Below are 115343 nucleotides of genomic sequence, written 5' to 3' on the forward strand. Positions count from 1 at the left end.
TCTTCACCGCGTTCCAGATGTCCTTCCCCTGCGATGAGGGCTGCGTCGATGTTTATTTCAGAGAAATCGTTAACGATCACCGCGATTTTGCGACCTTCGCGATTTCCCAGTAGGTCGTTGAGAAGGGTGGTTTTCCCCGAGCCGAGAAATCCGGATAACACTGTGACTGGAGTAGATGAGAAAGACATTCACTAATGAATACCTTTTTCACCTAGGTTCCGCAAACTACTACTGTGCCGGATCCTCGTTCGAGACGATGCGGGACTCTCGTTTCAAGAGACTCTCTTTTATCGTGATGCCATAGCGGAAACCGCCGAGGGTTCCGTCACTGCGCACAATACGATGACAAGGCACAAACAACGCGGCAGCATTCATAGCACACGCACTAGCGGCAGCTCGCGCCGCTTTTTCATTGCCACACCGAATCGCATACTCGGTATACGTAAGAGTCTCCCCAGGCTGGACCTCCCGCAAAACATCCCACGCTCGCATACGGAAAGGCCCCGAACGTTGCTTGACGGGAATCTGCTTTATCGCATCTAGGTCCCCTGCGTAATAAGCAGAGACTGCCACGCTCGCATCACGCAACACGGGATGCGCATCATCAAGCCCTACATGATCAATTCCCTGCCCTCCGGCCCCCAGCGCAAACTCCTTGTGCACTAGAGAGGCCAGCGCTGCACTATCTGCAGTCCAGCCACTAGCCAACACAAAACCATCGTGTCCTATGATGCTCAAGGGTCCGTCAGGTGTTGCGAGGGTCAATGACTGTGGCTTTTCACTGGCATGCATCGACAAACCTTCTTACTGCCCGAGGAACGGACGCTGGATGAACGTGGAGATAACTGGCATGAACATTACCGCGGACAAATCCTTCACGCGCCGCCACGCCATCCCAGGTGCGCCACCCCCATGCTGACGCCCAGCCTGAAGCGTCAGCTTTGACCAGCGCCGTATGGTGGAACTCATGTCCAGTGACGCGCTCTCCAGCCCGGTACATCACAGAGTCGCTCAGCGCCACGGCATCTCGATACCCCAGCGTGAGGCGGCGCCCCATCGCTGCTTGAGCAGAAATAACTCCGAGCATCCGGTGCCCGTCCAGAGTATCTAGAAGCCACAAAAGCCCCGCACACTCCGCATGAACTGGCATGCCTTGTTCAATGCGGCTTACGATACTGCGCTGTAGATCTTTCCTCTTTGCTAGTACTTCACAATATTCCTCCGGAAAACCTCCCGGAATGATGAGCCCATCGCAATCCGGCAGATCATCAATCAGCGGATCAAAAGCAAGAACATCCGCCCCTGCGGCCTCCAAAAGCTCTACATGCTCCGCATAGGTAAAGGAAAAAGCAGGCCCACCAGCCAACGCAATTCGCGGACTGCGTGAAGCACCAACACGATCCCCCACTGCAGCCACGGGATCCCAGGCAGCTCCCGTAAATGTGCAGCGCGCAAGAGAAATCACAGCATCAAGATCAACATGTTGTTCCACCATTGCGGCCATCTCTGCAACAACAGAACGGGCTTGAAGAAGCTCCGTAGATGTGACCAGACCCAGATGTCGCGAGGGAACCTCAGCATCATCGACCCGAGGGATCGCTCCCAAAACTGGGATTCCCACAGCTTCTACCGATTCCCGGCACACCGCAGCGTGCCGGTCAGTACCAACTTTATTCAAAATCACGCCAGCCACCCGGACGGCATCATCGGCAGTGGCAAATCCGTGAACCACAGCCCCCACAGACTGGCTCATTCCACGAACATCAACGACCAAGATGACGGGAAGTCCCAGTTCCGCAGCGATTTCTGCGGTAGATCCTTGTGCGCGAGCATCCGCGGTATTTGAGCCTTCGGTTATGCGGCCGTCGAAAAGCCCCATAACCCCTTCCACCACCGCAATGTCTGCTCCTTGCGCACCATGTGCGTAGAGAGGGCCCAAAGCAGATCGGCCGCACATGACAGAATCTAGGTTTCTGCCCACCCGACCTGCGGCCATCCCGTGGTAACCCGTGTCAATATAATCGGGTCCGACTTTAAACGGCGCGACTACCATGCGCTGAGCCAACGCAGCCATCAGTCCCGTAGCAATGGTTGTTTTACCCGATCCGGACGAGGTTGCAGCAATCACAACCCCGGGTACTGCAGTTACCATTCGATGCCTTTTTGACCTTTACGTCCTACATCCATCGGATGCTTTATTTTTGTCATCTCAGTAACAAGATCGGCCACCTCGACGAGCTTCGGATCCGCATCACGCCCAGTTATCACAATATGCTGCGTGCCAGGACGGTTCTTCAGAGTCTCTACAACGTCATCTGCATCAATCCATCCCCATTTAATGGGATATGTGAACTCATCAAGAACATAAAAATCATGCTCTTGTGCGGCTATCCGACGTTTAATCTCCTCCCAACCATCGCGAGCATCACGGGCATGGTCGTCATCAGACCCCTGCTTCTTTGTCCACGACCAGCCCTCCCCCATTTTGTGCCATTCGACGACTCCACCTACGCCAGAATCTTCATGCAGCTTCCCCAGTTGCCTAAAGACGGCTTCTTCGCCGACTTTCCACTTAGCGGACTTAACAAACTGGAAAACTCCTATATTCATCCCCTGGTTCCAAGCGCGCATAGCCATCCCGAAGGCAGCCGTCGATTTTCCTTTACCCTGCCCGGTATGAACGGCGGTAACAGGAAGCATGCGGCGCTGGCGTGTGGTTAAACCATCATCGGGTATGGACGCAGGATCTACTTTCCCTTGAGGCATAAGAAGATCTCCTTCGTTGCTTGAATCGATATCGGAAGACACATCGATTCTACTTGTCCAGACTGTCATCTCACGCGCTTTTCCCAAGTAACTCGCTCACACCGCGTCGATCACTCCAGCTACGGAATCTGCATTCACTTCCTTGAGCTGAATACATATGCCTTCAAGGTGGGCTGCCAGCTCCTGTGCCAGACCAAGGCGCACACGCCCAGGTTTCTCACAATCGATCACCACCGAACCAGCTAAACCATTGCGGGCGATAAGACGAGCTGCTGATCTCGATCCAGCCAAACCAGAAGCTCCAGTGGCACGGCCATCTGACAACACGACGAGAAGAGCGCGGCGACCAGGTTCTTTCACATGCTCACGACGAATCACATCATGGGCAAGCAAAAGCCCCTCACCCAACGGAGTCCGGCCCCCCGTCACTACGTTGTGCAAACGACGTACTGCAACATCAATTGAGCCAGTAGGAGGCAGCACCAGCTCGGGGGCTGTGCCGCGCACGGAAACCACGGCCACTTTGTCCCGGCGCTGATACGCATCCCGAAGCATCGATAGAACCGCACCGGTGACTGAAGCCAAGCGATCCCGAGCAGACATAGAGCCAGAAGCATCAACGACAAAAATAATGAGGTTTGATTCCGTCCCCCGCCTTAAGGACCCTCTCAAGTCCTCTGGACGGAAGTCGATCAGCTTTCCTTCTACTCGAGCTCCCCGATCAGCCGCTGCAAAAATGGTCCCCACAAGATTTAAGCCATGACCAGTACTCAATGGGCGAACGTCTGCCCCATGCGAGGAATACGCCTTCGAGCGCCGCCCCGGTACTCCCTGTTCACCTATGCCCTTGCGTTTAAACACCCGCGGAGCGAAAGGGAGCGCCAGTAGTAGCGCGTTCCTCCTGACCATCACTGGTGGGCTGTTCCGCCTGTTCTTCCGAGGGTTTTTCTTCTACTTCATTCTGATTTGCCTCGTCCTGAGGTCCTTCCGAGTCGCTTTCCGCGTTCCCTTCCTCATTTGGGTGCTGTTTCTGAGCATTATCCATTTCTTGATCTAGCTGATCCTGATCTAAGCCGGGTTCATCGAATGGGTCTCTGCGGCGACGATGCGGCAAAGCCAACTCTGCAGCTATGCGAATATCCTCATCTTCCACCGTCGAGGCCCCGCGCCAGGCAGCGTGGGCTAGCGCAGTCCGAGCAATAACCAAATCAGCCCTCATACCATCAACATCAAATGCCGCACAAAGGTGTGCAATCCGGCTGAGGTTAACGTCGGAAAGCTGTAGCTGCTGCACTCGTTGTTTCGCCTCATGGATCAGCTGCGCTGTTGACGCGTCCTCATGGGCCCATGATTGAACAAAAGATTGTGGAGTCGATTCAAATGCGAGCCGACGCCGCATGATCTCTGCACGAATCTCAACATCTTTGGAGGCCACGACATCGACGGCCAAGCCAAAACGATCAAGAAGCTGCGGACGCAGCTCCCCTTCTTCTGGATTCATGGTTCCCACAAGCACAAAATTGGCAGGCGAAGAATGCGAAATACCGTCCCGTTCGACTGTAACCTGCCCTGTCGCTGCGGCGTCTAAGAGCGAATCAACCAGGTGATCCGCAAGCAGATTTACCTCATCGACGTACAGCACTCCACCGTCTGCCTGGCTCAGCAAACCGGGATTATAGTGAGCCTTGCCCGTGGTCAAGATCGTTTCCATGTCAAGGGAGCCCACAACTCGATCTTCCGTGGCTCCGATGGGAAGATCAACTAATGGAGCATCCCCCAGCAAACTGGCAAAAGCTCGCACCGTGGTTGTCTTCGCTGTTCCCTTTTCCCCGCGGATGACCACGCCACCAATGCGCGGAGAAATCGCACACAGAATGAGTGCAAGCCTTAGTCGATCCTGCCCCACAACTGCCGAAAACGGATACAACGTACGTCCACCAGTGCTCATAGTGCTTCAATATCTCCTAGAAAATAACAAAACCTAGCAGTGCCTTTTCATTAAAGCACCACTAGGAATCGTTTCAAGATCAGGGTCTCTTCAACGCTGAAAAACTGACTACTTAGTCTTGATCAAGCTGCAGAGTTGTCTGGGTATAATCCCAAATCTCTTCAAATAGTCGCTTATCCGTAGCAAGCTTAATTCCATAGGAAGGAATCATTTCCTTAATCTTGTCGCCCCATTCGACCATGCGCTGACCGAAGCAACGCTCAAGCAGTTCCAACATCGCGGCTGGTGCAATAGAGGCTCCTGGCGATGCGCCAAGAATGCCAGCGATAGACCCATCAGCGGAGTTAATAAGGGAAGTACCAAAAGCCAAAGAGGAGAATCGCGGCCCCACAACGGGCTCGATAGCCTGTACACGCTGACCGGCTGTAATCAGTTCCCAGTCTTCATCGCGCGCATTAGGCATGTACTCGCGCAGAGACTCCATCCGAGCCGACTGGTCCTTAAGTACCTCAGTGATGAGGTACTTAGTCAGGCCAAATTCCTGCGCCCCAACGCCTAGATAAGACATCAGGTTTGTGGGACGGATCGACTTAACAAGATCGAAGTACGAGCCCTTCTTTAAGAATTTTGGCGTCCATCCTGCATAAGGCCCAAACAGCAGGCCTTTTTCTCCATCAATGACGCGGGTATCCAAATGCGGCACCGACATCGGAGGCGCACCGATAGATGCTTTGCCATAAACCTTCGCCGAATGCTGCTCTATGACTTCTTGGTTAGTACAGCGCAGCCACTGACCGGACACGGGGAAACCGCCCCACCCACGTATTTCCGGAATACCAGACTTTTGGAGCAGCGGGAGTGCCATTCCACCAGCGCCTACAAAGACAAAGTTCGCACGGATAACCTGAATATCACCGGTGTGAACGTTTTTGACTTTAATCTTCCACTTACCGCCATCACGAGTAATGTCTTTAACCTCGTGACCATAACGGATATTGGTGCCATTAGCCTCGGCTGCTTTGAGGAACTGACGAGTTTGCGATCCATAGTTAATGTCCGTGCCAGCGTCAGTCCAGGAAATCGCGACCTTCTCAAATTCGCTGCGTCCATCAGCCATCAGCGGCAGCATGTCATTGAACACACTACGGTCGTCCGTGTATTGCATGTTGGGGAACAGCGGATGGTTAGCTAGGGCGTCGTAACGCTTTTTCAAATAGTTAACCTGCGCTTCACCACGAGCAAAGGAAACGTGAGGTACAGGGTTAATCCACTCGCGAGGATTCGGCAGGACCCCTTGGTTAATTTGATAAGACCAGAACTGGCGAGAAACTTGGAACTTTTCATTTACGCCCAGAGCTTTATTGATTTCAATACGCCCATTAACTTCCGGCGTGTAATTCAGCTCGCACAGAGCCGAATGCCCTGTCCCTGCGTTGTTCCACGGCGAGGATGACTCTTGAGCAGGTGCATCGAGACGCTCAAAGAGGACCTGAGACCAGCTAGGTTCAAGTGTGCGGAGCATAGCGCCAAGGGTGGCACTCATGATGCCGCCGCCGATCAGGGCAACGTCTACTTCGTCCGTGACCCGTTGCGCGTTGATGGAATCTGCCATATTCAATCTTCCTTGAGTTTTACGTTTCCGTATTTCCCGGATTGTTCATGAACTAGAAAAACAGCATGACTCATAATCACGGCGCCTTGTAACACCATGAGAAACTGAGCTTTCGATGCGACACAGAATATCAGCATCCGCATCGCGCAACCATCAAAGTGTTATCCCTCATGGTTAGCCAAAGTCGAAGACAGTAACGATAAAAATCCACCGCCCAACGGCTTACGTAGCCAGCTCGAATCAGCCCGACCGAATTTCTTCAGTTCACTAGAAAACAGCTTACGCCTGATCTACTGGGGGGTAAGAAAAAGAGAGCATCCATCAATGAAATACACCTGCAAAACAGTATTTACCCACCCCCGAATACCCCTATCTTGCACACCCGTCCACGATACACAGGTTTGCTGCCATATCCACAAAATACAAATGGGCAGGTTTGCCCCCAAACAGCTTTCCTTTAGCAAAATTACAAATACCCCTCATGCAAATCTCCTACGAGCCTGTTCTTAATAACAAAACGCACCAGAGTTTCAACAAAGTGTGTCTATCCCAAGGCCTAAAGTGCAGCAAACGCAAGGAATAAAGCACTTAAGCTATATGTAAGCCCCCACATACGACCCTCCGCTTTGTAATGTTGCACTCTTTATTCCCCCACCCGAAGCAGTGTCCGATCTAGAGTCATAGACATGAAGCTTCACTGGAAGACAGACATACTCGGACGCGATTATCAATGCGCCACTTTTAGCCTCGGCAACGATCCCAGATCAGAAGGCAGTGAAGGCGAGATTTTTGGCAGCCTTGTACGCCATCTTCCCAATGAAGAAGCCATAGACCAATACAACCAACGCCCCGCTCTGCTCTTTGTACACGGCATGACAGACTATTTTTTTCATCGCCATGTCGCAGAGCATTTTTATAACCAGGGCTTTGCGGTATACGCATTAGACCTACGAAAATGCGGAAGGTCACATCGCGAAGGCCAGACATGGCATTACGCATCCCGCCTCAGTATCTACTTTCAGGAACTTGATATTGCCGCACAGACCCTACTACAAACACATCCCACAATCGTCCCCATCGCACACTCAACAGGTGGACTTATCGCATGTCACTGGCTTAATTATCTACGCATATCCGATCCCCTCACTCATGCTAAGTTCCCCGGCGCCATTTTAAATAGCCCTTGGCTAAGCATGATGGCCCCTGCGCCTGTAGTTCGCATTACCCGCCCACTTATCACCGTGGCCGCTAAAATCCGACCGCGCGCCGCACTGAAAACAAAATCATCTTCTGTCTACGGAAAAAGTTTGCATGTTCATGGCGAAGGTGAATGGGATTACAACCTTCAATGGAAACCTTTTGGAGGTCATAAAAAATTTGTCGGCTGGGTCTCGGCCATCGACAAAGCACAACGTCTTATCCACCGGGGCCGTATAGATTGTGGTGTCCCGCTGCTGTGCTTAAGCTCGGATTCCTCAGCATCAACACTGCCGCTGGCCGCCCATGCCGATGCAGTCATCAACGTAGATCACGTTAACCAGTGGGGACCACACCTTTCTGAGCAAGTCATAGTTCAGGCTATTCCAGGAGCAAAACATGATGTCTTCTTGTCAAATCCTGCCGCGCTTGCCCACGTATTCCAAACATGCGACCGATGGTTAGATCCCAAGAACGCCTAAACTGCTCACGGCAATAAGTGTGAACGCATCACCCTCAACTTGATTCATACGAGTCCGGGCAGGTCCAGGCATAATTTTCCCTTCCCTACAGCGGCACCCCGGACGCAATATATGGAATATTAAAGGTTTTTCATTACTATTTCTCATGTCTGATGGAATGTGCTGACGTTATGTTCCGTTGAACTTTAAGACTCACGCACATGACAAAGGTAAAAGAATAACCTCTTTTACCTTTTGCGTTTGCCAATTACGCTACTTCTAGTAGAGACAGCCAGTCCTTAGCGCATCACTCCATGCGCCATTTTTAAAGAAAGCGAGTACTCCTTGAGCGAGCAGGACCACAAACACTATGACTTGATCATTATCGGAACAGGATCCGGAAATTCCATTCCTGGCCCTGAGTTTCACGATAAGTCCATTGCGATAGTAGAAAAAGGCGCTTTTGGCGGAACGTGCCTCAATGTTGGCTGCATACCAACCAAAATGTTTGTGTACGCTTCTGAGATCGCTTTAGCGGTACGCGAGTCTGAACGCTACGGTATTTCGGCTGAGGTGTCCGCTGTGGATTGGCCATCTATTGTGAACCGGGTTTTCCGTGACCGCATCGATCCTATATCCGCCTCCGGCGAAGAATATCGACGCGGTCCTAAGACCCCCAACATCGACGTCTACGATCAGCATGCATCTTTCATAGCGCCCAAAACCATACGCACTGGTCAGGGCTCTGAGGAAGCCATCATCTCCGGTGATCGTATTGTCATCGCTACCGGTTCTCGCCCGTTTATCGATCAAAAAGTCATCGATTCAGGTGTGCGCTACTACACCAACGAGAACATCATGCGCTTGGAGTCTCTGCCTACATCCATGGTGGTTATGGGTGGCGGCTACATTGCTATGGAGTTTGCCCATGTCTTTGACGCTCTCGGGGTAAAAGTTACCGTGGTAAACCGGTCCGAGAAGCTCCTACGCCAGCTCGATTCCGATATTTCTGATCGCTTTACTGAGATCACCAAGGAAAAACTAGATTGCAGGCTAGGACGCACCATCGACTCCATCACGGAAACCGATGGCGTGGTTACCCTCACTCTGGATGATGGATCCACCGCACACGGTGAGGTCTTCCTGGTAGCCACTGGCCGAATCCCCAATGGCGACCTCATGGATCTGGACAAAGCTGGCGTAGAAATGGATGGTCGCCGCATCAAGGTTGATCAGTACGGACGTACAACAGCTCCCGATGTCTGGGCTTTGGGCGATGTGTCTTCCCCATACCTACTTAAGCACGTGGCCAATGCTGAAATGCGGGCAGTAAAACACAATCTCCTTCATCCAGAAGATCTCCAGCCTATGCCTCATGAGAATGTTCCTGCCGCGGTCTTTACTCATCCGCAGATCGGCACAGTTGGTTTAACAGAAGATGAAGCTCACGCTGCCGGATACAACATCACAGTCAAGGTCCAGAACTATGGCGATGTTGCCTATGGTTGGGCGATGGAAGATACCGAGCACTTTGTAAAACTCATCGCAGACAAAGACACCGGGCTACTACTAGGGGCGCACTTTATCGGACCCCAGGCTTCTACACTGGTACAACAGCTCATTACTGTTATGGCTTTTAAGCTCGACGCCCGTGACGTTGCTACCAAGCAGTACTGGATCCACCCAGCGCTTCCGGAATTAACGGAAAATGCTCTTCTAGGTCTTGATTTCTCTTAGAATTTCCGCAGAGGATTAATCTAAAAGTCGCAGGTGCTACCGCTTTGGTCACGTGCGACTTTTATTGTTTTCTCCCATATTTTGCATTCGCCCTCGGCGTGCGCTCGCCCACATTTCAGCTCAAAAGCGTAATCTATGAGACACACTCCACAGAAAGCTTGTCGACGTTTTCATCTTCCGATGCAGTCTTTCATCTTTCTGCGGCCCAATGGAAGCATGGTCTTAGTGCCATTTTCATTAAGGAATGTCATACCGAAATACCAATGGATCACGAGGGTATATGAGCTTATACGACCGAAAGGCCGCTATTCTGCACAATCAGACTCCGTCGCGCTGGTCTACTGTTCAAGTTCGTAGGCTTCGGTGTGCCGTCGTCAGCATGTCCACTGCCATTTGTATTGCTCTAGCTACGCTCGCTTCTGCAACCATGCGTGATAGCCGTATCACAGCAATCGTATTGGCCATGAGCATGGCAACGGGGGCTGCTGCTGCGCTTGTTGCCCTCGTCAATGCCCCAGGTGTTCCACGCACAATAAGGCACTCGTTTTCCAGAAAAACACAGCGCTTCCTGTCTTCTTTTCTTATCGCTGTCCCCAGCTTTGTCATTTTGACAACAGGCATGTTGATCGCTTTTTCCCGCGTTTTTCCTAGTGCCTTGTATGCGCACCTCAACATCATCTTGGTCACCATCGCAATGCCTTCCGCTGGGTTAGCAATCTTTATCGGCAGCCTATTTTTCTTCCCGCCCCGATTACGCTGGGTCTCAGCAGTCGTAGTGCTCTTGCCGCTGATCAACGCATGGCTTTCTATTTCTGGAAAATTTTCTACGTCCTCCGAACACCCAGCGTTCTTATCCTTGACGTTGGTGTTGTTTACCATGACGGCTCTTATTGCGTCGATAGTGTGGCTCTTACGCACGTCTTTACGTAATGTTTCCGTTCTCTTGTTGGTTACCGCAGCAGCCGTTTTAGGTGTAATACAGCTTCTTTTCTGCATACACATCGTCACCGGGATAGCACTCAACGCGAATATCCTCACGCTAAGTTATGCTGGTTGCTGCCTTCTTAGCATCATGTCGGCCATGCTGTTGCCTAGTCATTCTGTTCGAGTAGAAAACAAAACTGCCGCATACCTTCCCACTGTGAATGTTTCAGCATCTCGCGGAGTAGCTACGGACGAAATCGCAGACTCCCACCAAGAAATCCGAGCTGCATAACAATGTCACAATCGCTTTAACCGCATGACTAGTCCCTTATTAGACGGTGTCACAAGAAAGATCGCGGATTAAAGCATCAATGTCCCAATGCGCCTCGATGCTGTCTGCTAGCAGATCAAGTTGTCGGTTACGCTCGCCTTGAAAAGACGTTCGAGGGTCGAGGATAAAGCCCGTTCGCCCGGTCATCTCAATGACTCTTTGCAGGAATTCTCTACGCGCCGTATCCGATTCGAGATATCCGTGCCTATGCGTGCCAAAGCTTGCGCCCCTAACCGCGCCTTCCTCCCCTATCCACGGATCCTCGGTAGAGCGTACGACTCGGCCATGATGAACTTCATAGCCCCCATGATCGTGCCGTATCAAGGTCTTCTCTGGATGGAAAGCTATATCAATATCAAAGATCCCCAAGCCTGCTACTGGCTGTTGCGTTCCCGACTCCACTGGGTCATCAATGCTTGCGCACATCATTTGAAAGCCACCACAGATTCCCACAATTGGAGCCCCTCGATTGGCGCGTTCTTTCATAGCTTCTGCGATACCGGTGCTCTTTAACCACTCCAGATCGCTCACCGTTGCCTTGGAACCAGGAAGCACTACCAGGTCTGCCTCATGTACTTGGTCAGGATCTACAGTCCATGTAACAGTCACCCCAGGTTCGCATGCCAAAGCTTCTACGTCGGTGGCGTTGGATACACGGGGAAGCCGCACCGCCGCTACCCGTAAACGCTGTGTGCCAAGAGCTGGAGCAGCGGGCCCAACTGTAGCTCCTATGTGGGATTGGAGCGAATCTTCCGCGTCTATCCACAGTCCCTCGATAAAGGGTAAAACAGCAACGGTAGGAACCCCGAGTCGTTTCTCTAGATCAGCCAGCCCTGGTTCGAGGATCGTTTGATCTCCTCGGAATTTATTAACAACAAACCCTGCGATCCTCGCACGATCCTGCTCGGACACGATCTGATGAGTGCCAAAAAAATGAGCTAGGACGCCTCCACGATCTATATCTCCCACCAGATACACCGGAAGATCGCAGGCCTCGGCCAACCCAAAATTTGCGACGTCCGTATCCCTGAGGTTTGTCTCCGCAGGTGATCCTGCTCCCTCACAAATCACTACCTCATACTCGGAACGCAAAGCATGAAGGGCTTCTGCTGCTACGGTCTTGAGATGAGTGCGATGCTCAATATAACTGCGAGCACTCACGTTGCCGGTGGCTTTGCCATTCACCACAAGCTGTGAGGTCCGATCTGAGCCTGGTTTTAATAAAATAGGATTAAAAGCCGTGCTGGGGACAAGCCCACACGCAAACGCTTGCAGTGCCTGAGCCCGACCTATCTCGCCACCATCGGGTGTCACCGCCGAGTTATTAGACATGTTCTGGGCTTTAAATGGAGCAACTTTAATACCACGTCGTGCAAAAGCGCGACACAGGCCAGCCACCACTACAGATTTTCCGGCATCCGATGTGCAACCAGCGATGAGAAACGACTTCATATAAACCCCAAAAGGTAACAACCGATAAGCAAGACAGCACTCAGAATAACTGTTATGGGAAACTAGTGAACTTCCAGATCAGCATCCGGAATAGTAAGAATCTCATTACCATCTTCAGTAATAACTAAAGTGTGTTCGAACTGCGCGCTGAACTTGTAATCGGTGTTTTGCACAGTCCAATCGTCCTCCCAAATACGATAATCGAGACCTCCCAGATTAAGCATGGGTTCCACCGTTAGCGTCATGCCTGGTTCTAATACGTCCTGATAAACATCAGAATCATAGTGCAAAACTACAAGCCCATTATGGAAAGTGGTTCCGATCCCGTGTCCTGTGAAATCAGTAACCACGTTATAACCAAACCGCTTAGCATAAGACTCGATGACCCTGCCGATCACGTTGATCTCACGGCCGGGTTTTGCAGCACGAATCCCGCGAAGCGTTGCTTCTTTGGTGCGTTCGACAAGCAGTCGATGCTCTTCTGACACGTTGCCGGCAAGGAACGTTGCGTTGGTGTCTCCATGCACCCCATTTTTGTATGCGGTGACGTCAATGTTAACGATGTCGCCATCTTGAATGACTGTGGAATCCGGGATTCCATGGCAGACGATCTCATTAAGGCTCACACACACCGACTTAGGAAAATGGCGATACCCCAAGCAGGACGGGTAGGCGCCATGATCGCACATATACTCATGTGCAATGCGATCGAGTTCATCGGTAGTCACCCCTGGTGCTACAGCAGCCCCCGCCACATGCAAAGCATTAGCCGCAATCTTGGAGGCCTCACGCATGGCTTCAATTGTTTCAGGAGTCTGAACAAAAGGCTCTCCAATAGCCTCTTGAACAGTATTTTTCCACACATATTCTGGGCGATCGATGTGCGCCGGAACCTCACGCGTAGGACTCTGTTTTCCGGGAACAAGGGGTTTACGATTATAAGACATGTTTCCCATGCTATCCCTTTGAGCGCTTAAGCTTGCCGACGCCTCCCATTACCCCACAATCTTGACGCTTCCGGCTTGATCAATGAGCGTTAAGCTCATCGAGATTCCTCAGAAAATTATCGGTTATTGCGACGGAGGCTTCAGAGCCGCCACCCAAGACAACGAGGGTGGCAAAGGCTAGGTCTCCTCGATATCCCGTAAACCAGGCATGAGAGCCTCCATTGATTTCGGCCTCTCCCGTCTTTCCAAAGATCTCCCCGCCAGCGCTCATACCGGCAGCGGTTCCGCCGGGTTTGGTCACTGCCCCCATTAAAGAACGAAGTTGATCGATAGTTTCCGGCCGCAGTGCTTCAGGATGTTTATCCATTTTTGTTTCTCGCCCGGAGATCAACGTTGGAGTCGGTGTTTTTCCGGCCGCAGCAGTAGCAGACATCAATGCCATGCCAAACGGGGAGACCAAAACCTTCCCCTGCCCATACCCAGCTTCGGTGCGATCAAGCGGGGTTTCCCCTTCTGGGATCGAACCAGTAAGAGTGTTCAATCCAGGGATGTCATAATCCACGCCAATTCCAAATTGGCTTCCGATGTGTTTCAGATGCCCCTGCGCTAATTTTTCAGAGATATTAGCAAAAGTAGTGTTGCACGATCGTGCGAAGGCTTTTTGTAAGGGAACATTTCCCAACGAAAAAGCATTATAGTTAGTCACCGTTCGCCCGTAGATATTCATCGTTCCTGGGCACGGAACGATGCTTCCAGAATTTAGCCCTTGGTCTTGTATACCGGCAGAAGCCGTGACCACCTTAAACGTCGATCCCGGAGGGAATTGACCGTTGAGAGCAAGATCGCCCTCCTCATCTGCTTTGGGGGTCTGTGCAACGGCTAGAATCTCCCCGCTAGAAGGACGAATCGCAACGATCATCGTCTTCATGTCTTTTCGCAAATTCACGGCAGATTCTGCGGCCTGCTGCACTTTTTGGTCAATGCTGATTTTGACTGCGGGAGCTACCTTTGGGGCGTGATATTCAATATTTTCCAAGGCCGCACCGTCAGCCGTCACCGAGGACACAGTCCAGCCATTATCACCTTCCAGCTGGCTATCAACGATATTTGAAACTCGCTTGATGATGTCTGGGGCAAAACGCGGGTCTTTATTAACCAACGCCGCTTCTTTATTCAGCGTCACCCCATTAATACCAATAAGCTGCCCTTGCAAGGCCTCTCCCGTTTGCTGGCTCAGCAACGCAACCGAGTAGCGCCCTTTTGCTGCCTTGAGATTGTCTGCAAGCTCATTGGCTTTGATCTCAGGGATTGTTTCGTCATGACTTCGCGCTGACTGCAAGTGAGCCGCAACTGTGCGTGCAACCGTATCTTTATCTGTCACGCTGGTGGCGTCGATAAGCAGACGGTATTTAATCCCCGGTACCAAAATTTCCGCACCGTCGGAAGAAACCACGCTCGCGCGTTCCGCATTAATCGCCCGCAATTCCAGGTGCTGATTCGCACCTAGACGAGGGTGCAAAGCAGAAGGCTGCCAACGGATTTTCCATTCTCCGTTTATTCGATTAAGCGTCATGGATGTTTCATAGCTAAAAGTCCTATCGCGCGGTAAATCCCATGTCATGGTGTATTTAGCCGTCGCAATTGTGTCTTTTGTATCCACCGACGTGATCTCTGTACGTAATCTTTCCGCTTGAAGACCTTTCCACGAGGACTCCAGGACCGAACTTACTTTTTCAGCGTTATCGGTATGAGCGCCTGCAGCGCTGAAGTTGGAGTCTGTAAGATCCGCCAGAAACGCTTTGGCAGTAGGATCTGCTAATGCAGGCTTGGGCGTGCATGCCACCAATGTTCCAGAAAACAAACACACTGAGATCCCCAGCGAGACCATAGTTTTCAGAGTTGAATTAGTGGGCATGCTCATGGGCGTAAGGCTAACATTTAGTGAGCGAACTTTATCTGCGACACCACTATGTTTGTGGTGGAAAACTACGATGTCCTCTAAAACCACATGAGAAAACTCCCCACAATCTTATACCTCACTTGCCAGGCATAGGACTACGGGGAGTCTTGTCATTTTTAACGGGTTACTTTCACCTGTGGGCCAGCGCCTTCCTTAATTTCTAGCCCTTCAGCTTCTGCCAAACGCATCGCTTCTTCAATCAAAGTCTCCACGATCTGTGATTCGGGGACAGTCTTGATGACCTCGCCACGAACAAAGATCTGGCCTTTGCCATTGCCGGAGGCAACACCCAAGTCTGCATCGCGGGCCTCTCCTGGACCGTTAACCACGCATCCCATGACGGCAACACGTAGCGGAATGTCCATTCCGTCCAAAGCCGCTGTGACTTCTTCTGCCAAGGTGTACACATCAACTTGCGCGCGCCCACAGGAAGGACATGAAACGATTTCCAAGCCACGTTCGCGCAGGTTGAGCGACTGCAAAATCTGATCGCCCACCTTAATTTCTTCCACCGGATCTGCAGACAAAGAGACCCGGATAGTGTCACCAATACCTTCCGATAGAAGCGCGCCGAAAGCTACAGAAGACTTAATTGTGCCTTGGAAAGCAGGACCGGCCTCTGTCACACCAAGATGCAACGGATAGTCACTCTGAGCAGCCAACTGACGATAAGCCTCAACCATCACCACGGGATCATTGTGCTTTACGGAAATGGCAATGTCGCCGAATCCGCAGTCCTCAAACAGTCCGGCTTCCCATAGCGCGGATTCTACGAGGGCTTCCGGGGTAGCTTTGCCATATTTTTCCAAGAGGCGCTTATCCAAGGAACCCGCGTTGACACCAATGCGGATGGGAATTCCCGCGTCACCGGCAGCCTTGGCTACTTCTTTTACCCGTCCATCAAATTCTTTGATATTTCCTGGATTCACACGCACTGCGGCGCATCCAGCATCGATAGCGGCAAAGATGTATTTCGGTTGGAAATGGATATCCGCAATCACAGGAATGGGAGACTTTTTAGCGATAATCGGCAGCGCCTCAGCATCGACAGTCTTAGGACACGCCACACGGATGATGTCGCAACCACTGGCTGTCAGCTGCGCGATTTGTTGAAGCGTCGCATTGACATCATGCGTTTTAGTCGTTGTCATCGATTGGACAGATACAGGGTAGTCAGAACCGACCCCTACGTTTCCAACCATGATCTGGCGTGTCTTACGCCGCGGAGCCAATACTGGTGGCGGCGCATCCGGAAGGCCAAGACCAATCGGTTGTCCTGTGATGGTTGACACTAAGCATGCTCCTTGTACAGAAATGGGGCTACACCCCATCGCAATGGGATAAATCAGATGAATCCAAATTCTAGCACCGTGCTCATCCAGCACGGTGCATAAGCGCTATCAGATGGCTTCTCGCAGTTCTCATAAATCTCATCCAGTCGAAGCCAGCGTGGTTGGTATCACCCGAATAGTTTGATTGGGTTAACCACATCAGCGATGATGACCAGAGCTCCTACGCCCATGAGGAGTGCGGCGACGCCCACAGTTAGTGGAATGAGCTTAGCGTAATCTGCTGGACCTGCGGGTTCTAGGCCGCGAGCCTTGCGGAAGGCGTCGCGAAGCTTCTCATAGATCACGACCGCAATGTGCCCGCCATCAAGCGGTGGAAGCGGGATCAGGTTAAACAGCGCGAGGAAAAGGTTCAAGCTAGCCAGCATCAAGAAGAACATGCTCCACAGGGACTTCTGTGCCAACTCGCCGCCAATGCGCGAGGCACCAACAACGCTGACCGGGCTCTCTTGGTCGCGCTGTCCTCCAAGGATCGAGGCCGCAACACCTGGTATTTTCGCGGGGAAGGAGACAAGCCCCTTAACCGTGGCCCCAAGAAGATCACCGGCATAGCTCAGCGTTCCTCCCACCGCCGAAATTGCGTTGTAGTGGAGAACTACATCTTTCAAAGGTGCACTTGATACACCGATCGCGCCGACGGAGACTTCTTCACCCTTGGCGTTTAACCGCAAAGCATTTGCCACCGGAACATTGAGAGTGAGCTGCGATCCATCTCGATCCACGGTAACGGCTATGGTCTTTCCCGCTTTATCCTGGACATATTCTCTGACCGTGACAAATGAGCGCATGGCTTGTCCATCAATAGCAACAATCCTGTCGCCTTGTTTCAAACCAGCCTCGGCCGCCGGACCCGCACCACTGCAGGGAGCTAATGTTGCAGCATCAATCTGCTTAGGGGCTACGCATGAGGTCTCTCCCACCGTAGCGGTGGTGTCCACATGATTATTGGGCAACCCCGCAGTAATCGCGACCCCGTACAGAACAATCAAAGCCACCAAGATATTCATCAAAATGCCGCCGAGCAACACTATTATGCGTTGCCACCAAGGCTTATGCATCATTGAGTGCGGAGCTTCTTCTGGTGTTACCGGATCTTGGTTGGTCATCCCCGCGATATCACAGAATCCGCCCAAGGGCACAGCTTTAAAGCCGTACTCCGTGTGACCTCGCTTAAAGGAAAAAATCCTAGGACCAAAGCCAATAAAGTAACGGCGAACCCGCATCCCGCATGCCCGTGCCGCAGTATAGTGTCCCCACTCATGCAATGCGATGGTGACAGCAATACCGACTGCAAACGCGGCAACACCAATAAAATAAGACAGCACTAACTAAAACTCCTTATTTGAAGAAAAGCTGAGTATAGCAACGAATACTCTCAACTATTTCTGAGCTAGTTTATCTACAAATAGATTTGCACGGCGTCGGGCTTCCTTCTCATGTGCCAAAATCTCATCGACAGAATGTGGTTCTCCTGCAAAATCAGATGCATGCTGAACAATTTCTTCAACAGTATCCACGATATGCGGGAAGCGAATCCTTCCACCGAGAAAAGCTGCAGCGGCTTCTTCATTAGCAGCGTTATAGACAGCCGGATAGGTTCCCCCAGCGAGTGCGACTTCACGCGCGAGGCGAATAGCAGGAAAAGCTTGATCGTCCACCGGCATAAAATCCCAAGAACTTGCAGAAGAAAAATCAAGACTCGGCTGCGCGCCCGGAACACGTGCAGGCCAATCCAGAGCATGAGAAATTGGCAGCTTCATAGAAGGCGGAGACGCTTGGGCGATAGTCGCGCCATCCGAAAAAGTAATCATGGAGTGCACGATTGACTGTGGATGTACCGTGACGTCAATGCGGTCCGCGGGAACGTCGAAAAGCAATGTTGCCTCTATTAATTCCAACCCCTTATTTACCAAGGTCGCCGAATTCAATGTATTCATTTGCCCCATCGACCATGTGGGATGGGCTGCTGCTTGTTGCGGAGTCACATCCCACATCTGCTGCCTAGTCCATCCCCGAAACGGCCCGCCTGAAGCCGTCAGGACAAACCGCGCAACCTCGGAGCGCGTACCAGAACGTAAGCACTGCGCCATCGCTGAGTGTTCGGAATCCACAGGGACAATCTGTCCGGGACGCGCCTTATTAGTAACGAATCTCCCGCCAGCCACCAACGATTCTTTATTAGCCAATGCAAGAGTTTCCCCGCTCTCAATGGTGGCTAGTGTTGCCGAGAGCCCCAGCGATCCCACCAAGCCATTCAAAACAGTGTCAGCTTCAATGCTTTGAACAAGTCGGGTGGCTGCATCGTCCCCGCTCAGCACCTGACTGCCAAGTGCAACGGAGACAGCGTGCGCCGCCTGCGGATCAGCAACCGCAACAGCATGAGTCGGAAGGTGCAACATCCGTGCCTGCTCTATCACTGCATGCGGATCACGCCCCCCTGCCGCAATTCCAACGACTTGAAACCTCTCCGGATTCGCCTGAATAACTTCGAGGGCTTGAGTGCCGATAGAACCAGTGCTGCCTAGGATTAAAATTCGCTTGCTCACTCCGCTATTATCGCAGCATTTTGCGATCCACGTTTATTCCCTGTTCATTTACAGTCTTTTCTGCATCATCGCTCCTACACAGCCAGTCCTCCTACGCGCGGGACTTATTGGGAGCTTGTCTCTAAGTCTGTCGCCGACCCCCAGGGAGATTAAAGTTCCGATCTGTAATCCGTTTCATCTTCGCCGCGAGCTGTAGACGACACAAAACCATCGCCTCTTTCCTGCCTTTGCTACCAAAAACAGTGGTACAGGCACCAAAAAGGTGGGGTTGCAAACATCGATATTTTTCATCACATCACCCCCTAATGGGCACCAACTTTTGGACGAAGAAATATCTAAAATAATCATGGCTCGATGCCTAGTGCCCCGGTCATGTCTTACTACAGGCTTTGTACGCCGTTTCTCTGCTGCTTCTCCTTCTTCACGCCCCTCCGACAAAATCGCTTTAGCCAGTGGAATGTGCAAAAATAAGCGGTAAATCTTTACGTGTACCCACTCTGCAACACCCACTTAAGCTCAACAGAGCTTGTCGAGATGACGCAGTGCTTTGAGACAAGGAGAACAACGTGGCTGGTTCCCACGAAATCGCCCCTGAGATTCATCATGGCGTGTCCACTTTGGACGAGCCTTCTGCTGCTTGGGGTTGGCACAGCATTGGAATGCGAGCAATCCAGATTTCGGGTTGGATTTCAGTAATCTTCCTCCTCGGCTACAACTTTGGTAATCACCAGGGACACGTAGAAACCATCTTCTTGTTTACATTCGCAATTGTGATTGCGGCCGGCCTGATCTACTTACTGGTTAAGCCTCAAGGCACGCAGATGCGCACCCTTACCGCGCACAACCAGCCACTCGGCTACAAGGAGAAGGACTGGACCTACGAGCAGGCAACCTGCACCGGCGAGTACGCAAAACTCAGCGACTCCCAGCTACGCGCTCTCAACATCGAGCCTGAGCGTGTTCGTCACCTGCGCTCCCTCCCAGAAGCTTAAACCTCACTAACAAAGCGATCCTGCCTTAGATATAGCAAGGTAGGATCGCTTTGTTTTATGCCAGGGGAAGAAAGCTTATCGACGCTCCCCTCCCCCGGTTTTTAGCGCAAGATCAACGTTCTTCTGCTGCTAATTGGCCACATGCCGCAGCGATCTCTTGCCCGCGGGTGTCTCGAACAGTGCACGGTACTCCCTGAGCAATGACGCGTCGAACAAACTCATCTTGCCGATCCTTCGGCGACGCATCCCACTCAGAACCAGGCGTGGGGTTCAACGGGATGAGATTCACGTGAACAAGCGAGCCCAAAGCTTTGTGCAGCTTCTTTCCGAGCATGTCTGCGCGCCATGGTTGGTCATTAACATCACGAATAAGAGCGTATTCAATAGATACGCGCCGGCCCGAGCGATCGGCATAATACCGTGCGGCATCCAGTACCTCTGCAACTTCCCAGCGGTTGTTGGTAGGAACCAACGTATCCCGCAGTTCGTCGTCTGGGGTGTGCAGGGAAACAGCGAGAGTAACTGATAGGTCTTCCTCGGCAAGTTTCCTTATCGCTGGCGCCAACCCGACTGTAGAAACAGTCACATTACGCTGCGAGATCCCAAAGCCCTCAGGAACAGGAGAAGTAATCTGACGGACCGCAGATACTACGCGCTTATAGTTAGCCAATGGCTCGCCCATACCCATAAAAACGATATTGGATAACCGGCCACCTTCAGCAGTCATCGTCGCCGATGCCGCACGTACTTGGTCCACGATCTCTGCAGTAGACAGGTTACGATCCAATCCGCCTTGTCCGGTAGCACAGAACGGGCATGCCATGCCGCAACCCGCTTGAGAAGAAATACACAGCGTCGCACGGTTGGGGTACCGCATTAAAACTGATTCAAGCAAAGTCCCATCGTGGAGTTTCCACAGCGTCTTTTGGGTTTCCCCTGCATCCGTTTCAATAGCACGAACCGGCGTCATCAAGGTTGGAAATAGCTTCTCTTGCACTTTCGAGCGTACAGCCGCAGGCAAATCTGTCATTGTGCGAGGATCTGCTTCAAGGCGACCATAATAATGCCGAGCAATCTGATTTGCCCGAAACTTAGGTAGCCCCAATTCGTTCAACGCACTAATGCGTTCTTCCACCGAATAATCCGCGAAATGCTTCGGTGGCATACTCCTGCGCGGCTGGGAAAAATTCAGTTTCACCGGCGTCGAAGCACGTCGGGTCCCCGGAGCGCTTGGTGCGGCTGCTTCTACAGGGCTTTCAACAGGCTGAGTGGGGTCATTGGGCGTAGTCATCAGTACCATCATGTCACGTCACGCCTTAAAATATGGAACGGCATCGTAACAACCCCCTCTCTGACGCGCTGCAGTCCGTTATCAAGAAAATTGTATCCGCATTGTTATCGCCTCTTATTGGATATCAGGACCCTCATCACGTTGAATAGGAAGCATGCGTAACAAAGATGCCTTCCATGATTCTTCTTCACCTGAGCCTGGCTCTGATATGCCATTCCCCTCTGTCGCCTCAGGTTCGAGCAATGAATCCGATGAAGCACTCCGTACTTCTACAGAACTAAGCGTTCCAACGCAAGACACCATTGGGAACTCTTCTGCCCCAGCTAACAAACAAACAGTGAAAAAGACATTTGCTGGAGGCACCTGGGTCGCCCTCATCATCGGTGCCCTATTGCTGATCCTTCTGCTTATCTTTATTTTGCAGAATCAAGAAAAAGTAGCTCTCCACATGTTTGTATGGGAATTTTCCGTTCCGGTAGGCGTTGGTTTCCTCCTCGCATCCATTACCGGGGCATTGATTATGGCCCTAGTCGGTGGAGTACGAATGTTCCAACTGCGACGTCAGATTACCAAGCATCAGTAGTCCTAAAAAGACGGGGCGCTGCTCATAACGAGCAGCGCCCCGTCTTTCCTTTTGAAGCAGATCAATTTAAACAGAAGAAATAAAACTCAAAACCAACCATGTGACCATCGCAGAAGGCAGCATTCCATCGAGTCTATCCATAAGGCCTCCGTGCCCCGGCAGCATAGAGGACATATCTTTGATGCCTAATTCTCGTTTGAATTGTGATTCCACGAGATCGCCCAAGGTTGCACAGATAACCAAACCAAACCCCAGAATCAAGCCCCACCACCACGTGTAATCCAGGAGGAAATACACGCTCAGCACGCCAACAGTCATTCCGAAAATAACTGAGCCCGCGAAACCTTCCCATGATTTCTTTGGACTCACTGCGGGAGCCATCGGATGGGATCCAAACATCACACCAGCCACATAGCCACCAACATCGGAAGCGACCACACACAGCATAAAGGTTACGATGAAATACGCTCCAGGAGCCACATCGTTTTGGAACTGCGAAAGCATAGCCGCAAAGCTGCCAAAGAGCGGTACCCAGGTCAATACGAAGATCGCCATCGCGGTATCTCGTAAATAATTTTTAGGCGGCATATGCGGACCATGATGAAAAAGCCTGCTGAACATGGTCACCAATACAGCAGCCACAAAACCAGCTACAAGACCCCGCGTGCCAAAGGGCCAACTAAGCCACAACATGACCTGTCCACCGATGATAAGAACCCACCGTTGTACTAAATAACCTGCTTCGCTCAACCTTGCATGTACCTCAGCAGTAGCAAGAGCTATCGCAAGCGCGACTAATGGGTACCAAGCATGCGGAATTACAAAAATGGCTAATAAAACCACCCCTCCTAGACCCGCACCAATGCTAATGGCAGCTTTGAGATCTCGCCCAGCAGAATTTTTAGGCTTTGGAAGATGCTCAAATCCTTTAACGGCATCATTCATTGTGGCAGGTCCTCCGAGGGAGTGGATCGGTGAAGCATAAGCGTCATACTTATCGCTCAATGTAAGGTTTTAACCCTTAAAGTCAACAAGACACGGAGGGCACACGCGTATAGCGAATGCCCTCTACATAAGGATTTTCCTCGGCGCAACGCTACTATCCGTATTACGCCGTGGGCTGAGGAGTCCTAGACCTCCATTAACTCTGCTTCTTTTTTAGAAACAACCTCATCAACCTGAGCCACGTACTTGGCGGTGATCTTATCTAGTTCTTTTTCGGCTGCTTGAACTTCGTCTTCACCAGCATCGCCATCTTTCTGGATCTTTTTCAGCTGATCCATGCCCTTGCGGCGGACGTTACGGATCGCGATCTTTCCGTCTTCGCCCTTAGATTTGGCAACTTTCACCATCTCTTTACGACGTTCCTCAGTCAGCTGAGGAACTGTGACGCGCAGGACCTGTCCATCGTTTGTGGGATTTACGCCGAGGTCTGAATTCCGAATAGCGTTTTCGATTTCACCCATCATCGACATCTCATAAGGCTTGATCAAAAGCATACGAGCTTCAGGCACAGAAATTGTTGCCATCTGCGTGATCGGGGTCGGAACGCCGTAATAATCGGCGATGACTCCGTTGAACATTGCTGGGTTTGCGCGACCAGTACGAATATTAACGAGGTCGTCCCTCGTCCTTTCGACTGTCGTGCCCATGTGCTCTTCAGATTCGAGCAAAATATCGTCGATCATAAAAATCCCTCTTTGTAAAAGACCACGTGTGATGAAGCGTCGCATGGGTTATGAGAACCAACGCAGATGCCCATTTCCACAAGTATTTCTATTTCGGAAAAACTCGGTAGTTCAATAGGTACTTAATCTATCAGGACTTGACCAAGGTTCCGATTTGGTCCCCCGCCACCGCACGCGCGATATTGCCTTCTGTAAGAAGATTGAATACCAAAATCGGCATATCATTGTCCATGCACAGACTAAAGGCCGTCGCATCTGCGACTTTCAAACCTTTTTCAATTACTTCACGAGGAGTGATGTCGTTGAATAGCTCTGCTTCAGGATTGGTGCGGGGATCATCGCTGTATACGCCATCCACGGCCTTTGCCATGAGAAGTACTTCACAATCGATCTCCAGAGCGCGTTGCGCTGCCGTCGTATCTGTAGAGAAATACGGCATACCCATCCCTGCTCCGAAGATAACCACACGCCCTTTTTCTAGATGACGCTTGGCACGAAGAGGCAGGTATGGCTCCGCTACCTGTGCCATGTTGATGGCAGTCTGTACACGGCAGTCGATCCCCTCTTGTTCAAGGAAATCTTGCAACGCCAGGCAGTTCATGACAGTTCCGAGCATTCCCATGTAGTCGGAACGGTTACGATCTAGACCACGCTGCTGAAGCTGTGCACCACGGAAGAAGTTTCCGCCACCAATAACAACGGCTATTTCTGCACCATTCCGAGCAACACTAGCGATTTGACGAGCAACATTTTGTACAACATCGGGGTCGATACCAACGGAACCACCGCCAAACATTTCACCGCCAAGCTTCAGCATCACTCGTTTGTATCCGGTCCGCGAGTTGGTGGCACCTTCAGCCATTGCAGTAAACCTCTCCGACTCTCAGGCACTTGACGTAGCCCGAGCCATATTTTGCTCTCTTTTTGGCACGATAGTCCGCATTTCAAGACATTTACACAGGTTATTAGGGCATAATAAACCGCCCATCCCCGCGTAAAGCCTGCGCTGCTTCAGTCCCTTAGTCAAAGGCACGACGCAACGGAATACGAATCGAAAAGGATTCTACCCGCATATACCTTCCAACAGAGCATCCCACTCCGAATAGGCCTTGTATCTACAGCAGGCATACGCCAGGCCTCGTTAAAAGCAAAAAGGCTCCCCCTTGCGAGCTATTCCTAAGTCCAGACCTGATCGTTCAGTCTGACTCCAAAATAGTTCGCCTAGGGGGAACCTTCTTACAAACTAGGCAAAGCCTAGTGGCCGATTAGTGCTGGCCAACCTCGTAACGAACGAAACCGGTCAGGGTAACGCCAGCCTCATCCATGACCTGCTTAACAGTCTTCTTGCTATCTGCAACAGAAGCCTGCTCTACGAGGCAGACATCCTTGTAGAAACCATTAAGACGGCCCTCAACGATCTTCGGGATAGCCTGCTCAGGCTTTCCTTCTTCACGAGTGATCTGCTCAGCAATGGAGCGTTCCTTCTCCACAACCTCAGCAGGCACGTCCTCACGGGTCAGGTATGCAGCCTTGAGTGCAGCAACCTGCATAGCAGCAGCATGTGCAGCCTGCTTAGCGGCATCGCCTTCACCGGTGTATGCAACCATAACGCCCACAGCTGGGGGAAGGTCAGCAGAACGCTGGTGCAAGTAAACAGAGAGGTTCTCAGCTTCCAAGGTCGCTGCGCGACGAAGTTCCAGCTTCTCACCGATCTTTGCGGAGAGCTCCTGAATAGCGTCAGCAGCAGACTTTCCATCAAGGTCAGCAGCAGCAAGTTCTTCAGCAGAGTTAGCCTTCACAGCAGCAGCAGCGTCTGCGACCTTCTGAGCGAACTCCTTGAACTCAGCGTTCTTAGCAACAAAGTCGGTCTCAGAGTTGATCTCGACCATGGTGTTGCCGGAAACAGCAATCAGGCCCTCGGTAGCGTTGCGCTCAGCACGCTTTCCGACGTCCTTAGCACCCTTAATACGAAGAACCTCAACAGCTTTGTCAAAATCGCCGTTGGTCTCTTCCAAAGCCTTCTTGCAGTCAAGCATGCCGGAACCGGTGATCTCGCGGAGCTTCTTTACGTCTGCAGCAGTGTAGTTCGCCATTATCGGGGCGATCCTCCTCGTGTAGGAAAAATTCTGAAGATTTTCGATGTTTAGCGTATCTGACTCTCGCACTTTATGCAGAAAGACGTCACACTTTTCATCACAATGACCCTAAGGCCTCAAGTCTCAGTGGCTCTTTCCCAAATGCTTCGCAAATAAGGAAAGATAAAACCACAAGGAGCCCCCACCCCGAGCATCAAAAGCCAACTTCAATTATTTTGGCTTCCTTGCTCTGGAGCTGGGGGCTCACAGCTATGCCGCCCACCGCCAAAACGGCGGGCGCAAAAGAAGTTTTACTTAGCCTCAGCCTCAGCTGCGACCTCTGCAGGTGCCTCAACCTTTGCTGCAACTTCTTCAGTTGCTTCTACTTTGGCGGCAACCTCAGTCTTGTTTGCGTCACCGGCAGCTTCCTTTGCTGCAGCAAGAGCGCGCTCTTCGCGAGCCTTCTTACCTTCGATAACAGCGCTGGAGATAACACGGGTAAGGACATCGATGGAGCGGATAGCGTCATCGTTGCCTGGGACCGGGAAGTTAACAACATCCGGATCACAGTTGGTGTCAAGGATTGCAACAACAGGGATGTTCAGCTTGTGAGCCTCAGAAACAGCGATGTGCTCCTTGTTGGTGTCAATGACCCACATTGCAGAAGGAATCTTGTTCATGTCTGCAATACCGCCAAGAACGCGCTCAAGCTTGGTGCGCTCACGGGTAAGCATGAGAACTTCCTTCTTGGTACGGCCATCGTAGCCGTTCTCTGCAGCATCCATAGCCTGCAGTTCTTTCATGCGGTGCAGACGCTTGGAGACAGTCTGGAAGTTGGTCAGCATACCGCCGAGCCAGCGGTGGTTCACGTAAGGCATACCAACGCGCTCAGCTTCGTTCTTCACAGACTCCTGAGCCTGCTTCTTGGTGCCAACATAAAGGATGGTGCCACCGTGAGCAACGGTCTCTTTAACAAACTCGTAAGCCTCGTTGATGAAGGTCAGGGTCTGCTGCAAGTCAATGATGTAGATGCCGTTACGGTCGGTGAAGATGAAACGACGCATCTTCGGGTTCCAACGGCGGGTCTGGTGACCGAAGTGGACACCAGCGTCGAGAAGCTCTCGCATGGTTACAACTGCCATGAGTGCTTCCTTTCTCTAAAAATCGTGGTTGTCATATTTTCACGGGCTTTCCCCGTGTCCTAGCAGAACTGAAACGAAAAGCAACACCCAGAGCTTCTTTAAAGCAAGAAGCATGGGACCACGTTGTTTCGCTGTCACTACAAAGTGACGTCAGAACTGCGCGTAGTCAGCACGCCAAACTCAGGACACACTGCTAGCGAGCTAGTCTAGACCGACTCTTTCCCGGAAACAAAATGGACATTCCACCTATCCACACATATAACAACCCGCTCAACCCCATAAGCAACAAAAAGCTTCTTTCATCCCAGATTCCACAGTTCACGTTTTCCCTATTCCTCTTCAAAGCAACATCGGAAAACATCAGATCCGTGATGCTTTTTCAATTGACCGTCCACACTGCAGCAAAAAATAAAACCTTTTTCACCAAACTGACTGTTCTTCTCGTCATCTTTACTGCAACCTTCTCGGCTTCTCCCGTCGCACACAGCTATAGAGACCCGACGTCCGGAAACCGGTCTGCGAGAAAAGTCCTCAAAGGCTTTAAAAAACCCGAACACAACTGGCTTCCCGGTCATCGTGGCGTAGACCTCGCGTTAGACGTAGGAGCAAACATACTTGCTGCCGAAAGTGGAATAGTCGCGTTTTCCGGGACCGTAGCCGGAACCCCCACGCTATCTATCGATCATCCCGATGGAATAAGAACCACCTATCAGCCGGTGTTCACCTCCTTAAGAAAAGGCGACCCGGTCCACCTAGGGGACGTTATCGGACAATTAGCCCCCAGCTCCGATGGTGATCCCGGGCTCCACTGGGGCGCTTTTACGGGCAACTATGACTATCTAAATCCCTTATCGCTTCTCGACGCCCCAACTATCCGACTCAAGCCACTGTCTGGCTAGCCAATCTCATGCCCGCGGATGCGATTGTCTAAACGCTTCTTTGAGGCGCTGGGAACTCACATGCGTATAAATTTGTGTAGTGTTCAACGACGAATGACCAAGCAATTCTTGAACAATTCGCAGATCAGCGCCACCATCAAGCATGTGCGTGGCAGCGGTGTGGCGCACCGAGTGCGGACCCAGCCCTGCGATTCCAGCTTCCTTACCTGCTGCGTCGACAAGCCTCCGAACTTGGCGTGGATCCAGCCGCCCCCCTCGAACCCCCAAGAACAGCGCCACTTCAGCTTTATCCTTATGCATGGCCGGCCATCCAAGTTCTATCCAATGAGCCAGTGCGTCGTGCGCAGCCCGACCAAAGGGAACGACTCGCTGCTTGTCTCCTTTACCCAGTACTTTTATCGTTTTTCGCTGCCAGTCAATATCTTCAAGGTCGATACCGCATAACTCCGATACCCGAATCCCCGTTGCATACAACAGCTCAAGAACCGCTCGATCTCGCACAAATTCCGCTTCGCTTTTCGACGCCGGATGTTCAACCACGGACTCTGCTTGCCCCGCAGCCAGCACTTTAGGCAAATGCCGCCCTACCTTTGGAGCAATCAGTCGAGCAGCCACATCAGTCTCAATATATCCTTGCTTGAGCAACCACGAACTCATCGACCTAGCAGCCGCCACCCGGCGCGCAAGGGTGGCACGCGATTTCCCTTCCGCCACTGCCTCCCCCAACCAGTCCCGTAAGTTGTCCAGGGTAAAATCCTTCAGCTCAGGTTTCCGGCCAGCGAAAGTATGAAGGTCGCTGCGATAGCCCTTGAGTGTGGCGGGTGATCTACCCGATACGAGTTCCAAGTGCTCAATAAAATCGTCTATCAGAGCCACCATCTGGACCATTGCGTTCTAGCCTCTCCCCACATAGACAAGAGCGGAGACCACCGTTTCCGGCAGCTCCGCTCTTGAATCTGACTCACCCATAGTGCATAACCATAGCGCGAAGACGTCTGGCGTTAAAAGACCGCATCACGATCACTAAAAAGCCTTCAGCCTCGGCATCTCCGATCAAGAACCAGCCCGAACCCGATCAGAGATTAAATTAGGCTTGCCTGACTAACTTTAAGTTGTGGGTACAAAATATGCAACCCCTCCACAATAAAAAGATTGATAATTATTCACGGTGGTGGCCCACTTCCATCAGGTTTTCGCCTGTTTACCATTAAAAATTACACATTGCGCCGCCAACCGGCGCCTTCTCTTTGCACCATCCCTTTGCTTGATAGCTCAAGTAATAAGTGAACGGCTAAGCCGATAGAAACACCGGCCCGTCTAGCGATACTTTCTGTTATCTCAGCTTCTGGACCTAGGGAGTCATAAATTCGAAGTTCGTTTCGAGTTAACTTCTGCACGGCATTAGGAGCGAACGATATCTCATATTGCTCATTAACATCGACCTCACCAATTGCAGAGATCAAGGAACGGATCTCATCTGCACTGCAGACTAGTTCCGCCTCATGGTTCCGTATCCGTTCATGGCATCCGAGAGAGCCAACTGTAGTAATCGGGCCCGGCACAGCCATGGCCACGCGCCCTAAAGCGCTTGCCCAGCTCAGCGTATTTAGTGCACCTGATCGCCACGCAGCTTCTACTGCAACTGTCCCCAGAGATAAAGCAGCTACCAATCTATTACGCGTAAGAAAGCGATGGCGGTGCGGAGACAGACCTGGCGCGTATTCGCTCACCATGCATCCTTTTTGCATAACGGCACGAAACAACCCGGCGTTGCTCGATGGGTATGCTTTGTCCAATCCCCTAGCCGCTACCACGACTGTAGTTCCGGATCTATTAAGCGCTTCTGTATGCGCTTGCGTATCTATGCCCAAGGCGCCACCGGAGACAATCGAGTACTGATGGTCCACCAAGCCAGCCACCAGAAGCTTCGTTGCTTCCCTTCCGTATGTACTCACTGCACGCGTTCCCACAACCGAAACTGACTGCTGCGTGCATTCCGACAGGTTTTTTCCCACAACCCACAACGCATGCGGCATCACCGCATCCTCTTGATATGAACGGTTGTGGTCACTCTTTCCAGATTCGGCAAAGTTAAAGGCACTCTCAAAAAGATGCCGGGGCCATTCATCATCATCTGCGGTGATAAGCCGACCACCAAGATCTGAAATCCGATTCAGATCCTCTTGCGCGTTATCGCACTGGCAACGAGCCTGTGTTGACCTCAAAAGTGCCGCTCCAAGCCAAGGTTCACGATTTTTCAACGCGTAGACTATTCGCTCTGGGTCAATCCCTTTCCGTAGCAACCGCTGAAGTTCTCGGTTCGGCCCTTCAAATACTCGCGATAAATACGCCCATGCTTTCAAACGGTCGTTCATACCAATGCTCCCAGTGATCGATCATCGCGTAGCTCCAGTGCTTGTGCTACGTGCCCCAGATCAGGAATAGCTGCACCATCTAAATCACTGAGCGTCCACGCCATTTTTAAAGCTCTATCCGCACCTCGATGGCTTATGCTTCCGTCGCCAAGGTAAGCCGTAAGGAGCGCCATTCCCGCAGAATCTGCCGGAAATTCTCGACGCAACACATGCGGATTCATCGCCGCATTTGTTTGAACACCGTATCCTGCTTTTTGCCAACGAAACCTCGCGCGTTCTCTAGCCTCCGACACCCGCTGTGCAATCGTGGAACTTGATTCCTCATATCCATCAGACAACAGCGGTCCCTTTGAGTGAGTTCGGACAATGATATCGATCCGGTCGCGCAACGGACCTGATACGTTGCTCAGGTAGTTCCTCCGTACTGTAGAGGTGCACCTGCATTGAACAGGATCTTCAACTGCACAGCGGCACGGATTCGCCGCCACAACAAGCTGAAATCTCGCTGGAAAGCGTATTTCTTGTTGCGCTCGCACAAGTCGCACACATCCTTCCTCCATAGGGGTACGGAGACAATCCAATATGCGGGCGGGAATTTCGCTTACCTCATCAAGAAAAAGAACGCCTGTGTGAGCAAGACTCACAGCCCCAGGTCGCGCGTTCCCTGCACCACCGCCTAGAAGAGCAGCCCGGCTCACAGAGTGGTGCGGAGCGACAAAAGGAGCATGCGTGGCAAGACTCCGAAATGTTTTTCCAACGACTGAATGCACAGCCATCGCTTCTAACAATTCTTCAGAATTGAGTGGAGGGAGAATCGTGGGAATTCGCTCCGCTATCATCGATTTTCCACTCCCAGGTGGGCCGATCATAAACAAATTATGTCCACCCGCTGCAGCTATCTCCGCAGCACGCTTAGCCTCAGGTTGCCCAACCACATCTGCTAAATCTTTTCCGTTTGCAATCGAGTACCCGTTCCTTTCCCCATGAGCGCTATTCTCCCCTACTGACTGCAGATTATCCGCGCCTCTTAGCCATTCAAGAACTGCGGAAATAGTAGGCGTGATCAAGACTTTGATATCCGAGATGCTCGTTATCACTTTCGCTTCTTCAGCGTTCCCAACTGGTATAACAGCTGTTTTAATCCCCTGGTCACGCGCAGCGATCAGCGCTGGAACTACACCGGGGACAGCCCTGATACCGCCATCTAATGCTACTTCTCCAAGGAGCATCGTGGACTCAAGTCGTCGCAACGCTGGCAACCGTGTATCTGCAGCACACAAGATCTCCATGCACATAGCTAAATCGACCTGTGAACCAGATTTTCTCAACGAAGCTGGGGACAAACTAACGATCACTTTTGTTTTAGGCCACGCGAGCCCTGAATTTTGCACGGCTGTTTTCATGCGGTCTCGTGCTTCAGCAATCGCAGCATCCGCAAGCCCTACTACATACGTTCCGGGAAGCCCTGGTCCTATGTTTACTTCTACGGTAACAACATAACCTGTTACTCCCGTGATCGCTGCGGAAAGGGTTCTAGCAAGCGCCACGATCGATCCCTTCATAACAGGTGATCTGCACAGAAGAGTCCCTGGCGATACAGATAACAATCGCATCGAATCGAATGTTCAACCATCTTTTATCCTGTAACCATAAATATGCTGCTTTGCGCATTTTTCTGAGTTTCTTAGCTGTAATAGCCTCCTCTATCCCATAAAGCGGTGTGGTACGAGTTTTTACTTCAACAAAAACAAAGCTCCCGTCCGGAGCTTCAAGCACCAAATCAAGTTCTCCTGTTGGAAATTGTGCGTTGCGCTCTACTACCACGTAGCCCTTGGCTTGGTACCACTGTGCAGCAATCTTTTCACCTTCCTCCCCTGTTACAAGATGCTGTGGACGCTGTATATGAGTAGGCGCATGACTAAAAATGGCTTCCATCTTTATTTCCTATTTTCTTAGGTTGCACTATCGATCAAGGCTTTATGCTGCCTCAGTTGTGCAGTTGATCATGCGATAAAATCCGTATTTTTTCAGTAACTACCTGGTAAAAGCTCTTGGCTTGTGGATAAGGTCTAGTTAGATACACGCGTTATCCACAGACTCATCACAACAGTCACATGCTCTTGCGTTCTTTCCGCTTTTGTGTTCCCCCCCCCAGCGGCTTCACTGCATAACCTCACAATCTAAGTCATAGCAACTACTGCTTAACCTGATGGTCACTATTACGCACCCCCTGAATAGTGAAATTTTTCCATATTTGTTCCGTGCATAAGCCGAACATAGTTATGCTGGCTCATACATCTATCCCCACGGGTGCCCGATGGAATCGGGCTGAGAAGAACACTGTCACCGTGTTCGCACCGTTCGAACCTGTCTGGTTAGCACCAGCGTAGGAAGCGAGATATAGCCAATGTCGGTTACCCCTGAAGAAAACCATTTCAAGCACTCTTACTCCCCTATTCTCCGCAATGGCCTGGCTGTTCCTGAAACTGAAGTCGCATTAGACGATTCCCCCACCGGCCCCAATGAGCCTTTCCGCATTTACCGCACGCGCGGTCCAGAATGTGACCCAGTAAAAGGGCTACCGGCTCTGCGTGAAGAGTGGATTGAACAGCGAGAAGACACACAAAAGTATCAAGGACGCACTCCGTGTTTGGCCGACGACGGACAAGCGGCACAAAAGCGAGGTTCAGCACTCTATGAGTGGCAGGGAGAAAAGCGTGCTCCTCGCCAAGGTCTTCCCGGAAAGCGAATTACGCAAATGGCCTACGCACGGGCGGGAATCATTACTAAAGAAATGGAGTTTGTTGCGCTACGCGAGCACTGTGACCCAGAACTTGTGCGTAGCGAGGTTGCCCGAGGACGTGCCATTATCCCCAATAACGTCAACCATCCTGAGTCAGAACCCATGATTATTGGCCGGAAGTTTTTAACCAAAATCAACGCTAATATTGGTAATTCTGCTGTCACGTCTTCAGTTCAAGAAGAAGTTTCTAAACTGCGGTGGGCAACCCGATGGGGTGCAGACACAGTGATGGACTTATCCACCGGAAATGATATACACACCACCCGTGAATGGATCATCCGTAACTCCCCTGTTCCCATTGGCACGGTTCCTATTTACCAAGCATTGGAAAAAGTCAATGGTGTAGCTGAAAACCTCACCTGGGAGATTTTTAGAGATACGGTCATCGAACAATGCGAGCAAGGCGTGGATTACATGACCATCCATGCTGGGGTTTTGTACAAACATATTCCGTTAACCAGCCAACGGGTCACCGGCATTGTCAGTCGTGGCGGGTCTATCATGGCGGGCTGGTGTCTCGCACATGGCAAAGAGTCTTTCCTCTACGAAAATTTTGACAATCTATGTGAGATTTTCGCGCGTTATGACGTCGCTTTTTCCTTAGGCGATGGCCTCAGGCCAGGTAGTTTGGCCGATGCTAACGATGCAGCACAATTCGCAGAGCTTAAAACTATCGGTGAGCTCACTAAACGCGCCTGGGAATATGATGTGCAGGTCATGGTGGAAGGACCTGGCCATGTGCCTTTGAATATGATTCAGGTTAATAATGAGCATGAGCGAGAATGGTGCCACGATGCACCGTTTTATACGCTTGGACCGCTCGTTACGGACATTGCTCCTGGTTACGACCATATTACTTCCGCAATTGGCGCAGCTACCATAGCAATGGGCGGCACAGCCATGCTGTGTTATGTCACGCCTAAAGAACACCTGGGACTGCCTAACCGCGACGACGTAAAAACTGGTGTTATTACATATAAACTCGCGGCTCACGCAGCTGACGTGGCTAAAGGACATCCTGGCGCCAGAGCCTGGGATGATGCCATGAGCAAGGCCCGTTTTGAGTTTCGTTGGCATGATCAATTCGCATTGTCTTTGGACCCGGTCACAGCAATGGATTACCACGATGAGACCCTCCCAGCAGAGCCTGCTAAAACCGCCCATTTTTGTTCAATGTGCGGCCCCAAATTTTGTTCCATGCGCATATCACAAGACATACGCTCGGCGTTCCCCACGGATCTAGGAATCCCCTCGACAGATATACCTCAAGGCTGCTCGCAAAACTTTCCAGACGCGGGAAGGGCTCTAGACTAGTGCGTAAAACCACGTCTCCAGTGGATCTACGGTGCTACTTTGTCACAGGACATCTGCCCGACCCACGTCATATTGTCCACATCGCAGTGGCGGCCGCGGCTGGCGGCGCTGGCATTATTCAGATACGTTCTAAGCCAATTAGCGCTCGTGACCTGTATAAGCTTTCCAGCGAAGTTGCATGTGCAGTAGCCACAATCAATCCACTTACGCGGGTGCTTATCGACGACCGTCTAGACGTAGCTATTGCTTTGCGTTCTCAGAACATTCCGATCGCAGGTGTTCATGTGGGGCAAGACGATCTCAGCCCGCGCATCTGCCGAAAACTCCTTGGAGCAGAAGCCACCATCGGTCTGACTACGGGAACCTTAGAGCTCGTCGAAAAAGCAAACACACAGGCCGAGTACATTGACTATATCGGGTGCGGTCCTTTCCGTGAGACCCCGACGAAAGACTCTGGGCGAACTCCTCTAGGGTTAGATTCCTACGCAGAGCTTGTCACCCGTTCCGCGGTACCACTGGTAGCCATCGGTGGCATTACCCTTAATGATGCAGCGCCTCTTGCTGCCCAAGGGGTGTCCGGACTAGCTGTAGTACGCGGATTTATGGAAGCAACAGATCCTACGGACTTTGCCTCTAAGATTCTCAGAGAATTTGATCGCGGAGCTCGCCAATGGGCAAAGGACAGCTCATGCGCATAGTGATTCTTGGCGCAGGCATCCTAGGATTGGCTACCGCAGTAGAATTGGCGTCGCACCGATCAGAGCAGCACCTCGATATTAATGTTGTAGATCCTGCCCCAATGAGTGGCGCCACCTACCATGCGGGTGGAATGCTCGCGCCCACTGCAGAAATGATTTATCAGCAGGATTCGCTGTTCCCGCTGATGCAGACTTCGGCTCTATGGTATCCAGAATTGATAAAGACCGTTACCGAGCACACGTCGCTTCCCATAGGATATCGCGATGATGGCACGCTCGTTGTTGCGGCAGACCGCGCCGACGCTCAACATCTACGCGATGTGATGCACTACCAACATGCCTATGGCATGAATGTAGAGCGCCTACCACTAAGCAAAGCCCGCCAGATTGAACCCGCGCTGCACCCGCATTTGGCAGGAGTCGCTTCTATCCCCGGCGATCACCAGATTGCTCCTCGAATTTTTGCTGCCGCACTCTATGACGCCGCGATCAACCTTGGTGTGGCGTTCCATTCTTTAACCGCAACGCACCTACGCATAAGTGAGTCTGACAAAGGCGGCACTCCCGTACAGGTTCATACAACGGGCTCTACTTTTCCTGCCGACCAGGTAGTTGTAGCTAATGGCCTCGGAGCAAGCACGCTTTCAGGTTGGCATCCTTGTGCAACCCAGGAATCGTCACCGCTTAAGTTGCGGCCTGTGTATGGGGATATAGTGAGGCTGCGTGTCCCCTCTTACCTCCAGCCTTTCACATGTAAGGTGATCCGAGGTTTTGTAGAGGGCCGCCCGATTTATATCATCCCGCGCGATGACGGAACGATCGCACTAGGAGCCACGACGAGAGAAGACTCTCGACCAGCTCCTCATCTTGGCGGTGTTCACGATCTTTTGAGAGACGCAGTCCGCATAGCACCAGGCTTGGAAGACTGCGATTTTATTGAGGCAACAGCGGGCGCACGCCCAGGTACACCTGATGATCTTCCTTATTTAGGACGTGTCAACGACCATGTAGTTATGTCCACTGGGTATTTCCGACATGGAATCTTATTGGCGGCTTTGGGTGCTCGAGTGAGTCGAGAACTTGTTTTAGGACAACCATTGAGCGCAGATATCCGCGCGTGTTGTCCATTACGACACCTAGTTAATGGCTAAAGGACACATGCTTATGCGTATAGAACTAAACGGAAGAGTGCAGGAAATCACCGCACGCACTGTATCTGAATTAGTGGCAGAAATTGTTACCCCCGGACACCAAGGAGCAGGTATTGCCGTTGCTGTTGAGGGCACAGTGATCCCACGCTCACAGTGGCTGCGTCGTCTGCACCCAAACGATCGCGTAGACATACTCACTGCGATTCAAGGAGGTTAAGTGCTTACTATCGCTGACAAAGAATATTCTTCTCATCTCATTATGGGTACGGGAGGAGCGAGCTCCCAAGAAATCTTGGAGCAAGCATTAGTCACATCCGGAACTGAATTAACAACAGTGGCTATGCGGCGATATAGCGCATCGACCAGCGAGCATAATGGAGAAACTATCTTTCAACTGCTCACTCGGCTCAACATTGATCCGCTTCCCAACACTGCAGGATGTCGCACTGCGCGGGATGCGGTGATCACGGCACGTCTGGCCCGGGAAGCGCTAGGAACATCATGGGTCAAGCTCGAAATCATTGCAGACGAGCATACTTTGCTTCCCGACGTGATGGAGACCCTAAGCGCCTGCGAGAAACTCGTATCTGAGGATTTTACCGTGCTGGTTTATACCAGCGATGATCCGGTCGCAGCTCAGCGTTTAGAAGATTCTGGTGCAGCAGCAATCATGCCTTTGGGATCACCGATAGGGACAGGTCTGGGTATTCTCAATCCGCATAATATCGAGTTGATTTGTTCTCGAGCGCGCGTGCCAGTGCTTATCGACGCTGGCGTGGGCACCGCATCCGATGCTACTTTCGCCCGCGAACTTGGGTGCGACGGGGTTCTCCTGGCTAGCGCGGTCAATCGTTGCCAAGATCCAGTCATGATGGCGCATGCAATGCGGCTGGCCGTTGAGGCTGGTGGATATGCGCGTAAAGCTGGTCGGATACCACGACGCGAGCATGCTCAGGCTTCCTCCACATCAACAGGTTTTGTGTCCTGGCCTGAGCAGGTGCTCTAAATGGAAACGTCACTTCCGCTATCAGAGCTACACCGAGTCTCTCGCCAAATGTTGCTTCCCGGATTCGGGTTGCCGCAGCAAGAGGCACTCCATAATGCGCATGTTCTAGTAGTGGGAATCGGTGGACTTGGGTGCCCTATTGTGCAGCAATTAGCCGCAGCTGGAATCGGAAAAATGACCTTGATCGACCATGACACGGTCGATATAACCAACATTCATCGACAAATACTCTTCTCAGCAGATGATTGCGGCCAGCCTAAGGTTGAGGTAGCTGCACGACGAGCGCAGGCATTGCAGCCCGGCATTGTCATAGAAGCCCGGAACGAAGCTCTCACAGCACGCAACGCCTGCGAATTAGTAGCAGGAGCAGATATAGTACTCGATGGTTCAGACACCTTTGCTAGCAAATATCTCGTCGCAGATGCTGCAGAAATAGTAGGAACGCCATTGGTATGGGGCACGGTACTGGGGTTCCATGGTGATGTCGCATTGTGGTATTCCGGGCCGCGCGAACGCGGAGTGGGTCTACGCGATGTGTTCCCCTATCAACTACCTGCCGATGCCGTTCCCACGTGTGCAACAGCCGGCGTTTTGGGAGTGACTACATCCGTAGTCGGCGGGCTCATGTCCACTACGGCCCTTGCATGGCTGTCTGGTTTGGATCGAGCGGTCGGCAAGGTTCTTAGCTACGATGCTATCCCGGCCACCATACGCCAAATACAAGCCGTAGCAGATCCTCAAAGGAGTCTCACAACTAGCCTCAGTGACTATGCGGCGGCTGCATCATGCGAGTTTTCAAAGGAATCTACGGCTAAGGAAAATTCCTTGCTCCTCCAACGTGTCCTAGCTGGCGAGGCAGCGCTCTTAGATATTCGCGAGCCGCACGAAGTCCTCCTGGATCCATTTCCCCCACGCTATTCTCCCCATGTGGTCCCACTAAGCAGCATCGTCTCGCAAGACGCCGCATTAGCAGCACTCGTAGATGTGGCTCAGGCCCAATCCAAACGCACAATTGTTGTTGCATGTGCTTCCGGGCAGCGTTCCCAACAATTCATCGCGCAATACAGCGACCTTGCCGTACAAGCGTCTATTACGCTGCTCGATCTGCCAGGCGGAAACAATAAAAGAAAAGAAAGTGCATAATATGGATATTTCTATTCCCAGAGTTCTTTCTATCGCTGGAACAGATCCCACCGGCGGAGCAGGCATTCAAGCAGATCTAAAAACGGTGGCTGCTGCTGGTGGTTACGGAATGTGCGTGGTTACAGCACTAGTGGCACAAAATACTCAAGGTGTGCGGAATGTACATACCCCGCCAACCGATTTTCTCCGCTCACAACTCCACTCGGTCAGTGATGATGTTGCCATCGACGCTATCAAGATCGGGATGCTAGGTGATTCTGGTGTTATCGCTACGGTTAGTCAATGGCTAGCTTCACTACCCCAAAACCGCAATATGCCTGTAGTTTTGGATCCTGTAATGATTAGTACCAGTGGGCATCGTCTACTTGATCCTCAAGCTGAAAAAGCACTCCAAGAGCTTGCACTGCATGCCACAGTAGTAACCCCGAATCTGCCGGAACTAGCGGTACTCTGTGGCACTCCACTTCGCACTAATCTGGAAAAAGCAATCACCGACGCGCAGAATTGGTCCTGCAAACATGGAGTTGCCGTCATTGTCAAAGGAGGTCATCTTCACCAGGATCACGCTGATAACGCAGTAGTCTTCCCCTCTGGGTCTTTTCACCGAGTACCCAATACCCGAATAAAGACCACAAATACGCATGGTACTGGTTGTTCTTTATCATCCGCATTGGCTACCCGACTCGGCCTAGGTGAGGATCTGGTCACCGCATTGGAGTGGTCAACCGCGTGGCTTCATGAGGCCATCGCCCACGGCAGTGCCCTGCAGGTAGGACATGGCCATGGCCCCATTGATCATGGTTATCGCGCACGCAAGCATGGTGCATGCGCATAGGATAAGACACGGAATTAATCGGGCATGACAAAATCGGGTTTGTCTAGCTCCTCGATGTTTACGTCTTTATACGTAATGACCCTGACATAACGCACAAACCTCGCGGAACGGTACATATCCCATACCCAGGCATCAGACATTCTGACCTCATAATAAACATCAGACCCCTGCGTATGAGGGATTAACTCCACCGCATTGGCAAGGTAGAATCGCCGCTCTGTCTCTACAACATAAGAGAACTGGCTAACCACGTCCCGGTACTCGCGATACAGTGACAGCTCTACCTCAGCCTCATAGTTGTCGAGTTCTTCTGCACCCATCGCTTTACCTCCCGATTACTGCTTTATTCTCGGCAGCCCATTCCTCATGTGCAGCCTTCACATTGGCATAACTATAACGATGCTCCGGTGTTCCCCCGTGGCGGCGCACCGCATCTATGTGAGACTTGGTCCCATATCCTTTGTGATCCCCCAATCCATATCCCGGATACTCCTTATCCAAATCAATCATCAGCTCATCACGAGACTGCTTAGCCAAAACGCTAGCAGCCGCAATACAGCGCGCAGCCGCATCCCCACCGATAACGGGCAGAGATGGACAGGTAAGGCCGGGTACCCGCATGGCGTCGATAAGCGCATAGCCCGGCTTCTCTAAGAGCAAAGCGACAGCCCTTCGCATGCCAGAAATATTGGCGTGCTGAATACCGTATGCATCAATTTCCGATGCCGGAATATGCAGGATCGACCAGGATACAGCGTGTTTTTTGATAAGAGGATAAAGTTCTTCCCTCATTCGAGGAGAAAGCTTCTTAGAGTCAGTCAGCGTAGCTAGCGCTGCGATCGGCCGAGGGGGCAAAATGCACGCGGCAATAGTAATTGGGCCGCAACAAGAACCACGGCCTGCTTCATCTATCCCGACAACCGGACCCAAACCCCATTTTTCTAGCGTTCCCTCAAATGTCCGAAGATGTTTGAGCTTACGAATTTTAATCCCCTGGGGTGCGGGCAAGGGAAGGCTTGGGCAAGCCTCTTGTCCCTTAGGAATCAACCTAGTTCCCTACCCTTGGATGTCGTAATCTTCTACGCTGCCGATCCTATTAAACGGGAAGATCTTAAACTGAACTTTGCCCTTAATATGATCGCGCGGGATGGTGCCCTGGTACTGGTCGCCGATGTGATAGCGAGAATCCATCGAGTTTGTCCGGTTATCTCCCATCATGAAATAACTGTCTGCGGGAACAGTAACAGGACCAAAGTAGAAGCCGCCGCATGCATCAGATCCAGTCGCAGGATCTACCGGATAAGCAGGGGGATTCTGAATATATGAAGAATCAATCACTTTTCCGTTTACTTTAACGCCCTCATCGCCTTCCAAACATTGCACGGTCTGTCCCCCGGTTGCAATGATTCGCTTCACTAGGTCATTCTCGTCTGGAGCGACGAGACCAACAAAGGCGCCGACGTTCTGCAATCCACGCACCAGTGAGTTCTGGGATCTTTGCGAAACAAAAGAAGAATTCCAGGAATCCGTTCCTTCAAAGACGATAACGTCACCAGGTTTTGGATCGCTAAAATGATAGCTCACTTTGTCTACAAAAATACGATCGCCTGTACAGCCAGCACATCCGTGCAGCGTTGGCTCCATCGATTGGCTGGGAATCATATAGACGCGCCCCACGAAGGTTTGCAGCATCGTAATAACTAGCAGAGTCACCACGACAACAAGTGGTATCTCTATAAACCAGGGCAACGGTTTCTTGCCTTCAGCAGAATTAGCTTTTGCGTCTCTATCCGTCGCATCAGTGCGAGCCTGTGGTTTAAAATCACGGTCCGCCGCGTTGAATCCATTACTCTGATCAGTCACAACGAATGATGTTAGCAGCGTTAAGGTAAACCTCGCGTAGGCAAATGTTTTATTACCTCATATTTAAGTCACATATCTAGGATGAAGATTTACTTTCGCATATTGCCGTGAGCCACATCTCGGCATAAAAAAACCTATTCTTCTTCGCGTCTAGAAAAAAGAAAAGCCCCCAACCGCATGAAATTCATGCAGGTCAGAGGCCCAAGGCGCCGAATACTAGCGCTTTTCCTTGATCTTAGCTGCTTTACCGCGCAGGTCACGCAGGTAGTAAAGCTTCGCACGACGAACAGCACCGCGAGTAACAACCTCAATCTTCTCGATGTTTGGAGTGTGTACCGGGAAGGTACGCTCAACACCGATACCGAAGGAAACCTTGCGGACAGTGAAGGTCTCACGAACGCCAGAGCCCTGACGACGAATAACAACACCCTTGAACAGCTGGGTACGGGTCTTGTTGCCCTCGATAACCTTTACGTGAACGTCAAGGGTATCGCCGGGGCGGAAAGCTGGAATGTCGTTGCGCAATGATGCTGCATCGACTTTGTCAAGAAGGTTCATAAAACCAATCCTTACTTTTAAAAGACAGAGGAACCTAGCGGCTTCTCCCCTACAATCAGGGCGCTCGACTGGTTCATGCCCAAGACATGAAAAGCAGCTGCTCCACGAAAGAGACAGACAACGGTGGAAATTATGCCATGCTTGTGCGCTGGGAACAACTTCTCCCCACCTCTGTCTATATACGTCTGTTATTTGAGCCCGGCGCGTCGCAAAGCTTCTGCCATTGCCCCGCCTGCTGCAGGTTGTGATGAGCTGCGCTTTTGCGACGCTTTACGTGTGCTGTTTCCGCGCGAAGAACGCCCAGCTTTCGCAGTGTTGGTGTTGCGCGAGGTCGGTTTAGCCGTGCTAGCGCCGGGCTCGTCGGAAAGCTTCATGGAGAGGCTAATGCGTTTACGCTCTGGATCAACCTCCATCACCTTCACTTTGACCACCTGCCCAGAACGCACAACGTCATGGGGGTTAGAGACAAAGGTATCCGCCAAGGCAGAAACGTGTACCAGGCCGTCTTGGTGCACTCCCACATCCACGAATGCACCAAAGGCTGCCACGTTTGTCACGGTTCCTTCTAGGATCATCCCCGGGATCAAATCGGAGATTTTCTCTACGCCTTCTTTGAACGTAGCCGTAGCAAATTCCGGTCGGGGGTCGCGCCCCGGTTTGTCCAACTCCGCGAGGATGTCGGTCACGGTGGGGACACCAAAATGTTCGTCTGCAAAGTCCTGGGGTCGCAACGTCTTAAGCACCGACGTGTTTCCGATAAGTCCGTCAACACTGAGCCCGGTTTTTTCCGCGATTCGCCGTACCACTGGGTAAGCCTCAGGGTGCACAGCAGAGGAGTCCAAGGGGTCAGGTGCACCGTTAATCCTTAAGAAACCGGCGCACTGCTCAAAAGCTTTTGGCCCTAAACGTGGAACTTTCTTCAGCGATGCCCGGGAGGCAAAACTACCGTGTTCATCCCGGTAGTGCACGATGTTTTCTGCAATGGTCGGGCTGATTCCAGCTACCCTGGAAAGCAACGGAACTGAGGCCGTGTTGAGGTCTACGCCCACAGCATTGACCGCGTCTTCCACTACGGCATCAAGGGTTTTAGCCAAGGAGGTCTGGTTTACGTCGTGTTGATACTGGCCGACCCCGATCGCTTTCGGATCAATCTTGACCAGCTCTGCGAGTGGGTCCTGTAATCGGCGCGCAATAGAGACTGCACCACGCAGAGAAACATCCATGGTGGGAAATTCTTTCGCCGCCAGCTCTGATGCCGAATATACTGATGCTCCGGATTCCGATACCACGACTGGGGTGGGGCGTTTGCCGCCAGCCTTTTTGATCAAATCTGCAACTTCTCCTGCGAGCTTCTCTGTCTCACGGGAGGCTGTGCCATTACCCACGGCCATGAGGTCTACGCCATGCGTTGCGCATGCAGACGCTAATTCTTGTACAGCTTCCGACCACTTATTTTGTGGTTGGTGCGGATAGACGATAAGCGTGTCTAATACTTTGCCAGTGCTGTCTACAACGGCGCACTTCACTCCATTACGGTATCCAGGATCAAGACCGAGAGTCGCACGTTGACCTGCTGGGGCAGCAAGAAGAACATCCTTGAGGTTCCGAGCAAAGACCTCAAGAGCACCTTCTTCCGCCCGCTCTTTCAAACGCATACGAACATCGAGACCTGAGGAGATAACCAACTTGGTCTTCCAGCCCCAACGCACAGCAGACGTAAGCCATTGAGAAGAAGTATCAAGGTTGAAGCGTTCTGCAATCATGCCTTCATAAATCGACTCGTCACCGGCATCAAGGTCTAGATGCAGCACCCCTTCTTTTTCCCCACGAAAGAGCGCCAGGATTCGGTGGCTAGGCAGCGATGTAAAAGGTTCTGAAAACTCAAAATAATCTTTGTACTTTGCCCCCTCTTGCTCTTTGCCTTCCACGGAACTGGCCAGCATGGAACCCGTGGTAAACATCCGCTCGCGGACTTCTCCGACCAGGTCCGCGTCCAGGGCAAAACGATCAATAAGGATTGCGCGTGCACCTTCAAGGGCTTTCTTGGCGTCTTCAAATCCCTCTGTGACAAAGCTCTGGGCAAGCTGCTCTGGGCTCGCGTGGGGCGCGTCGATAAGCTTATCCAGCAGTTGCTCCAGTCCGGCTTCACGCGCGATATCCGCTTTAGTCTTGCGCCGTTTTTTGTAGGGAAGATATAAATCTTCCAAGCGGGCTTTTGTATCGCATTCCAGGATCAACGTTTTCAGCGTTTGATCGAGCTTTCCTTGCTCTTCAATCGCGGCGAGAATCGTCTGCTTCCGGTCCTCCAGCTCCTTAAGATAGGTCGCGCGTTCTTCAATGGCACGCAGCTGCGAGTCGTCGAGCCCGCCTGTGGCTTCCTTACGGTACCGAGCGATAAAGGGAACTGTATTGCCTTCTGCGAGGAGTGCGAGAGCGGAAGCGACATTGCTTTCCTTAACTCCTAGCTCCTGAGCGATCTTCGCGGAAATCATTCACACGATTGTAGCGAGTTTCCTTTGTGGCACCCAGAAACGGGTAGGCGGGGTTTCTGCTTTAAGAGGCATCTGCCGTGGTCGATTCTGCAGGTTCTGCGACTTTCCGCACTAAATCTGCGAGTTCAGACTGAGGTGCCTGCCGCAGCTGAGTTCTAAAATCCTCTTTCATGATCGCACGCGCAAGACGGGAAAGAATCTTCAAGTGTTGTTTGCCGGCATCAGAGGGAACGCAGATGAGGAATACGAGATCGGTTTCCTCCCCGTCGGTCCACTCGATTGGAGTATCTAATCGGGCAAGCCCTACCATCGCGGCATGAGTTCCGGTGCTGCGTGAATGCGGTATAGCGACACCGTAGCCTACGCTTGTCGACGCCAACCGCTCTCTCTTAAGCGATGCGTCTACTACAGCGCGCACATCCGAAATCCGCCCGGCAACAACACCTTTATCTACAAGACACCGAATAGCTTCCTCACGGTCCTTCATCGAACCCGAGTACACCAATTCATCCATAATGATTGGTTCATTCGGTTTAACAGACGCTGCCGCTTCCTCTGTGTTTTCTTGAAGAGGCGCCTCGGGGGTCAAGGCCGCCATGGATGTTCTTTTTGCGCTGAATCCGACAAGGATCAAAGCCAACGCACACGTGACAGCCACACCAACTGCCAAGGCTAAGAAGTAGCCGCCCACATTGTCTACTGCCCCCAGCACCGCGACGATAGGACCGCCGTGCATAACGTGGTCCTTAACTCCTAACGCCCCTGCTAATGCAGCAGCTACTGCTCCTCCGATCACATTCGCGGGGATAATCTGCAATGGCCGGGCTGCAGCCAGCGGGATAGCTCCCTCTGTAATACCGAAAAAGCCCATGAACACAGACGCAATACCGGCATCGCGTTCAGGTTTAGTAAAGAGACTGCGACGCATAAGCGTGGCCGCGCCAACGCCCAACGGTGGAACTGCAATTGCTGCAGCGATCATGCCCATGGGCAGAGCGTTACCTGCCGCAATGAGCCCTCCTGAGAAAAGGAAAGCAGTCTTATTAAAAGGTCCTCCCATGTCAAAGGCTATCATCGCCCCAAGGATTGCTCCGAGGACCAAGACAGATTCCCCTTGCATCGAGGCAAGGTATCCCGTGAGTGCTTCAAAGAGTGCCGCGATCGGGTGTCCCAAAACGTAAATAAACAAAAGGCCAACAATCACCGTGGTAAGAATCGGAATCACAATAATCGGCCAAATGGGCGCCACGTATTTGTGCACAGGTATCTTACGAATTCCCAGCGCCACATAACCGGAAAGAAATCCGGTAACAATACCGCCTATGAACCCAGCACCTGCTTCTGAGTTGTATAAAGACCCGGTAGTAGCCACCAGCCCTGTGATAAATCCTGGTGCGAGACCTGGACGATCAGCGATTGCCTGAGCTATATACGCAGACAGAACAGGGACCATCAGACTAAAAGCCAATACACCAAGCTGTTGCACGGTATCCCAGAAGGACCCCTCGGGAATCTTGAGTCCTTCCGCAGTCGGTTGCCCTCCTATGGATAAGGCAATAGCGAGCAGGAGACCGCCGGTCACCACAAAAGGAATCATGTGAGACACGCCGTTCATCAACGCCGCATACATGATTCTTCCCGATGCTCCCCTAGTCTCTGGTCTCGACTGTTGGGAGGATTCTAGAGACTGCACATCCTCTGATGCAGCCGGCTCCGTGGCATCGCGGGTTTTAGCTGCATTCACCACCCGTTGTAATAGCGCATTCGGCTCACGAATGGCGTGCGCAACCGATACGTTTACCAAGGGTTTATTCACAAAACGCGCTGTGTCGATTGTTGTGTCGGCTGCGATGAGGACGGCGTCGGCACGCTCAATATCTTGATCGCTGAAGGTGCCTTCAACACCAATAGAACCGTGCGTCTCTATCTTGAGTTCTATGCCCTCGGCATGTGCTGCCTCAGTGAGACGCTCCGCCGCCATGTACGTGTGAGCGATTCCAGTCGGACATGCGGTAATCGCAAGCACAAAAGGAACCTGATGTACTGTTTCACTCATATGTCCGATCATAAGAGCGAAAGTGACTCAGCGGTAGGATATCCCTATTATGTGATTTGCGAGATACTCCTCGGCTTCTCACTCAATGGGATCAGTTAATCCGCGTCTGGCTGCCAGGCACACGCCGCAGTCGTTGCGGTATCAATGTGCCCTTCCACCGAGGTTCCATACCAATAGATATCATGCGGCAGCAGCCCCACCACGACTTTTGTGGCGGATCGCAGGTCAAGTGTCGAATATCCAGTGAGCACAATACGATAAAGCTGCTCAACACTGGGCGGGTGACCTTCAACCTGTGCATACTGAGTCACCAACATATTATCCGGCTCGCAGGTGAGGTCGATCGGATCAATCACAATGCTCGTAACCTCATAGCCGTGGCTGCTCAGGCCATCACGCAGCGCCGCATGTATGTTGTCTCGCTGGCCAGGAATAATCAGTGCATTAAGGTCAGTGGATATTTTTCTTTTCATATCCTTAGTAACAGCGCACAGGGGCAATCATTCCCGGCCATTCACTTTCTTCTCACTCTTGTGGCAACTGCGCTAAGAACTCACGATCTTTTTTATCCAGGTCACAAGCCTCAAGTAGTTCTGGCCGAACCCGTTGGGTGCGCTCCAGTGATTTTTCTCGACGCCAACGATCTACTTTTGCGTGATTACCAGAGAAAAGAACATCTGGAACCTCTAGGTCACGCCACACGCGAGGCTTGGTGTAACTGGGACCTTCCAACAAACCATCGGAAAAAGAATCTTCCTCGTGGCTTCGTTTATTTCCTAAGACTCCCGGAATCAGCCGAACAATAGCTTCCGCTATAACCAAGACGGCGACTTCCCCACCGATAAGCACGTAATCTCCGATTGAGACTTCGCGCACGCGATAACGGTGAGCAGCATCGTCGATAACGCGTTGGTCGATGCCCTCATACCTTCCGCAGGCAAAAACGATGTGTTCTTCATTTGACCATTCTTGCGCGTCTTTTTGAGTGAAAGGCTTCCCCGCCGGTGTTGGCACAATAAGTAACGGCAATGAGGAGTCTTCATCCTCGCGCTGATACCCAGTCTGTTCTACACCCTCGATGTCATCATGGCGGGGTTTATCCAGATGCGGAAGTGCGGATTCCAGAGATTTTGCGGCTGAGGCGAGGCCGGTTCCCTGTGCTACGTCATCGAGCGCAGGCCCCCACACGGTTGGCTTCATGACCATGCCAGGTCCCCCGCCAAACGGAGAATCGTCGACAGACTTATGCGCGTCGGTCGCCCATTGACGTAGATCATGTATGCCGACGCTCAGAATATCTTTCTCGATCGCTTTACCCAGCAAGGCATGGCGAAGCGGGTCCAAGTATTCCGGGAAGATGGTAATGACATCAAGCCGAAGTTTTCGCGCAGTCATTACAGCTCCAAAAGTCCATCGGGAGGAGTAATCGTGCACGTTCCTTCTTCTAGGTCTACCTCGGGAACGATAGCGTGAACAAAGGGGACAAGTACTTGTTTGCCGCCAACGAGCTCAACTTCCAGGATTTCTCCGGCAGGGCCATGCATCACGCCCGTTATCTCCCCGATCTTTTTGCCCTCTTGGAGTACGTCCAACCCCTCAAGCTCGTGATCGTAGAAGCCTCCCTCGTCATCATCGTTTTCTAGCGGTGGCGCGAAGAACTGAGTCCCCCTCAAGCTATCGGCTGCTGTACGATCAGGGATTTCTTCAAATTTAATGAGCAGACGGCCTTGGTGCACCCGCCCAGTGGCTATGGTCAAGCGATGTTCTTTTTTCCCCTGCCTACCATTGAGCACTTCCCCCACCGCAAAACGAATATCTGGTTCGTCGGTGGTTACCTCAACGGCGACTTCCCCCTTGATTCCGTGAGATTTAACTACTCGCCCAATCATTAATTCCATGGACAATACTTTAACAGCTCCCCTTCCTGTTGCTTCCGCTGTCATCTGTTGCCGCTTTTCTTGCATGCTTATCGACGCCCACCTATATCCCTTCCTAGTCACATAGCGCAGATGTTCTCTGGTGCACGAGTAAAAAGCAGAGCTATCCTTGCCTTAACTATCCCCCTAGCCTGGTAGGAGCAAGATCATGAATGTCCCCACCAATACCCCTCATAGTTTCGGAGAAGCCCACCACACGTGGGATGCAGAAAGCGCAACTAGCCTCGATGTTTTACGTGAGGCTCCGGCTGCTGATCCTCAGCGTAAAGTCCCGACCGTGACCAGGCTACTCCAAGCTGAAGGCGCCAATATCATCGTTTTCACTTTTGCTCCCGGACAGGTTCTCAACGACCACAAGGCGGCGCATCCCGTTACCATCCAGTGTTTGCAAGGTTCTCTCGACGTAGAATGCCCTGATAAAACGGTACGGCTTACTCCAGGGAAGGTTCTCCATCTACCGCAACGGGTTATCCACAAAGTGAGTTCCCCTTCCGATTCTGCTTCCGAAGCAATCTTGTTGTTAACCATGTTGACGGGAAAGAGCTAAGTTTCAGCGCACAACGCAAAAACCGCCTAAGTGGACAACGTCCTTCTTAAGCGGTTTATGTGCTTGAAAACTAAACAGAATTACTCTGCAGCAGCTTCTTCGGTAGCCTCTTCAGCCTTCTCGGCTTTCTCAGCCTCAGCGGCAGCCTTAGCAGCTGCATCTTCCTTAGCCTTGCGCTTCTTCTCGGTGATAGCCTCAGCGGTAGGGCCCTCGTTAGCTTCTGCCAGTGCCTGGTTGAACAGCTCCAGCTTGGAAGGCTTAGGCTCTGCAACCTGAAGGGTGCCCTCGGCACCCTCGATGCCCTTGTACTTCTGCCAGTCGCCAGTCACCTTAAGCAGTGCAAGAACAGGCTCGGTTGGCTGTGCGCCAACGCCCAACCAGTACTGTGCACGCTCCGAATCGATCTTGATAACGGAAGGGTTCTGCTTTGGCTCGTAGGTACCGATGTTCTCGATAACCTTGCCGTCACGACGAGTGCGAGCATCTGCGATAACAACGCGGTAGTGCGGGGTACGGATCTTGCCCATACGCTGCAGCTTGATTTTAACAGCCATGAAAGGCTCCTTCTTGGGTCACTGGGAAGTACAGGCGTTCTTTGCATGTGCATTGAACCGGTTCATCCCTTGATTTACCTGCGGTGACTCAGACCGGCCGACCGTAGACGGTGACGGTATGACGCAGGAATGTCTTGTAACGTTCCCTCACAATTGAGACAACTCTAGACACAATACAGCACTCCCCTTGGCCATTCCAATTTTTCTATAGTGGACTAGCCAAGGAAAAGCATCTGCTTATTTCTTACCGCCAAAGTCAAGGTTGTTCAGATCAATGTTTTCCATGCCTTTAGGCATCTTAGGCATCCCCGGAAGATTCGGCATGCCGCCAAAGCCGCCAGCTCCACCCATTTGCTCTTGCATTTTTTGTAGTTCAGCCATGCTTGGCATACCTGGCATGCCCGGCATACCGCCGTTCATAGCGCCACTACGGTTTTTCGCCGGTTTACGCTTACCATTTTTGCCTTTACGGCCCTTGGGCTTCTTCTTGGTTGCGCTACGTCCGCCGCCGCCCATGCCCAATTGTCCGGCCATCTTGCTCATCATCTTCTTCGCTTCAAAGAAGCGCTCTACAAGTTGATTCACCTCAGAGACGGCTACACCGGAACCATTAGCGATACGTTTGCGTCGTGAAGCATTCAAGATCTTAGGATCTTCACGTTCTGCCGGCGTCATGCCACGGATAATCGCTTGGATACGGTCTAGCTGCTTCTCATCAACCATATCCGCCATCTGCGACATCTGCTTACCACCAGGCAGCATCTTCAAGATGTTCCCAAGCGGGCCCATCCGCCGCACCATCAACATCTGATTGAGGAAGTCCTCCAACGTAAGCTCGCCGGAACCCAGCTTCTGGGCGGTTTCCATGGCTTGCTCTTGATCGAGATTCTTCTCTGCTTGCTCGATGAGAGTAAGAACATCGCCCATGCCGAGGATCCTGCTGGACATACGCTCGGGATGGAAGACGTCAAAATCCTCCAGCTTTTCACCGGTAGAGGCAAACATGATGGGTTTTCCGGTGACTTCACGGATAGAAAGCGCAGCACCACCACGGGCGTCACCATCCAACTTGGTCAGCACGACACCTGTGAAATCAACGCCGTCGCGGAAGGCTTCAGCCGTATTCACGGCGTCCTGACCGATCATGGAATCGATAACAAAAAGGACTTCATCAGGGTTAATCGCATCACGAATATTCCGCGCCTGAGTCATCAGGGCCTCATCAATACCCAAACGACCCGCAGTATCGACGATAACCACGTCATGCTGACTACGCTTTGCTTCTTCGATGCCCTGGCGAGCCACGCCTACTGGATCGCCATGAGAAGTGCCCATCTCATGCTCGTTGGAGTCGATGGATGTTCCTGGGTCTGGAGCAAAGGTGGGAACGCCTGCTCGCTCACCAACAATCTGCAGCTGTTGGACAGCGCCCGGGCGCTGCAGGTCACATGCCACCAACATAGGAGTATGACCTTGGGATTGAAGGTGCTTAGCCAGCTTTCCAGCAAGAGTGGTCTTACCAGCACCCTGAAGGCCTGCCAGCATGATCACCGTAGGAGGGTTTTTGGCCAAATTCAGGCGACGAGTTTCCCCACCAAGAATCCCGGTCAATTCCTCATTGACAATCTTGATAACTTGTTCAGCCGGGTTAAGAGCCTTAGATACTTCAACCCCTAGTGCACGATCTTTAATTCGTGCTATGAATCCGCGAACCACTGGCAGGGAAACATCGGCTTCCAACAGTGCCAACCGGATTTCACGCGCGACAGCATTGATGTCAGCCTCGGTGACTTTGCCCTTTGACCGTAGGCCTGACAGGGCATTGCCTAGCCGGTCAGACAGAGATTCAAACACGAAACGCACACTCCCTTTATGGACCTTCCCTGCGCACCTTTAATTACACCGCTGGGAAAATCTCGCGTGGACTTGAAGATTAACGTTCCTATGTTAACCGTTGGTGAGTACCTTGGTCACGTCACGCTCAACTTTGGCACGGTCAAATCCCTCAGCGAGCTCACATTGCATGATCATTGTCGCGCCCGGGTTACTCATAGTCAGCCACAAAACATCAGGCAAGACACCCAGCACAGCTCCTAAGCCACCTCTACGATCAGCTGTCCTGACCTCTAGAATATTGCCCACCCAAAATGTCGCAGACATACTCTTTTTAATACTTGGCAGGGACGAGTACACCCCCGACTTATATGCCTGTACGAACTCACATGGATCAAATCCCGTCCCCACAGTGTTATGCACTTGGAGCTCCGCAATCACGTGTTTGTCCTCGTCAGCGCCGTTCATCTTGAAGCGTGCCGACTCAATATTCCACCCTTTAGCCGCAATCAGCGCCAAGACCCTGACGCTTTCCCGCATGTACCGGCCTTTCCAATACACGGTGGCATTGCCGCTTTCCCTACCAGGGCCCATAGTCGCACCGGTGTTCAGGACATTACGTTCAGAACTGTTGGAAATTTTAGGAACCAAACCAATATCCAGCGGAATATCAAATTCTGGTGGTTCGGGAGTCAACGAGGTAAGTCGAGCACGAGCACGGCTGCATAAGGCTTGGGTGCCAAGTTTCAACACCGCACTCCATACGCCTGGCGCGGTGCCTTCAGCATCCGCCTCCACCAGGGACTCTAAGAGGTTGAGGGTGAGAAGATCATAATTGACAGCGTCTAAAAGCATTGTTACGGCTTCATCGCTTGTTGGATCAAGGCGGCCGACAATCTGCGAAATCCTTGTGTGTTCTACGACGAGAGTCTCGACCACGCTCAGATCTTGCTCATTCAGCCGAAGCTTGCGCCCCATCTCCACGACAAATTCCGCACCAACAATTTCATGAGGCCTGCCGTATCCTTTACCAATGTCATGGAAGAGCGCAGAAAGAAATAGGAGATCCGGACGAGCCACGCTGACACTTCGTGCTGCACAATTGGCCGTGACTACTATGCTGTGTTGATCAATTGTGTGAATATGGACTGCTTCACGCGGCATCCGCCCCCTGATATGTCCCCATTGGGGGATCATTTTCTCCCAAAATCCATGATCGTCAAGCTGTTGGATAATCCGCGGGCTATGAACTGATGAGCTCAAAAGCTCAAAGAAGTCACCACCTGCCCCCACAGGCCATGGAATTGGTAGCTCAGGAAGATTCTCCAGCCGAGGCCATACTGAATCGCTGATGGGCATACCGGTGCGCGCGCTTGCAGCTGCGACTCGGAGAACTAAGGCAGGGTCCTTGAGATTTGGATTGCGAGACAAGGAAATTTCATCATCAACGGCAACCACGTCAACGTCGATAGGCCGACGTACAGCGCGTCTTACGTGATTACGCCGAGGAAGAGCATTTCGAGCGGTGCTCAGCGCATGATTGGTGGCATCATTGATAGTCCGAGCGGCGTGAGCTAGGGCGCGAGAAAGCTCATATCTGTCATCAAAACCCAGGTCGAGCGCAATATCTGCAGCGAATTCCGGATCCAAGACGTCTCGAGCGCGCCCTGCGTGTTGATGCAAGAGAGTGCGGACGTCGAGAAGCAATCTGCGTTGAGAGTCAAGAGGTGGCACGTCGCAGAGATGCCCTAATGCAAGCGCTCGTATCAACTCGATGTCTCTGAGACCGCCGCGCCCGTGTTTGAGATCAGGGTGCGTCATTGCAACAACCGAACCAGAGCGGCGCCAACGCGCAATAGCTGTATCGGAAACCGCATTAAAGTTTTTGTTCAGTTCCCTACGCCAGGTTTCTAGGGTCAACCGCCGAGTTTGCTCAGTAAGCTCTGGATCACCACTGACATGCCTAACATCAAGCAATGCCAACGCAGCCGTTGAATCATCTGAGACCATGCTGGCACATTCCTGCGGGGTACGAACTGCATAGTCAAGCCGCATTTTTGCGTCCCAAATGGGGTACCACAAATCTGCAAGACCATCGAGATTTAATCCTGCTGGGTGAAGAAGAATTAAATCCAGGTCCGATTTTGAGGTCATTTCTTCTCTGGCAAAGGAGCCCGTCGTGGCAAGCGCGGCACCTTCGGGGATATGAAGCTTTTTCACCAACGCCTGCGCACGTCGATACGCCTGTTCCCGAATTTCTAGCGCCCGTTGCGACCCACCATTCTCAATTGATTGAGCTACAGCTGTTACGTGCGCGGTTTTGTCGCATGGGTCGGTCGCAGAATGCGTCACAATCTATCCTTAACGGAGCTATGTCTTCGGTCTAATGGGAGAACCCATCAGCTGCAGAGTAGGCAGCTGTATTTTAGATTGCGTCAGAACCGCGCTCACCTGTACGAACGCGAATAAGATCATCGACAGGGGTGACCCAGACCTTACCGTCTCCGATCTTGCCGGTGTGCGCCGAATCAACAACGGCGCGTACGACGTCATCTAGAAGATCATCATCAATAACGATTTCAATCTTGACCTTTGGCACAAAGTCCACCGCGTACTCAGCACCACGATAAACTTCCGTATGGCCTTTTTGCTGGCCAAAGCCTTGGGTCTCTGTCACCGTCATGCCGTGCACACCCACCTGCCCCAGAGCATCTTTAATGTCTGTCAGCGTAAAAGGCTTAACAATGGCAGTAACGAGCTTCATCGAGAGATCTCCTCATTCATCAACACACCTGCAACCAAAGCATAACGACGAGTCCGCGTTGTCCTACGCCACCTCGCGCTTAGCCTCAGCGATATTAATCTTTCGAGTTTCTAGTGTAGCTAGTCTGGACCACTCAATGCTGCTTGCACTGGTTAACCTGGGTGTTTTCCCTATAGCAGCTCGATACAACAGTGAATAAGGAACAAGTAATCAGCGTGGCAGTTCCGGTTATTGTTCTCATTCTTGTATTCGTTCTTTCCGAGGAAAATCCGGTTTTATACGTCCTATAGCTAAAGCCCCTTGTGTGATGAGTCTTGGTGTACCACTCACCGCACAAGGGGCTTTAGCTTGCTGCTTTAACCAAGCAACGCGTCAACAAAGCCTTCTACTTCAAAAGGTGCCAGGTCATCGGCGCCTTCTCCTAGCCCGACCAATTTGACGGGAACCCCGAGGTCTTCCTGAACCTGGAAGACAATACCGCCCTTGGCAGTTCCGTCTAGTTTGGTCAAAACCACACCCGTAATGTTCACGACCTCGCGGAAAGTTCGCGCCTGTGTAAGCCCGTTCTGACCTGTGGTGGCATCCAGAACCAGGAGAACCTCATCAACCACAGCTTTCTTTTCCACAACACGCTTGACCTTCCCCAGCTGATCCATCAGGTTACTGGAGTTATGGAGGCGGCCTGCGGTATCTACAAGCACCACGTCGGCACCAGCTTTTACTCCCTCAGCAACCGCATCAAAGGCAACTGAGGCTGGATCGGCACCTTCAGCCCCACGTACCGTACGCGCACCGACTCGTCTACCCCACGTTTCAAGCTGATCAGCCGCCGCTGCACGGAAGGTATCTGCAGCCCCCAACACCACCGAATGGCCCATAGCTACCAGCACGCGCGCGAGCTTACCCGTTGTTGTGGTCTTACCAGTGCCGTTTACCCCTACTACCAGCACCACAGCAGGTTTTCCCTCATAAGGCATCGCTTTAATCGAGCGATCAAGCTCCGGCTTGCACGCACGGATCAGGCATTCTTTTAGCATCGCGCGTGCATCGGCCTCACTAGCCACTCCCCGCTCGGCAATCATTTCGCGTAAGTCTTCTACCACCTTCATCGTGATAGTTACACCTAGATCAGCCTGGATTAACTGCGCTTCAATATCTTCCCACGCGTCTTCATCAAGCTCGCCTGCAGAAAGCATGCCCAAGACAGATTTTCCAAAGACATTCTGGGATCGTGACAAACGACCTCGTAGCCGTCCGATACGTCCGCTTGCTGGAGCGATATCGTCTTGAGGCTCAGCCTGAACCGCTTCTGTTTCCGCAGCACTATCCGCAGGCGCATCTGCAGCCTCTTCTAAGGCCTTTTCTGCACCAGATGCTACGACGCTTGCTGCGGCTGCAGCTTCATACGCGTCTTCTTCTAGTTTCGTCTCTTCCTTTTTGTCTTCGTCATGGGTAGCAGAGTCTTGTGCTATGTCCTCGACGGGTTCTTCATGGAATTCATCAAGCTCCACAAAGTTTTCTTCGACATGCTTGGCTTGTTCTTCTGCTTCTTTCTGCTGCTCAAATCGTTCTTGGGCCTCGGCAGCAGCTTCAGCCGCAGAGGCTGCATCTGATTCAGATTCCACGTGATGAGCCACTGGCAGTTCCGAGTCCGAGACTGGATCAACTAGCTCTGACTCATTGAGGTGTACACCAGGTTTTTCTGTTTCCTGTGTTGTCAATGATTCTTCCGACAGATCTCGCGGCGCTACCGGCTCTATCGGCGCTTCCTGCGCTGGCTCAGAGGAGGCAGAAGCAACTGGCAGTTTTTCTTCGGGAGAAGCAGAGGCCTGTCCAGCAGAGAAGTTAAAACCGCCTTGAGCTTGATAGTTTCCGGAACGTTCTTGCTGTGTAAGTTGTTTTGGTTCGCTCTCATCACCACGATCAAAACTAATGGTTTTGGATCGTTTTCGGCTAAGGCCAACAGCAATAACCACGATGAGCGCAAGGACGACAATAAGGATGCCGATTAACACAGGAGTTGACATACCTCTAATAGTTGCAAATTCTTGCGGGTTTTACACCTCTGTAGCCTTTCATATCCCCTAGCAACGCCCTAAGCAGCAACGCAAAAACCCGTAAAACGTAAGTTCCAACCACGTTTTACGGGTTTTGGGCAAGCTCTGTGTTTAAGTCCGACTTTTAAGCGATACCTGGTTTCGCCAGCGCCAGGATAATGGCATCTGCAGCGATCAAGTCGCCGGTGACAAGATCCGGCACGACGTCGGCAAGCTTTGCCCAACCCGGTGTTGCCGCATCGAGCGTTTTATTGGAAGACACCAGCCCGTGAGCATGCATTCGAGCGGCCAAAGCCAGCACCAGGGAGACTACCGGTGTAAGTGCCCACAAATTTTCATGTGCATCGGTGTCTACGCCATCAAGTTTGTCAAAGCGAATCCTCGCCATTGAGTAGAGAACCTTATTCGTGCTGCGCAGGGTACGAAGTAACGTCACTGCTGCTTTAATGAGTCCTTCATTGCTCAAGAGCTCGCGCAGTTCGGTGCGTTTGTTAAAGGTTTCAAAGACCGCAAGCAAACGCGTCCCGTCGTCCATGAGAGATCCAGGAACGATTTGTGAGCGAGAGAAGAACATCTCCAACAGCGCTGCTTGCTGGGCTTTAGCCATACTTGCAATCGCCACTGTGGATTTGTCAATGCACGCTGTATCCAGCGTCGTATCACGTCCGGTCTTCAGGATGCTCACAACGTTATCGCCGGCAATGTCTTTGATGTTGGCAAGAATCTCTCGCTTTGCGGCCACACCATCACTGATTTTCTTTCGACCCGTATCAGCCTTTGCAGGAGTTTCTCCACCGAGTACGGCGGCGACCAAATCTTCATCGGCCGCAGCAGTCTCAGCAGGCTCTGCTGCAACTGGTTCCAGCGGTTTTCCGTCTGCACCTGTCATGGAATCCAGGGAGCCCAACAGCTCTAGCACGCCGATCCATGGTGCTCTGTGATGAGTACCTACTCCTGCCTCAAACCTTGCTCGCACCAAACCACTTTCTACCACGCGGCCAGGCTGCTTACCTGCGGGAACAAGTGATTCTGATAGTCCTGTCAGCGCAGCACTTGGATTGCTGCTGAACACCTTGCGCACAGACTTAGCAGATTCTCCCGAAGCAACGCCCGTGGTCACCATGTCCCAGAGCACTGGCATGATGCTTTCCGACGCCGGCACTTCCTCAGTTTCCCCAGCCAGGAAGGCCGATAGCGCCCCAAGGGCAGGATCGGTTCCCTCAAAGTGTCCAGGTTGCTCAAGGATCACTGCATTGTCTCCTGGCGACACAGGAGCGATGAGAGTCATAAAACGATCAACTGTGTGTACTTGAACAATAAGATTTCCGGCGTTCACAAGTGAGCTTGGAAGCTTCACGGATCCTTCGACAACAGGAAGTGCACGCGCTGGAGCCCACGGCGCTGTAGCAGGCCATACCCAGACTCCCAAAGGACGTTCTCCGCCACCGGAAACCACAATGGTCTCATCGACCAAAGAGAGTTCCTCTGCATCGGAAGAATGTATATCTGCTAGTGCAACAGAAACACGTCGATCGCTTACGGGATCCGTCCATTCAAAGTCCACTCGCCCGGAAGGCAACACGTTGGTGGAGCTAGCGATCGTTGCCATGGGTGTGACGTAGGTGAGACCACCGTCGTTGCTACGCAAGCGTGCGGTTTTCACTGGTGCGCCATGGTGGTTGCGCACAGTGATCTTGGGATCGCCGAGCTCTCCACGACCGCGGATGCGCAGGATGCCGCGCATATCGATATCACGCGGGCGGAGAGTCAAACGGCTTGCGCGCCACATCGGAGGTTCCGTAAGAAGCGGAAACTCAAAAGCAAGGCTTGGTGGGCTAAAACGAAGAGGAAGCTGATCGCCTTCCTCCGTGGACACGATCACATTAGCGGCTGGTTCTAGTGCTCGCACCACAACCTCAGATGGCTCAACGATAAATTCTTTATCGCTTGAACGCAGTGTGAGGACTGTTTCCGATAATCCACCACCAGAAGGAATACGGAAGGAACGGCACGCACCAATGACGTTGATATTCGCGTGTGCACCCTCGACGATCGCGTATTCGTGCCTAAAGCTTTCATTGCGAGGACCACGCAGACGCACGAGGTATTCGCCTACCCAGGGGGCGTCGTAAAGCTCAGGATCGAAAACGGCAAAAGCTCCGCCCTCAGCAGGGACTTCCAAAGGCTCCGGCGGTGCGACCTCTTCGCCTGCGGAACCGACGCCACCAAACGAGGAAATAGTCAGGTACCAGGTTTCTGTTTGCCCCGATGGAGTGGGAGGAAATTCTGCGACGAGTGACTCGGCATGAATAGGAAGCCCGCCGGAGCTGCTCAAATAATCAATCGCATGGTCAGGAGACCGGAAAATGACGCGTTGACGAGGATCAACGCTACGTACTCGATCCATGCTCGGGTTCGTGCCCGGAGCCACGGTAGCAATAGAAGCCACGGTGTTGACGTCTAAATCGTGGCACAGCCAACCCTCCCAGCCTTCTACGGTAAAGGAATCAGACTCATAGATCTCATGATCGCTAACCACATCCATCAAGGTGGCGTCAGCTGGAGCCAAGACGAGAAGATTATGGTGATGGAGGGAAACTTTATCCGTCACGTTGGTGCCACGCGATGTAAAAATCACAGTTGGGTCGTCGTTATCCACCACCGGCACGTTCCACGTAATCCCGTTGGTTACGTCTTGAACGGTAACCTCGCGAACGGGGTGAGAAATGGTGACATCCAGCTGCTGTGATAAGCCAGAGACGTCTCCCCACGCGCACCCTGTGCGATAAACCTTTGTGGTTCCATCGATGCTAACGCGCCAGTTGACCTCTCCAAAGCTTCCATCTTCCAACGTAGGTACGCGCTGCTCAGGAAGCCGCAAACATACCTTTCGACGAGAAACATCAAGCAAAATTCGCGGACGTAGCTCACGGTTTGCCACGCCCACTGCAGACTCACGATCCAAAGTCCCCACCGGGCGCTCACGAAGTTCTGCGCGTACAGCTGCAGCAATAGGCGCGGGAAGCTGTGGTTCACAGCTAGCATAGGAGCGGTCAAACCAGGAATGCGGGTGCTCGAGAGCAAAGTCCCGCAATGCGGTAATACCAGCCAACACTCTGGTGGCTTCTACCGGTGCTACCGCAAGTGCGTGGGCAAACAACCGTGGCTCTGCAGCGGCAACGATTATTTCTGCGACTTCAGCTGCAGTGGTCACCTCGTGGGCGTCGAAAAGCTCTAGAAGCGCGGGGACCTCGTTGTTCACAATGCCAGCATGAACGCACAGTAGTTGAACAAGCTCAGTGAAATCTCCGACAGGCGCCGCATACAAATCAAGGGATACAAAAGCCGCTGGCGCTACCTCGGCAAGCACCTGTGCAACGTCCACCCCACCGACTACTGCCTGCGACTCTGGAGACAATCCCAATCCGCCCAGGTACTCAGCAATAAAATTATCGGTATCTACAACGCGACGCGCCCGACCCACCAAAGTGGTGATGGTCAACGCCGGGCTCACCCCTAACAGGGCCTTCAGATCTGCTCCGGCGACAAGCTGACGGGTAAGAAAGATACCGTAAAGCCGTTCAATTCTTTCAAGTTCATCGTCACGCAAATCAACGTTGATCACAAGCGTCTCAGCTTGAAGCCGCTGAGCGAGTTCCAATTCTGTTTGCGAAGCCCAACCTAGCAGTGAATCCGTAAGGTCTGCGATCGGATGAACTGACTCGCTCATGTGTCCTCTTTCTTAAAAGTTTTAGATGCAAAGTAGATACAAAGATGTGACAAAGATTCGAGGATACCCTGCACAAAGGCTCAATGCCTAACTGCCACAGCACGCTGAATACTCATAAATTTCAGCGCTATAATCCGGTTAACGATGCCAAAGAATATGGGCAGCCCGTGCTAATTCTGTGAGCGTTTTCTCAAACCCTGTCTTGTGGTTTGTTCTATCAAGAATCGTCGTGCTCAACAGTTATTACGCCTGGGCTCATGCGCTGAGAGATCACACGCGTTACACCGTCGCCACGCATTGTCACACCATAAAGCACGTTAGCTACATCCATCGTTGGTTTCTGGTGCGTAATAACGATGAGCTGAGAGTCTTTCCGTAGCTCTTCAAACAAGGCGATCAAGCGACGAAGGTTTACGTCATCAAGTGCTGCTTCCACCTCGTCCATCACATAAAACGGGCTGGGCCGAGCACGGAAAATAGCAACCAACATTGCCAGCGCAGTCAGCGATTTCTCACCGCCAGAGAGCAAAGACAACCGCTTTACTTTCTTTCCTGGCGGACGAGCTTCCACTTCAATTCCTGTAGCCAGCATGTCTTCGGGCTCAGTCAGAATAAGACGCCCCTCCCCGCCCGGAAACAAAGTTGCAAAAACCTTCGGAAACTCCGCCTCTACGTCACGCCATGCGTCGGTAAAAAGTTGCAAGATTTTCGCGTCGACGTCCTCGATCACGCCTCCGAGGTCTTGCCGTGCCTGTTCAACATCGGCAAGCTGGGTAGACAGAAACTCATAGCGTTCTTCTAGCGCCTTGAATTCCTCCAAAGCCAAAGGATTCACCTTGCCAAGCGCGCTGAGGTCTTTTTCCGCTTGCTTCAGGCGTGCGCGTTCCGCAGCTACATCAAAGTCAGCTCCCGGCGTGTAATCACGCAACAAATCCTGTATCGGGACTCCAAGTTGCTCGACTAATTTTTCTTGGGCTTCTTCTAGCCGCACCTGGGACTGGCTTTGGGCGATTTCTGAGGCATGAGCAGTATCACTCAGTCGGTTGAGCTGATTTTGCAGCGCATTGACCGTATCTTTTGCGTTAGCAGCCTGGGCAGCCAGGCGAGTACGTTCTGCGATAGCTGAGTTCTTCTCCGTGGCTGCTTTCTCCAATGCCGTGGATACCCGTTGGGCAAGGGTGTCCGCCCCCTCGGCAACGGTAGCCGCCAGACGAGACTGTTTTATCCGGCGTTCCATCGCTTGCTCATGGCGGATTTTTGCTTGGCGTTCGTAATGAGCTTGTCGACGCAGCCCCTCGCCCTTCCCCTGAGCATTTTCCGCTCGTTCCTCGGCTGTTCTAAGGTTCAGGCGTGCTTCCATCTCCATCGCTTTAATCTGCGCCAAGGCGGAAGCAGCTTCATCCCGGGCGATGCTGGAGGGTTCTTCTGGGATGTCATTGTCTGACACCCTATCCAGACGATTTTTTATCTCCTCCCATTCTTCCTGAAGCTGATTCATTCGTGCTTCAGCTTTTGTGCATTGTTCAAGAGCTTGTTGGTGTTGCTTTTGGTGAGCATCACACTGCTGCTGCAACCTGGAACTGTCCCTTTCAGCTTCAGCAATTCGATGCTGATGGTCCCTTAGAGCCGCCGTCGCGCGGGCAGCCGCAATGCGGGCCTCTGCAGCAGTATGATGGGCGCCTTCCAAAGTTCCAGATAATTCTTCTAACTGGGCATGGGCTATATCAAGCTCAGCCTGAGCAGTTTCTATATGAGACGCAGCTTCCACTGAGCTATAGCCACCAGAGCCTAGCTCAATCCACCCTTGCCCCAGCATGGTTCCCTCAGAAGTCACAGCACGCAGCCGTGGATCTTGTTCTATGAGGATGTGCCCCGCTTCTAGGTTTGGCACCCATACTGCGTCGGCAAGCACTCGCGTGATAGCGCCACGAACATCGCTGTCTATGTCTACGTGGTCTAGTAGCCATGATGCGTCAGAGGGCAGGTCAGCATCCATACGCCAACCATCGGACCCCGCGCTAGTGACCACAATGGTTCGAGCAACCGAATCAATATCGAGATCGTTCACAGATCCTGCGTCAAAAGCCGCAGCTGCTAATGCCTCAGTAAAGCGTCCCAGAGCGGCAGAAACTGCTTTCTCTGTACCCGGTCGCGGACGGACCTTTGGCCCAAGAGGCGTGCATTCCTCCAGCCCAGAGAGAGCTTTTTCTGAGGTCACTACCTGCATGGTTGCTGTTAAAGTCTCGATGCGCGATTCCAGCCGAGACACTAATTTGTCAAGGGAACCACGCTGTACGCGGAGCTGCTCAAGCCTCTTCTCGGAGGTTTCGGCTTCCGTCGTTGCCTGCGTATGAAGCTCGTTGAGCGGAGACATCTCCGCATGTAGCTGGGCTACGGACTCATCTATTGCGTTTTTCTCATTTATCAGCTCGCGCTGGCGCTGAGAAGAGGCCTGGTATGTCTCCGTTAAGCGCGAAACTTCAGCGTGAGCTGATTCAACCTGCTTGCGTTGGGATTCTTCCGAAGCAAGCAACCTGACTACACCTTCACGTTTATCAGCAATAGCCCGGACCTGCGCTAGGTGTTCCTGTTCTGCCTCGCGAGAAGCCTCCTCACGCTGCTCTACCTCTTCTTGAATGGCTTCTAAGCGCTCCCGCGCGATTTCTGCAGCCTCCGCCAGTTCCTGGTATTCGTTATCTGCACGCGCGGCTTTGTTCTCTAAAATATCTGGATCTGGGCCAGAATATGCGACTTCTTGTATGGAAGAAGCACGGTCGGAAGCAATTCTCTGAGTCGCGGCTACCCTCTCCGCCAAAGCAGAAAGCTCAAACCATAGGTGCTGTGCACTTTCTGCGCGCGGAGTTGCCTCCGCTAGGTGATCGTCTATCTCCGTTTGCTGCGCAATCGCTTCTTCGAGTTGTTCGGTGACGAGCTCAACTTTTTCCACTAGCACCCGCGCCTGGGATTCCGCAGAATTAAGCTCTTCTTGTAATTCCACGACGCGGTGCCCTGCAAGCCGTAATCTAGAGTCTCTTACGTCTGCTTGGACGGTAGCGGCACGTTGCGCGGCTTCGGCTTGGCGCGCCAGTGGCTTAAGTTGCCGACGCAGCTCCGTTGTGAGGTCATTAAGGCGATCCAGATTTGCTTGCATGCCGACGAGCTTGCGTTGTGCTTTTTCTTTTCGCCGCCGATGTTTGAGTACCCCCGCAGCCTCTTCGATGAACGCCCGGCGGTCTTCAGGACGCGATTCAAGTATTTGTGCAAGTCTTCCCTGCCCAACAATAACGTGCATTTCCCGACCAATGCCGGAATCAGAAAGCAGCTCTTGGATGTCCATAAGGCGGGCCCGGCTGCCGTTAATTTCATATTCGCTAGCCCCATCACGGAACATACGGCGGGTAACGGAAACTTCACGATATTCAATAGGCAAAGCGCCATCGCTATTGTCGATGGTGAGCGTAACTTCCGCCCGGCCAAGTGGTTTACGCTCCCCCGCCCCTGCAAAAATGACGTCTTCCATCTTGCCGCCACGCAGGTTCTTTGCGCCTTGCTCCCCCATTACCCATGCAAGTGCATCCACCACATTGGATTTTCCAGACCCATTCGGGCCGACCACAGCGCAAATGCCTGGCTCAAATTTTAGGGTCGTCGCAGAGGCAAAGGACTTAAATCCCCTCAGCGTAAGCGACTTCAAATACACCCAAGGCAGTCTAGCAAAACATCATGCAGAGGATTCCCGACAAGCCAGCAAACACATGTGTTTTAGCGGGTGATAAAACCGCGCACGCCTTTGGGCTCGGACCAGAGTTCCACCACCGTAGATACGGTTCCAGGCCTGCCATCTACATCAGGACTTTGAAGAACATTCAACATACTTTGACAGGATTCAGCGTCGCCTTCTGCAACAACACATACCCGACCGTCCACAAGATTAGTGGCAGAACCGGCTAACCCGCGCTCCATCGCTTGGGTATATGTCCACCATCTAAACCCCACCCCTTGTACATGTCCATGAACCCAGGCGGTAAGCCGAACCTGCTCAGGTTGTTTCGTTGCTCCCTTAGGTTCACAGTTGTCCATGTATCGACCTTTCATGATGAGTTTCCACTACCCTACCCAAGTCCCTTTATAAGCGTGTCGACGCTTCCTGACACTATTTTTACTCCTAAAACGGAAGAACCCTCCGCTTTATTCGGGGCTCTCTTTGACAAGCTCCCGCATAGCAGAGGGTTTTCTGATGTTCTCCGTAATTACACTTCGCGCACGATCTGATGATCGCGTCGAGTAACCGGATCCGAGCCATCCCAGCACTCTACATTTTTCAGCTCGGGGAGCATATCGCGGTGGAAAACAGGATCAAGTCCTTTTGCTTTTTGCTGGTTGTAATTCTTCAACAGCTTCACAGCAACTCCGCCCAGCGGAACAATAGCAATCAAGTTGATCACGACCATTGTCGCAGCAAAGGTATCACCCAAAGCCCAAACCAACGGCAGCGGGCCGATGGCTCCGCCGAACACACACGCCATCACGATGATGCGGAAAGTAGTCATCACAGCTTTAGAGTTTGTGAAGTACTCAATGTTTGACTGTGCCAAGAAGGTATTACCGATCACCGAGGAAAATGCGAGGAAGAACAGGATTACGGTAACAAAGTGTGTGCCCCATGCCCCGACCTCGCCAGCGAGAGCCGACTGTGTCAAGGTAGCGCCCTGAACGTTATCGCCAAAAGTCGGGTTACTCAGCAAAATAATGAAAGCGGTAATTGAACACACCAAAATCGTGTCAAAATACACGCCCAAAGTCTGCACCAGCCCCTGCTTCACCGGGTGGGAGACGTTGGCTGTTCCTGCAGCATTCGGTGCGGAGCCTTGACCGGCCTCGTTAGAGAACAAGCCACGACGCATACCGTTCATAAACGCAGCGCCCACTGTGGCGCCTGCGATCTCTTTGAACCCCAAAGCATGTTCCAGGATGTTGGCAAACATTCCAGGGATTTTTTCCATGTTGAGCAGCAAAACAAGGATACCGATAGCCAGATAAGCCAATGCCATAACTGGAACGATTATCTGGGTAAAGTTTGCAATCCTGTGAACACCACCAAAGATAATCACGCCAGTCACAGCCGCTAGGATCAGCCCAACGATGACTTTAAAAGTCATCGTTGACGAGTCGAAAGAAGCACCAGTCGCCTCGACGATGGAGTTTGCTTGGATTGAGTTATAAACAAAACCGTAAGTAATCGTGATGGCTACACCAAAGATAACTGCCAGCCACCGCGCATTCATACCACGGGTCATGTAATACGCTGGGCCACCGCGGTACGTGCCGTCCGCAGTTTTTGTCTTCCACAGCTGTGCCAGAGTCGATTCCACAAAGGCCGTTGCGCCACCTAGAAGCGCGATCATCCACATCCAAAAAACGGCGCCGGGGCCACCCAGCGTGATTGCTACGGCAACTCCGGCGACGTTTCCGGTTCCTACACGGGAAGCGGCAGAAATGGTGAAAGCTTTGAACGCAGAAATACCTTGTTCATCTGTGCGGGACTCAGGTGTGTCTTGTTTTTCCGCAACTGCTCGGAACATATCTGGAATCATTCGAATCTGAACGACCAGTGTACGAACAGCGAAGTAGACTCCTGCGGCAATGAGAAGGAAGGGAATGATCTTCCAATAATTGTCATTGATGACGTCAGTGACAAACGTCTGCACACTTTCCATGTGGCGAATCGTACCGGCAGTGACTTAATCTCACGTAATCCTGACGTGTGAGGCACCGCATCATTAGCCCCCGATCCATATGAAGTTAATAAAGATATAAGGGACAGTCGCCGTATTTTCCTTGGGAAATACCGGTTTTCTAGCTAACCCGCTACGTATTTTCATATTCGGTAAGAATGAGCTGAGTACCCCACAATCCCCTGTTTTCGCTTCAAATAAACTCCATATTTTTGGTTGGTTAGCCGAAAATATTTCATTGTCTATAGATGTTTATGGAACAGTTACTGCAGCCGCTGACATTGTGGACAAAAGTGACTTGATCTGTTGGAGAATTTTTCCCGCATCACCGCACAACCGCAGCGCCCGCAAGGTCTTCCTTCTTGCCCATACGCATGCAAAGAAACGTCAAAATAGCCAGACTCCCCATTTACATTGACGTATAGCGAATCAAAACTCGTTCCACCCTGCAATAGGGCTTTATTCATCACTATTTGTCCCTCGCACAGAAGCGAGTGAATCGCGCTCAGGGAAAGCCGATGCGCTTTCTGCCTAGGATGTATTTGCGCAGACCACAGCATTTCATCTGCATATATATTGCCGATTCCCGCAATGATTTCTTGATTAAGAAGCAGTTTTTTAATCTCTACATGCTTGGATTTTATCAATCGCGCTGTTGTCATAAGATCTTGCACGGGTTCCAATAGATCGGCCGCTATATGGGCCATTGGTTCGGGAACTAATCGATTATAGGCATAGGTCAACTCAGCAAGTCGCCAGTAGCCAAACGTGCGCTGATCTACAAACCATAGTTCCCCGTGCTCCCCCTTAGCACTCAGGGAACAACGAATCCGAGTATGGGGATGCGAGTGCGCATCAGCGTTCTTAATAAGCATCTGCCCACTCATGCCCAGGTGCACCATAAGCGCGCAGGAGTCATCTAAAACGAACCACAAAAACTTCCCACGCCGATGCACCGAGGAAAGCGACCGCCCGTGTAGCCGCGCCTCAATCTCCTGTGCGCCACCTTCTGTATAGCGGACAGCACGCGGATGAGAGACTGTTATCGACGTCAAAGTCTTCCCAACAGCGTGGCATTCCAGGCCTCGACGAACAACCTCTACCTCTGGCAACTCAGGCACGGCACGATCCCCATTTTAAGGATTTAAGAAAACGTGGGGTTTTCTTGAAGAAAGACAACCGCTTTATGTGCTGCCGCCTGCTCCGCAAGCTTCTTGTTCGGCCCTACGCCCTCTCCCAAAGCTGTAGTGCCTACGGTCACTACAGCAGTAAAAGTCTGGCTATGCTCTGGTCCCGTAGAAGAAGCTTCATATACCGGTACCGGAAGTTTACGCTCAGCAGCGCGCTCCTGAAGGGTGGTTTTCCAGTCTTGGTGCATGCCGACTGCACTAGCAGTATCAATCTTCTTTTGGAATAGTCGTAAAACTGTGGCTCGAGCAGCTTCAAACCCGTGTGCTAAGTAGATTGCTCCCAAGAGCGCTTCAGTGGTATCTGCAAGAATCGATTCCTTGTCCCTACCATTAGTCATCAGCTCCCCTTTGCCTAGCAAAATGAAGCTACCCAGCTTAATCTCACGCGCAATATCAGCAAGACCATAACGGCTTACGATGCTCGCGCGCATCTTGGAAATATCGCTTTCCGCTCTCGATGGGTACTGTTCATACAATTTACCAGCAACGGATAATCCCAAAACGGCATCGCCAAGGAACTCTAGGCGCTCGTTATTAGGAAGGCTACCGTTTTCATTAGCAAAAGAACGGTGCGTCAGTGCCAGCATTAACAGGTTTTCAGGGATATCAATCCCTAAAGCCTCAATCAACGACGCATAATTAATACGATCGAAGGCTTCCTGCAAGGCGTCAAACCCGGTTGCACGCTGCTTTTTTCTACTCACAGGAATTTCTCCAATCCAGCCCAGCGCGGATCAGTTCGATCCTGTTCTTCCCCGGACACACCATCAGGTGCTGGAACATCGGATCCGGAATCATCGCAACCGGTTTCGCATACCGGGTTAAACGGTAAGTTCATACCGGCTTCATCGATAACAACTTGGAGGAGATCTATCGAGTCGCCAACAATCTTTGACACATCGTCCTCCCCCTCATTGTCCTCCCCTTGGATAAAGTCATCCGTTGCCGCGAAAACTTCACGCACATGAAATTCTGCGTCCGGAGTGAGCAGCTTCAAGCAGCGTGCGCATTCCCCCTTCAGCTCCGCACGAATGGTAGCTTCTGCCATAACGGCATCTCCCAGCGGAACAAGAGTTGCATCAACTTGGACCGGGCCGCCTTCTGGAATCCCAATCATTGCGGGACCAATGCGAACAGGACTAGGTCCGGTCTGTGTCAAGGTTTCAGGCATAGCGGAGCCCCGCAACAGCGAGGACACGTTAAAAATAAAAGGAGAAGAGTCGTTCATCATCGTCCCTTAAGTGTACTCGCTAGCACTGCTAGCGAGTATTTGCGTACCGTGAAAAGACCCTAGCCCTCGTATCCGCCGCGTGCTGACGGCATGGTCGTTGCACCGCCAGAGGCTCCTGCACCTCTACGCAAAGCCGCACGATCACGAGAGATAGTACGAAGTGTTGCGGAGAGCGAATCTTCAAACTCGGACAATTTGTTCTCCACAAATGCATCGCATTCTTGGCGCAGACGGTTCGAATCAGCATGAGCCGCATCAACAACTCGATGAGCCTCTTCGTTCGCACGACGCACCACTTCAGCTTCACTAACCAGCCTATGCTGTTCCGCCAGCCCCTCATCCACACTGCGTTGGTACTGCTCGTTACCACTTGCGACGATGCGTTCGGCTTCATTCTGCGCCCGGTTAACAGTGTCATCGGCTTCTCGACGCGCACTGTTAACCATGTGATCAGCGTCGTCTTGCGCTTTAGCCACTGTGGCATGGGCACGGTTTTCTGCGTCTGTAAGCATTGTGTCCGACTCTTGACGAGCACGTTCCATAATGCTTGTGGCCTCACGATCCGCTGAAGAAACCGTTTCGTGTGCTCGTTCCTCAGCACCACGAATAATTTCATCACGTTGGTCGAGAACATCTTGCGCATCATCAACTTCAACCGGCAACGCATTGCGTAGGTCGTCGAGAAGCGCCAGCATCTCATTACGAGGAACCATGCAGTTAGACGTCATTGGAACGCCATATGCCTGCTCTACAGTCTGGACAAGTTCATCAAGGCATTCGAATACGCGATACATGCCTCAAGGGTACTTCCCAGCACACAGCCTTTTCCATTCTTAGCACTAAATTATTTCCTCCAACCCATGGGAACTGGGCTTTTACTTATAAGTCTCCCCCAAAAATATCGTCACAGAGGTACTTTTACGCCACAAAAGAGGGCAATATTCACATGTGAGCATGCTTTAAAAGCACTCCAACACTAATCGACACTTTTCTTATTGTGTACAATCTTTTGTACTTAGCACGCGCTTTCAAGCCTTATCATCAGGACCCCTGCACGACTTTTTCAATACAGCTTTCTTTTCTCAACGCTGAGTGTCTCAGACAATAAATCGACCCTCACCTAGAAAACTGGAATGAAACATCTTTCACGTAACCGCGTGCAATCCCCCCTATCTCCATGAAGGACCCCCATGACTCGTAAACTTGTAACAACACTTTTCTATTCTGTCGATGGTCGCGCCACCCGCCCCGACACATTCCAATTCGATGCTTTTGGCCAGGAATTAGCACAGCTCATGACCGAAAGCATCGGACGTATCGACGACGCGATTCTTGGACGTAACAGCTACAACGAATGGTCAGCCTATTGGCCTGCTGTTACCGAAGGGCCTGACGCCGGCTTCGCTGACTTTATTAATTCCACACCAAAGCATGTGGCCAGCACATCATTGCAGACTCAAGACATTACGTGGTCCAATGCACGGCTTATCGACGATGAGCTCATCACCTACATTCGCAACCTCAAGGAACAGCCTGGACGCGATATTGCAATCCAAGGTTCGCTCTCCATAGTCCGCCAGTGTGTGGAGGCTGGCATCGTGGATGAAATCACGCTCATTATGCATCCGGTGATCGTTGGTACCGGCCCCACGCTTTTTGAAGGTCTCCCACTCACCCGGCTACAGCTCATTTCAGCGTCCACAACATCCAAAGGAAATGTTGTAGCCACATACGGACCACGCTCAGAAGCTATATAAAACCATGCTGCACATGTAAGTGGGAGAGTTTACCCCTCTCCCATACTCATGAGGACAAGAGAGAGTCTGGAGTTACAGACTCCAGCCCCAGTGCTTCTCCCACCGCCGCGTTAGTTAGTTTTCCTTCCGCAGTATTAAGCCCTGCCGCAAAGTGCGGATCATCAGCCATGGCCTTGCGCCAGCCCTTATCCGCAAGAGAAAGCAGGAAAGGAAGTGTCGCATTAGTCAGTGCAGCGGTAGAGGTCACTGGCACTGCACCAGGCATGTTTGTCACACAGTAGAAGACTTTCCCATCAACAATAAACGTTGGGTCGTCGTGTGTTGTGGGATGCGAATCAGCAAAACAGCCACCCTGGTCAATAGCTATATCCACGAGTACAGCCCCCTCGCGCATGGACAGAACGTGCTCATGAGTAACAAGTTTTGGCGCGGCAGCACCAGGAATCAAGACAGAACCGATCACCAGGTCAGCATCCGCAACTGCATGCGCAATGTTATAAGCATTGCTTGCCATAGTGATAAGACGAGGACCGTACTGCGCTGAGAGATCACGGAGCCGATCCAGGTTGACGTCGAGAAGCGTCACTTGAGCGCCCAATCCCACAGCGATTCGAGCGGCAGACTCCCCTACAACCCCGCCGCCAATGATGGTCACTTTGCCCGGCGCGGTCCCCGGCACACCAGACAACAAAACCCCTGCTCCATGTTGCGTACGCATAAGATGATACGCCCCTACCTGGGCAGCAAGACGCCCCGCAACCTCGCTCATGGGGGCTAGGAGCGGCAGTCCTTGGTCACCGGTAACTGTCTCATACGCTATAGCAGTCACCCCGGCTTCCATAAGTGCTTTGGCAGCTTCAGGGTCAGCAGCCAAATGCAGGTAAGTAAACAGAATCTGCCCTTGTTTAAAGTAACCATATTCCTCAGAAAGTGGCTCTTTTACTTTGATCACTACATCCGCCGACCATGCTTCTGCGGCATCGCTTGCAATCCGAGCGCCAGCTTTTACGTACGCAGAGTCTTCAATACCAGAAGCAATTCCTGCGCCAGTTTGAACCAGCACATCATGCCCACGTTTTACGAGTTCAACTACGCCAGCGGGAGTCAGTGCAACACGAGATTCATTGTTTTTAATCTCAGTCGGGCAGCCGATAAGCATGATCTGTTCCTTTCTCTGGGACCATTGTGCGAACCAATGTAAGGACCTGTGAGGACCATTGTGCCCCCAGTGTAGGGTTATTTGTGGCTGACGTCACTACTTTTAAAGATATTGACGTGCAACAACCTCTCATTTTTCCAACACACTCAGTACTTTAAGCAAAAGAAAAACGTGAAACCGCTGTAGAGACAGCAATTTCACGTTAAGGGACGATGATGAGTTTTAGATCACGCCTTGAGCAAGCATTGCATCGGCAACCTTCTTAAAGCCGGCAATGTTAGCGCCAATCACGTAGTCACCCTCATGCCCATATTCACGAGCAGTGCGCTCACAATTCTGGAAAATTCCACGCATGATTTCCCGTAGACGTTCATCCGCATATTCAAAGCTCCAGGAATCACGAGAAGCATTCTGCTGCATCTCCAGGGCCGATGTGGCTACGCCACCAGCGTTGGCAGCCTTGCCTGGGCCAAAGTGAATACCCTTTTCACGGTAAACCTCGATAGCCTCTGCAGTCGATGGCATGTTGGCACCTTCTGCAACATATTTACAACCATTTTCTGCAAGCTTCTTGGCATGGTCACCATCAAGTTCGTTTTGGGTTGCACAAGGCAAAGCCACATCACAAGTAAGGTCCCAGATGGATCCGTCTTCGTGATAAATTGCACCTTCTACTTCATCCACATACACAGTGGCACGCTCACGACGAACCTCCTTGATGTCCTTGAGCTTTGCGACGTCCACACCGTTGGGAGTCTCAACCCAGCCCGAGGAATCAGAGAAAGCAATAACGGTTCCGCCAAGCTCCTGGACCTTCTCGATAGCATAGATTGCTACGTTGCCAGAGCCCGAGACAATGACTTTTTTACCTTCAAAAGAGTCACCATGATGCGCCAGCATTTCACTGGTGAAATAAACAAGGCCGTAACCGGTGGCTTCCGTACGAACCAACGAGCCGCCCCAGGTAAGTCCTTTTCCGGTAAGCACACCCGATTCATGTTGGTTAGCAAGTCGACGATACTGCCCGAAGAGGAATCCGATTTCACGTCCACCAACTCCGATATCGCCGGCGGGCACATCGCGGTACTCTCCAATATGACGGTGCAGCTCAGTCATAAAGGATTGACAGAAGCGCATGATTTCAGCATCAGACTTGCCTTTAGGGTCAAAGTCCGATCCACCCTTGCCGCCACCGATAGGAAGCCCAGTGAGGGAGTTCTTGAAAATCTGTTCAAAGCCCAAGAACTTGATAATGCCCAAGTTGACCGATGGGTGAAAACGCAGACCGCCCTTATACGGACCAATTGCAGAGTTGAACTGTACGCGGAAGCCACGATTGACTTGCACCACACCCTGGTCATCTACCCACGGAACACGGAACATCAACTGACGCTCCGGTTCACAGAGTCGTTGAATAAGGCCGTAATCAGCGTAGTGAGGGTCCTTCTCCAGAACAGTTTTCAGGGAGTCAAGAACTTCTGCCACAGCCTGGTGAAACTCAGGCTCCGCAGGATTACGCTTTAGTAGTGCGTCATAGTAACCCTGCACGCGCTCGTCAATCGTTGACATATTTTCCTACCTCCTAGGAACTTACTTCCAGAACCCCACACAACGCCTGCATATACACGGACGCAACCTAGCAAAAGATTGAATGCGGGCCAGCGCTCAAGCCGGCGATTGTGACTTTACACTGAATTACCTAAATTCACCTATCGAACTATCGAAAATAGCACAGCGATACCACTTCCAGCCGGTGTAAAAAATTAAAATACAGCATCCTAGCTGCAATAACAGAACAGTATCCCCATCGGAAAAAATTTTCTACGAGCGCTAGAAATATCTATCACGCCACAGAAAACCCGCTCTTTTTCTGCCGATTATCTACTCTTTGATAGATAAGTTTCCATGCGGTGTGGCGTCGACAAGCTTCTAACAACCTAGCTCCGCACCAATCTCCTCAAAACATCCCTGTAGGCTAAGAAACCGACCGCCCGCAAACACCACGTGCGGGCCAAACCAGCGTAAACAGAGCTGTTCCTGCCATAAAAGCAGCCTGCGAACCATTGGAGAAAGGATGCGCGAAGTGACCGTGGAGAATGTGCTGCCATGTGACCTTGCAGATCTACAACAAGGGCCACGCCAACCCCTCAATATTGTGATCGCTCCCGATTCTTTTAAAGGAACCGCTACAGCCACAGAAGCGGCCCGCTACATCAGCGATGGGATTAACCAAGAACTCCGGCGCCTTAGCATTCCCCCAGAATCAGTCACTATCACGCTTGCACCCATGGCAGACGGCGGAGAAGGCACTTCCTCCGTATTTAGCGGTGAAGAGATCACGCTCCCCACTACTGATGCCATCGGACGGCTCACCGAGGCCACCTACACATTTGATTCCGCATCACACACCGCATACATCGACGTCGCCGCAGCAAGTGGACTCGCAGCAGTAGCAGACCGCCTCAACCCTACTTTTGCAGACACCTACGGAACCGGCGTACTCATAGCCGATGCACAAACACGTGGGGCAACACGCATCGTCCTAGGGCTCGGAGGGACCGCAACAACCGACGGCGGAACCGGAATCCTGGTGGCACTAGGAGCCACGCCTATGGACAAGAACGGACTAGCTCTTAAGCAAGGAGGCGCAGCGCTTATCGATTTAGATTCCCTCGACACAGCTCAGCTCAACATCCCAGCTGCAGCGATGGATTGGGTGCTATTAAGCGATGTCACGGCACCGGCTATCGGCCCTCACGGCGCAGCCGCTCAATTCGGCCCGCAGAAAGGGGCTTCTGAGAGCGATGTCGCCAAGCTTGATGCAGGTATCGCACGGCTTTGTGAAGTCTCTGGCGTCGACCCCACTACCGTGAGCATGGGAGCAGCGGGAGCACTGGCAGTAGGCATCACATGGCTATCGGGGATAGTCCACGGAAATGCTGATCATGTGTGTATCCTTCCCGGAGCTCACGTCGTTGCCCAATCGCTCGGCCTGGAAGCTTTAGCACAACACGCGGACATCCTTATCACCGGCGAAGGAGCTTTCGATTCCCAGTCAACCAAGGGAAAAGTGGTAGGAACAGTCCTTTCCTTTAAGGGAGAAAACACCCTCCCCGTTATCGTCGCTGGTAAATTCGCTGACGACGTACCACAAGGAGCACTTCCCATCCAGCTCGCTCCTCTCAACGAGGTCGCTTCCACTCAAGAGCAACTCACCCGCGCCGGCAGCGCAGTGCTGAGGTCTTACCTCAGAATTTCAAGCGACCACGGATAAGGAGTGGCCTGTTCAAAGGCCTGCTCATCGTGGAGCGCCAGCGTGTCACGTGGAAGGTCCGCAGGCGGGGTAAAAAGACGCGAATACGTCATCGCTAGCTCATTGAGCGAGCCGCCTACCCCGCTTACATCGATAGAGAACCGCTGAACGGTCACATCATCTTCTGATGCTTCCACCACGTCATCCTCGTCATATTCCGGTGCGATGTCTCTGTCTCTTTGTTCCCGCAATATTTGCCGCAGCTGGTCTTCCAATAATGGCTCAACATGAGGATGCGGATCGTGAGTGACGTCCGCCGAAACAATCTTGCCGTCGCGAATAAGAAGCTCATTGAGTTTGCGCACGCGCTTGGTCATAGACGCTGCATTTTCACTATCTATCAGGCAATCAAACTGAATCGTAGGCATAGTGCCAGAGTAGCTAATATTCTAAAGAGCTATGAACGCGCAGATGTATTCGCGACCCACCCCGATCGTGACCATGGCAGACGGAACAATCAAACAGGTAAACCCCTTCTCCGGAACGCAAGTATGGACGGTCCCGGGGCGTGGCAACCGTCCCCTGGCCCACCTACCAATAGACATCCACGATCTCACTTCTCAAGATCACGTTTCCACCTGTGCTTTTTGCTCAGACCGTCAGATAGAAACGCCTCCGGAAAAATCACGAATGGTCTTAAGCTCTGCCGAGGGAACGTCCGATTGGGAGATTCTGCGCGGTGTGAACGCTGCGGAACTCCACGCTACGACGGCAGACTTCCGCCGAGTCCCCAACCTATTTGAGATCGTCTCCTACGACTACTGGCACGATAACTACGGATATTGTTTAGACACGGAAACCCAAGCTCGCATGGAACACTACCTAGCATCAGAGTTGGGCAAGAAACACATACTAGATATTGCGAAAGCCAAGCGTAAAGCGGCTGGCAATAGCGGGGATCACTCTGAAAGCGAGCTTTTAAAAGACGCTCCCGCATTCTTCGGTGGTGGACACGACGTAATCATAGCCCGCCGCCACTACACCGATAACGCTACGAGCAGCGATCAACTGGCGTCTGCTGGGACCCTCACATATGGGGAACACGAAGCTTTTATACGCTTTACCATAGATTCACTTCGTGATCTCTACGCCCGCAATCGTTACGCACCCTACGTTGCGGTTTTTCAAAACTGGCTCAAACCCGCCGGCGCTTCTTTTGACCACTTGCACAAGCAATTAGTCGCTGTCGACGAACGCGGCGTGCACTCCGAAATAGAAGTACAAAAGTTGCGACAAAATCCCAACATGTACAACGAATGGGCCGTCGATTTCGCTGCCATGCACAACCTCGTTATTGCAGAAAACGACCATGCCATATGTTTTGCAGGTTTTGGTCACCGTTTTCCCACCCTTGAAGTGTTCTCCAAATCAGCTGTCTCTGAACCCTGGCTACAATCACCGGAAGAAATCCGAGCCATGAGCGACCTGGTTCACGCGTGCCATGCCGGGGCAGGCCCTCAAGTGCCTTGCAATGAAGAATGGCATCATAAACCCGCCGACGTGGATATCCCCATGCCATGGCGGATCATGATCAAGTGGCGTGTGTCCACACTCGCAGGCTTTGAAGGCGGAACAAAAATCTACCTTAATACGCTTTCTCCGTGGGATGTTCGAGACCGGATTGTGCATGCCCTCTATAGTCTCCGCGACCAAGGCCGCGTCTCCCCTAATATTCGGATTGCTACGGAATGCACAGTGCAGCGCAATAGTTTGAAATACAATACTGTTCTGCATTAAATAGCCTTCATCAGGCAGCCCCGCACAATGTTTTCCAGGCGATATCCAGTACCGCACCACATCGGGCTATAAGAACCGGGGGGACGTTTACTAACGCTCGGGTCGCTTTCTTTATGGTGGAGTGCATGGATATCGCTGAATTTTTGGCTTCCTCTACAACCGACCTCAGCTGGCAAAAGGATTTTTACCAGTGGATGCACTCCCACCCCGAGCTTTCTGGGTGGGAGCAAGAAACCTCCGCAAAAATCCAAGAGAAGCTTGCTGAATTCGACTGCACTATCCACCCCTCGATCGGTGGACATGGGGTTGTAGCGATCTTTAGCAACGGCGAAGGCCCGTGCGTCCTTGCCCGCGCCGATTTTGATGCGCTTCCAGTGAAAGAAACCACAGGCGTAAGCTTTGCTTCACGTCGCATAGACACATCCGGGGAGTCGCCGGTTCCTGTCATGCATGCTTGTGGACACGACATGCATACGACCGCGTTGCTAGGAGCTTGCGCGCTTCTCGACGCTCACCGTTCACAGTGGGCAGGCACATTCATCGCGCTTTTTCAGCCTTCCGAAGAAAATGGGGCTGGTGCTGAAGCCATGGTCGCAGACGGTCTAGTAGAAAAAATTCCGCGCCCTGATGTCTGTTTTGCGCAGCATATCGTGCCAGGTCCTGCTGGCGTTGTTATGTCCAAACCAGGTGCAGTTCTCGCAGCATGCGATTCCATAGAAATACGCATCGAAGGGAAAAGCGCACATGGTTCGATGCCGCACAATTCTATTGATCCCACATATATCGCGGCCATGATAGTTATTCGACTTCAAGGCATCGTGGGCCGTGAGATTGCGCCTCAAGACTTTGCGATCATCTCTGTGGGAACCTTGGAGTCTGGACATTCCAACAATACGATTCCAGGAAATGCGCGGATTGTGCTGAACTGCCGTATGTACAGCAACGAGGTCCGACGCAAACTTTATGCTGCTATTGAACGCGTAGTGCAGGCGGAATGTGCGGCATCTGGGGTAACGGTTCCTCCTACTTTCCGTTACTTCGCCCACGGCCCACTCACAGAAAACGACCCGCATGTGTTCGCACGCGTACGAGCCAATTTTGATCACGTATTTGGAGCAGATTCTCGCACAGCAAGCCAATGGACAGCGTCGGAGGATTTTTCCAACATCCCAATGGCATTCAACTCCCCGTATCTCTTCTGGACTGTGGGAGCCACGCCACGCAATCAATGGGAAGACGCGGAGCAGCGCGGGACCATCGAATCGGATATTCCGGTCAATCACATGGGTTCTTTCCTACCCGACTATGCGCCCACAGTTACGTCCGCAACTCATGCCACAGTCACAGCGGTACTTACCTATCTGGGGCATCAGTAGTTCAACCGGCAGGCCCCTGCGCCAATGAGTGGTCCAAGTCTGTGTCTATTTATTGCTATTAATCTGTAAACGATTCCAGCAAAGGGGGCGATCACGGGGTTTTTCAACGCTCTTCCTACACACCTAAGTCCAGCGTTGCTTCCCCCGCTTTCTAGAATGCTCGCTATAGCGTTTGCACCTTGAGACCAAGAATTGTTAACCCGGGCTACTGCCGAATGGCTAATGTTTTTCCCCACGTAAGAGGAATCCGGAGACGGATCTGGCACGGCTGGAATTATGCGTACGCTCGGACATAGCCGCGCCAAAACGCCTGCGCTTACCTCGCAAAAACCACAGTCACGATCAAAATAAAATTCCAGCCTCACTGCCTCACGCCCTTCATTTGTGCACGCTCTAGAGCTTTTAGTTTTATCTAGTGGTAACGCAGCACGCATCTACAAAACAAACCCATACTGAATATATCGCGCATTATGCGACTCTCGGAGTACACCAATTGCCCTAGTTGGTGGGGCTTTTGCATTGCTTTTCTAGCGTCAGCGGGGACGCCTCACTCTGTATCAGATCACGTTAAGAAGCATCCCTACTGCACGCTTTTCTCACATAAACCCATATCACCGGGCATAACGCAGAGTGACTATGGAGTTGCACAGGGGCGTCGTGTAGCTACTTCCGCTGTTGTCGGTATAGGCGTACGTCGTAGGCAACGTATCTGCCTTGGTATTGCATGTGGCAACGCCCATCCACATATAGGATATGGAGGGTGAATTGCGCAAAGAAAATGTGCAGCAATCTTTTTCAAAGGTCAGGAGTTCTTTAATGAACAAACACCGTTCACACGAGCACACTGAAGACATTGCAGCTTTTGCTGACAACATCGGTGGACACGTCCGTAGTGCTTCCGGATCCTCTCCGCAGGCAGCAACCGACAGAAAATTCTGGTTCGGCCTATCCAACTCCGTCATGGAGCAGCTTGCCGATAACTGGGCAAAAACCGTAGAAACGTATTCTGCGACCCGCCAACAGCATTACTTTTCCGCGGAGTTCCTCATGGGACGCGCCTTGCTCAACAACCTCACTAACCTGGGTCTTGAGGAAGACGCAAAGGAAGCTGTGCGCCTACAAGGGCACGAACTCTCCGATGTGTTAGAAGCTGAAAACGATGCAGCTTTGGGCAACGGCGGCCTGGGTCGCCTCGCTGCGTGCTTCCTCGATTCCTGTGCCACACAGAACTTGCCGGTTACTGGATATGGCTTGCTCTATCGCTATGGGCTTTTCCGCCAGACCTTTGACAACGGATTCCAAACTGAGCATCCTGACGCATGGCGAGAAGACGGCTATCCATTTACGATTCGTCGCGATGACCAGCAGCGCATCGTCACTTTCGACGACATGGTTGTACGTGCCACCCCTTATGACATGCCTATCACGGGTTATGGCACAGATAACGTGGGAACGCTACGCCTGTGGAAGTCCGAGCCGCTCGAAGAGTTCGACTATGACGCTTTCAATTCCCAGCGCTTTACCGACGCCATCGTCGAGCGAGAGCGCGTCATGGATATCTGCCGTGTGCTCTACCCTAACGACACAACGTATGCCGGAAAAGTCCTGCGTGTGCGTCAGCAATACTTCTTTGTGTCTGCTTCCTTGCAGCAAATGCTTGATAACTATGTCAAGCACCATGGCGATGACGTCCGCGGATTCCATAAGTACAACAGCATTCAGCTCAACGATACGCACCCTGTGCTGGCTATCCCCGAGCTGATGCGCTTGCTTCTCGACGAACACGGCCTTTCATGGGATGACGCTTGGAAGGTGGTCCAAGGCACCTTTGCATACACCAACCATACGGTTCTCGCAGAGGCTCTCGAGCAGTGGAACGTTTCCATTTTCCAGCAGCTGTTCTATCGCGTCTGGGAAATCACCGCAGAGATCGATCGTCGATTCCGCGAGGATATGGCACAACGTGGCCTTGATGAGGGCCAAATTAATTACCTTTCCCCTGTTCATGACGGCAACGTGCATATGGCATGGATCGCCTGCTACGCGGCATTCTCGATCAATGGCGTAGCTGCCCTGCACACTGAGATCATCAAGGCAGATACTCTCAAAGAATGGCATGCTCTGTGGCCGGAAAAGTTCAACAACAAAACCAATGGTGTTACCCCACGCCGCTGGCTAAAGATGTGCAACCCACGTCTTTCCGAGCTCCTGACGCGCCTGTCGGGTTCAGACGCATGGGTCACCGATCTTTCTGAGCTGAAAAAACTTCGCTCTTACGCCGATGATGAAGAGATTATGAAGGAGCTCCTGGAGATCAAGGCCGCTAACAAGCGAGATTTCGCTGCCTGGCTCAAGGACCGCCAAGGCATTGAGACTGATCCCGAGTCGATCTTTGATACCCAGATCAAGCGCCTCCACGAGTACAAGCGCCAGCTCCTCAACGCTATCTACATCATCGACCTTTACTTCCGTATCAAAGAAGACGGTGAGACCCACGTTCCTCCGCGCACCTTCATCTTCGGAGCAAAGGCAGCACCGGGCTATATCCGAGCTAAAGCCATTATCAAGCTCATCAATGCTATTGCGGACCTAGTAAACAACGACCCAGAGGTTTCCAAGCTCATCAAGGTCGTTTTTGTAGAGAATTACAATGTCTCCCCCGCCGAGCACATCATCCCGGCTTCCGATGTATCGGAGCAGATCTCTACGGCTGGTAAAGAGGCTTCGGGCACATCAAACATGAAGTTCATGATGAATGGTGCGCTCACGCTAGGGACTCTTGACGGTGCCAATGTTGAGATTCTTGATTCCGTAGGAGACGATAACGCCTACATCTTTGGCGCCAAGAACGAGGAACTCCCCGAGCTCAAAGCGCGCTACAACCCCATGGGCACCTATGAGATGGTCCCAGGACTAAAACGAGCACTCGATGCTCTTATCGACGGCACTCTCAACGACGATAATTCCGGCTGGTTCCACGATCTCAGAGGCTCGCTTCTCGACGGAAACGGCTGGGAGACTCCCGATGTTTACTACGTTCTAGGCGATTTCTCTGCGTACCGCGAGACTCGCGATGCTATGGCAGAGGACTATGTCAACGATCAATTGGCATGGGCTCGCAAATGTTGGATAAATATCTGTGAATCAGGGCGTTTCTCCTCCGACCGCACCATTTCCGATTACGCACAAGAAGTGTGGAACATCGAGCCAACCGCCATCGCGTAACCATTATTTGATTTTTTGAATAGGTCACGATACCTTTTTAGGTCTCGTGACTTATTCAGTTTCCTATCAGATAAACGCGCTATCTTTCTCAGGAACTAATACCCACGAGCGGAAACTTTGTGTTTTGTATCACGTTTCAATCCATAAAGGCTTAACGTTCCGTAATAGCAAATGTAGACCCGCTGTCAACCAAGTAAAAGTGACAGCCACGACCTCGCAGAGAAAGATTGACTCATGACCGCAAAACGATTCCAGATGAGCCGGAAAAAGATTTCTATCATCGCCGCAGTGCTCGTTGTGATCCTCGCTGTAGCACTTTTTGTCTTCAAACCGTGGTTGCTCTTCATTGACAAGAAAGTCGAAGACCAGCTTCCTGCTGCACTCTCCTCCCAGAGCTCCACGCAAACTACCCCGTCTTCCGGCGACGCAATGGAACGCACCGACAAGATGATGGCAGAAAATGCCGCTCAGCACCGCCAGGGTACTTTCATTTCCCACGAGCACCAGACAAGTGGCAAGGTTGACCTGATCGTCGATTCTGATGGCAAAAAGAAGCTCGTGCTGAGCAACCTCTCCACTTCTAACGGCCCCGATGTTCACGTGTGGCTGAGCAAGGGCCCCGTCGTTGAAGGCCAGGCCGGCTGGTTTGTAGCCAAGGATCACGAGCACTTTGACGTTGCTCCTATCAAGGGTAACCAGGGCAACCAGGTATACACCCTGCCTGACAACATCAACTTCTCCGATTGGAAGTCCGTAACCCTGTGGTGCGAAGCTTTCAATGTATCCTTCGGCGCGGCTGAGCTCTCCTAGTTAGTCCGCTATTGAAATAAGGGAAGCAGTTCGTTAACGAACTGCTTCCCTTATTGTCACTCATCAGTGCTTATACGTGTGTTTCTTCACCCAACAAATGCACATGAATCATGTTGGTATTGCCAGGGATTCCCGGAGGGGTACCAGCAACAAGCACAATCATGTCATCACGATGATAAGCGTCCATGCCTAAGAGCTGATCATCGATCTGCTTCATCATGTCGTCGGTGTCTTTAACCTCAGGAGTCAAGAATGTTTCTACGCCCCAGGTCAGAGCCAGCTGCGAACGAACTGCTTGGTTTGGAGTAAAGACCAATAGAGGAAGATGCGAGTGCAAACGAGCAACGCGCTTAGCTGTGTCGCCCGAGGAGGTAAAAGCGACCAGAGCCTTGGCATTAAGACGCTCAGCAATGTCTCGTGCCGAATAAGAAATCACGCCACGCTTAGTACGCGGAATATGTGCAAGATCCGGCACCTTTCCATCGGTCTCAGCATAAGAGACGATGCGAGACATGGTACGAACGACGTTATGAGGGTCCACGCCCACAGAGGTTTCACCGGAAAGCATCACGGCATCCGCACCATCAAGGACGGCGTTAGCCACGTCTGAAGCCTCAGCACGAGTCGGGCGCATATTTTCGATCATGGAATCAAGCATCTGTGTAGCCACGATGACTGGCTTTGCGTTTTCCCGAGCGATCTGAATTGCGCGCTTCTGGAAGAGCGGAACCTGCTCAAGCGGACACTCCACACCCAGGTCACCACGCGCAATCATAATGCCGTCGAATGCCAAGACGATCGATTCCAAGGCATCCATTGCCTCAGGCTTTTCCAACTTGGCAATAACGGGACAGCGACGTCCTTCTTCGTCCATAATTGCATGGACGAGCTCCACATCCGCTGGCGAGCGGACAAAAGACAAAGCAATAATGTCAACGCCGAGGTTTATTGCAAAACGCAGGTCCTCGATGTCTTTCTCCGATAGTGCAGGAACAGAAATATCCATTCCTGGAAGAGAAACTCCCTTGTTATTAGAAACAGGGCCGCCTTCAATAACTTCGCAGACAACATCGTTGCCTTCGACATCTACGCAGCGTAGTGCTACCTTGCCGTCGTCGACAAGCAAGCGATCACCCGGTTTAGCGTCTTTAGCTAGGTTCTTATATGTCGTAGAAACGCGATCGTGTGTTCCTTCAACATCATCAACAGTAATGCGGACAATCTCTCCGTTTGCCCAAACGGTTGCGCCCTCGACAAAGCGTCCAAGGCGAATTTTCGGTCCTTGTAGGTCTGCGAGGATACCCACTGCTTTGCCGGTTTTATCGGTTGCCTCACGCACCCACTTATAGTTTTTCTCGTGGTCCGAGTGGTCACCATGTGACATATTCATTCGGGCGACGTTCATGCCATCCTGGACTAAGCGCAGGATTCCATCTTCACTGGCCACTGCCGGGCCAAGAGTACAAACAATCTTTGTGCGACGTTCCATAACCTAAACCCTAATCCCGAATAGTGCATCCTGCTAGCAACTTCTGTCTCCGTACCCACATTTTTTCATCTCACTGGCTCCCAGCTTCCACCAAAACCATAGAAAACAGACATTATCGGGCCTATTCGGGCAAGTTGGGTCAATTTGAAAATTTTTCGCGATTTCTATCACAAAGACAAAGAACCCGCGATATGCAGAAGGGAGCAGCCGGAATATCCGACCACTCCCTAGAAAATCCGCAGATTAAGAACTGTGTCCTGTGTGAGGATCCTGCGAATCAGCCCCTACCGCCGCAGCTTCTTCCCCTGTTTTTCGAGCTTTCTGCGACAGCACATAAAAAACAACTACTGAAGCGATAAAGACCACAGCGGAAACAATAACGTTGATGCGTAATCCGAAAAGATGTGTTGCTTCATCTACTCGCATAGTTTCAATGAAGAATCGCCCTAAGGTATACCCGGCGACATACAAAGCGAACACCCGGCCATGGCTCAGCGTGAATTTCTTATCTGCCCAGAGCAAGAACAAGAAGACCGAGACATTCCAGAGCAGCTCATAAAGGAATGTCGGATGGACAGTAGCTATAATCTCGCCAGTCGAATGCCCAGTAAGCGGAGCAAATTTTCCTTCAGCGTCCACACGATAATAAATTTCTAACGCCCATGGCACAGATGTTTCTGCCCCATACAGCTCTTGGTTAAACCAGTTGCCTAGCCTGCCAATTCCTTGCGCTAAAACAATGCCGGGCGCCATCGCATCGGCAAAAGGAGCAAAAGGAACATGCTTTGCCTTGAGATAAAAATAAACGCACACTGTCCCTAGGAAGACAGCACCCCAAATACCAAGACCACCGTTAGTAATCTTGAAAACATCCACCGGATTGCAATCATCACAGAAATACTTCTGGTGATCTGTTATTACATGGTAAAGACGGCCGCCTATCACGCCGGAGATCATCGCCACAATAGCAGCATCGATCACCACGTCTGGTTTTCCCCCACGCTTAACGTATCTCTTGGAGCCTATCCATACAGCGATGATGAACCCAGTAATAATGCATAGCGCATACGCACGAATGGGAATCCCGGCTAACATCCATACGCCCTGAGGCGGGGACGGCAAATACGCCAAATTACTCACAGTCACCTTGAATAAACTCCAGTCGTCATTAGTAACGGAACTTCCTTAGTTTGCCGTATTCCGCTCTATAACCCAACTGTGTAAGGCCAATTTTTAGCTGTTTCGGCCCTTTTATCCTCGAGATGGGCACGATGGATGCTGCCCCGCCGCCACCAACGAACGCGTGGCCTCGCACGGATCGGCGGCAGTAACGATCTTTTCTCCCACCACCACGGCGTCCGCCCCAGACGCTGCATAATCCAAAAGTTCGCGAGCATTCCTCACACCGGACAAGGCAACTCTAATCACATCTGTAGGAAGGCCTGGAGCAATTTCTGCAAAAGCTAAGCGGTTGAGCGTCATCGTAGAGAAATCTCGGGCATTTACTCCTATGATCTTCGCGCCCGCTGCAACAGCACGAGATGCTTCTTCTGTGTCTCGAACTTCTACCAGAGCGGCCATTCCGAGGGATTCGATTCTATCTATAAGCGCAATCATCCTAGCCTGGTCCAAAGCCGCTACACGCAACGGCACCATATCTGCTCCATAACAGCGTGCCTCATGGATTTGGTAGGGATCCACAATGAAATCTCGGCACATCACTGGCACCGATACTGCTTGACGAATCTCGGCCATCTCAGACAATGAGCCGTGAAACCTTCGACGCTCCGTCTGGCACGCAATCAAACTAGCACCACCGGCGACAAGTTCTTTTGCCAAGGCAACAGGGGAAGTAATCTCTGCTAGAACACCCCGGTCAGGGGCTGCTCGTTTAATCTCCGCAATCACACCACAACCACTACTAAGAAGCGCTGCGATTGCATCCCGAGGCGGCTCACAAGCACGCGAACGGGCTTTGATCTCTTTAAACGACACCACTGATTCTCGCGCAGCTACATCTTCAATGACGCCCGCAATAATCTCTTCGAAGACTGATGCCATAACCCGTCCCATTATCTTTAGAATGATCGTTTTTAGGCTACTGGAACAACCTTCACTTGTGAAAATCGCCCTTTTTCTAGGGGCTATGAACTATTGCGCATATTTCTCTAGAGTATCCCCCAACCCATATAAGGCTATCCACGGCCCTTATCTGTTGTGGGATCTATATCAGCGTCAAGAGCGTCCCACAAGACTCTGCCCGAATCAGGAGCATCCTCCAGATCCTTACGTATCTTCTGCGAACGCTCTTGTTTACGCTCATACCGATTCTTCCTCGCAGAATCTTTTCCAGGGTTCATCGCAAGCACCAGTCCCCCGAATAATGCGAGTGCACACCCGATGATTGCTAAAGCCGCAGCGGGAGTATGCGTTGTAAGATTCGTAATTTCTGCCCATCCGGTAAGCGCAGCACCATCTTTTTGATGCCCTGACGCCGATTCCGAGGTCAACAGACTCAAAACGCGTTCCCGATCTGGATCTGTTGTCAAAAGATGTATAGGGGACCATGCTCCCCCAGCCGCCGCGAGTCCTGCAACTATGCCTACTAACCGACGCCCGGCGCGTCGCAAAGCAAAACTTGCTATACACGCAGCGAGAAGCACAAGGGCTACTGCAGTAGTCTCTGTGCTCCACATAGCGCCACTAACGTCGAGGGATTTGCTTCCCGATTTATCGTCGTACGCTTCCACACCCAACCATGGCATGCGTGATGCGCCCCAAACAGCTAATGCTCCAAGTCCGATAAGGGCACTCGATTGCATGGGTTTAATCGCCATGTTGGTTCAACCTCTCTTTGGTTTAGGATGCTGTCTTAGCACGTTATAGCGCGCATAAACTTATAACAGCTTGTCTGCATCAAAACAGGTTCGATCTCCGGTATGACATGCACCACCGTGTTGTTCTACCGTCATAAGGATGGTGTCTCCATCGCAGTCCAGCCTAAGCTCTTTCACTTCTTGGGTGTTACCCGAGGTAAGCCCCTTAATCCAATACTCTTGACGAGATCGAGAAAAATACGTTCCCTGACGTGTGGCAAGAGTGTATGCCAATGCGTGGGAATCCATCCACGCCATCATTAAGACTTCGCCAGTTGTCGACTGGACGACTGCGGGTATAAGCCCAGCTTCATTAAAACTCACACGTCGGAGTATGGATTCTTCAAGCTCAAAAGTACTTGGATCTGTAGCATTCATCGTTGGTTGTCCTCATTGTTAGTTTTTACTGTTGAACATGGGCAATGTTTTTCAACCGCAAAATAAGGATTCGTGTAACTACTTGGGTGAGGCGGGGCATTCGCGAACCTGAAAACCAGCCCCAGCAATCGCTTCTTTTACTTCAGGAATTGTTACTTCTCCAAAATGAAAGATGGATGCCGCCAACACTGCGTCTGCACCTACAGCGACAGCAGGTGGAAAATGTTCGGCTGCACCAGCTCCTCCCGAAGCAATCACGGGAATACTCACCGCGTCACGCACAAGAGTTAAAAGTTCAATGTCAAAGCCCTGCTTAGTTCCATCGCCGTCCATTGAGTTTAAAAGTATTTCTCCAGCGCCTAGCTCCTGCCCTTGGCGCGCCCACTGTACGGCATCAATACCAGCGGATTTACTGCCACCGTGTGTTGTTACTTCAAAACCAGAAGGTTGAGGAATCCCTCCTTCTGGGACACGGCGCGCATCGACGCTCAGCACAATGCATTGCGCACCAAATCGCTGGGAGAGCTCACGGATCAGTTCAGGGCGAGCAATAGCAGACGTGTTGATGCTTACTTTGTCCGCACCTGCGCGCAGAAGCTGGTCCACATCCTCAGCATTTCGAACTCCGCCGCCCACGGTGAGTGGAATAAAAACTTGATCCGCAGTTTTCTTGACCACGTCAAGCATCGTTCCACGACCATCCTTGGATGCAGAAACATCCAGGAAGGTTAATTCATCGGCGCCTTCTGCGTCATACCGTGCCGCAAGTTCGACAGGATCTCCTGCGTCTTTCAGCCCTGCAAAGTTCACGCCCTTGACTACGCGCCCATTGTCAACGTCTAGGCAAGGGATAACTCGTACTGCTACTGGCATTAGTGACTCCTTTGCGTCCGTAGTCCGCGTGTGTATTTTATGGAGACTATCGCACTTCTCCCGCACTTTTCCCATAGCTGGCTACGCGTATCCCCCATCTGGCGTGCGCTCTAGACCAAGCAGTTACTGCTTGCTTTAACGGAACTTATCGATTGCTCGTAGCAACAAAGCATGCGAACGTGCAGAACCTGCGACTACGCCTTGTGATTCTGGTGTCCACTCCTCGCCATGAAGATCCGTCACCTTTCCCCCAGCCGCACGAACCAGCATGACGCCAGCGGCGTTATCCCATATGTTGGGGCTAAGGGACAACGCCGCATCAAAAATACCTGCGGCGGAATACGCTAAGTCGATTCCGACGGAACCAGTGATGCGTGGACGCAGATACGTTTCTGCTAACACTCCTAGCAAGCCCTGTCGCACTTCCGTGGGAAAACTCGATTGCACAGGTGAGGAAATGGAAGAAAAGCCCAAATGCGCAGCTGCCCGAGGCTCATCCTCCAAAGGAAGCTGTGGTCGGCCATTGATATACAGTGGCGATCCATCAAACGCTCCAAACCGCTGTCTTGTTATGGGAACGCTGGTGAGACCAAGGACTGGTTGAAAATCCACCACGAGGCTAATAAGAATCGAACACATCGGGTTTCCGGCAGCGTAATTAGCGGTGCCATCGATGGGGTCCACGACCCACATGGGAGTGCCTGGGTCTCCGCCACATTCTTCTCCGTAAACCTGAATCCCAGTCATCTGGGTCAAGGTTTTCCGTAGATACTGCTCAATTCGAATGTCATATTCTGTGGCAAAGTCCCCTTTTTCTTTTAACAAAGCAGGATCTGAGCCTAGGCCATGAATAAATATTCTCTCCGCATCATCAAGGATTGCCTCGGCGATATGGTATAACTCGCGCACATCACTCATAGAGCAGCCAAAGCCTCGCGAAGAGTAAAGCGTCCCTCGTAGAGAGCTTTTCCAACAATCGCTGAATCAATGCCTTCGTCTTCGTATCGAGCGAGTTCCAAAAGATCTGCGATAGTAGAAATTCCGCCAGAAGCAACAATCTTTCCTTCTGTGGCGGCGGAAACGTCGCGCAATAGTTCAACGTTCGGTCCTGATAAGGTTCCGTCTTTTGACACATCCGTTACTACAAAGCGCGTGCAGCCTTGGGAGTCAAGGCGCTCAAGTACTTCCCACACATCCCCGCCGTCGGAAACCCAGCCGTTGCCGCGGGTCCTCCATTCTCCATCGATGTTGCGGACTGCAATATCGACTGCAATTCGATCGCCATATTCCCCGAGGACTTTTTCAATCCATTCTGGATTCTCGAGTGCAGCTGTTCCAACATTTACCCGAGCTGCGCCTGTGTTGAGTGCTCGCTTTAATGACTCATCGTCACGAATCCCACCAGTCAGTTCCACCTTGATGTCTAGTGTTCCCACTACTTCTGCCATCAACTCATGGTTTGTTCCCCGGTTAAATGCTGCGTCAAGGTCTACGAAGTGAAGCCATTGTGCGCCTTGTTCTTGCCATTTAAGGGCTGAATGAACAGGCGAACCATATGACTTCTCTGTTCCGGCTTCGCCTTGATCCAAGCGGACAGCTTGTCCGTTGACAACGTCGACTGCGGGGAGGAGTGTGAAAGTCATAAACGCCAAGTTTAGCCACGAGGCTATGATTCACACCAACGTTGATCCAAAAGCGAACCTCCCCCCGGCCGAATAGATTTGCCTGGTGCCCTACGCTTCCCAAGAACACAAAGATTCAGAGGGTGCCCAACCAATTCTCTAACAAATGAGCACCGGCATCACCAGACTTCTCCGGATGAAACTGGGTGGCCCATAGTGGGCCGTTTTCTACGGCTGCCACAAATCGATCCTCGTCGTGGCTCGTCCACGTGACCAATGGCGCCTGCGTTAAACCATCCCCTTCAAATTCCCAATTTCTCACGCCATAGGAATGCACAAAATAAAAACGAGTGGCGCTATCCAACCCAGCAAAAAGCTCGCTTTCGCTTTCCGTATCCACGGTATTCCATCCCATATGCGGTAGCACTTTCGCTTGAAGCTTTTCGACGGTCCCCGGCCACTCACCACAGCCTCGCGCTTGTATACCGTGCTCAATGCCGTGCTCAAACATGATCTGCATTCCTACGCAAATTCCCATGACCGGGCGACCACCGGCTAGGCGTTGTCCGATCATGCGGTCCCCCTGGATTTCTCGCAGCCCTTTCATACAGGCGGCAAAGGCACCCACGCCTGGCACCAAAAGGCCATCAGCGTTGAGGACTACCTCCGGATTACTGGTTACGGTAACCTCCGCCCCCACACGTTCAAGAGCCCGTTGAGCTGAGCGAAGATTCCCTGAACCATAATCAAGCAGCGCCACTTTCTTCATGGTTCACCATACTAATGTGAGCTAAGCCGCTGCTTGTGCAAGCGCCTGACGCTTACCCCTTTTTCGGAGGATACGATCCCCTAATTCAGTGACTAAACCAATGCTCACTAAGACAGCACCACCTGCAAAGGCCGCGCTATACCCATGCGAGGTAGCCACGACACCCAAGATAATGGAACCAATACCCGTACCGGTATCAAACGAGGCATTCCAGACGGTCGACGCTTGAGCTATTTTCCCGCGAGGCACGCGGAGGAACATTTCTAGAAGCGCCTCATTTTGCACTAATCCGAATCCTGCCCCAAATAACAAAGCAGTAAAGATAAGCCATAACGCAGGCCATCCTTGTGAGAGTACAGCTACGATGCCGACCAGCCCCATAGAAGACAAAAACAGGCCGGGGATCATCATGGCGCCAGGCCGCTGTAGCTTATCGGCAAGAGTCCCCGATATATAGCGGAAAATCATCTGCGCACCACCAACAACGGACAGCATGATCCCTGCAATCGTCGCACCGTAGATGGGGTCCGTTTCTCTTACTGATGCAGGCAAGAAGCTCGATACCGCACCGTATCCCATAGACACACTGGCTAGAGCAACTGCAGGTACTACGGTGACTATTAGTCCCTTAGTCCGAGGTCTACGATGAATGCGCTTACGAATCTGCCGACGGGTTCTCGCGGGTACCGTGCGTTTAGCCACTTTAACTATGTGATTGCGGGCCGTATTCGTCATTGTGCTGCGACGGTTTTTAGCCAGCTCTCGGGCATCGTCTTCTTCAGTCCATATTTCGGCCGCCGCAGGCTGCTCAGGGTCTAAGTTTGGAATCGCAAAGGCCATTGCGCCCGCGATAAGAGCGGTGAGTCCACCTGCAATGAATACGGTGTTAAAGCCGACGCCGGCGTCGATAAGCAACAACCCCAATGGAAGACACACCATTTGGGAAGCCCCCACAAACAAGCCAAGAATCCCAGAAGCTTTACCAAGTTTTCCTGCCGGTACTAGTTGTCCCACCAGCGCATATTGGGCAACGCACAAAGAACCAAATCCCACTCCACGCACACCAGCGACCACGAGTACTGAAACAGGATCCATCGCTATGACGTACCAAAGAGCCGGAACTCCAAGAAGCAACGCAGCAAGCACCATCACTTTGCGGTATCCAAAGCGCAATAATGCCGCATTTGTGCACAATTGGGTCAGCACAGTAACTGCCATAAACACAGCTGTACTGGCTCCCGCCAGCGTATCTGATCCACCGCCTGCGATAACCGCCAGTGGAATCACCGGAAGCATCAGCGAAAAAGCCGCAAAAGCTGCGGCCACAGCTACGGTCGTGGGTAAGAAACCTGTAATTTTAAGGACCGGTTGATCGATACCTTGCTCTATCACCGGTGGTTCTTCCATTGCTACTGGATTTTGCCTATTTCCCATGCTCGATTTTTTATCTCCGACTATTCTCAATCTCTCCCGTTCGACAAAAGATAAGCACCCATGTGCATCCTCCATTGTGGACCACTTCTATTGTTGCGGCGCACCGGCCGCCATGGTTTTAGCGCAAACAAATAACGGTGAGGAACTAGCACCTATTGGCTAAGCCTGTACTCACCGTTTGTCCGCGCTGTGTGTATTCACTGAATCAATACAAACTCACGGCCCATGCGATTCCGCCACCGATGGATACTAACGCACATGCGCCCAAAGCCACGGCTAACAAAATGTTTTCCGCCTTATACGCCGACCACACGCCCCCAACCAATAGTCCGCCAATCAGAAACAGTATGTAGGACACTAAATAGTCTCCCGTAGTGCCTGCGGCAAGGTACATATCTGAATGTTCCACTACTACAACGCCCCTTTAGTGGACGGGATTCCTGTCAAACGAGGATCAGGCTCCGTAGCATGCCGAATCGCCCGGGCCACGGCTTTGAACTCCGCCTCCGTTATGTGGTGGGGATCGCGACCATAACGACAATTCACATGCAAGGTAATGGCGGCATTAAGCGCTAAAGATTCAAAGAAGTGTCGGTTAATGACCGTGGGATAGTGGCCTCCGATAACGGAGTGCGTCATGTAATCAGGCTCCCCGTTCATAACAAAATAAGGGCGTCCCGAAAAATCTACTATTGCCTCACACAGAGTCTCATCCATGGGCAGTTGGAAAGATCCAAAACGACGAATCCCGCGCTTATCGCCCACAGCTGCAAGTAGGGCTTGTCCCAGGACAATCGCAGTGTCTTCAACCGTGTGGTGCGCGTCTATGTGGGTATCGCCTGTAGCGGAAACAGTTAAGTCAAAAGCGCCATGCACACCGAATGCTGTAAGCATATGGTCCAAAAAAGGCACCCCTGTGTTCACCTCGACCTGCCCGGTCCCGTCAAGGTTAATGGTGACAGTGATATGTGATTCGCTCGTGGTACGAGTCACCGTTCCAACTCTAGGGGTTGTCGCCATCTCAATATCCTTATCCGTTTTAGAAAAAGGGAACGCGTCCCTATCTGTACTAAATAGCTACGCTAAATCTTCAGTCTCATACCGATCGTACTGGGAATACAATAATTCAAGCGCTTTGTAGCTTGCTACGCCATAGGACTAATTCCATGAGTATGGGCGACCCGACGCGCAGCTTGGATGAAAGCATCGTTTTCCGAGGGAAGGCCTATAGTGACGCGTAGATAACCAGGAACTCCCACGTCCCGGATGAGAACATCGCCGTCTAAAAACTCCTGCCATGCAGTGTGCTGGTCTTGAAAAGCCCCGAAAAATAGGAAATTAGCGTGGCTCGGCACTACATCAAAACCACATGCAATCAAGGCATCCTGAACACGCTGTCGTTCTCGCACCAATATGTCCACCGTCGCAAGGGTGTCTTTGCTATGCCTCAATGCCACCAATGCCGCAGTCTGGGAAAGCGACGATAAATGGTAAGGCAAGCGAACCAGCATCACGGCTTCTATGAATGCGGGTGAAGCTACAAAATAGCCGAGTCGCCCACCCGCGAAATCAAATGCCTTGCTCATCGTTCGAGAGACCACAATGGTATCCGGATATTCCGCAATTAAAGTTGTAGCGCTAGGAGCATCCGAAAACTCTGCATATGCCTCGTCCACAATGACAATTCCTGGGGCGGCGTCTGCGATACGACGAATATCGTCAATCGACGTGACATCACCCGTGGGATTATTAGGTGTAGTCACAAAGATGATCTCGGGCGAGTGCTCAGCGATAGCCTCAAGAGCAGCATCTATATCAATACGAAAATCCGCTCCACGCGGGCACGAAACAAAAGCAGTATGAGTCCCTTCTGCCAGGATGGGGTGCATAGAATAACTCGGCTGGAATCCTAATGCTGTGCGTCCTGGACCGCCGAAGGCCTGCAGAAGTTGCTGCAATACTTCGTTGGAACCATTCGCCGCCCACACGTTTTTATAAGAAACCTCTGTACCGGTGCGCTCAGTCACGTATTGAGCCAGCGCAGTCCTGAGCTCTACGGAATCGCGTTCAGGGTATCTATTAAGAGAGCGCGCTTGTTCCGCCACCGCATGCGCCAGTTCCTCGATCAGAGCGTCAGAAGGAGAGTACGGATTCTCGTTGGTGTTAAGCCGTACATCTACTCCCAATTGCGGCGCTCCGTATGCTGATTGGCCACGTAACTCAGGACGGAGCGGAAGATCGTCCAAACTAATCTCTGACATATATTCAGGTGCTTCTCTCATATGTTAGGGCAATAAGGGCTTTGTTGGTTATCAAAGGCTTAGGCTAGAGATCAGATTCACTCTGCGGTGAGGTCTTCAAACCTGGAACGAATAGCCTCTCCGTGCGCAGGAAGCTCCTCTGCGTCGGCAAGAGCAACAATCGTATCCGAGATGTCTTTTAGCGCGGCCTCATCATATTCAATGAGGTTCACCGCGCGGAGGAAAGTATGTGTGGAAAGCCCCGAGCTATAACGCGCACTCCCAGATGTCGGAAGAACATGGTTAGAGCCTGCGGCATAATCGCCAAGCGGAACCGGTGAGAAACCCCCGACAAAGATAGCGCCTGCGTTGCGTATCTTGCGAGCATCCTCCTGGGCATTTTCCGTGTGGATCTCCAAGTGCTCCGCAGCATAAGCATCGGCGACAGTCAGCGCGGTCGCGAGATCGTCGACAAGCACGATGCCCGATTGCTTCCCTTGGAGAGCTTGGGCAACCCGATCTGAGTTGCGCGTAATCTCAAAGCGCGCCTTTATCTCAGCATTAACGCGTTCTGCGAGGTCTTCCGAGTCCGTTATCAACACTGAGGCTGCTAAAACATCATGTTCTGCCTGGCTAATAAGGTCATAGGCAATCCATACTGGGTTAGCGCTTCCATCCGCTACGATCGCGATTTCAGTTGGACCCGCTTCTGAGTCAATACCTACTACGCCATTGACCATGCGTTTTGCCGCAGTAACGAAGATATTTCCGGGCCCGGTGATCATATCCACAGGCTCCAAACCTTCAGCGTCATCGCCGTAAGCTAAAAGTCCTACCGCTTGTGCTCCCCCTACCGCCCAGACTTCCGAGACTCCTAGCAGTTTTGCAGCTGCAAGAATCGTCGGGTGTGGCCAGCCACCACAGTGAGCTTGCGGTGGCGATGCCACCACCAAAGACTTGACTCCGGCTTCCTGAGCTGGCACCACGTTCATAACAACGCTTGAGGGATACACCGCGTTTCCACCTGGAACATACAGTCCCACGCGTTCCACAGGCAGGAATACTTCAGTGACTGTGGCTCCAGCAGCAAGGTGTGTCGCGTGTTCCTGTGGCTTTTGATCAGCATGGACTTTGCGAACTCGGGCAATAGCCTCATCAAGTGCCTGCTTTACCTCGGGAGTTAAAGAATCCAATGCAGCGTCAATCACGTCCTGCGGGACGCGCACGCTCTTCGGCCTCACGTGATCAAATTTTTCGCCAAAATCAAGGGCGGCTTGAGCACCGTGCTCGTGAATCTTATGCAGAAGCGGCTCAACAATATGCGCAACGGAGTTAACATCGGTACCTCCGCGCGGGAGAGTACGACGGAGTTCACTCGTAGTAGGGGTATGTCCGCGTAGATCGATCAAGCTCAGCATTGTTGCTCACACTTCCGTGGGGAACGTCTTTTTTCCGTATGCGTTTAAAAATGCAATGTTTCCACAGTGATTCCATGCGAAAACTTCATCCAGCACACGTTTTTCACATTATATGCGAGAAACGGAATTATGTTCCGGTTATCGCCTTAGAGCCATTCAAGCATGAGTAGGTAGCTTCTCATAGACTCTTCCCCCGAAAATGGAGCTAGTGTTACCCCTCCCCACGTCAACCCTAAGCCAGCTGTTCCACAGCAAAACCCCTCCTAGCTTTTACTTATGACCGACCCGAGGACTACTCTTTTCCAAGTATCTATAAGATGCTGTGTCCTCGCCGTGAGAATGACAACAGCACACTCGCACATCATAAGCAGTAGGAAGGAGCCCTTGAGTGAACAATCACAGCACCTCAGAGGGCTCGCATTCTCCCGAGCGGCCAGATTTTAACAAGGACCGCATTAAACCGGTCACGATGCCCCGCGTATCCCATGTACTCAATAAACTTGGTTACACGCTCCATTCCATCCCTGCTATCAACGGCGACATTCTCGAAATTCCGTGGCCTGAACACAGTGATTTTGTGAGCTTACGGGGAGGTTCTGACCCCGTCATCATCGTCGATGCAAAGGCTTCTGGTGCACTCCCCTTGCACTATTTTAATGAGGTAGCTGCTGCCGTAACGTTATGGAACAACGAAAGAGTCAGTCCCATTGCACGCATTAGCTATTCCCCTGATTCGCATCTGCAGTTGGCATTTCGCTCAGCCAATTCAGCTGCTATCGGAGCCACAGATCTACAACTCGCAGAGTTTTTAGAGCTTGCCTGCGACGCGACTCTCTTGGCCGTCAATTGGTTCTTGGAAAAATTCCCGGAATTATCATCCTCAGCCGAGCCTCCTCAATCCCCATTCGAGGACATCGAGGTGAGCTCAGACACTGCCTCACTTTTTGATACTCCTTCCACGGTGACTATGGAAAGAATCACCCCGATCATGTCCGAGGTATCGAGCACATGGAATGAGCGCGCGCTTTTGCCTACAGGCGAATGGCACGCCGATATTGAGTTCGGTTGTTCTCTAGAATCCGGTCCCACAATTCTTTGCTGGGGAGTATGGGACTCAGGGCTCAGCTCCGAAAGCGAATTCAGCCGCGTATTCATGCTGTGCAACAGATGGAACGAGGAAAACACAGAGTCTAAAGCGTTTGTCTCCACCACCGCCCATGATTCATTAAGTATCCGGGTGGAAGCGACTGTTGATGTTGGCGGAGGTCTCAACGATACGCAGCTCGCAGTTCATCTTGAACAGGCTTTCTCTGCTATTTTCATGTGTGTCCGAACACTAAAAAGCCCCGGATTTGGGCTTTACGACGTCCCTCCCGGGCCAGAGCACCTTTAAGCTGCAACGTTTTACTTACGCTTTTATTTCCGCTGTGTCTTCGAGTCTCTCTTGCTCATTGTCGGTCTCATCAATGTTGATGTACAAACGACACCAATACACGGCCATTCCCACGAAAACCGGCGCTAGACGCGCCGCGATACCGGGGGATAACGGCGGAATAAAAGAGATGTTCTCTCCTATTGTGAGTTCTTTTGCTCGAGCTACATCCGAAATCGCCCCTGAGACAAAATCTCCCACAAACAAAAACACTCCCCCGCCTATAAAAATCCACACGCCGAACCATAACAACAGCGCCACACCGCGCCCCTGTGGCATGAGTTTGAGGAGAGACACCGCCAGCACTACGGCTACCACAGTGGTGATTCCCACGAACTGTGCGAAGGAAATGAACTCAACATTTTCCCCTGGCAGTAGCTGTAGCCCTCCTCCTTCTACCAAAGTGGCATCATATCGAGGACGTACCACCGGCCACAGGGCACCCAAGCCTGCATAAATGCATACGATAGCTACCACTACCGCCGAGAAATTGCCTGTTTTCTCCGAGACTTTCCATGTGAGCTTTGCCCGCTGAAGCGAAGTCCCTTGAGCCACCGTGCGCTCCTGATCAGTCTCTGACCTAGTGACAGTATCTTCTGCATCATACGAGAGCGCACCTGGTGTAGGAATAAAAGATCCAGAATCTTGCTTAGGCATAGCAAAAGGCTACCGCCCAAACGTGCAGTAGCCCAATATTTCATTCCAACAGCGCCAACTTTGTTGTTCAGAGCCAGTCAGTGACTGGCTCATCCTTGGAGCTGTTCGTTCTTAGCGGCAGAACTTCCACTCGCCATTCTCTCGCTCAAAGCGCTGGGTAGCCGTATTTGTGTCACCGTTTGCCGTAGCCGTCACGCTAGCAGAAGCAATGTTGCCATTCACCTGAACGGAATCGACATTGTCAATAGATGGCTTTGCCTTGCGGTATTCCTCAAAATCGTCAAGCGGAACATCCGGGAACTGTGAAAGATCAAAAGCAGCCGGGCCGCCTTGTTCGTTGATCACACGCTGGCATGTGTGTGCGGGCACATAGCCGATGTAATCACGGATGGTCTTCGCCCCGTTGATTCCACGCACCAAGTTCTCAATAGCCTGGCGATCCCCATCAGTTGCAGGCGCACCGCCGTCAATTGGAGGGACATCGTTGTACGTTAGCTCAGGCATTGCTTCATTGAGCGCGGCAGGAGGTGTGTTATTGCCCTGAGGAGCAGGGGTAGGAGATTCTGGCGCAGGTTCTTCCGTAGAAGGCGCTGCAGCCGCTTCAGAAGTCTCGGAAGCTGTGGTAGCACGTGAGCTAGAAGTCGTAGCCGAGGTGGTTTTATTCTCCGTAGAGTCTCCCTCGTCACCGCACGCCGTCAAAACGAGCGCGCTCGATGCCGCCACGGCGATCGCAATCTTTTTAGCGCGGTTGACGTGAATTCGGTTAAGCACAGTTGTAGATCTCCTATAAAGCGATAAACGCCACCGCTTGATTACTCAGCGGCGCTCTTTGAAAGCAATCACAGACGGGATATCTGCGACAGGTCCAGAACATAAAGAACTTAGTACGACCTTAGCAAGGTTAGCAACCAGTTTTATAGGAACATCTGTAACCCACTAGTTACACCTATCCCAGTATCAGCAGGCGCTGTGCTTGCCAGGTTCAATACCGACGACGTTACCCAAAAATTATCATTGCTTTTAAAATTCCTGGCACTGCCGGACAAGAACTTTTCTTTATTTTCTTTAAGGGTAATCGACCAAAATTATAAATGCGTTACCCATGATTGTATCGCGTCAGGTACCTATTAGCCCTCTTCGACCGCTACTGTAGTGGTGTGCAATTGAGTAAAGACCTCATCATCACCGCAAGCCTTGAGATACTTGATACCTACGGGCTTGCGGACATGACGATGCGTCGATTAGCTAAAAAGCTCGGGGTAGCCCCCGGCGCGCTCTACTGGCATTTTAAGAACAAACAAGCGCTTATCGACGCCACCGCACGGCGCCTACTCATCCCGCTCTTCCTTTCTGACAGGGAGTCAACGCCTACCGATGTTGCTCACAAGGTACGTGAAGTTATGCTTGAGCATCGCGACGGTGCGGAACTTCTCAGTGCCGCCCTTACTGACAGCGTTCTACGCAATGAGGTGGAGCAACGCATCAGGCAATCGTTTGGCGAACATAAGCACTCCGAGCTCGGCGCTACGACATTACTGCACTTTATTTTAGGCTCCACAGTTATTGAGCAATCGGCTTTACAAAGAGCAGCTCTACGCTGCGACTCCAACAATTCTCCGAACAATTCCCTACCTGAACAGGAAAAACTGCACAATTTAGATAATCACACACCTGAGGGTCGGTGCGATCTAGAACAACAACCGCAGTCCTATGCCATACAATTCACTGAAGGATTACGGCTCATTATGGCGGGTTTGGAGCAATGTACCAGCTAAAGTCAGTGGCATGACTGACTCTCTTCCTTCGACCCACCGGGAAATCTGGCCGGGCCAGAGCTATCCTCTCGGCTCGAAATACGATGGCGCAGGCACAAACTTTGCTATCTTTTCGGATGTTGCTGAAAAGATAGAGCTTTGTCTTATTGACGCAGACGGACATGAAGAACGTGTCACTCTCGATGAAGTCGATGCTCACATTTGGCACTGCTATCTCCCCGGAGTCAAACCTGGTCAGCGTTATGGATTCCGCGTTCACGGTCCCTATGATCCCCCCAATGGCAAGCGATGTGACCCCAGCAAACTGCTCGTTGATCCTTATGCTTGCGCTTTTGTTGGTGAATTTGATGGCCATCCATCGTTGTTCAGTTACGACGTAACCAACCCCGACGATCCACTCGGCCGAAACACCGAGGACAGTCTCGATCACACGATGAAGTCCGTGGTAGTCAACCCATTCTTTGACTGGGGCGCAGACCGGGCACCTCGAACGCCTTATAACGAGACCGTGATTTACGAGGCTCATGTCAAAGGCATGACAATGCAGCATCCAGACGTGCCGGAGGCGCTTCGCGGAACCTACGCAGGACTCGCGCATCCTGCGATTATTAGTTACCTCAAAGACCTGGGTATCACCGCCATCGAGCTCATGCCTGTACACCAGTTCTTGCAAGACGATCGCCTCCGCGACCTCGGCTTACGCAACTATTGGGGCTACAACACGTTCGGTTTCTTTGCTCCCCAACAGGACTATGCCGCAGCGGAGGAACCAGGCGGTGCCGTGTCCGAGTTCAAAGGTATGGTGCGCGCCTTCCATGAGGCAGGGATTGAAGTCATTTTGGATGTGGTTTATAACCACACCGCTGAAGGCAATCACATGGGACCGACCATCGCGTTCCGTGGTATCGACAATGAGGCTTACTACAGACTCGTTGACGGCGATAAAGCGCACTACATGGACTACACGGGGACCGGAAACTCTCTGAACGTACGCGACCCTCACCCACTGCAGATGATTATGGATTCGCTGCGTTATTGGGTCACGGAGATGCACGTTGATGGTTTCCGATTCGATCTTGCCTCCACTCTTGCCCGTGAGCTTCACGACGTCGACCGCCTTGCTACCTTCTTCGATCTTGTGCAGCAGGATCCTGTGGTATCTCAAGTCAAACTTATCGCTGAACCATGGGATGTCGGCGAAGGCGGCTACCAAGTGGGCAATTTCCCACCGTTGTGGACTGAATGGAACGGAAAGTATCGCGATACTGTCCGAGATTTCTGGCGAGGTGAGCCTTCCACGCTTGGCGAGTTCGCGTCACGTTTGACCGGTTCTTCCGATCTTTATGCCAACAATGGGCGCCGTCCTACTGCATCAATCAACTTTGTCACTGCTCATGATGGATTCACACTCAATGACCTCGTGAGCTACAACGAAAAGCATAATGACGCTAACGGCGAAGACGGACGAGATGGAGAGAGTCATAACCGTTCATGGAACTGTGGAGTTGAAGGAGACACAGACGATCCTGAGGTTCTCAATCTGCGAGCTCGCCAACGCCGTAATTTCCTCACCACTTTGTTGCTCAGCCAAGGCACTCCCATGATCGCGCACGGCGATGAGATGGGGCGCACGCAAAAGGGAAATAACAATGTCTACTGCCAAGACAACGAATTGGCATGGATGAACTGGGATTTGGCTACTGAACATAAAGAACTTCTAGAGTTCACGCGGCGGTTGATCCGTATTAGAAATAATCACCCGGTATTCCGCCGTCGTAGATTCCTCGCTGGTGGTCCTCTCGGTGCGGATGTCCATGATCGTGATATCGCATGGCTTGTTCCCACAGGCCAGCTCATGGGACAAGAAGACTGGGGATTCGCTTTTGGAAAATCCCTCATGGTCTATCTCAATGGCATGGCCATTAAAGAACCTGACGATCGTGGGCAAAAGATTGAAGATGACTCGTTCCTACTCATGTTTAACGCCCACCATGAGGATATAGAATTCACTATTCCTGCAGAACAGTTTGGGCACAGTTGGAAGCTCATCGTTGACACGACAGAAGACAGTGGTTATCCCTACGCAGAGAAAATTGCCTGCGTCGGAGAAACCGTCATCGTTCCGGCCCGTTCCACCATGCTGTTCCGGCAGCTCGAAGTTCTGCCCCCACATGATGGAGATAAAGCGCTCGACCCACATGTCGATGACTATTCCCGAACATAAAAATCAATCTTAAAAGCCCAATTCTTTCCATCTTTTCTAGGACTGTGTCTCTCCTACGCTCACGAAAGTAGGTGAGGCACAGTCCTTAGCGTTTATGTATCTTGCCTTTTTACAAGCATGTTGGCCCAAAGTTTCTCTTACCCGCTAAGCTTCCAGGGAAGGCCCTCACGTACTCGTAGGTGATGTTGCTGGCCATATTCGCGGAGGTTATCTTCATGCAAGAACATCGGCCAGTAGGTTTGCAAAAGCAAACGCATAACTGAGGTTTGGAAGCACTCGTATTAAAGGAGTTTTATCACTATGGCAGATGCGATTCACGCGCACGGTGCTACTGTCCTCGTCGATATCGACCAGGTCGCCATCAAACCATCGTTGTTGCAGACCGCATTAGCCGCAGAGCCTAAAGTTATCCCCTTAACCAGCATCGATTCAGTATCGTCCATAAAGCTTTCCGACGGATACGACTGCGGGATAGTGAGTATTAGTTCTGATTCTCATTCACTACGAATAGAGTTCAGCCCCAACCAAGCTGATGAGCAACAAGCCCTCATAACTGCCGTCACCGCCGCGCTCAATGGTCAAGCCCCGGCACATCGAGCAGTCCCAGGCCTAGATTTTGCTGCTGTCGATGTAGAAACAGCCAACGATGATTGGGGGTCGATCTGCCAGATTGGTGTGGTCAAGGTCAAAGATGGAGTCATTACGGATAAGCGTGAATGGCTCTGTCAACCGCCTGCCGCGATCAATCATTTTGCATCAGCGAACATCGCTATCCACGGTATCCGCCCAGATGATGTCACAACGGCCCAGCCATTTTCTGAGTGTTTCGCTGAAATGCTCAGCTTTACGGGAGATCTTCCTCTCGCAGCGCATAACGCTCAGTTTGATATGACGGCGTTTTTCCGTGCCGCTCAGGCGGACAATCTGGCTCTGCCCACTGTTTCTTTTGGGTGCTCACTTGCCCTATCGCGTGCGGCTAATTTAGGGACGCCCAACCACAAGCTTCCTACCGTCGCTAAGCATCTCAATGTGGATTTGACCAATCATCACAATGCCACTGCAGACGCAGCTGCTTGCGCAGGAATTATCATAAATCTCGTGCAAAAAGCTGATGTTCAAGGAAGCTTTGCCGACGTGTGTGCGGCCCTTGGTTTCTCTCAAGGCCAGCTCTCTGCTCAACGTGTGTATCCGGTGCTTAAGAAAAAGTCTTCTTCGCTCGTAGAGTCCGCAGCCGCAACCGCCGCAACTCCACCGCAGGAGAAAGCACAAGCTCCTGCAAAAACTGCTGCTCCTCAGCAACGAAAGGCAACTGCGCCCTGGGCAAAAGCTGCAACGCCTGAGGTGATCCCCGAAGCCAATCCAGATGCAGATCCCCACGGCAGACTTTTCCAACAAAATGTCACGCTCACTGGCGATTTTGAGCCTTTTGATAAAGGAAAACTCTGGGATGGCATCGCCGAACAAGGCGGAACAATCGGCAAAAACGTGACCAAGAAAACGACCATTCTTGTCTGTGGCCCTTGGGCTTCTAAAACATCCAAGCAAAAACGCGCGGAAGAACTGATAGCTAAAGGACAAAATATTCAAATCTGGACAGCTGAGAATCTCTTTGCTCAGCTCGGATTAGACGTCGCAGATGAACAACCCCCGTTCTAAACGTTGCCTTGTTTAGCGCTCCCGCTCCCCTTCCCATCTAGGGGTACGCCATAAGGCATAGGGAACCGTTACCCCTGCGTATTACGTCGAACCACAGAGAAGCTCTTAAAACTGTCGGGGCTTATGCCTACGGTACAAATTCTGTGTGTCAGGGGGTTTTATGACAACGAGTATGGTTTCGAAACCGCAAAAACTGCATCTTCCATCTAGCTTCTCGAATGTTCCGGTTCGCACTGTCTCGCTGCATTTAACTCGGAGTCCTAACAATTCAGAGACCTTGTCGTATGAGATGTTTAGCCCATATTTCGATCGGGCTCCTGCCGTTATCGCGTTATCCTCCGGGTTATCTGCGAGTTTAAGATGCAACGGTCAGCTGCTACGACAGGGATCATTGCACTCGTTGGGAAAAACAACCCGACAACTATGGAATGATGCTGCTACCAATCTCATGGAAACAGCACGCACACCACGCGGCATAGCGATTCACACGCGAGAGCTATCTCGACTCGTGCAGCAACCGACCGTGGGACTTCACATAGCTGCTGGTAAAGGGCCAGCTTCTAGTTGGCTGGCTCACCCTCGCACTTTTACTCTGATTCATCAATACATCAGCACGCAATTCAACGAAGAGCCCGTCTTCTTCTGCCCTACGTCCAAGATTCTGATTGCAGTACCTTTCAGCCAAAAGTGCCCAAAGCTTGCAACATGGCTCACTACTTTTGAGCACCCTCTGGAACAAGGCGGGGTCTTATATTCTTCAGGCTTTCCTGCACACATCGACCACTTTACGGCTTAGCTGCGATTTCAAAACAGAATGTGATGTTATAAAACCAAGGGATCTAGCTACCTGCTAAGGTAAATCGCCGGCCACTTCACTGCCTGCATAATCTGCCACACATTATCGCCTCACATGAGACCAGAGGAAGGAACTCGTAACGCATGCCTAACAAGTTCATCTCAAAACTCAGTGCGCGATACCGAGAGTTCACTGATCAGCACCCGCACGCGGAAGCAGACTTTCGGGAAGCTTTTGAAGAAGTGCTTGCAGACGCCGGCCTTACCTACGATCGCGTGAGTGTTCGCCTTAAAGAATGGCAGTCATTGCGAACAAAAGCACGCAAGAAAAAGCCCAACGGTCACCTTATCTATCCAGACCCTTGGGTCGATATCCACGATGTGATCGGTGTCCGGATCACCACACTTCATTCGACTGAGATCCCCCAAATTATTGAAGCCCTCGCGGACGTCTTCATCGTACTCCGATCCGTGGATAAGGCTGCACAAACAAGGGTCTCTGGCAGCTTTGGTTATGGTTCTCATCACCTGATTTTGGAAGTCGACCATAGAATCGAAGATCTTGCTAGCTACCACGGCTTTGTTTTTGAAGTCCAAATCCGGACAGTACTGCAACATGCATGGGCAGAATTCGAGCATGATGTTCGCTACAAGCGGTCTGGCGGTTTAGATCCTCAAGTGGATAGGGCCTTCACCCTTGCAGCTGGGCTCATTGAACTGGCTGACCAACAATTTGATCAAATCGCCGCTATCCAGGATCCGGGCCACCATCACAGCACTGACCTTGATGTTGAATTAAGCGCTGAGACTTTACCCGGTGTCATCGCCATGCTGGTAGGAAACCGCTTCCCGCAATCGCGCATCGAAGACTACCGATGGCTGGAAGAATTGCTTTTTGCTCACGGTATTACTACTGCGACAAAGCTACGAGATCTTCTCAATGACGCCGATATAGACGCTGTACGACGCGCATTAAACTATCAATTCCAACCTGGTCAGGTGCGAATCATCGACGACCTGCTGCTACGCAGATACCACGATGAGCATATTAATGCGACTGGAAAGAGCGGGAAATACCCGCGCCAACGCGGGCCCCGCTTACGCAAGCGACTCCACGCAATGCAGACAGCAAATATCCTGGATAAAACAGAACCTCGCAGCAAGACTGAGCTTGCACCTCATAGTTGACATGAGTGCTCAGGCACGTAGGCTGGCTTATGTACAATGCTGCTTTATAGACAGCCGCAACAATGGAACCTTAGGAGTTTTCCTCATGGGCACATCGATCATTACCCATTTTCCGCTTCTCGCAGATTTTATTTCCGTTTGGGCGTTATCGATCGCCGATTTCTTCCGCCCACTGGGGATCAATTTCCCGCTTCCTAACTGGGGATTCTAGTTAGTGAGTAGAAGGGGTGTTGGAAACATAGTTTTCCAACACCCCTTCTACGTTATTGAGCACACATTATATGCGCCCTTGCAAACGGTCGATTTCACGCCGTTCTTTCTTGGTGGGACGCCCCGCGCCCCGATCGCGCCGAGGCATCGACATAAGAATTTCTTTGGGTGGAGATGGCGGAGAATGATCCACATAGCAGTTGCGGGCAAGAGCCGCCCCCACCCGTTTACGAATCAACTCTTTGACCTCAACATCGTATTCACGATGATCTACCCACACTCGAACACGATCCCCCGGCACCACCGACTGTGATGGTTTTACTGCAGATCCGTTGAGCTTGATGTGGCCAGCTTTACAAGCCTCAGAGGCAAGAGACCGAGTTTTTATCAGCCGTACTGCCCACACCCATGCGTCGATACGCACTGGCTTGCCGTCGCTCACGCGCTTGTCCTGTTCTTAGTCTGCGGATGCCTACAGAGATTGTTTAGTAGTTGTCCTTATGATTCACGATCTTTTGTACCTTAGACCAGTTGGTCCAGCCGCCAACTACTGCGACGATGAGTCCCACGATTAAAAGAAACGTAGAGGACGTAAGGACAAAAAGCGCGAGACCACCAGCAACACCGCCGACAACGCTTACTGCAGCATTACGGGTGTACTTACGCACATCTTGTTTACGTTGTTCAATCGAGTTATAAGGACGAGGTTGCATAGTCATGTTTTAAGATTCTACAAAGGTTCAGCGAAATAGCCCACTAATTCGGGCGTTCAATCCATGCGATGCCAGCGTCGCAAAGCCGCGCTCCGCCCTGTGTCAACGAGGCCAGCAAGTTCTCAAGGAATTCCCGCTGGCCAGGCTCCACAGCTAATGTGAATGTCACGCGGTGGGAATACTGAGTGTTTACGACTGTCACGTGTCGCGCGCGTAGCTCAGCTTCAAGACGTCCGGCATCCGCGTGGTTGAAATCAACAGAATAAAGCTCTTGCTTATGGCGTTGTACAGTTGTCACCTGGGGCAAGCAGTCAGATACAGCACCAGAATAAGCATGAACCAAACCTCCGGCGCCTAGCTTTGTGCCACCGAAATACCTCACAACCACCGCAGCAATATCAAGGATTCCACTCCCCCGCAGTACATCAAGCATGGGGGTTCCCGCAGTCCCTGATGGTTCGCCGTCATCGCTTGAGCGCTCTACAGGATTAGCTCCCTCGACATGATAGATATACGCGCTGCAGTGGTGGCGTGCATCGGGAAATCGCTTTTTTACGTCAGCAATAAAATCTCGTGCTTCCTCTTCAGAAGCAACCCGTCGAATAAAAGTGATGAATCGAGACCGCTTAATGTCAATCTCAGTGGAGAATTCCTGACGATCCACCGGCCGAATGTACATCAAAGCTGCCTCTCAACTCTTATTATCGATCGCGACATACTGACCCGAAGCTAGGGTGCTTTTACAAGCTCACCAAGTACCCATATTCTGCGGTGCCAGGTTCAAGTCGACGACACTCAATCCTGGAAGAATCCATCCGTTCCAGAAGACCTTTGAGGTCGCTCGCATGTCCCAGCTGCAGACCGACCAGTGCAGTACCAGTCTCACGGTTATTCCGCTTCAAATATTCAAACAGCGTGATGTCATCATCTGGCCCCAGAATATCACTGAGGAAAGATCGCAATTGACCAGGTTCCTGAGGGAAATTCACTAGGAAATAGTGTTTCAGCCCACGGTGTACCAGAGAGCGCTCCATGATCTCGCTATAACGTAAAACATCGTTATTGCCTCCAGAAATCACGCATACTACTACCTGACCTTTAGGAAAATTCAGGTGCTTTAGAGCCGTCACCGATAAGGCCCCGGCAGGTTCTGCAATGATTCCCTCGTTTTGATAGAGGTCCAACATCTCTGTGCACACAGCCCCCTCGTTTACATGCAGGGGATGCAACCTCCCAAGATTTGCCTCGATGATCTGATAGTTAAGATCACCGATGCGTTTCACCGCGGCACCATCGACAAACGGATCCACTGTTTCCAGGGACACAGGCCCCTCATTTTCTAGCGCCGCGGCCATCGACGCGGCGTGTTCTGGTTCTACTCCGACCACAGCAGTACGAGGCGCCATATCCGCAACATAGCTCAGTATTCCAGAAAGAAGTCCGCCCCCACCGACTGGGACCACTATAGAGTCAAGCGATTTACCAAGGCTTGTCAGCTGGGCAAGGACTTCCGCTGCCACGGTTCCTTGACCTATCACGGTGTCTCGATTATCAAAGGGCTCCACCATTGTTGCCCCGGTTTCACCTGAATAAGCGCGAGCAGCGGCAGCGGCTTCATCGAAGTTAGCTCCGGTAACCACAAGCTCCACTGATTCTCCGCCATGAACCAGAATACGGTCGCGCTTTTGTTTAGGCGTTGCTGCGGGGACATAAATACGGCCCTTGATCCCCATCGTCCGGCAAGCAAATGCTACTCCCTGCGCGTGATTGCCTGCCGACGCCGCCACGATTCCTGCCGCGCGCTGGGCGTCGGAAAGCTGCGAAATTGCATTCACCGCTCCCCGAATCTTATACGACCGGACATCTTGGAGATCCTCCCGCTTAAGGTATACCTCCGCACCTGTGGCTTGGGACAGACGTGGGCAATACTGCAACGGAGTCGGAGCAATAGAAGCAGAAATTCGCGCTTGTGCCATCTGAATATCGGCTGCATGAACCTCATGGCTAGCACTGTTTGCGATCTGCTTCTTGTCCGATGTAGTCATGAGGACACAGTTTAGACGGTTATCTCAAGCGATTTTTAATTGAGATAACAATTGGGGTGCACGCAAGCCATGTTCTCCTGGCTTTCACCCCAATCGTCGTTCTTTTATCCAAGGATTCCCGGCCCCATCGTGGCCTTCAGATCGCCCATTAAGCTTGCTGTGCGATTAACTCGTAAATGCTCCCCAAGAATCATCACAGTGGCCTCATCACCATGGACGATGTTGAGGTACACATCAGAATCGCCCTTGTTATTAGCCAGTACGTCTTTTAGACGTGCAATGTTTGCCATGGTGCATTGCTCTGTACGCATGGTCAATCGGAGAGGAAGCCCCGCTCCATTGCCCGGACCGAGATCAGGCACCTTGAGATCATCGCAGAAAAGGGACATACGATCATCACGGATTGAGATGTGCGCCTTGGCCAGGATGATGTTGTCTTCTACGATCTGGGGTCCAACTATTGCATAGATCTTGTTAAACACCAGCAGGTCTACCTGGGCACCATGGTGATCCTCAATGGTTACGATCGCCCACGGAGAGCCATCTTTTTTAGAGTAACGACGATCAACGCTTGAAATAATGCCACCGATTTGCACCTCTGCACCGTTACGCAACTCCCCGGCCAGGATCGTTGTCAGCGGTGTATCTGTCTGAGCTTCTAGCGCTTCCTCGTATCCATCAAGCGGATGCCCAGAAACATACAGTCCAAGCATCTCTCGTTCTAGGGCGAGCTGGTGCTTTCTATCCCATTGTGCTTCTGGAATCTGCACGGCAAAAGCGTTGCTCATTGAGTCGTCATCGCCACCGAACCCGGCAAAAAGGTCAAATTGCCCTTTGTCCGCCGCTTTTTTAGTGCTAATGACGGAATCAACTGCATCCTCGTGGATCAGCAACAAGCCTTTCCTCGGGTGTCCCAAGGAATCAAAAGCACCAGCCTTGATCAACGATTCTGTTACGCGTTTATTGCACGCAACGGTATCGATTTTGTCCAGATAATCCGAAAAATCCGAGAAGTTGCCTTTTTCCTGACGCGCTTTAACGATCGAGTTAACTACGTCCTCTCCAACGTTACGCACAGCTCCCAAACCAAAGCGGATATCGTTTCCTACAGGAAGGAAGTTCAAACGAGACTCGTTGACGTCCGGTGAGAGTACCGATATGCCCAGGTGCCTACAGTTGGATAGGTAAATGGCAGACTTGTCTTTTTTATCCGCGACAGAGGTAAGTAGCGCCGCCATGTACTCAGCCGTGTAGTTGGCTTTCAGATACGCAGTCCAATAAGAAACTAGACCATACCCTGCGGCGTGGGATTTATTGAACGCGTAGGATGCGAAGGGTTCAATGGTGCCCCACAGTGCATCCACGGCGTCCTTGGAATACCCATTGGATAGCATTCCCTCTAAGAACTTGTCGTATTGCTTAGCCAATACTTCAGGCTGCTTCTTACCCATCGCTTTACGGAACCCATCGGCTTCACCAGCCGTGTAATTAGCTACCTTTTGGGAAATACGCATGATCTGCTCTTGATAAACGATGAGGCCATAAGTCTCATCAAGAATCTCACGCAGCGGCTCGTCAAGCTCAGGGTGAATGGGTTCAATGGGTTTACGGCCATTCTTGCGGTCAGCATAATCCCAGTGCGCATTCACACCCATAGGTCCTGGACGATACAGAGCCAAAGACGCCACGATGTCGTGGAAGCCCGTGGGCTGCATTCGTTTGAGTAGTTCTTGCATACCGCCCGAGTCGAGCTGGAAAACACCGAGCGTATCGCCACTGGACAGCAGTTCATACACCTTGGGATCATCCGTGGCTAGTTCCTCAAGATCAATCGTCTCTTTCCGGTTAATCTTGATGTTCTCGATGCAGTCACCGATAACAGTAAGGTTACGCAGCCCCAAGAAGTCCATCTTCAGCAGACCAATAGCCTCACATGCAGGATACGGCCATCCTGTAATGAGCGCCCCATCTGCAGCACGCTTCCACATCGGAATATGCTCCAACAACGGCACGCTGGCCATAATCACGGCACAAGCATGGACACCCGCTTGGCGCACTACGCCTTCTAGTCCACGGGCAGTGTCATAGATTTTTTTAACGTCGGGGTCTGTTTCAATGAGGTTTCGGACTTCCCCAGCTTCCCCGTACCGGGGATGCTCGGGATCCATAATCCCGGATAGCGGAATATCCTTAGCCATAATCGCGGGAGGAAGCTCTTTAGTAATGCGATCAGCGATCTGGTAACCAGGCTGACCGTACTGCACACGAGCCGAGTCTTTGAGCGCCTGTTTGGTTTTCACCGTTCCAAAGGTGATCACCTGAGCGATCTTGTCTTCTCCCCAGCGATCCGCAGCGTAACGGATCATTTCGCCGCGACGACGATCATCGAAGTCGATATCGATATCGGGTGCGGAAGGTCGCTCCGGGTTCAAGAACCTCTCAAAAAGGAGGTCGTGCTCCATCGGATCAATATTGGTAATGGTCAACGCATATGCCACCAAAGCGCCTGCAGCAGAACCACGACCGGGCCCCACTCGGATACCGATGGATCGAGCATGCTTGATCAGCTCGGCAACGATGAGGAAGTAGGAAGGGTAACCCTTCATATCAATCACTGAAATCTCGTATTCCGCACGATCAATATAAGATTGCGGAACCTCTCCGCCGTTAAAGCGAACGCGGAGGCCTTCCAGAACCTCATGACGCAACCAAGACGTCGGCGTATGCCCCTCTGGAACGTCTGCGATGGGCATACGGTCGTGGGTGTGCTCCTCCCAAATCTCCCCGTAATCTTGGACTCTCTCTGCAATCCACAAAGTGTTGTCACAGGCCTCAGGCACAAGAGAGTCCCACATCTCCCGCATCTGCTCTGCAGTCTTGATGTAATAGCCAGACCCGTCAAACTTGAATCGGTCGGGATCGCTCAACGTCTTTCCGGTCTGCACGCACAACATGGCCTCATGCGCCTGCGCCTGAGACTCCAAAACATAGTGGCAGTCGTTGGTCACCAACGGTGGAAGATCAAGTTTCCGTCCGATTTCTAGCAGCTCCGAACGAACCCTATTCTCAATCTCCAGACCATGGTCCATGAGCTCCAAAAAATAATTTTCTTTGCCATAAATGTCCTGCCACATGGCGGCGGCCTCAAGTGCCTGATCGAATTGCCCTAGGCGCAAACGAGTCTGCACGTCTCCGGAGGGACAGCCTGTGGTTGCGATAATGCCAGAGGCGTGCTCGGCTATCAGATCTGCATCCATGCGTGGCCACTTACCCAGCTGCCCTTCATACGATGCCATCGACGACAGATAGAAGAGATTGCGGAGGCCTTCGGCGTTTTCCGCCAGCATAGTTTGGTGCAGATACGCGCCGGAGGCTGAGACATCATCGGACTTCTGATGCGGCTCGCCCCACCGAACCCTTGTTTTATTGAATCGAGAATCCGGAGCCATATACGCCTCGATACCAATAATTGGTTTTACTCCGGCTTTCTTCATAGTTCGGTAAAAGGCATCCGATCCGAACATATTGCCGTGGTCTGTCATTCCCACAGCTGGCATACCCTGCCTCACGACTTCGTCGGCAAGCATATCCACTTTCGCCATGCCGTCAAGCATCGAATACTCAGTGTGATTGTGCAGATGTACGAAAGAGGATTTCTTGGCCATAGCCAGTCAGTGTAGCGCCTTGTTATTTAAATCGCCTCATGCCAGTTCAGGGGATATTTTAGGGGCCACACCACATTCACTATTGAACTTTAATTTCAATAGTGGTGTTCCGGTTTCGCTTCCCAACCCTCAACTGGGTCCGCTATCGGCGCTATCGAGTGCATCCAGCCAATAAGAAAGGTTAGGATTCCTCCATGCTCTATGGCTTCTTGGCGTATCTCTTGTGGGGCCTCTTCCCTGCGTACTTCCCACTGCTTCTCCCCGCGGCCCCTGTGGAAATTATCGCCCACCGCATCATCTGGACCGGAGTGGTCATGGGCATTGTCATCACAGTTACCAAAAAATGGCGCGAATTACGCAACGCACGTGTATCCACGTGGTCACGCGTTGCGCTTGCGGCAGTACTCATCGCCGCTAACTGGCTGATTTATGTCATCGCCGTCAATTCCCAGCACGTCGCCGACGCAGCCCTCGGGTATTTTATTAACCCATTAGTAAGTGTTCTCCTCGGCGTCATCTTCTTAGCGGAACGTCTAAGAAAGCTTCAAACTCTGAGCGTAATAATTGCTACCATCGCCGTTCTTTTACTCAGCATCGTGGGAGGACACGTTCCCGTTATCTCTTTGCTTTTGGCAGCATCCTTTGGGTTCTACGGGCTAGTAAAAAAGGGACTATCTTTGTCACCTTCAGCGTCACTAGCCGCGGAAACTCTCATTCTTATGCCAGTAGCACTGGCATATGTTGGCTATCTTGAATCGACAGGAACCGGCACTTTCCTTTCCCACGGGCCAGTACATTCAACTTTGCTCATCAGCGCTGGATTAGTTACCGCGGTCCCATTGTTGCTTTTTGGCATTGCAGCAAAGCTGATTCCGCTTTCCACCATTGGCATGCTGCAGTATATGACCCCTACGTTCCAAATGCTGTGGGCGGTGTTTGTGGTCAACGAACAACTAGACACCATCCAATGGGTGGGGTTTGTAATCATTTGGATTTCGGTAGCTATCTACCTCACAGATCTCGCATTATGGCGAAGGAAAGCTAAAAAGCTCTCGACGCCGACCACTACCCAGACCTAAAGGTTCACAGGGCGAATCCCGATACGCCCCCAAGCAGCATCAGGAGGCAAAGCCTCAACGGCCAAGACCTTCGATTCTTCTTGTAGTTTCTGCAACGGCTTCACGTTGTCATACACGACGACCGAACGAATATCGTCCTCGTCTGCACCCCGCATAACAATCTGCTGTGTGAGCACTGAAGCACGATTAACCCCCTGCGCCGGCTCAGGAAGCTCGATGGCTGTGGCACCACCAGTAACCACTGCATTAACGCGCTCGATACCTGCTTTTTCCAGTACAGAACCTATGTCCGCTACGCTGAAATGCCCGCGGAAAGTCACTAGAGCAAATGCTTTTCCCTCAAAATCAGACAACGATTCCCGTGACCGAGAGACATAGTGGTCAAGACTCTCAGAATTTTCCATCCCCAACTGATCGCCGTTAATGTTCATCGGTTTGCTGGTCTTATCCGACTGCCCCAGAATCGCAATAACAACCATGAGCGCAGCAATACTCACAAGCGCGATAACCATCCGGCCTTTATCCACTTGGTCCATTGCACAATTTTAACGCGCGCATGAGCACTATGACTGCTCCTCTGAGACATGCGTGATTACAGCACGTAGCCGCTAATCTTCCCGCAATACATCAAGAGCGTGCTGTAGGTCATCAGAATATGGCGAGGTTATTTCCATCCATCGACCATCAGCAGGGTGATGAAAGCCGAGCGACACTGCATGAAGCCATTGCCTCACAAGACCTAGTCTCTCCGAAAGCTTGGGGTCACTCCCGTACATGGGGTCGCCACAACATGGGTGATGCAGCGCAGACATGTGCACACGAATTTGATGCGTACGTCCGGTCTCCAAATGGATCTTGAGCAGTGAAGCTTCCGCAAAAGCCTCCAGAGTCTCATAATGCGTCACCGCATGTTTTCCGTCGCTGGTCACAGCAAAACGCCAGCCTGCCGACGGATGCCTGCCGATCGGGGCATCGATAGTGCCTGTGAAAGGATCCATGTGTCCCTGAACTAACGCGTGATAGGTCTTAGACACCGTGCGTTCTTTGAAAGCTCGCTTAAGAACTGAATAACCGCGTTCAGAGGCAGCGATCACCATAACGCCAGACGTGCCGACGTCGAGACGCTGGACTATCCCCTTGCGCTCAGGAGGGCCCGAGGTAGAAATTCTAAAGCCGGCTGCTGCCAGTCCACCAATAACAGTAGGCCCCTCCCACCCGAGTGTAGGATGCGCTGCCACTCCTACCGGTTTGTTAACTGCGATCAGATCATCATCGGAATATAGGATATCCATCCCCTCGACGAGTTCTTCACGAGGAGTGAGGTCCTTTGTCTCCGGCAGTGTCACATCCAACCACTGCCCCTCGGCAATGCGGTCCGATTTTCCCACGGGAGTGGCATCGACAAGTACGTCACCAGCTGTAGCTAGATCTGCAGCGACCGTGCGCGAGATGCCAAGAAGTTTGGACAGGGCTGCGTCGATACGCATACCTGCCAACCCTTCAGGAACGGGGAGCGAACGATGCTCACGCATTGTCAATCACCTCGTCCTCGTTGCGTTGGAGTGACTGTGCTTCTCGTTTACTCTCTAACAAGATCGCTACAAAGAAAACAGCCACGCCGCACGTTATGGCGCTATCAGCCACGTTGAAAACCGCGAAGTCTCCAACAGAGATGAAATCCACAACGTGACCGACAAAAAACGCTGGCTCACGGAATAAGCGATCAATAAGGTTGCCCAGCGCACCCCCGGCGATCATTGCCAAAGCCACAGCGGTCCAACCATCACGGATTTTTGGCGCATACCAAGCGATCCCGACAACAAAAATGAGTTGAATGCAGGTAAAAAGCCACGTCGCATTTTCACCTAAAGAAAACGCTGCGCCTGGGTTGAACAGGAGGCGGAAACGGAACCAATCACCAATGAGTTTCAATGGCTGTCCGTCGCCAAGGAAATGCAATACTGCTGCTTTAGACGCCTGATCCACCGTCGCAATACCGATGATGATGGCAGCCATCGTAACGATGAATGTACGTTGATTATCGGTACCTATCGGGCCCCGCTGTCTCCTGTCTGTTCGATTCACGCCTTCTATCTTGGCAAATCCACCGGTGAAAGTTCCAACTGAACACACACGATCTGTACAGTGGACATGTGTTTGATCACCAAAATACTCCCCCCGTTGTCAGCGTATTCTCTTCCGATCAGCCGCAAAACAGGCACACGATCAAGCGCCCATTAGCTGTTTTCTTCTCTTGCCTCTTAGCTAGCGTCACCCTTGTGGCATGCAGTAATGAGAAATCTCCTGATGTCCCCCCAGTTGAACGCGCAATTGGCCTAGAAGTAGATGCCCCGAGGATTACTATCCTTAATCCCGGTAATTCGGAGAGAAAAATTTACGAGTACCAGGACCTACAAACTTCTCACGATAATCCCCAAAAAATTGCAGTGAAAATCTCCGATGGCTTCCACCAAGAAGCCCGTAAGCACGGAACGTTTGACACCACAGCTCCTTCTGGCGGAGAAGTCCAGAGCTTAAGTTCTCCGGTTCAAGCAGCAGTAGAAAACGATAACGAAACACGTTCAGTATCAGTGACTTTTACAGACCCAAAGTATGACGATCTTGAAGCCGCAAAAGACGTAAACACTACAAAGGGCTTCCGTCTTGGATGGTTTGCTAAAAAATCTGGTCAGGTATCTTCCATCAACGTTGCAGCACCTGTCAATGCAACCGACGCTGGGCGCGCCATCGCCGAGCCTTTTCTGCTCAAGCTTGCATCCTTACCCGTTATTTTCCCCACGGAAGAAATTGGCGAAGGCGCTGTCTGGACGGTTGACTCGCGCGTCAACGGCCAGTCCGCACTGTTGCAAACGATGCGTTTTACCTTGGTACAAGCTCAGGAAGATTCCGTTGTGCTCGATGTGGATGTTCAACAACGCCCGGTGCTAGGAGCACTTGAGCACAACGGCACGTCTCTCGAGGTCCTCAGTTCTCACACAACCAGCAAAGGCCGCCTTACCGTCGATCTAAAGAATCCACTCCCCCTTGGCACGCTAGCCCTAACCACTCGGGTAGTCTACGGGCAACAGAATTCAGACCTTCGTATAGTCCAAGACTCCACGAGCGCTCTAGAGTTCTCTCCCGCTCACTGATATGTAGAAGGGGAGCAAAAAGAACAATGCCATCACTATTCCGATGAAAGGTGACGGCATTGTTCTTTATTATTCAGCGTCGCGCAGTTTTTTTATTGTGCTGGCGCAGGCGCTGGAGCTTCTGGTGCTGGTGCTTCTGGTGCGGGTGCAGGTGCCTCTGGCGCAGGCGGTTGCGCTGCAGCGTCATGGCACATAGGAGGAACTTGCTCTGGAGCCACGGTGTTGGTGATCAAAGTACAAGCCCATGACTGGGAAAGTTTCCACATACCGTTGTCGTAGATAAACTCCACGTTCTCTGCTGGTTGTGCTTCTTTACCAGGCAGTGTGAAGTTCACCGTAGCCAGCACCGAGTTAGGAGTATAGCCGGGGAGAATCGGAGGAACCACGTGGAAGTCAGCTCCGGATTCCTGTTTGGATGCTGTCATGGTTTGGAACAGCTCAGGTGCGGTCTCTCCGCCTTGAACGGTTTTAACTTTTTCTTCTACTGGCGCATTGGGATCTGTT

At 51.8% G+C, this 115343-nt stretch carries 102 protein-coding genes, 1 pseudogene and 1 riboswitch (2 of these 104 only partly in view); of the genes and pseudogenes, 29 read left to right on the forward strand and 74 right to left on the reverse strand.

Annotated features, from left to right (window positions below):
- From CULFRC11_RS06795 to mqo, 7 genes are all read right to left on the reverse strand, one after another.
- Positions 1-188, reverse strand: the start of a protein-coding gene (locus tag CULFRC11_RS06795) for a GTP-binding protein (RefSeq protein ID WP_023635894.1). The gene continues 928 nt to the left of window position 1, outside the view; 188 of the gene's 1116 nt are visible here — the first part of the coding sequence; it begins with the start codon at positions 186-188; its stop codon lies beyond the left edge, outside the window.
- A 40-nt stretch (positions 189-228) separates the two neighbouring features.
- Entirely contained in the window at positions 229-792 is a 564-nt protein-coding gene (locus tag CULFRC11_RS06800) for a methylated-DNA--[protein]-cysteine S-methyltransferase (RefSeq protein ID WP_023635895.1), read from the reverse strand.
- Positions 779-2152, reverse strand: a complete 1374-nt coding sequence (locus tag CULFRC11_RS06805) for a cobyrinic acid a,c-diamide synthase CobB (RefSeq protein WP_023635896.1) — start codon at positions 2150-2152, stop codon at positions 779-781. Before CULFRC11_RS06805 ends, CULFRC11_RS06800 begins: the two co-directional genes overlap by 14 nt.
- Positions 2146-2766 (reverse strand): cob(I)yrinic acid a,c-diamide adenosyltransferase, encoded by a 621-nt coding sequence (cobO, locus tag CULFRC11_RS06810; RefSeq protein WP_013911758.1) that lies wholly within the window; start codon positions 2764-2766, stop codon positions 2146-2148. Before cobO ends, CULFRC11_RS06805 begins: the two co-directional genes overlap by 7 nt.
- A 96-nt stretch (positions 2767-2862) precedes the next feature.
- Complete coding sequence (locus CULFRC11_RS06815; RefSeq protein ID WP_023635897.1) at positions 2863-3627, reverse strand: vWA domain-containing protein; 765 nt, start codon at positions 3625-3627, stop codon at positions 2863-2865.
- On the reverse strand, positions 3620-4714 hold the full coding sequence (locus CULFRC11_RS06820) for a magnesium chelatase ATPase subunit I (protein ID WP_023635898.1): 1095 nt from the start codon (positions 4712-4714) through the stop codon (positions 3620-3622). Before CULFRC11_RS06820 ends, CULFRC11_RS06815 begins: the two co-directional genes overlap by 8 nt.
- A gap of 112 nt (positions 4715-4826) precedes the next feature.
- Positions 4827-6326 carry a malate dehydrogenase (quinone) gene (gene mqo / locus CULFRC11_RS06825; RefSeq protein ID WP_014525938.1) on the reverse strand — a complete coding sequence of 500 codons (1500 nt, stop codon included), beginning with the start codon at positions 6324-6326 and terminating at the stop codon, positions 4827-4829.
- 686 nt (positions 6327-7012) lie between these two features.
- On the opposite strand from mqo, the gene CULFRC11_RS06830 reads away from it, so the two are divergent.
- The 3 genes from CULFRC11_RS06830 to CULFRC11_RS06840 all read left to right on the forward strand — a co-directional run bounded on the left by CULFRC11_RS06830 (position 7013) and on the right by CULFRC11_RS06840 (position 10937).
- Entirely contained in the window at positions 7013-8005 is a 993-nt protein-coding gene (locus CULFRC11_RS06830; RefSeq protein ID WP_023635900.1) for an alpha/beta hydrolase, read from the forward strand.
- A 324-nt stretch (positions 8006-8329) separates the two neighbouring features.
- Entirely contained in the window at positions 8330-9721 is a 1392-nt protein-coding gene (gene mtr / locus CULFRC11_RS06835; RefSeq protein WP_023635901.1) for a mycothione reductase, read from the forward strand.
- Between the two features lie 280 nt (positions 9722-10001).
- Positions 10002-10937, forward strand: coding sequence for a hypothetical protein (locus CULFRC11_RS06840; protein WP_023635902.1), 936 nt, complete (start codon positions 10002-10004; stop codon positions 10935-10937).
- Positions 10938-10976: 39 nt separating this feature from the next.
- On the opposite strand, the gene CULFRC11_RS06845 is transcribed toward CULFRC11_RS06840, so the two are convergent.
- The 6 genes from CULFRC11_RS06845 to dxr form a co-directional block, all read right to left on the reverse strand.
- Entirely contained in the window at positions 10977-12428 is a 1452-nt protein-coding gene (locus CULFRC11_RS06845) for a cobyric acid synthase (RefSeq protein WP_038620627.1), read from the reverse strand.
- Positions 12429-12490: 62 nt separating this feature from the next.
- The gene (map, locus tag CULFRC11_RS06850) at positions 12491-13384 is read right to left on the reverse strand and encodes a type I methionyl aminopeptidase (protein ID WP_023635904.1); all 894 of its coding nucleotides are present in this window, start codon (positions 13382-13384) and stop codon (positions 12491-12493) included.
- A 70-nt stretch (positions 13385-13454) separates the two neighbouring features.
- The gene (locus tag CULFRC11_RS06855; protein WP_031270388.1) at positions 13455-15296 is read right to left on the reverse strand and encodes a penicillin-binding transpeptidase domain-containing protein; all 1842 of its coding nucleotides are present in this window, start codon (positions 15294-15296) and stop codon (positions 13455-13457) included.
- 155 nt (positions 15297-15451) lie between these two features.
- The gene (gene ispG / locus CULFRC11_RS06860; RefSeq protein WP_023635906.1) at positions 15452-16627 is read right to left on the reverse strand and encodes a flavodoxin-dependent (E)-4-hydroxy-3-methylbut-2-enyl-diphosphate synthase; all 1176 of its coding nucleotides are present in this window, start codon (positions 16625-16627) and stop codon (positions 15452-15454) included.
- A gap of 167 nt (positions 16628-16794) precedes the next feature.
- Positions 16795-18009: a M50 family metallopeptidase gene (locus CULFRC11_RS06865; protein ID WP_023635907.1), complete on the reverse strand. Its 1215-nt coding sequence runs from the start codon at positions 18007-18009 to the stop codon at positions 16795-16797.
- Between the two features lie 54 nt (positions 18010-18063).
- Entirely contained in the window at positions 18064-19230 is a 1167-nt protein-coding gene (dxr, locus tag CULFRC11_RS06870; protein WP_023635908.1) for a 1-deoxy-D-xylulose-5-phosphate reductoisomerase, read from the reverse strand.
- A 566-nt stretch (positions 19231-19796) separates the two neighbouring features.
- Between dxr and CULFRC11_RS06875 the strand changes: the two genes are divergently transcribed.
- Positions 19797-20222 carry a DUF2631 domain-containing protein gene (locus CULFRC11_RS06875; protein ID WP_023635909.1) on the forward strand — a complete coding sequence of 142 codons (426 nt, stop codon included), beginning with the start codon at positions 19797-19799 and terminating at the stop codon, positions 20220-20222.
- 112 nt (positions 20223-20334) lie between these two features.
- On the opposite strand, the gene rlmN is transcribed toward CULFRC11_RS06875, so the two are convergent.
- Positions 20335-21387 carry a dual-specificity RNA methyltransferase RlmN gene (gene rlmN, locus CULFRC11_RS06880; protein ID WP_038621002.1) on the reverse strand — a complete coding sequence of 351 codons (1053 nt, stop codon included), beginning with the start codon at positions 21385-21387 and terminating at the stop codon, positions 20335-20337.
- A gap of 280 nt (positions 21388-21667) precedes the next feature.
- Between rlmN and CULFRC11_RS06885 the strand changes: the two genes are divergently transcribed.
- A complete protein-coding gene (locus CULFRC11_RS06885) occupies positions 21668-22096 on the forward strand; it encodes a LapA family protein (protein ID WP_013911774.1) in 429 nt (142 codons plus the stop codon).
- 66 nt (positions 22097-22162) lie between these two features.
- On the opposite strand, the gene CULFRC11_RS06890 is transcribed toward CULFRC11_RS06885, so the two are convergent.
- The 5 genes from CULFRC11_RS06890 to rpsB form a co-directional block, all read right to left on the reverse strand.
- Entirely contained in the window at positions 22163-23041 is an 879-nt protein-coding gene (locus tag CULFRC11_RS06890; protein ID WP_023635911.1) for a phosphatidate cytidylyltransferase, read from the reverse strand.
- Between the two features lie 185 nt (positions 23042-23226).
- On the reverse strand, positions 23227-23784 hold the full coding sequence (gene frr, locus CULFRC11_RS06895) for a ribosome recycling factor (RefSeq protein WP_013242166.1): 558 nt from the start codon (positions 23782-23784) through the stop codon (positions 23227-23229).
- A 130-nt stretch (positions 23785-23914) separates the two neighbouring features.
- Positions 23915-24646 carry a UMP kinase gene (pyrH, locus tag CULFRC11_RS06900; protein WP_013911776.1) on the reverse strand — a complete coding sequence of 244 codons (732 nt, stop codon included), beginning with the start codon at positions 24644-24646 and terminating at the stop codon, positions 23915-23917.
- Positions 24647-25049: 403 nt separating this feature from the next.
- Positions 25050-25877 carry a translation elongation factor Ts gene (gene tsf / locus CULFRC11_RS06905; protein ID WP_023635912.1) on the reverse strand — a complete coding sequence of 276 codons (828 nt, stop codon included), beginning with the start codon at positions 25875-25877 and terminating at the stop codon, positions 25050-25052.
- A 293-nt stretch (positions 25878-26170) separates the two neighbouring features.
- Positions 26171-27001: a 30S ribosomal protein S2 gene (rpsB, locus tag CULFRC11_RS06910; RefSeq protein ID WP_013242169.1), complete on the reverse strand. Its 831-nt coding sequence runs from the start codon at positions 26999-27001 to the stop codon at positions 26171-26173.
- A 371-nt stretch (positions 27002-27372) separates the two neighbouring features.
- Between rpsB and CULFRC11_RS06915 the strand changes: the two genes are divergently transcribed.
- Positions 27373-27900: a M23 family metallopeptidase gene (locus CULFRC11_RS06915; RefSeq protein ID WP_031270395.1), complete on the forward strand. Its 528-nt coding sequence runs from the start codon at positions 27373-27375 to the stop codon at positions 27898-27900.
- Positions 27901-27906: 6 nt separating this feature from the next.
- Here CULFRC11_RS06915 and CULFRC11_RS06920 read toward each other — a convergent pair whose 3' ends face one another.
- The 4 genes from CULFRC11_RS06920 to CULFRC11_RS06935 all read right to left on the reverse strand — a co-directional run bounded on the left by CULFRC11_RS06920 (position 27907) and on the right by CULFRC11_RS06935 (position 32210).
- Entirely contained in the window at positions 27907-28788 is an 882-nt protein-coding gene (locus CULFRC11_RS06920) for a tyrosine recombinase XerC (RefSeq protein ID WP_023635913.1), read from the reverse strand.
- A 326-nt stretch (positions 28789-29114) separates the two neighbouring features.
- Positions 29115-30275: a DNA-processing protein DprA gene (dprA, locus tag CULFRC11_RS06925; protein WP_023635914.1), complete on the reverse strand. Its 1161-nt coding sequence runs from the start codon at positions 30273-30275 to the stop codon at positions 29115-29117.
- Complete coding sequence (locus tag CULFRC11_RS06930) at positions 30272-31822, reverse strand: YifB family Mg chelatase-like AAA ATPase (protein WP_031270398.1); 1551 nt, start codon at positions 31820-31822, stop codon at positions 30272-30274. Before CULFRC11_RS06930 ends, dprA begins: the two co-directional genes overlap by 4 nt.
- Positions 31809-32210: a YraN family protein gene (locus CULFRC11_RS06935; RefSeq protein ID WP_031270400.1), complete on the reverse strand. Its 402-nt coding sequence runs from the start codon at positions 32208-32210 to the stop codon at positions 31809-31811. Before CULFRC11_RS06935 ends, CULFRC11_RS06930 begins: the two co-directional genes overlap by 14 nt.
- 361 nt (positions 32211-32571) lie before the next feature.
- Positions 32572-32686, forward strand: a riboswitch (TPP riboswitch).
- On the opposite strand from CULFRC11_RS06935, the gene thiC reads away from it, so the two are divergent.
- The 7 genes and pseudogenes from thiC to thiD all read left to right on the forward strand — a co-directional run.
- Positions 32683-34392: a phosphomethylpyrimidine synthase ThiC gene (thiC, locus tag CULFRC11_RS06940; protein ID WP_038620630.1), complete on the forward strand. Its 1710-nt coding sequence runs from the start codon at positions 32683-32685 to the stop codon at positions 34390-34392. It overlaps the preceding riboswitch by 4 nt.
- On the forward strand, positions 34392-35090 hold the full coding sequence (locus CULFRC11_RS06945) for a thiamine phosphate synthase (RefSeq protein ID WP_023635916.1): 699 nt from the start codon (positions 34392-34394) through the stop codon (positions 35088-35090). Before thiC ends, CULFRC11_RS06945 begins: the two co-directional genes overlap by 1 nt.
- On the forward strand, positions 35063-36241 hold the full coding sequence (gene thiO / locus CULFRC11_RS06950) for a glycine oxidase ThiO (protein ID WP_023635917.1): 1179 nt from the start codon (positions 35063-35065) through the stop codon (positions 36239-36241). The genes CULFRC11_RS06945 and thiO overlap by 28 nt, the downstream gene beginning before the upstream one ends.
- 13 nt (positions 36242-36254) lie before the next feature.
- Complete coding sequence (thiS, locus tag CULFRC11_RS06955; RefSeq protein ID WP_023635918.1) at positions 36255-36458, forward strand: sulfur carrier protein ThiS; 204 nt, start codon at positions 36255-36257, stop codon at positions 36456-36458.
- Positions 36459-37247: a thiazole synthase gene (locus tag CULFRC11_RS06960; RefSeq protein WP_023635919.1), complete on the forward strand. Its 789-nt coding sequence runs from the start codon at positions 36459-36461 to the stop codon at positions 37245-37247.
- A complete protein-coding gene (locus CULFRC11_RS06965) occupies positions 37248-38390 on the forward strand; it encodes a ThiF family adenylyltransferase (protein ID WP_023635920.1) in 1143 nt (380 codons plus the stop codon).
- Position 38391: 1 nt separating this feature from the next.
- A pseudogene (gene thiD, locus CULFRC11_RS06970) lies at positions 38392-39207 on the forward strand (bifunctional hydroxymethylpyrimidine kinase/phosphomethylpyrimidine kinase); the annotation flags it as partial.
- Positions 39208-39239: 32 nt separating this feature from the next.
- On the opposite strand, the gene CULFRC11_RS06975 reads toward thiD, so the two are convergent.
- The 9 genes from CULFRC11_RS06975 to rimM all read right to left on the reverse strand — a co-directional run bounded on the left by CULFRC11_RS06975 (position 39240) and on the right by rimM (position 48092).
- Positions 39240-39545, reverse strand: a complete 306-nt coding sequence (locus CULFRC11_RS06975; RefSeq protein ID WP_013242174.1) for a DUF2469 domain-containing protein — start codon at positions 39543-39545, stop codon at positions 39240-39242.
- A gap of 4 nt (positions 39546-39549) precedes the next feature.
- Complete coding sequence (locus CULFRC11_RS06980) at positions 39550-40233, reverse strand: ribonuclease HII (protein WP_230478279.1); 684 nt, start codon at positions 40231-40233, stop codon at positions 39550-39552.
- A 48-nt stretch (positions 40234-40281) separates the two neighbouring features.
- The gene (gene lepB / locus CULFRC11_RS06985; RefSeq protein WP_023635923.1) at positions 40282-41088 is read right to left on the reverse strand and encodes a signal peptidase I; all 807 of its coding nucleotides are present in this window, start codon (positions 41086-41088) and stop codon (positions 40282-40284) included.
- Positions 41089-41304: 216 nt separating this feature from the next.
- Positions 41305-41646 (reverse strand): 50S ribosomal protein L19, encoded by a 342-nt coding sequence (rplS, locus tag CULFRC11_RS06990; protein ID WP_013242177.1) that lies wholly within the window; start codon positions 41644-41646, stop codon positions 41305-41307.
- Between the two features lie 188 nt (positions 41647-41834).
- Entirely contained in the window at positions 41835-44138 is a 2304-nt protein-coding gene (locus tag CULFRC11_RS06995) for a Tex family protein (RefSeq protein ID WP_023635924.1), read from the reverse strand.
- Between the two features lie 61 nt (positions 44139-44199).
- Positions 44200-46206, reverse strand: coding sequence for a fructose-specific PTS transporter subunit EIIC (locus CULFRC11_RS07000; RefSeq protein WP_023635925.1), 2007 nt, complete (start codon positions 46204-46206; stop codon positions 44200-44202).
- An 83-nt stretch (positions 46207-46289) separates the two neighbouring features.
- A complete protein-coding gene (locus CULFRC11_RS07005; protein ID WP_023635926.1) occupies positions 46290-46667 on the reverse strand; it encodes a hypothetical protein in 378 nt (125 codons plus the stop codon).
- A gap of 52 nt (positions 46668-46719) precedes the next feature.
- Positions 46720-47589, reverse strand: coding sequence for a tRNA (guanosine(37)-N1)-methyltransferase TrmD (trmD, locus tag CULFRC11_RS07010; RefSeq protein WP_023635927.1), 870 nt, complete (start codon positions 47587-47589; stop codon positions 46720-46722).
- Positions 47589-48092, reverse strand: a complete 504-nt coding sequence (gene rimM / locus CULFRC11_RS07015; RefSeq protein WP_038621006.1) for a ribosome maturation factor RimM — start codon at positions 48090-48092, stop codon at positions 47589-47591. Before rimM ends, trmD begins: the two co-directional genes overlap by 1 nt.
- Positions 48093-48279: 187 nt before the next feature.
- On the opposite strand from rimM, the gene CULFRC11_RS07020 reads away from it, so the two are divergent.
- Positions 48280-48678 carry a cupin domain-containing protein gene (locus CULFRC11_RS07020; protein ID WP_023635929.1) on the forward strand — a complete coding sequence of 133 codons (399 nt, stop codon included), beginning with the start codon at positions 48280-48282 and terminating at the stop codon, positions 48676-48678.
- An 80-nt stretch (positions 48679-48758) separates the two neighbouring features.
- On the opposite strand, the gene rpsP is transcribed toward CULFRC11_RS07020, so the two are convergent.
- The 13 genes from rpsP to CULFRC11_RS07085 all read right to left on the reverse strand — a co-directional run bounded on the left by rpsP (position 48759) and on the right by CULFRC11_RS07085 (position 68566).
- On the reverse strand, positions 48759-49232 hold the full coding sequence (rpsP, locus tag CULFRC11_RS07025; RefSeq protein ID WP_023635930.1) for a 30S ribosomal protein S16: 474 nt from the start codon (positions 49230-49232) through the stop codon (positions 48759-48761).
- A gap of 237 nt (positions 49233-49469) precedes the next feature.
- Positions 49470-51086, reverse strand: a complete 1617-nt coding sequence (gene ffh / locus CULFRC11_RS07030; RefSeq protein WP_013911799.1) for a signal recognition particle protein — start codon at positions 51084-51086, stop codon at positions 49470-49472.
- A gap of 93 nt (positions 51087-51179) precedes the next feature.
- Positions 51180-53417, reverse strand: coding sequence for a [protein-PII] uridylyltransferase (locus tag CULFRC11_RS07035; protein ID WP_023635931.1), 2238 nt, complete (start codon positions 53415-53417; stop codon positions 51180-51182).
- A 73-nt stretch (positions 53418-53490) separates the two neighbouring features.
- Entirely contained in the window at positions 53491-53829 is a 339-nt protein-coding gene (locus CULFRC11_RS07040) for a P-II family nitrogen regulator (RefSeq protein WP_023635932.1), read from the reverse strand.
- 356 nt (positions 53830-54185) lie between these two features.
- Positions 54186-55844, reverse strand: coding sequence for a signal recognition particle-docking protein FtsY (gene ftsY / locus CULFRC11_RS07045; protein ID WP_023635933.1), 1659 nt, complete (start codon positions 55842-55844; stop codon positions 54186-54188).
- A gap of 166 nt (positions 55845-56010) precedes the next feature.
- On the reverse strand, positions 56011-59616 hold the full coding sequence (locus CULFRC11_RS07050) for a hypothetical protein (protein ID WP_023635934.1): 3606 nt from the start codon (positions 59614-59616) through the stop codon (positions 56011-56013).
- Between the two features lie 217 nt (positions 59617-59833).
- Positions 59834-63316 (reverse strand): chromosome segregation protein SMC, encoded by a 3483-nt coding sequence (smc, locus tag CULFRC11_RS07055; protein WP_023635935.1) that lies wholly within the window; start codon positions 63314-63316, stop codon positions 59834-59836.
- A 62-nt stretch (positions 63317-63378) separates the two neighbouring features.
- The gene (locus CULFRC11_RS07060; RefSeq protein ID WP_031270407.1) at positions 63379-63696 is read right to left on the reverse strand and encodes an acylphosphatase; all 318 of its coding nucleotides are present in this window, start codon (positions 63694-63696) and stop codon (positions 63379-63381) included.
- A 170-nt stretch (positions 63697-63866) separates the two neighbouring features.
- Complete coding sequence (locus CULFRC11_RS07065; protein ID WP_023635937.1) at positions 63867-65333, reverse strand: alanine/glycine:cation symporter family protein; 1467 nt, start codon at positions 65331-65333, stop codon at positions 63867-63869.
- Between the two features lie 281 nt (positions 65334-65614).
- On the reverse strand, positions 65615-66472 hold the full coding sequence (gene mutM, locus CULFRC11_RS07070) for a bifunctional DNA-formamidopyrimidine glycosylase/DNA-(apurinic or apyrimidinic site) lyase (RefSeq protein ID WP_038620635.1): 858 nt from the start codon (positions 66470-66472) through the stop codon (positions 65615-65617).
- A gap of 23 nt (positions 66473-66495) precedes the next feature.
- Positions 66496-67245, reverse strand: a complete 750-nt coding sequence (rnc, locus tag CULFRC11_RS07075) for a ribonuclease III (protein ID WP_014525972.1) — start codon at positions 67243-67245, stop codon at positions 66496-66498.
- Positions 67242-67772 (reverse strand): YceD family protein, encoded by a 531-nt coding sequence (locus CULFRC11_RS07080; RefSeq protein WP_038620639.1) that lies wholly within the window; start codon positions 67770-67772, stop codon positions 67242-67244. The genes rnc and CULFRC11_RS07080 overlap by 4 nt, the downstream gene beginning before the upstream one ends.
- A gap of 59 nt (positions 67773-67831) precedes the next feature.
- Positions 67832-68566 (reverse strand): DivIVA domain-containing protein, encoded by a 735-nt coding sequence (locus CULFRC11_RS07085; protein WP_013911810.1) that lies wholly within the window; start codon positions 68564-68566, stop codon positions 67832-67834.
- Positions 68567-68962: 396 nt separating this feature from the next.
- On the opposite strand from CULFRC11_RS07085, the gene CULFRC11_RS07090 reads away from it, so the two are divergent.
- On the forward strand, positions 68963-69529 hold the full coding sequence (locus tag CULFRC11_RS07090) for a dihydrofolate reductase family protein (RefSeq protein ID WP_038620642.1): 567 nt from the start codon (positions 68963-68965) through the stop codon (positions 69527-69529).
- A gap of 46 nt (positions 69530-69575) precedes the next feature.
- Here the strand turns inward: CULFRC11_RS07090 and ald are convergent, their stop codons facing one another.
- Both ald and gdhA read right to left on the reverse strand, forming a co-directional pair.
- Positions 69576-70688, reverse strand: a complete 1113-nt coding sequence (gene ald, locus CULFRC11_RS07095) for an alanine dehydrogenase (RefSeq protein WP_014525975.1) — start codon at positions 70686-70688, stop codon at positions 69576-69578.
- A 222-nt stretch (positions 70689-70910) separates the two neighbouring features.
- Positions 70911-72257 carry an NADP-specific glutamate dehydrogenase gene (gdhA, locus tag CULFRC11_RS07100; protein ID WP_013911813.1) on the reverse strand — a complete coding sequence of 449 codons (1347 nt, stop codon included), beginning with the start codon at positions 72255-72257 and terminating at the stop codon, positions 70911-70913.
- Between the two features lie 514 nt (positions 72258-72771).
- Between gdhA and CULFRC11_RS07105 the strand changes: the two genes are divergently transcribed.
- On the forward strand, positions 72772-73962 hold the full coding sequence (locus CULFRC11_RS07105) for a glycerate kinase (RefSeq protein ID WP_031270410.1): 1191 nt from the start codon (positions 72772-72774) through the stop codon (positions 73960-73962).
- Here CULFRC11_RS07105 and CULFRC11_RS07110 read toward each other — a convergent pair.
- Entirely contained in the window at positions 73932-74369 is a 438-nt protein-coding gene (locus CULFRC11_RS07110; protein WP_023635942.1) for a hypothetical protein, read from the reverse strand. The genes CULFRC11_RS07105 and CULFRC11_RS07110 overlap by 31 nt on opposite strands.
- 31 nt (positions 74370-74400) lie before the next feature.
- On the opposite strand from CULFRC11_RS07110, the gene CULFRC11_RS07115 reads away from it, so the two are divergent.
- Both CULFRC11_RS07115 and CULFRC11_RS07120 read left to right on the forward strand, forming a co-directional pair.
- The gene (locus CULFRC11_RS07115; RefSeq protein WP_023635943.1) at positions 74401-75738 is read left to right on the forward strand and encodes a DUF4921 family protein; all 1338 of its coding nucleotides are present in this window, start codon (positions 74401-74403) and stop codon (positions 75736-75738) included.
- 113 nt (positions 75739-75851) lie between these two features.
- Positions 75852-77114 carry an amidohydrolase gene (locus tag CULFRC11_RS07120; RefSeq protein WP_031270413.1) on the forward strand — a complete coding sequence of 421 codons (1263 nt, stop codon included), beginning with the start codon at positions 75852-75854 and terminating at the stop codon, positions 77112-77114.
- On the opposite strand, the gene CULFRC11_RS11480 is transcribed toward CULFRC11_RS07120, so the two are convergent.
- Positions 77108-77548 (reverse strand): DCC1-like thiol-disulfide oxidoreductase family protein, encoded by a 441-nt coding sequence (locus CULFRC11_RS11480; RefSeq protein ID WP_080669069.1) that lies wholly within the window; start codon positions 77546-77548, stop codon positions 77108-77110. The two genes, CULFRC11_RS07120 and CULFRC11_RS11480, sit on opposite strands and share 7 nt — an antisense overlap.
- A gap of 382 nt (positions 77549-77930) precedes the next feature.
- Here CULFRC11_RS11480 and CULFRC11_RS07125 point away from each other — a divergent pair, with 382 nt between their 5' ends.
- Both CULFRC11_RS07125 and CULFRC11_RS07130 read left to right on the forward strand, forming a co-directional pair.
- The gene (locus CULFRC11_RS07125) at positions 77931-80339 is read left to right on the forward strand and encodes a glycogen/starch/alpha-glucan phosphorylase (protein ID WP_023635945.1); all 2409 of its coding nucleotides are present in this window, start codon (positions 77931-77933) and stop codon (positions 80337-80339) included.
- Positions 80340-80573: 234 nt separating this feature from the next.
- Complete coding sequence (locus CULFRC11_RS07130; RefSeq protein WP_013911820.1) at positions 80574-81149, forward strand: DM13 domain-containing protein; 576 nt, start codon at positions 80574-80576, stop codon at positions 81147-81149.
- 70 nt (positions 81150-81219) lie between these two features.
- Here the strand turns inward: CULFRC11_RS07130 and pyk are convergent, their stop codons facing one another.
- The 14 genes from pyk to hisD all read right to left on the reverse strand — a co-directional run bounded on the left by pyk (position 81220) and on the right by hisD (position 94248).
- Positions 81220-82638: a pyruvate kinase gene (gene pyk, locus CULFRC11_RS07135; RefSeq protein ID WP_023635946.1), complete on the reverse strand. Its 1419-nt coding sequence runs from the start codon at positions 82636-82638 to the stop codon at positions 81220-81222.
- A gap of 243 nt (positions 82639-82881) precedes the next feature.
- A complete protein-coding gene (gene lgt, locus CULFRC11_RS07140) occupies positions 82882-83733 on the reverse strand; it encodes a prolipoprotein diacylglyceryl transferase (RefSeq protein WP_046096626.1) in 852 nt (283 codons plus the stop codon).
- 156 nt (positions 83734-83889) lie between these two features.
- Entirely contained in the window at positions 83890-84699 is an 810-nt protein-coding gene (gene trpC, locus CULFRC11_RS07145; protein ID WP_038620646.1) for an indole-3-glycerol phosphate synthase TrpC, read from the reverse strand.
- A 134-nt stretch (positions 84700-84833) separates the two neighbouring features.
- On the reverse strand, positions 84834-85475 hold the full coding sequence (locus CULFRC11_RS07150; protein WP_023635948.1) for a TIGR02234 family membrane protein: 642 nt from the start codon (positions 85473-85475) through the stop codon (positions 84834-84836).
- A gap of 60 nt (positions 85476-85535) precedes the next feature.
- Complete coding sequence (hisI, locus tag CULFRC11_RS07155; RefSeq protein WP_023635949.1) at positions 85536-85892, reverse strand: phosphoribosyl-AMP cyclohydrolase; 357 nt, start codon at positions 85890-85892, stop codon at positions 85536-85538.
- 78 nt (positions 85893-85970) lie between these two features.
- Positions 85971-86765 carry an imidazole glycerol phosphate synthase subunit HisF gene (hisF, locus tag CULFRC11_RS07160; RefSeq protein WP_023635950.1) on the reverse strand — a complete coding sequence of 265 codons (795 nt, stop codon included), beginning with the start codon at positions 86763-86765 and terminating at the stop codon, positions 85971-85973.
- Between the two features lie 135 nt (positions 86766-86900).
- A complete protein-coding gene (locus tag CULFRC11_RS07165) occupies positions 86901-87683 on the reverse strand; it encodes an inositol monophosphatase family protein (protein WP_023635951.1) in 783 nt (260 codons plus the stop codon).
- Positions 87680-88408 carry a bifunctional 1-(5-phosphoribosyl)-5-((5-phosphoribosylamino)methylideneamino)imidazole-4-carboxamide isomerase/phosphoribosylanthranilate isomerase PriA gene (gene priA / locus CULFRC11_RS07170; protein WP_023635952.1) on the reverse strand — a complete coding sequence of 243 codons (729 nt, stop codon included), beginning with the start codon at positions 88406-88408 and terminating at the stop codon, positions 87680-87682. Before priA ends, CULFRC11_RS07165 begins: the two co-directional genes overlap by 4 nt.
- Before the next feature lie 115 nt (positions 88409-88523).
- Positions 88524-89156, reverse strand: a complete 633-nt coding sequence (hisH, locus tag CULFRC11_RS07175; protein ID WP_023635953.1) for an imidazole glycerol phosphate synthase subunit HisH — start codon at positions 89154-89156, stop codon at positions 88524-88526.
- Positions 89157-89177: 21 nt separating this feature from the next.
- On the reverse strand, positions 89178-90482 hold the full coding sequence (locus tag CULFRC11_RS07180) for an MFS transporter (protein WP_031270416.1): 1305 nt from the start codon (positions 90480-90482) through the stop codon (positions 89178-89180).
- Between the two features lie 313 nt (positions 90483-90795).
- The gene (locus CULFRC11_RS07185; RefSeq protein WP_048517520.1) at positions 90796-90984 is read right to left on the reverse strand and encodes a CG2302 family histidine operon protein; all 189 of its coding nucleotides are present in this window, start codon (positions 90982-90984) and stop codon (positions 90796-90798) included.
- A gap of 17 nt (positions 90985-91001) precedes the next feature.
- Entirely contained in the window at positions 91002-91610 is a 609-nt protein-coding gene (gene hisB, locus CULFRC11_RS07190) for an imidazoleglycerol-phosphate dehydratase HisB (protein ID WP_023635955.1), read from the reverse strand.
- A gap of 125 nt (positions 91611-91735) precedes the next feature.
- Complete coding sequence (locus tag CULFRC11_RS07195) at positions 91736-92851, reverse strand: histidinol-phosphate transaminase (protein ID WP_031270418.1); 1116 nt, start codon at positions 92849-92851, stop codon at positions 91736-91738.
- 77 nt (positions 92852-92928) lie between these two features.
- Positions 92929-94248 (reverse strand): histidinol dehydrogenase, encoded by a 1320-nt coding sequence (hisD, locus tag CULFRC11_RS07200; RefSeq protein WP_023635957.1) that lies wholly within the window; start codon positions 94246-94248, stop codon positions 92929-92931.
- Positions 94249-94636: 388 nt separating this feature from the next.
- Here hisD and CULFRC11_RS07205 point away from each other — a divergent pair, with 388 nt between their 5' ends.
- Positions 94637-95641, forward strand: a complete 1005-nt coding sequence (locus CULFRC11_RS07205; RefSeq protein WP_023635958.1) for a YbjN domain-containing protein — start codon at positions 94637-94639, stop codon at positions 95639-95641.
- Between the two features lie 15 nt (positions 95642-95656).
- Here the strand turns inward: CULFRC11_RS07205 and CULFRC11_RS07210 are convergent, their stop codons facing one another.
- Entirely contained in the window at positions 95657-96337 is a 681-nt protein-coding gene (locus CULFRC11_RS07210; protein WP_023635959.1) for a hypothetical protein, read from the reverse strand.
- Positions 96338-96448: 111 nt separating this feature from the next.
- The gene (locus CULFRC11_RS07215; protein ID WP_023635960.1) at positions 96449-97108 is read right to left on the reverse strand and encodes an Rv0361 family membrane protein; all 660 of its coding nucleotides are present in this window, start codon (positions 97106-97108) and stop codon (positions 96449-96451) included.
- Between the two features lie 386 nt (positions 97109-97494).
- On the opposite strand from CULFRC11_RS07215, the gene CULFRC11_RS07220 reads away from it, so the two are divergent.
- From CULFRC11_RS07220 to CULFRC11_RS11435, 6 genes are all read left to right on the forward strand, one after another.
- Complete coding sequence (locus CULFRC11_RS07220) at positions 97495-98112, forward strand: TetR family transcriptional regulator (RefSeq protein ID WP_023635961.1); 618 nt, start codon at positions 97495-97497, stop codon at positions 98110-98112.
- 10 nt (positions 98113-98122) lie between these two features.
- Positions 98123-100336: a glycogen debranching protein GlgX gene (gene glgX / locus CULFRC11_RS07225; RefSeq protein WP_023635962.1), complete on the forward strand. Its 2214-nt coding sequence runs from the start codon at positions 98123-98125 to the stop codon at positions 100334-100336.
- A gap of 300 nt (positions 100337-100636) precedes the next feature.
- Positions 100637-101992: a 3'-5' exonuclease gene (locus tag CULFRC11_RS07230; protein WP_023635963.1), complete on the forward strand. Its 1356-nt coding sequence runs from the start codon at positions 100637-100639 to the stop codon at positions 101990-101992.
- A gap of 160 nt (positions 101993-102152) precedes the next feature.
- The gene (locus CULFRC11_RS07235) at positions 102153-102788 is read left to right on the forward strand and encodes a hypothetical protein (RefSeq protein WP_013911841.1); all 636 of its coding nucleotides are present in this window, start codon (positions 102153-102155) and stop codon (positions 102786-102788) included.
- A 143-nt stretch (positions 102789-102931) separates the two neighbouring features.
- Positions 102932-103975, forward strand: a complete 1044-nt coding sequence (locus CULFRC11_RS07240) for a GTP pyrophosphokinase (protein WP_023635964.1) — start codon at positions 102932-102934, stop codon at positions 103973-103975.
- An 85-nt stretch (positions 103976-104060) separates the two neighbouring features.
- Positions 104061-104186, forward strand: a complete 126-nt coding sequence (locus CULFRC11_RS11435; RefSeq protein WP_014836579.1) for a hypothetical protein — start codon at positions 104061-104063, stop codon at positions 104184-104186.
- 66 nt (positions 104187-104252) lie between these two features.
- On the opposite strand, the gene CULFRC11_RS07245 is transcribed toward CULFRC11_RS11435, so the two are convergent.
- From CULFRC11_RS07245 to dnaE, 5 genes are all read right to left on the reverse strand, one after another.
- The gene (locus CULFRC11_RS07245) at positions 104253-104627 is read right to left on the reverse strand and encodes an Hsp15 family ribosome-associated heat shock protein (RefSeq protein WP_023635965.1); all 375 of its coding nucleotides are present in this window, start codon (positions 104625-104627) and stop codon (positions 104253-104255) included.
- Between the two features lie 43 nt (positions 104628-104670).
- Entirely contained in the window at positions 104671-104904 is a 234-nt protein-coding gene (locus CULFRC11_RS07250) for a hypothetical protein (RefSeq protein ID WP_013911844.1), read from the reverse strand.
- 37 nt (positions 104905-104941) lie between these two features.
- A complete protein-coding gene (locus CULFRC11_RS07255; protein ID WP_023635967.1) occupies positions 104942-105577 on the reverse strand; it encodes a YigZ family protein in 636 nt (211 codons plus the stop codon).
- 61 nt (positions 105578-105638) lie between these two features.
- Positions 105639-106943: a threonine ammonia-lyase IlvA gene (gene ilvA, locus CULFRC11_RS07260; protein WP_014836581.1), complete on the reverse strand. Its 1305-nt coding sequence runs from the start codon at positions 106941-106943 to the stop codon at positions 105639-105641.
- Positions 106944-107047: 104 nt separating this feature from the next.
- A complete protein-coding gene (dnaE, locus tag CULFRC11_RS07265) occupies positions 107048-110608 on the reverse strand; it encodes a DNA polymerase III subunit alpha (protein WP_013911847.1) in 3561 nt (1186 codons plus the stop codon).
- A gap of 194 nt (positions 110609-110802) precedes the next feature.
- On the opposite strand from dnaE, the gene rarD reads away from it, so the two are divergent.
- A complete protein-coding gene (gene rarD / locus CULFRC11_RS07270) occupies positions 110803-111687 on the forward strand; it encodes an EamA family transporter RarD (RefSeq protein ID WP_023635968.1) in 885 nt (294 codons plus the stop codon).
- Here rarD and CULFRC11_RS07275 read toward each other — a convergent pair.
- The 3 genes from CULFRC11_RS07275 to lspA form a co-directional block, all read right to left on the reverse strand.
- Entirely contained in the window at positions 111684-112223 is a 540-nt protein-coding gene (locus CULFRC11_RS07275; RefSeq protein ID WP_023635969.1) for a hypothetical protein, read from the reverse strand. The genes rarD and CULFRC11_RS07275 overlap by 4 nt on opposite strands.
- A gap of 72 nt (positions 112224-112295) precedes the next feature.
- Positions 112296-113219: an RluA family pseudouridine synthase gene (locus CULFRC11_RS07280; RefSeq protein WP_013911850.1), complete on the reverse strand. Its 924-nt coding sequence runs from the start codon at positions 113217-113219 to the stop codon at positions 112296-112298.
- On the reverse strand, positions 113212-113703 hold the full coding sequence (lspA, locus tag CULFRC11_RS07285) for a signal peptidase II (RefSeq protein WP_014526000.1): 492 nt from the start codon (positions 113701-113703) through the stop codon (positions 113212-113214). Before lspA ends, CULFRC11_RS07280 begins: the two co-directional genes overlap by 8 nt.
- A 137-nt stretch (positions 113704-113840) precedes the next feature.
- On the opposite strand from lspA, the gene CULFRC11_RS07290 reads away from it, so the two are divergent.
- A complete protein-coding gene (locus CULFRC11_RS07290; protein WP_023635970.1) occupies positions 113841-114839 on the forward strand; it encodes a hypothetical protein in 999 nt (332 codons plus the stop codon).
- A 92-nt stretch (positions 114840-114931) separates the two neighbouring features.
- On the opposite strand, the gene CULFRC11_RS07295 is transcribed toward CULFRC11_RS07290, so the two are convergent.
- Positions 114932-115343, reverse strand: partial view of a WKL family lipoprotein gene (locus tag CULFRC11_RS07295; RefSeq protein WP_013911853.1) — the 3' portion only. 191 nt of this gene lie beyond the right edge of the window; the window shows 412 of its 603 coding nt (coding positions 192-603); its start codon lies beyond the right edge, outside the window — the gene reads right to left on this strand; it ends in the stop codon at positions 114932-114934.

Origin of the sequence: Corynebacterium ulcerans, assembly GCF_000767685.1 — a bacterium.
Taxonomy (GTDB): Bacteria; Actinomycetota; Actinomycetes; order Mycobacteriales; family Mycobacteriaceae; genus Corynebacterium; species Corynebacterium ulcerans.

Bases quoted from the DNA above. Each gene is read 5' to 3' on its own strand.
- CULFRC11_RS06800 (WP_023635895.1), bottom strand. From the start codon at position 792: ATGCATGCCAGTGAAAAGCCACAGTCATTGACCCTCGCAACACCTGAC.
- CULFRC11_RS06805 (WP_023635896.1), bottom strand. From the start codon at position 2,152: ATGGTAACTGCAGTACCCGGGGTTGTGATTGCTGCAACCTCGTCCGGA.
- cobO (WP_013911758.1), bottom strand. From the start codon at position 2,766: ATGCCTCAAGGGAAAGTAGATCCTGCGTCCATACCCGATGATGGTTTA.
- CULFRC11_RS06820 (WP_023635898.1), bottom strand. From the start codon at position 4,714: ATGAGCACTGGTGGACGTACGTTGTATCCGTTTTCGGCAGTTGTGGGG.
- mqo (WP_014525938.1), bottom strand. From the start codon at position 6,326: ATGGCAGATTCCATCAACGCGCAACGGGTCACGGACGAAGTAGACGTT.
- CULFRC11_RS06830 (WP_023635900.1), top strand. From the start codon at position 7,013: ATGAAGCTTCACTGGAAGACAGACATACTCGGACGCGATTATCAATGC.
- CULFRC11_RS06840 (WP_023635902.1), top strand. From the start codon at position 10,002: ATGAGCTTATACGACCGAAAGGCCGCTATTCTGCACAATCAGACTCCG.
- CULFRC11_RS06845 (WP_038620627.1), bottom strand. From the start codon at position 12,428: ATGAAGTCGTTTCTCATCGCTGGTTGCACATCGGATGCCGGAAAATCT.
- map (WP_023635904.1), bottom strand. From the start codon at position 13,384: ATGGGAAACATGTCTTATAATCGTAAACCCCTTGTTCCCGGAAAACAG.
- CULFRC11_RS06855 (WP_031270388.1), bottom strand. From the start codon at position 15,296: ATGAGCATGCCCACTAATTCAACTCTGAAAACTATGGTCTCGCTGGGG.
- rlmN (WP_038621002.1), bottom strand. From the start codon at position 21,387: ATGCCACCGAAGCATTTCGCGGATTATTCGGTGGAAGAACGCATTAGT.
- CULFRC11_RS06885 (WP_013911774.1), top strand. From the start codon at position 21,668: ATGCGTAACAAAGATGCCTTCCATGATTCTTCTTCACCTGAGCCTGGC.
- CULFRC11_RS06890 (WP_023635911.1), bottom strand. From the start codon at position 23,041: ATGAATGATGCCGTTAAAGGATTTGAGCATCTTCCAAAGCCTAAAAAT.
- frr (WP_013242166.1), bottom strand. From the start codon at position 23,784: ATGATCGACGATATTTTGCTCGAATCTGAAGAGCACATGGGCACGACA.
- pyrH (WP_013911776.1), bottom strand. From the start codon at position 24,646: ATGGCTGAAGGTGCCACCAACTCGCGGACCGGATACAAACGAGTGATG.
- tsf (WP_023635912.1), bottom strand. From the start codon at position 25,877: ATGGCGAACTACACTGCTGCAGACGTAAAGAAGCTCCGCGAGATCACC.
- rpsB (WP_013242169.1), bottom strand. From the start codon at position 27,001: ATGGCAGTTGTAACCATGCGAGAGCTTCTCGACGCTGGTGTCCACTTC.
- CULFRC11_RS06915 (WP_031270395.1), top strand. From the start codon at position 27,373: ATGCTTTTTCAATTGACCGTCCACACTGCAGCAAAAAATAAAACCTTT.
- CULFRC11_RS06920 (WP_023635913.1), bottom strand. From the start codon at position 28,788: ATGGTCCAGATGGTGGCTCTGATAGACGATTTTATTGAGCACTTGGAA.
- dprA (WP_023635914.1), bottom strand. From the start codon at position 30,275: ATGAACGACCGTTTGAAAGCATGGGCGTATTTATCGCGAGTATTTGAA.
- CULFRC11_RS06935 (WP_031270400.1), bottom strand. From the start codon at position 32,210: ATGGAAGCCATTTTTAGTCATGCGCCTACTCATATACAGCGTCCACAG.
- thiC (WP_038620630.1), top strand. From the start codon at position 32,683: ATGTCGGTTACCCCTGAAGAAAACCATTTCAAGCACTCTTACTCCCCT.
- thiO (WP_023635917.1), top strand. From the start codon at position 35,063: ATGGGCAAAGGACAGCTCATGCGCATAGTGATTCTTGGCGCAGGCATC.
- thiS (WP_023635918.1), top strand. From the start codon at position 36,255: ATGCGTATAGAACTAAACGGAAGAGTGCAGGAAATCACCGCACGCACT.
- CULFRC11_RS06965 (WP_023635920.1), top strand. From the start codon at position 37,248: ATGGAAACGTCACTTCCGCTATCAGAGCTACACCGAGTCTCTCGCCAA.
- CULFRC11_RS06975 (WP_013242174.1), bottom strand. From the start codon at position 39,545: ATGGGTGCAGAAGAACTCGACAACTATGAGGCTGAGGTAGAGCTGTCA.
- rplS (WP_013242177.1), bottom strand. From the start codon at position 41,646: ATGAACCTTCTTGACAAAGTCGATGCAGCATCATTGCGCAACGACATT.
- CULFRC11_RS06995 (WP_023635924.1), bottom strand. From the start codon at position 44,138: ATGATTTCCGCGAAGATCGCTCAGGAGCTAGGAGTTAAGGAAAGCAAT.
- CULFRC11_RS07000 (WP_023635925.1), bottom strand. From the start codon at position 46,206: ATGATCGGACATATGAGTGAAACAGTACATCAGGTTCCTTTTGTGCTT.
- CULFRC11_RS07005 (WP_023635926.1), bottom strand. From the start codon at position 46,667: ATGAAAAGAAAAATATCCACTGACCTTAATGCACTGATTATTCCTGGC.
- trmD (WP_023635927.1), bottom strand. From the start codon at position 47,589: ATGACTGCGCGAAAACTTCGGCTTGATGTCATTACCATCTTCCCGGAA.
- rimM (WP_038621006.1), bottom strand. From the start codon at position 48,092: ATGGAATTAATGATTGGGCGAGTAGTTAAATCTCACGGAATCAAGGGG.
- CULFRC11_RS07020 (WP_023635929.1), top strand. From the start codon at position 48,280: ATGAATGTCCCCACCAATACCCCTCATAGTTTCGGAGAAGCCCACCAC.
- rpsP (WP_023635930.1), bottom strand. From the start codon at position 49,232: ATGGCTGTTAAAATCAAGCTGCAGCGTATGGGCAAGATCCGTACCCCG.
- CULFRC11_RS07040 (WP_023635932.1), bottom strand. From the start codon at position 53,829: ATGAAGCTCGTTACTGCCATTGTTAAGCCTTTTACGCTGACAGACATT.
- CULFRC11_RS07050 (WP_023635934.1), bottom strand. From the start codon at position 59,616: ATGAGCGAGTCAGTTCATCCGATCGCAGACCTTACGGATTCACTGCTA.
- CULFRC11_RS07060 (WP_031270407.1), bottom strand. From the start codon at position 63,696: ATGGACAACTGTGAACCTAAGGGAGCAACGAAACAACCTGAGCAGGTT.
- CULFRC11_RS07065 (WP_023635937.1), bottom strand. From the start codon at position 65,333: ATGGAAAGTGTGCAGACGTTTGTCACTGACGTCATCAATGACAATTAT.
- CULFRC11_RS07080 (WP_038620639.1), bottom strand. From the start codon at position 67,772: ATGATGAACGACTCTTCTCCTTTTATTTTTAACGTGTCCTCGCTGTTG.
- CULFRC11_RS07085 (WP_013911810.1), bottom strand. From the start codon at position 68,566: ATGTATCGCGTATTCGAATGCCTTGATGAACTTGTCCAGACTGTAGAG.
- CULFRC11_RS07090 (WP_038620642.1), top strand. From the start codon at position 68,963: ATGACTCGTAAACTTGTAACAACACTTTTCTATTCTGTCGATGGTCGC.
- ald (WP_014525975.1), bottom strand. From the start codon at position 70,688: ATGCTTATCGGCTGCCCGACTGAGATTAAAAACAATGAATCTCGTGTT.
- gdhA (WP_013911813.1), bottom strand. From the start codon at position 72,257: ATGTCAACGATTGACGAGCGCGTGCAGGGTTACTATGACGCACTACTA.
- CULFRC11_RS07110 (WP_023635942.1), bottom strand. From the start codon at position 74,369: ATGCCTACGATTCAGTTTGATTGCCTGATAGATAGTGAAAATGCAGCG.
- CULFRC11_RS07115 (WP_023635943.1), top strand. From the start codon at position 74,401: ATGAACGCGCAGATGTATTCGCGACCCACCCCGATCGTGACCATGGCA.
- CULFRC11_RS07120 (WP_031270413.1), top strand. From the start codon at position 75,852: ATGGTGGAGTGCATGGATATCGCTGAATTTTTGGCTTCCTCTACAACC.
- CULFRC11_RS11480 (WP_080669069.1), bottom strand. From the start codon at position 77,548: ATGCGTGCTGCGTTACCACTAGATAAAACTAAAAGCTCTAGAGCGTGC.
- CULFRC11_RS07125 (WP_023635945.1), top strand. From the start codon at position 77,931: ATGAACAAACACCGTTCACACGAGCACACTGAAGACATTGCAGCTTTT.
- CULFRC11_RS07130 (WP_013911820.1), top strand. From the start codon at position 80,574: ATGACCGCAAAACGATTCCAGATGAGCCGGAAAAAGATTTCTATCATC.
- pyk (WP_023635946.1), bottom strand. From the start codon at position 82,638: ATGGAACGTCGCACAAAGATTGTTTGTACTCTTGGCCCGGCAGTGGCC.
- lgt (WP_046096626.1), bottom strand. From the start codon at position 83,733: ATGTTAGCCGGGATTCCCATTCGTGCGTATGCGCTATGCATTATTACT.
- trpC (WP_038620646.1), bottom strand. From the start codon at position 84,699: ATGGCATCAGTCTTCGAAGAGATTATTGCGGGCGTCATTGAAGATGTA.
- CULFRC11_RS07150 (WP_023635948.1), bottom strand. From the start codon at position 85,475: ATGGCGATTAAACCCATGCAATCGAGTGCCCTTATCGGACTTGGAGCA.
- hisI (WP_023635949.1), bottom strand. From the start codon at position 85,892: ATGAATGCTACAGATCCAAGTACTTTTGAGCTTGAAGAATCCATACTC.
- hisF (WP_023635950.1), bottom strand. From the start codon at position 86,765: ATGCCAGTAGCAGTACGAGTTATCCCTTGCCTAGACGTTGACAATGGG.
- CULFRC11_RS07165 (WP_023635951.1), bottom strand. From the start codon at position 87,683: ATGAGTGATGTGCGCGAGTTATACCATATCGCCGAGGCAATCCTTGAT.
- priA (WP_023635952.1), bottom strand. From the start codon at position 88,408: ATGACTTTCACACTCCTCCCCGCAGTCGACGTTGTCAACGGACAAGCT.
- hisH (WP_023635953.1), bottom strand. From the start codon at position 89,156: ATGAAGAAAGTGGCGCTGCTTGATTATGGTTCAGGGAATCTTCGCTCA.
- CULFRC11_RS07185 (WP_048517520.1), bottom strand. From the start codon at position 90,984: ATGTACCTTGCCGCAGGCACTACGGGAGACTATTTAGTGTCCTACATA.
- hisB (WP_023635955.1), bottom strand. From the start codon at position 91,610: ATGGCGACAACCCCTAGAGTTGGAACGGTGACTCGTACCACGAGCGAA.
- CULFRC11_RS07195 (WP_031270418.1), bottom strand. From the start codon at position 92,851: ATGTCAGAGATTAGTTTGGACGATCTTCCGCTCCGTCCTGAGTTACGT.
- hisD (WP_023635957.1), bottom strand. From the start codon at position 94,248: ATGCTGAGCTTGATCGATCTACGCGGACATACCCCTACTACGAGTGAA.
- CULFRC11_RS07210 (WP_023635959.1), bottom strand. From the start codon at position 96,337: ATGCCTAAGCAAGATTCTGGATCTTTTATTCCTACACCAGGTGCGCTC.
- glgX (WP_023635962.1), top strand. From the start codon at position 98,123: ATGACTGACTCTCTTCCTTCGACCCACCGGGAAATCTGGCCGGGCCAG.
- CULFRC11_RS07230 (WP_023635963.1), top strand. From the start codon at position 100,637: ATGGCAGATGCGATTCACGCGCACGGTGCTACTGTCCTCGTCGATATC.
- CULFRC11_RS07235 (WP_013911841.1), top strand. From the start codon at position 102,153: ATGACAACGAGTATGGTTTCGAAACCGCAAAAACTGCATCTTCCATCT.
- CULFRC11_RS07240 (WP_023635964.1), top strand. From the start codon at position 102,932: ATGCCTAACAAGTTCATCTCAAAACTCAGTGCGCGATACCGAGAGTTC.
- CULFRC11_RS11435 (WP_014836579.1), top strand. From the start codon at position 104,061: ATGGGCACATCGATCATTACCCATTTTCCGCTTCTCGCAGATTTTATT.
- CULFRC11_RS07250 (WP_013911844.1), bottom strand. From the start codon at position 104,904: ATGACTATGCAACCTCGTCCTTATAACTCGATTGAACAACGTAAACAA.
- CULFRC11_RS07255 (WP_023635967.1), bottom strand. From the start codon at position 105,577: ATGTACATTCGGCCGGTGGATCGTCAGGAATTCTCCACTGAGATTGAC.
- ilvA (WP_014836581.1), bottom strand. From the start codon at position 106,943: ATGACTACATCGGACAAGAAGCAGATCGCAAACAGTGCTAGCCATGAG.
- dnaE (WP_013911847.1), bottom strand. From the start codon at position 110,608: ATGGCCAAGAAATCCTCTTTCGTACATCTGCACAATCACACTGAGTAT.
- rarD (WP_023635968.1), top strand. From the start codon at position 110,803: ATGCTCTATGGCTTCTTGGCGTATCTCTTGTGGGGCCTCTTCCCTGCG.
- CULFRC11_RS07275 (WP_023635969.1), bottom strand. From the start codon at position 112,223: ATGGACCAAGTGGATAAAGGCCGGATGGTTATCGCGCTTGTGAGTATT.
- CULFRC11_RS07280 (WP_013911850.1), bottom strand. From the start codon at position 113,219: ATGCGTGAGCATCGTTCGCTCCCCGTTCCTGAAGGGTTGGCAGGTATG.
- lspA (WP_014526000.1), bottom strand. From the start codon at position 113,703: ATGGCTGCCATCATCATCGGTATTGCGACGGTGGATCAGGCGTCTAAA.